Source organism: Clostridium sp. TF06-15AC (assembly GCF_003481165.1).
Classification (GTDB): domain Bacteria; phylum Bacillota; class Clostridia; order Lachnospirales; family Lachnospiraceae; genus Otoolea; species Otoolea fessa.
Window position 1 is genome coordinate 1 of record NZ_QUKS01000004.1, and the last position, 115,343, is coordinate 115,343.

Annotated in this window: 95 protein-coding genes, 8 tRNA genes and 2 riboswitches (1 of these 105 running past the window's edge); of the genes, 15 read left to right on the forward strand and 88 right to left on the reverse strand. The window is 49.8% G+C overall.

Features of this window, described 5'->3' with window-relative positions:
* A partial coding sequence (locus tag DXC57_RS15595) for a hypothetical protein (protein ID WP_207662806.1) occupies positions 1–187 on the forward strand: 187 nt, incomplete at its 5' end.
* Between the two features lie 417 nt (positions 188–604).
* Here DXC57_RS15595 and sdaAA read toward each other — a convergent pair.
* The 5 genes from sdaAA to DXC57_RS09070 form a co-directional block, all read right to left on the reverse strand.
* Entirely contained in the window at positions 605–1,519 is a 915-nt protein-coding gene (gene sdaAA, locus DXC57_RS09050; RefSeq protein ID WP_118293868.1) for an L-serine ammonia-lyase, iron-sulfur-dependent, subunit alpha, read from the reverse strand.
* A gap of 42 nt (positions 1,520–1,561) precedes the next feature.
* Positions 1,562–2,221: an L-serine ammonia-lyase, iron-sulfur-dependent subunit beta gene (gene sdaAB, locus DXC57_RS09055; protein ID WP_118293861.1), complete on the reverse strand. Its 660-nt coding sequence runs from the start codon at positions 2,219–2,221 to the stop codon at positions 1,562–1,564.
* A 21-nt stretch (positions 2,222–2,242) separates the two neighbouring features.
* A complete protein-coding gene (locus DXC57_RS09060) occupies positions 2,243–3,019 on the reverse strand; it encodes an SDR family oxidoreductase (protein WP_118293862.1) in 777 nt (258 codons plus the stop codon).
* Positions 3,020–3,219: 200 nt separating this feature from the next.
* On the reverse strand, positions 3,220–4,092 hold the full coding sequence (locus DXC57_RS09065; RefSeq protein WP_022359439.1) for a phosphoribosylaminoimidazolesuccinocarboxamide synthase: 873 nt from the start codon (positions 4,090–4,092) through the stop codon (positions 3,220–3,222).
* A gap of 348 nt (positions 4,093–4,440) precedes the next feature.
* Positions 4,441–5,724 carry an O-acetylhomoserine aminocarboxypropyltransferase/cysteine synthase family protein gene (locus tag DXC57_RS09070; RefSeq protein ID WP_107000465.1) on the reverse strand — a complete coding sequence of 428 codons (1,284 nt, stop codon included), beginning with the start codon at positions 5,722–5,724 and terminating at the stop codon, positions 4,441–4,443.
* A 549-nt stretch (positions 5,725–6,273) separates the two neighbouring features.
* On the opposite strand from DXC57_RS09070, the gene DXC57_RS09075 reads away from it, so the two are divergent.
* Positions 6,274–6,702, forward strand: coding sequence for an Rrf2 family transcriptional regulator (locus DXC57_RS09075; protein WP_118293863.1), 429 nt, complete (start codon positions 6,274–6,276; stop codon positions 6,700–6,702).
* A gap of 173 nt (positions 6,703–6,875) precedes the next feature.
* On the opposite strand, the gene DXC57_RS09080 is transcribed toward DXC57_RS09075, so the two are convergent.
* Positions 6,876–7,394: a MazG nucleotide pyrophosphohydrolase domain-containing protein gene (locus DXC57_RS09080; RefSeq protein WP_118652223.1), complete on the reverse strand. Its 519-nt coding sequence runs from the start codon at positions 7,392–7,394 to the stop codon at positions 6,876–6,878.
* A 536-nt stretch (positions 7,395–7,930) separates the two neighbouring features.
* Here DXC57_RS09080 and DXC57_RS09085 point away from each other — a divergent pair.
* On the forward strand, positions 7,931–8,869 hold the full coding sequence (locus DXC57_RS09085) for a DUF4392 domain-containing protein (RefSeq protein ID WP_118494235.1): 939 nt from the start codon (positions 7,931–7,933) through the stop codon (positions 8,867–8,869).
* A gap of 324 nt (positions 8,870–9,193) precedes the next feature.
* Here the strand turns inward: DXC57_RS09085 and DXC57_RS09090 are convergent, their stop codons facing one another.
* The 11 genes from DXC57_RS09090 to DXC57_RS09140 all read right to left on the reverse strand — a co-directional run bounded on the left by DXC57_RS09090 (position 9,194) and on the right by DXC57_RS09140 (position 38,536).
* Positions 9,194–10,597 (reverse strand): sodium:alanine symporter family protein, encoded by a 1,404-nt coding sequence (locus DXC57_RS09090; RefSeq protein WP_118652226.1) that lies wholly within the window; start codon positions 10,595–10,597, stop codon positions 9,194–9,196.
* A gap of 149 nt (positions 10,598–10,746) precedes the next feature.
* Positions 10,747–10,851, reverse strand: a riboswitch (glycine riboswitch).
* A gap of 120 nt (positions 10,852–10,971) precedes the next feature.
* Positions 10,972–11,955, reverse strand: coding sequence for a hypothetical protein (locus DXC57_RS09095; RefSeq protein ID WP_118652229.1), 984 nt, complete (start codon positions 11,953–11,955; stop codon positions 10,972–10,974).
* Positions 11,956–12,014: 59 nt separating this feature from the next.
* Positions 12,015–25,610: a prealbumin-like fold domain-containing protein gene (locus DXC57_RS09100; protein ID WP_118652232.1), complete on the reverse strand. Its 13,596-nt coding sequence runs from the start codon at positions 25,608–25,610 to the stop codon at positions 12,015–12,017.
* Positions 25,611–25,670: 60 nt separating this feature from the next.
* Positions 25,671–26,615, reverse strand: a complete 945-nt coding sequence (locus DXC57_RS09105) for a hypothetical protein (RefSeq protein ID WP_182457266.1) — start codon at positions 26,613–26,615, stop codon at positions 25,671–25,673.
* Between the two features lie 82 nt (positions 26,616–26,697).
* On the reverse strand, positions 26,698–30,600 hold the full coding sequence (locus DXC57_RS09110; RefSeq protein ID WP_118652238.1) for a peptidase A26: 3,903 nt from the start codon (positions 30,598–30,600) through the stop codon (positions 26,698–26,700).
* 104 nt (positions 30,601–30,704) lie between these two features.
* Positions 30,705–31,934: a DUF6273 domain-containing protein gene (locus tag DXC57_RS09115; protein WP_147354093.1), complete on the reverse strand. Its 1,230-nt coding sequence runs from the start codon at positions 31,932–31,934 to the stop codon at positions 30,705–30,707.
* A gap of 1,032 nt (positions 31,935–32,966) precedes the next feature.
* Positions 32,967–34,418, reverse strand: coding sequence for a 4Fe-4S dicluster domain-containing protein (locus DXC57_RS09120; RefSeq protein WP_118652244.1), 1,452 nt, complete (start codon positions 34,416–34,418; stop codon positions 32,967–32,969).
* A gap of 15 nt (positions 34,419–34,433) precedes the next feature.
* Entirely contained in the window at positions 34,434–35,618 is a 1,185-nt protein-coding gene (locus DXC57_RS09125) for a SpoIIE family protein phosphatase (protein WP_022358980.1), read from the reverse strand.
* A complete protein-coding gene (locus tag DXC57_RS09130; RefSeq protein ID WP_118522987.1) occupies positions 35,619–37,334 on the reverse strand; it encodes a [Fe-Fe] hydrogenase large subunit C-terminal domain-containing protein in 1,716 nt (571 codons plus the stop codon).
* A gap of 37 nt (positions 37,335–37,371) precedes the next feature.
* A complete protein-coding gene (locus DXC57_RS09135) occupies positions 37,372–37,617 on the reverse strand; it encodes a (2Fe-2S) ferredoxin domain-containing protein (RefSeq protein ID WP_022358982.1) in 246 nt (81 codons plus the stop codon).
* Positions 37,618–37,921: 304 nt separating this feature from the next.
* Positions 37,922–38,536 (reverse strand): HAD family phosphatase, encoded by a 615-nt coding sequence (locus DXC57_RS09140; RefSeq protein ID WP_118472152.1) that lies wholly within the window; start codon positions 38,534–38,536, stop codon positions 37,922–37,924.
* 188 nt (positions 38,537–38,724) lie between these two features.
* On the opposite strand from DXC57_RS09140, the gene DXC57_RS09145 reads away from it, so the two are divergent.
* Positions 38,725–39,060: a cyclic-di-AMP receptor gene (locus DXC57_RS09145; RefSeq protein ID WP_022358984.1), complete on the forward strand. Its 336-nt coding sequence runs from the start codon at positions 38,725–38,727 to the stop codon at positions 39,058–39,060.
* A 149-nt stretch (positions 39,061–39,209) separates the two neighbouring features.
* Here DXC57_RS09145 and DXC57_RS09150 read toward each other — a convergent pair.
* The 9 genes from DXC57_RS09150 to DXC57_RS09190 all read right to left on the reverse strand — a co-directional run bounded on the left by DXC57_RS09150 (position 39,210) and on the right by DXC57_RS09190 (position 44,398).
* Positions 39,210–39,293: transfer RNA gene (locus DXC57_RS09150), tRNA-Leu, on the reverse strand.
* An 11-nt stretch (positions 39,294–39,304) separates the two neighbouring features.
* Positions 39,305–39,384: transfer RNA gene (locus DXC57_RS09155), tRNA-Leu, on the reverse strand.
* Between the two features lie 277 nt (positions 39,385–39,661).
* Positions 39,662–39,734 (reverse strand) — tRNA-Ala (locus DXC57_RS09160).
* 103 nt (positions 39,735–39,837) lie between these two features.
* Positions 39,838–39,910 (reverse strand) — tRNA-Thr (locus DXC57_RS09165).
* A 233-nt stretch (positions 39,911–40,143) separates the two neighbouring features.
* Positions 40,144–40,908 (reverse strand): 23S rRNA (guanosine(2251)-2'-O)-methyltransferase RlmB, encoded by a 765-nt coding sequence (rlmB, locus tag DXC57_RS09170; RefSeq protein ID WP_022358985.1) that lies wholly within the window; start codon positions 40,906–40,908, stop codon positions 40,144–40,146.
* Positions 40,909–40,927: 19 nt separating this feature from the next.
* Complete coding sequence (locus tag DXC57_RS09175; protein WP_118524553.1) at positions 40,928–41,365, reverse strand: ribonuclease III domain-containing protein; 438 nt, start codon at positions 41,363–41,365, stop codon at positions 40,928–40,930.
* A complete protein-coding gene (gene cysS / locus DXC57_RS09180) occupies positions 41,350–42,759 on the reverse strand; it encodes a cysteine--tRNA ligase (RefSeq protein WP_107000478.1) in 1,410 nt (469 codons plus the stop codon). The genes DXC57_RS09175 and cysS overlap by 16 nt, the downstream gene beginning before the upstream one ends.
* 18 nt (positions 42,760–42,777) lie before the next feature.
* The gene (gene ispF, locus DXC57_RS09185) at positions 42,778–43,353 is read right to left on the reverse strand and encodes a 2-C-methyl-D-erythritol 2,4-cyclodiphosphate synthase (protein ID WP_118522989.1); all 576 of its coding nucleotides are present in this window, start codon (positions 43,351–43,353) and stop codon (positions 42,778–42,780) included.
* Between the two features lie 97 nt (positions 43,354–43,450).
* The gene (locus tag DXC57_RS09190; protein WP_243101426.1) at positions 43,451–44,398 is read right to left on the reverse strand and encodes a diacylglycerol kinase family protein; all 948 of its coding nucleotides are present in this window, start codon (positions 44,396–44,398) and stop codon (positions 43,451–43,453) included.
* A 240-nt stretch (positions 44,399–44,638) separates the two neighbouring features.
* Between DXC57_RS09190 and DXC57_RS09195 the strand changes: the two genes are divergently transcribed.
* The 5 genes from DXC57_RS09195 (at position 44,639) to DXC57_RS09215 (ending at position 45,877) form a co-directional block, all read left to right on the forward strand.
* Positions 44,639–44,711 (forward strand) — tRNA-Val (locus tag DXC57_RS09195).
* Between the two features lie 18 nt (positions 44,712–44,729).
* A tRNA-Met gene (locus tag DXC57_RS09200) sits at positions 44,730–44,803 on the forward strand.
* Positions 44,804–44,811: 8 nt separating this feature from the next.
* A tRNA-Val gene (locus tag DXC57_RS09205) sits at positions 44,812–44,884 on the forward strand.
* Positions 44,885–44,901: 17 nt separating this feature from the next.
* A tRNA-Met gene (locus DXC57_RS09210) sits at positions 44,902–44,975 on the forward strand.
* A 236-nt stretch (positions 44,976–45,211) separates the two neighbouring features.
* Positions 45,212–45,877 (forward strand): phosphatase PAP2 family protein, encoded by a 666-nt coding sequence (locus DXC57_RS09215; protein ID WP_107000973.1) that lies wholly within the window; start codon positions 45,212–45,214, stop codon positions 45,875–45,877.
* A 403-nt stretch (positions 45,878–46,280) separates the two neighbouring features.
* Here DXC57_RS09215 and DXC57_RS09220 read toward each other — a convergent pair whose 3' ends face one another.
* The 14 genes from DXC57_RS09220 to DXC57_RS09280 all read right to left on the reverse strand — a co-directional run bounded on the left by DXC57_RS09220 (position 46,281) and on the right by DXC57_RS09280 (position 58,235).
* Entirely contained in the window at positions 46,281–47,300 is a 1,020-nt protein-coding gene (locus DXC57_RS09220) for a glycosyltransferase family 2 protein (protein ID WP_118652247.1), read from the reverse strand.
* A 14-nt stretch (positions 47,301–47,314) separates the two neighbouring features.
* On the reverse strand, positions 47,315–47,908 hold the full coding sequence (locus tag DXC57_RS09225; RefSeq protein ID WP_022359370.1) for a hypothetical protein: 594 nt from the start codon (positions 47,906–47,908) through the stop codon (positions 47,315–47,317).
* 171 nt (positions 47,909–48,079) lie between these two features.
* Positions 48,080–49,360: a D-alanyl-D-alanine carboxypeptidase family protein gene (locus tag DXC57_RS09230; protein WP_118652250.1), complete on the reverse strand. Its 1,281-nt coding sequence runs from the start codon at positions 49,358–49,360 to the stop codon at positions 48,080–48,082.
* A gap of 69 nt (positions 49,361–49,429) precedes the next feature.
* Entirely contained in the window at positions 49,430–51,502 is a 2,073-nt protein-coding gene (locus tag DXC57_RS09235; RefSeq protein ID WP_118652253.1) for an aminopeptidase, read from the reverse strand.
* A gap of 127 nt (positions 51,503–51,629) precedes the next feature.
* Positions 51,630–51,956 (reverse strand): hypothetical protein, encoded by a 327-nt coding sequence (locus DXC57_RS09240; protein WP_107000483.1) that lies wholly within the window; start codon positions 51,954–51,956, stop codon positions 51,630–51,632.
* The gene (locus DXC57_RS09245) at positions 51,937–52,404 is read right to left on the reverse strand and encodes a VanZ family protein (protein ID WP_107000974.1); all 468 of its coding nucleotides are present in this window, start codon (positions 52,402–52,404) and stop codon (positions 51,937–51,939) included. The genes DXC57_RS09240 and DXC57_RS09245 overlap by 20 nt, the downstream gene beginning before the upstream one ends.
* A 106-nt stretch (positions 52,405–52,510) precedes the next feature.
* Complete coding sequence (locus tag DXC57_RS15515; protein WP_022359365.1) at positions 52,511–52,660, reverse strand: hypothetical protein; 150 nt, start codon at positions 52,658–52,660, stop codon at positions 52,511–52,513.
* A gap of 74 nt (positions 52,661–52,734) precedes the next feature.
* Positions 52,735–53,409, reverse strand: coding sequence for an orotate phosphoribosyltransferase (gene pyrE, locus DXC57_RS09250; RefSeq protein ID WP_107000484.1), 675 nt, complete (start codon positions 53,407–53,409; stop codon positions 52,735–52,737).
* Positions 53,410–53,423: 14 nt separating this feature from the next.
* Positions 53,424–54,329, reverse strand: coding sequence for a dihydroorotate dehydrogenase (locus tag DXC57_RS09255; RefSeq protein ID WP_022359363.1), 906 nt, complete (start codon positions 54,327–54,329; stop codon positions 53,424–53,426).
* Positions 54,326–55,090, reverse strand: a complete 765-nt coding sequence (locus DXC57_RS09260; RefSeq protein WP_118652256.1) for a dihydroorotate dehydrogenase electron transfer subunit — start codon at positions 55,088–55,090, stop codon at positions 54,326–54,328. Before DXC57_RS09260 ends, DXC57_RS09255 begins: the two co-directional genes overlap by 4 nt.
* A 10-nt stretch (positions 55,091–55,100) precedes the next feature.
* Positions 55,101–56,018, reverse strand: coding sequence for an orotidine-5'-phosphate decarboxylase (gene pyrF / locus DXC57_RS09265; protein ID WP_022359361.1), 918 nt, complete (start codon positions 56,016–56,018; stop codon positions 55,101–55,103).
* A gap of 276 nt (positions 56,019–56,294) precedes the next feature.
* Entirely contained in the window at positions 56,295–57,059 is a 765-nt protein-coding gene (locus DXC57_RS09270) for a nitroreductase family protein (RefSeq protein WP_022359360.1), read from the reverse strand.
* A 121-nt stretch (positions 57,060–57,180) separates the two neighbouring features.
* Complete coding sequence (locus tag DXC57_RS09275) at positions 57,181–57,873, reverse strand: LrgB family protein (protein ID WP_118652259.1); 693 nt, start codon at positions 57,871–57,873, stop codon at positions 57,181–57,183.
* Positions 57,870–58,235 (reverse strand): CidA/LrgA family protein, encoded by a 366-nt coding sequence (locus DXC57_RS09280; protein WP_022359358.1) that lies wholly within the window; start codon positions 58,233–58,235, stop codon positions 57,870–57,872. Before DXC57_RS09280 ends, DXC57_RS09275 begins: the two co-directional genes overlap by 4 nt.
* Before the next feature lie 279 nt (positions 58,236–58,514).
* Between DXC57_RS09280 and DXC57_RS09285 the strand changes: the two genes are divergently transcribed.
* Positions 58,515–59,396, forward strand: coding sequence for a GNAT family N-acetyltransferase (locus DXC57_RS09285; protein WP_182457268.1), 882 nt, complete (start codon positions 58,515–58,517; stop codon positions 59,394–59,396).
* A gap of 129 nt (positions 59,397–59,525) precedes the next feature.
* Here DXC57_RS09285 and DXC57_RS09290 read toward each other — a convergent pair whose 3' ends face one another.
* From DXC57_RS09290 to DXC57_RS09335, 10 genes are all read right to left on the reverse strand, one after another.
* Positions 59,526–60,239: a GTP pyrophosphokinase family protein gene (locus DXC57_RS09290; RefSeq protein WP_118652265.1), complete on the reverse strand. Its 714-nt coding sequence runs from the start codon at positions 60,237–60,239 to the stop codon at positions 59,526–59,528.
* Between the two features lie 37 nt (positions 60,240–60,276).
* Complete coding sequence (locus DXC57_RS09295) at positions 60,277–61,104, reverse strand: Mrp/NBP35 family ATP-binding protein (protein ID WP_022359355.1); 828 nt, start codon at positions 61,102–61,104, stop codon at positions 60,277–60,279.
* A 311-nt stretch (positions 61,105–61,415) separates the two neighbouring features.
* Entirely contained in the window at positions 61,416–62,000 is a 585-nt protein-coding gene (locus DXC57_RS09300) for a biotin transporter BioY (protein ID WP_118652502.1), read from the reverse strand.
* A 127-nt stretch (positions 62,001–62,127) separates the two neighbouring features.
* Entirely contained in the window at positions 62,128–62,691 is a 564-nt protein-coding gene (locus tag DXC57_RS09305; protein WP_118652268.1) for a folate family ECF transporter S component, read from the reverse strand.
* Positions 62,692–62,754: 63 nt separating this feature from the next.
* A riboswitch (THF riboswitch) is annotated at positions 62,755–62,859 on the reverse strand.
* 88 nt (positions 62,860–62,947) lie between these two features.
* A complete protein-coding gene (locus DXC57_RS09310) occupies positions 62,948–63,382 on the reverse strand; it encodes an acyl-CoA thioesterase (protein ID WP_107000491.1) in 435 nt (144 codons plus the stop codon).
* A 128-nt stretch (positions 63,383–63,510) separates the two neighbouring features.
* Positions 63,511–63,786, reverse strand: coding sequence for an HPr family phosphocarrier protein (locus tag DXC57_RS09315; protein ID WP_022359351.1), 276 nt, complete (start codon positions 63,784–63,786; stop codon positions 63,511–63,513).
* A gap of 73 nt (positions 63,787–63,859) precedes the next feature.
* Positions 63,860–66,337: a homocysteine S-methyltransferase family protein gene (locus tag DXC57_RS09320; RefSeq protein ID WP_118652271.1), complete on the reverse strand. Its 2,478-nt coding sequence runs from the start codon at positions 66,335–66,337 to the stop codon at positions 63,860–63,862.
* A 32-nt stretch (positions 66,338–66,369) separates the two neighbouring features.
* Positions 66,370–67,023, reverse strand: coding sequence for a vitamin B12 dependent-methionine synthase activation domain-containing protein (locus tag DXC57_RS09325; RefSeq protein ID WP_118652274.1), 654 nt, complete (start codon positions 67,021–67,023; stop codon positions 66,370–66,372).
* The gene (gene metF, locus DXC57_RS09330; RefSeq protein ID WP_022359348.1) at positions 67,023–67,883 is read right to left on the reverse strand and encodes a methylenetetrahydrofolate reductase [NAD(P)H]; all 861 of its coding nucleotides are present in this window, start codon (positions 67,881–67,883) and stop codon (positions 67,023–67,025) included. The genes DXC57_RS09325 and metF overlap by 1 nt, the downstream gene beginning before the upstream one ends.
* A gap of 166 nt (positions 67,884–68,049) precedes the next feature.
* On the reverse strand, positions 68,050–68,523 hold the full coding sequence (locus tag DXC57_RS09335) for a hypothetical protein (protein WP_118652277.1): 474 nt from the start codon (positions 68,521–68,523) through the stop codon (positions 68,050–68,052).
* Between the two features lie 428 nt (positions 68,524–68,951).
* Here DXC57_RS09335 and DXC57_RS09340 point away from each other — a divergent pair, with 428 nt between their 5' ends.
* Complete coding sequence (locus DXC57_RS09340; RefSeq protein ID WP_022359346.1) at positions 68,952–69,974, forward strand: PTS sugar transporter subunit IIC; 1,023 nt, start codon at positions 68,952–68,954, stop codon at positions 69,972–69,974.
* A gap of 105 nt (positions 69,975–70,079) precedes the next feature.
* Here the strand turns inward: DXC57_RS09340 and DXC57_RS09345 are convergent, their stop codons facing one another.
* The 3 genes from DXC57_RS09345 to DXC57_RS09355 form a co-directional block, all read right to left on the reverse strand.
* The gene (locus tag DXC57_RS09345) at positions 70,080–70,934 is read right to left on the reverse strand and encodes a RelA/SpoT domain-containing protein (RefSeq protein WP_207722879.1); all 855 of its coding nucleotides are present in this window, start codon (positions 70,932–70,934) and stop codon (positions 70,080–70,082) included.
* Positions 70,935–70,944: 10 nt separating this feature from the next.
* Entirely contained in the window at positions 70,945–72,450 is a 1,506-nt protein-coding gene (gene galT, locus DXC57_RS09350) for a UDP-glucose--hexose-1-phosphate uridylyltransferase (protein WP_118652280.1), read from the reverse strand.
* A 313-nt stretch (positions 72,451–72,763) separates the two neighbouring features.
* Complete coding sequence (locus tag DXC57_RS09355) at positions 72,764–73,297, reverse strand: Gx transporter family protein (RefSeq protein ID WP_118652283.1); 534 nt, start codon at positions 73,295–73,297, stop codon at positions 72,764–72,766.
* 286 nt (positions 73,298–73,583) lie between these two features.
* Between DXC57_RS09355 and DXC57_RS09360 the strand changes: the two genes are divergently transcribed.
* Together DXC57_RS09360 and DXC57_RS09365 are read left to right on the forward strand one after the other, a co-directional pair.
* Complete coding sequence (locus DXC57_RS09360; RefSeq protein ID WP_118652286.1) at positions 73,584–74,609, forward strand: FAD:protein FMN transferase; 1,026 nt, start codon at positions 73,584–73,586, stop codon at positions 74,607–74,609.
* Positions 74,590–74,934 (forward strand): NusG domain II-containing protein, encoded by a 345-nt coding sequence (locus DXC57_RS09365; protein ID WP_182457270.1) that lies wholly within the window; start codon positions 74,590–74,592, stop codon positions 74,932–74,934. Before DXC57_RS09360 ends, DXC57_RS09365 begins: the two co-directional genes overlap by 20 nt.
* 69 nt (positions 74,935–75,003) lie before the next feature.
* On the opposite strand, the gene DXC57_RS09370 is transcribed toward DXC57_RS09365, so the two are convergent.
* The 21 genes from DXC57_RS09370 to DXC57_RS09470 form a co-directional block, all read right to left on the reverse strand.
* Positions 75,004–75,999 (reverse strand): aldo/keto reductase, encoded by a 996-nt coding sequence (locus DXC57_RS09370; RefSeq protein ID WP_118652292.1) that lies wholly within the window; start codon positions 75,997–75,999, stop codon positions 75,004–75,006.
* 15 nt (positions 76,000–76,014) lie between these two features.
* Positions 76,015–76,875 (reverse strand): SseB family protein, encoded by an 861-nt coding sequence (locus tag DXC57_RS09375; protein WP_022359338.1) that lies wholly within the window; start codon positions 76,873–76,875, stop codon positions 76,015–76,017.
* 16 nt (positions 76,876–76,891) lie between these two features.
* The gene (locus DXC57_RS09380; RefSeq protein ID WP_182427961.1) at positions 76,892–77,521 is read right to left on the reverse strand and encodes a DUF3877 family protein; all 630 of its coding nucleotides are present in this window, start codon (positions 77,519–77,521) and stop codon (positions 76,892–76,894) included.
* A gap of 134 nt (positions 77,522–77,655) precedes the next feature.
* Positions 77,656–78,153, reverse strand: a complete 498-nt coding sequence (locus tag DXC57_RS09385) for a metallophosphoesterase (RefSeq protein WP_107000502.1) — start codon at positions 78,151–78,153, stop codon at positions 77,656–77,658.
* Positions 78,153–78,752, reverse strand: a complete 600-nt coding sequence (gene rdgB, locus DXC57_RS09390; RefSeq protein ID WP_117796170.1) for an RdgB/HAM1 family non-canonical purine NTP pyrophosphatase — start codon at positions 78,750–78,752, stop codon at positions 78,153–78,155. The genes DXC57_RS09385 and rdgB overlap by 1 nt, the downstream gene beginning before the upstream one ends.
* Before the next feature lie 115 nt (positions 78,753–78,867).
* Positions 78,868–80,577: a lectin like domain-containing protein gene (locus DXC57_RS09395; RefSeq protein ID WP_118652295.1), complete on the reverse strand. Its 1,710-nt coding sequence runs from the start codon at positions 80,575–80,577 to the stop codon at positions 78,868–78,870.
* Complete coding sequence (locus DXC57_RS09400) at positions 80,567–81,733, reverse strand: class I SAM-dependent RNA methyltransferase (protein WP_107000505.1); 1,167 nt, start codon at positions 81,731–81,733, stop codon at positions 80,567–80,569. The genes DXC57_RS09395 and DXC57_RS09400 overlap by 11 nt, the downstream gene beginning before the upstream one ends.
* 273 nt (positions 81,734–82,006) lie before the next feature.
* Entirely contained in the window at positions 82,007–82,327 is a 321-nt protein-coding gene (locus DXC57_RS09405) for a rhodanese-like domain-containing protein (RefSeq protein WP_117796172.1), read from the reverse strand.
* A 217-nt stretch (positions 82,328–82,544) separates the two neighbouring features.
* Positions 82,545–82,745: a hypothetical protein gene (locus DXC57_RS09410; protein ID WP_118652298.1), complete on the reverse strand. Its 201-nt coding sequence runs from the start codon at positions 82,743–82,745 to the stop codon at positions 82,545–82,547.
* A 264-nt stretch (positions 82,746–83,009) separates the two neighbouring features.
* Complete coding sequence (locus tag DXC57_RS09415) at positions 83,010–83,729, reverse strand: C40 family peptidase (RefSeq protein ID WP_118524534.1); 720 nt, start codon at positions 83,727–83,729, stop codon at positions 83,010–83,012.
* 384 nt (positions 83,730–84,113) lie between these two features.
* Positions 84,114–85,871, reverse strand: coding sequence for a HAMP domain-containing sensor histidine kinase (locus tag DXC57_RS09420; RefSeq protein ID WP_118652301.1), 1,758 nt, complete (start codon positions 85,869–85,871; stop codon positions 84,114–84,116).
* Positions 85,868–86,545, reverse strand: coding sequence for a response regulator transcription factor (locus DXC57_RS09425; RefSeq protein ID WP_022359328.1), 678 nt, complete (start codon positions 86,543–86,545; stop codon positions 85,868–85,870). The genes DXC57_RS09420 and DXC57_RS09425 overlap by 4 nt, the downstream gene beginning before the upstream one ends.
* 358 nt (positions 86,546–86,903) lie before the next feature.
* Positions 86,904–88,712 carry an aspartate--tRNA ligase gene (gene aspS / locus DXC57_RS09430; RefSeq protein WP_118652304.1) on the reverse strand — a complete coding sequence of 603 codons (1,809 nt, stop codon included), beginning with the start codon at positions 88,710–88,712 and terminating at the stop codon, positions 86,904–86,906.
* 53 nt (positions 88,713–88,765) lie between these two features.
* Positions 88,766–90,028: a histidine--tRNA ligase gene (gene hisS / locus DXC57_RS09435; RefSeq protein WP_107000509.1), complete on the reverse strand. Its 1,263-nt coding sequence runs from the start codon at positions 90,026–90,028 to the stop codon at positions 88,766–88,768.
* Positions 90,029–90,176: 148 nt separating this feature from the next.
* Positions 90,177–91,628, reverse strand: a complete 1,452-nt coding sequence (gene hemZ / locus DXC57_RS09440; protein WP_118652306.1) for a coproporphyrinogen dehydrogenase HemZ — start codon at positions 91,626–91,628, stop codon at positions 90,177–90,179.
* Complete coding sequence (locus tag DXC57_RS09445) at positions 91,625–92,269, reverse strand: MBL fold metallo-hydrolase (RefSeq protein WP_022359324.1); 645 nt, start codon at positions 92,267–92,269, stop codon at positions 91,625–91,627. Before DXC57_RS09445 ends, hemZ begins: the two co-directional genes overlap by 4 nt.
* A gap of 68 nt (positions 92,270–92,337) precedes the next feature.
* A complete protein-coding gene (locus DXC57_RS09450) occupies positions 92,338–94,623 on the reverse strand; it encodes a bifunctional (p)ppGpp synthetase/guanosine-3',5'-bis(diphosphate) 3'-pyrophosphohydrolase (protein ID WP_118652308.1) in 2,286 nt (761 codons plus the stop codon).
* A gap of 277 nt (positions 94,624–94,900) precedes the next feature.
* Positions 94,901–95,425, reverse strand: coding sequence for an adenine phosphoribosyltransferase (locus tag DXC57_RS09455; protein ID WP_022359322.1), 525 nt, complete (start codon positions 95,423–95,425; stop codon positions 94,901–94,903).
* Positions 95,426–95,457: 32 nt separating this feature from the next.
* Positions 95,458–98,313, reverse strand: coding sequence for a YfhO family protein (locus tag DXC57_RS09460; RefSeq protein WP_118652310.1), 2,856 nt, complete (start codon positions 98,311–98,313; stop codon positions 95,458–95,460).
* 96 nt (positions 98,314–98,409) lie between these two features.
* Positions 98,410–98,847: a GtrA family protein gene (locus tag DXC57_RS09465; protein ID WP_118652506.1), complete on the reverse strand. Its 438-nt coding sequence runs from the start codon at positions 98,845–98,847 to the stop codon at positions 98,410–98,412.
* A gap of 81 nt (positions 98,848–98,928) precedes the next feature.
* On the reverse strand, positions 98,929–100,215 hold the full coding sequence (locus DXC57_RS09470) for an aminotransferase class I/II-fold pyridoxal phosphate-dependent enzyme (RefSeq protein ID WP_022358449.1): 1,287 nt from the start codon (positions 100,213–100,215) through the stop codon (positions 98,929–98,931).
* Between the two features lie 296 nt (positions 100,216–100,511).
* Between DXC57_RS09470 and DXC57_RS09475 the strand changes: the two genes are divergently transcribed.
* On the forward strand, positions 100,512–101,405 hold the full coding sequence (locus DXC57_RS09475) for a polysaccharide deacetylase family protein (protein ID WP_243017783.1): 894 nt from the start codon (positions 100,512–100,514) through the stop codon (positions 101,403–101,405).
* Between the two features lie 2 nt (positions 101,406–101,407).
* On the opposite strand, the gene DXC57_RS09480 is transcribed toward DXC57_RS09475, so the two are convergent.
* The 13 genes from DXC57_RS09480 to DXC57_RS09535 form a co-directional block, all read right to left on the reverse strand.
* The gene (locus DXC57_RS09480) at positions 101,408–102,508 is read right to left on the reverse strand and encodes a hypothetical protein (RefSeq protein ID WP_118652312.1); all 1,101 of its coding nucleotides are present in this window, start codon (positions 102,506–102,508) and stop codon (positions 101,408–101,410) included.
* A gap of 106 nt (positions 102,509–102,614) precedes the next feature.
* Positions 102,615–103,448, reverse strand: coding sequence for an RNA methyltransferase (locus tag DXC57_RS09485; protein WP_118652314.1), 834 nt, complete (start codon positions 103,446–103,448; stop codon positions 102,615–102,617).
* Between the two features lie 408 nt (positions 103,449–103,856).
* Positions 103,857–104,450 (reverse strand): cytidylate kinase-like family protein, encoded by a 594-nt coding sequence (locus tag DXC57_RS09490; RefSeq protein WP_333491432.1) that lies wholly within the window; start codon positions 104,448–104,450, stop codon positions 103,857–103,859.
* A gap of 14 nt (positions 104,451–104,464) precedes the next feature.
* A complete protein-coding gene (locus DXC57_RS09495; RefSeq protein ID WP_118652316.1) occupies positions 104,465–105,832 on the reverse strand; it encodes an MATE family efflux transporter in 1,368 nt (455 codons plus the stop codon).
* A gap of 1 nt (position 105,833) precedes the next feature.
* On the reverse strand, positions 105,834–106,061 hold the full coding sequence (locus tag DXC57_RS15345) for a hypothetical protein (protein WP_147354094.1): 228 nt from the start codon (positions 106,059–106,061) through the stop codon (positions 105,834–105,836).
* A gap of 9 nt (positions 106,062–106,070) precedes the next feature.
* Positions 106,071–107,030, reverse strand: coding sequence for a LysR family transcriptional regulator (locus DXC57_RS09500; protein ID WP_107000515.1), 960 nt, complete (start codon positions 107,028–107,030; stop codon positions 106,071–106,073).
* A 94-nt stretch (positions 107,031–107,124) separates the two neighbouring features.
* Entirely contained in the window at positions 107,125–107,538 is a 414-nt protein-coding gene (gene atpC / locus DXC57_RS09505) for an ATP synthase F1 subunit epsilon (RefSeq protein WP_022359057.1), read from the reverse strand.
* A gap of 6 nt (positions 107,539–107,544) precedes the next feature.
* Complete coding sequence (gene atpD / locus DXC57_RS09510) at positions 107,545–108,945, reverse strand: F0F1 ATP synthase subunit beta (RefSeq protein ID WP_117796308.1); 1,401 nt, start codon at positions 108,943–108,945, stop codon at positions 107,545–107,547.
* Between the two features lie 41 nt (positions 108,946–108,986).
* Positions 108,987–109,889 carry an ATP synthase F1 subunit gamma gene (atpG, locus tag DXC57_RS09515; RefSeq protein ID WP_107000517.1) on the reverse strand — a complete coding sequence of 301 codons (903 nt, stop codon included), beginning with the start codon at positions 109,887–109,889 and terminating at the stop codon, positions 108,987–108,989.
* A 14-nt stretch (positions 109,890–109,903) separates the two neighbouring features.
* The gene (gene atpA, locus DXC57_RS09520; RefSeq protein ID WP_118652318.1) at positions 109,904–111,976 is read right to left on the reverse strand and encodes a F0F1 ATP synthase subunit alpha; all 2,073 of its coding nucleotides are present in this window, start codon (positions 111,974–111,976) and stop codon (positions 109,904–109,906) included.
* Positions 111,963–112,451 (reverse strand): ATP synthase F0 subunit B, encoded by a 489-nt coding sequence (locus DXC57_RS09525; RefSeq protein WP_118491621.1) that lies wholly within the window; start codon positions 112,449–112,451, stop codon positions 111,963–111,965. Before DXC57_RS09525 ends, atpA begins: the two co-directional genes overlap by 14 nt.
* 31 nt (positions 112,452–112,482) lie before the next feature.
* Positions 112,483–112,707, reverse strand: a complete 225-nt coding sequence (gene atpE / locus DXC57_RS09530) for an ATP synthase F0 subunit C (RefSeq protein WP_022359062.1) — start codon at positions 112,705–112,707, stop codon at positions 112,483–112,485.
* Between the two features lie 39 nt (positions 112,708–112,746).
* A complete protein-coding gene (locus tag DXC57_RS09535) occupies positions 112,747–113,424 on the reverse strand; it encodes a F0F1 ATP synthase subunit A (RefSeq protein ID WP_107000520.1) in 678 nt (225 codons plus the stop codon).
* A gap of 383 nt (positions 113,425–113,807) precedes the next feature.
* On the opposite strand from DXC57_RS09535, the gene DXC57_RS09540 reads away from it, so the two are divergent.
* A complete protein-coding gene (locus DXC57_RS09540) occupies positions 113,808–114,752 on the forward strand; it encodes a LysR family transcriptional regulator (RefSeq protein ID WP_118491623.1) in 945 nt (314 codons plus the stop codon).
* 68 nt (positions 114,753–114,820) lie between these two features.
* On the opposite strand, the gene DXC57_RS09545 is transcribed toward DXC57_RS09540, so the two are convergent.
* Positions 114,821–115,343 carry the 3' portion of a Crp/Fnr family transcriptional regulator gene (locus DXC57_RS09545; protein WP_181357208.1) on the reverse strand. Its footprint extends 143 nt past the window's final position, so the window shows 523 of its 666 coding nt (coding positions 144–666); the start codon falls outside the window, past its right edge — the gene reads right to left on this strand; it ends in the stop codon at positions 114,821–114,823.

The following is a 115,343-nucleotide window of genomic DNA, read 5'->3' on the forward strand; positions in this document are numbered from 1 at the left end:
TCCAGTCAAAATTCGCTTGGCTAATTTTAACCGTTATTACTGTTGTTTTGGTTCTTCGCAAAATTTGCATTTTGCTCATCGCGTTCAACTCGCTCATGCCTGCAAGCAGTCATGGACTCGTTTTTATCGCGAATGTTCTGAATGTTCTCTTGAACTTCAAGGCTTAACCAAAAGCCTTTGTTCTTAGAATTTTCAGGGTTTTACATACTGTTCAGTTTTCAAGGTTCTTTGTGTTGCCTCAGCAGCAACTTTTATAGTTTATCAAAAGTTTTTGCTTTTGTCAACACTTTTTTATTTTTTTACAAATCCACGTTTTTTCGAAATTTTTCTGAGTTCATCAAGAATCTTCAAATCATTTCTTTCGTTTCGTGTTTTGTTTTTGTCCTTGTCTCGAGGACGTATGTTATGATACCAGAGCATTCCCAGAAAGTCAAGTATTTTTCTAAATTTGCTATTTTATATGTTTTTTTGTGATTTTTAAGAATATTCTGGCATCATTTAAACAGAGCTATTTCTATATTGCTGTTCTTTCTTCTACAATTTTATCTTCTCATCAGCAGCCGGAACAGTTCTGACAGGTTCTGCAATCGCGTGCTGTCTGGTTCTATTGATTTTTATTGCTTTCCCGGGTTTTCTTAGCAATGTGTTCCTTCTTTCCCATCCGTCCCGCTATCTTTCTGGCACTCTCGGTCACTGCCAGACCGCCTTCACTCGTCTCGCGTAAAGCAGCCGGAAGCGCATTGCCGATCCGACGCATGGAATCGATGACCTCGTCTGCCGGGATTGCACTCTTGATTCCCGCCATTGCCATCTGCGCACTGACCGCCGCATTGACGGCGCCGGCGGAATTCCGCTTGATACACGGAACTTCAACCAGACCACAGACCGGATCACAGGTTAGTCCCAACATATTTTTGAGGGCAAATGCCGCTGCATTCGCGATACACTCCGCATCGCCGCCCTGCAGATATGCCAGCCCCCCTGCTGCCATCGCACTTGCTGAACCAATCTCCGCCTGGCATCCACCCGATGCACCGGCGATGCTCGCATTTTCTGCAATAACCGCACCGATTCCTGCACTGACAAAGAGCGCCTCGACCATCCGGTTCTCCGTTTCCTTACAATATTCCTCATACGACAAAAATACCGCCGGAATCACCCCGCATGCGCCCGCCGTCGGAGCCGCCACGATTCGTTTCATACAGGCGTTGGACTCTCCCATTTTCACCGCTTTTTCCATCACAAGCCCCATGTATCCGCCCGCCAGGCTGCGACCGGAGGCATTGTATGCGTGCAGTTTTTCTCCGTCGCCGCCCGCCATTCCACTTGCCGAGACGATCGAGCCGTCGTATTCCTGATCTGCCTGGCGCATCGCCTGATACATCTGCCGCATTGTTTCAAACGATTCTTCCACCGTCACCTGGCGTTCCTGCACATCCGCCAGAAGAACCACCTTCCAAAGCGGAATCTGATATTCGTTCGCTAAGCGGATTAGATCATTCACTGAATGATATAACATTTCCATTTTCCCGTTCCATTCCTTTTCTTATATGAACCCTTCCTATCGAAGACTTAAATACGTTACCTTCCTGATGCCCTCCTGGCGGCGCAGCCACACAAGCCCTTCTTCCGGAATCTCTTGATCACACTCAATAACCATCACTGCCATGCCGCCGCGCGCCGCACGGTAGAGCTGCATCGTCGCAATGTTGATCGATTTGTGCGCCAGCATCGCCGTCACATCCGCCACATGTCCCGGCTGATCGTCATTGTGGACAACCAAGGTTGGATAACTGCCGGAAAAATTGGCTTCAATCCCATCGACCTTCGCAATATTGATCCGGGAACCGCCCAGTGATTCACCTACTACCGTCAGACTGCGCCCGGAAATGCCCTCAAGCTCCAGTTCCGCCGAATTTGGATGCGCCTCTTTTAAATTGGCTTCATCAAAGGAAAACTCAATCCCCTTCTCCTCTGCCAGGTGGAAGCTGTCCGGAATCCGCATGTCATCCGGCGCCATCCCTAAAAGTCCCGCAATCAGTGCTTTCTGTGTTCCGTGTCCGGTTCCCGTTGCCAGAAATGAGCCGTACAGACCAATCCGTGCCCGCTTAACCGGTTCCCCAAGAAGCTTCTGCGCCACAAATCCAATCCGAACCGCGCCCGCTGTGTGGGAACTGGACGGTCCGACCATCACCGGACCTACTATATCAAATAGATTCATATTTCTTTCCTTTTCTCTCGTTTACTTCGCCAGGTAGCCGCCATCCACCGGGATTACCGCTCCCGTTATATATTCTGCCGCGTCACTCGCTAAAAACACGGTAATTCCTGCCAGATCCTCCGCCTTCCCCCAGCGGTGCATCGGGATCCGCGCCGTTACCTCTTCATACTGACCCGGATTTTTGGCTTTCATATCCGATGTGAGCTTTGTCTCCATATAACCAGGTGCGATCGCATTGACGGTCACACCACGCGACGACCATTCATTAGAGCAGGCTTTCGTGAGCTGCGCCACGCCACCCTTACTTGCCGCGTATGCCGGTATCATCACACTTCCGAAAAAGGATGTCATCGATGCCACATTAATAATTCTGCCGTATCCACGCTGCAGCATATCCCGCGCCGCCAGCTGAGACATCTGGAACATAGCACCTAAATTTACTCGCAGAACCCGATTCCACTCTTCCATCGGAAAATCTTCTGCCACGCACCGGTGCTGAACTCCCGCACAGTTTACCAATATATCCGCCTGACCGTCAAGGCTTTCCACCAGATGATTATAGATATCCGGAACCTCCTCTTCTCTTACCAGATCTCCCACTATTCCGTGAACCACCGCCCCGGTTATCCGTGCAAGCGCATCTGCGCTCTCCCGCACCTTCTCACTTGTTCCCAAAATGGCAACCTCCGCCCCCGCTCTGCACAGTCCCTCTGCCATGCCATAGCCGAGCCCTCTGGTTCCACCCGTGACGATCGCTTTCTTCCCCTTTAAGCTAAACAAATCCATAAAATCGCGCATCTTTCATTTCCCCTTTCAAAAGCACCCATCTGTAAACAGTCCCCCTGCTGCTGAGCGCGAACTATCGATACATTTGTTTTCTATTTTCTATATATAAAAGCTGCCGCGAAACAAGAATTTCATCCTTTTCACAGCAGCTTTTTTTCTTTTATTCAATGCATTTTCTTCCGCTACCTGACCGGCTGCATCGAGCGATCCGCTTATGCCAGCTTTTCGCCGGTCAGCATCTCATAGCTCTGAAGATATTTTTCAATGGTCTTGTCCACAATCTCCTGCGGGAGTGTCCAGTCATTGCCCGGATGAGCGGTCAGCCAATCACGTGCAAACTGCTTGTCGAAAGACGGCTGAGAATGTCCTGCCTCGTAGCCCTGTGCCGGCCAAAAACGGGAGCTGTCCGGAGTCAGCATCTCGTCACCAAGAACGATGTTGCCATTCTCATCCAGACCAAACTCAAACTTGGTATCTGCAATGATAATACCTTTTTCCAGTGCGTACTCCGCACATTTTTTGTAAAGTGCAATCGTGTATTCACGCAGCTTATCTGCATACTCTTTTCCCTTGCCCGGGAAGTATTTTTCCAGATGATCTACGCTCTGCTCGTAGGAGATGTTTTCATCATGATCGCCAATCTCTGCCTTAGTGGACGGTGTGTAGATCGGCTCTGGCAATTTGTCAGACTCTTTTAAGCCTTCCGGCAATTCAATCCCACAAACTTTTCCGGTCTTCTGGTAACTTGCCCAACCGCTTCCTGTGATATAACCGCGGACGATGCACTCAATCGGAAGCATCTCAAGCTTACGGCACATCATGCTCTTTCCTTCGAATTTCTCCTGCTGGAAGAATTCCGGCATATCTTTTACATCTACAGAAATCATGTGATTCGGGATAATATCTTTCGTAAGGTCAAACCAGAACTTAGACATCTGTGTCAGTACCTTGCCTTTGTTTGTCACTTCATTATGTAAGATAACATCAAAGCAACTGATACGATCCGTTGCAACCATAATCAGACTGTCTCCATTGTCATAGATTTCACGGACTTTTCCTTCTTTAATCGGTTTCATCTCCTGCATTTTTCGCACCTCATTCTTAAATTTTATGGTGGAATCCAGAGCCCCCCTATATCACAAATGTACAGCTCTGTATCCTTCTATCTGATAAATTACCACTTATCCGCCCTTATTGTCAAGACTCGCCTCCCCGTTTCCCCCTTAAATCCCAACAATTCAGCATTTTACCCTGTAAAGGGCAGTTTGGCATGAATTTTTCTACGCCGTTTTCTTCCAAAATGGAATAGTAAAAATGCAGCGTTATCTGCCGTTCTTCCCTGCTTAAAGAAGAGTTGGCAGATGACACCGCATTTTATCAATTTACCATTTATTATGTATATGCCTCGGATTCTCAGCCCGACACACTCTTACTTATTTCAGAGCTGCAAATCCACGCTCCAGATCCTCGATGATATCGTCGATATGCTCGGTACCAATGGACAGACGGATGGTGTTCTGCTTAATGCCCTGATCTGCCAGCTCCTCGTCAGTCAGCTGGGAGTGGGTTGTTGTTGCTGGATGGATAACCAGGCTCTTTACATCTGCTACGTTTGCTAACAGGGAGAAGAGCTGCAGGTTGTCGATGAACTTATGGGCTTCTGCCTGTCCGCCCTTGATCTCAAAGGTGAATATAGAAGCGCCGCCGTTCGGGAAATATTTCTCATACAGTGCATGATCCGGATGATTCGGCAGAGACGGATGATTAACGTGCTCTACTAACGGATGTTTTGACAGGTACTCAACAACCTTCTTGGTATTTTCTACATGACGGTCGATACGCAGAGACAGTGTCTCAGTTCCCTGAAGAAGCAGGAATGCGTTGAACGGGGAAATCGTAGCGCCCATATCACGCAGAAGGATAGCGCGGATGTAGGTGACGAATGCTGCCGGACCTGCTGCCTCTACGAAAGATACGCCGTGATAGCTCGGATTCGGATCTGCGATTGCCGGATATTTGCCGCTTGCTTTCCAGTCAAATTTACCGGAATCTACGATAATGCCGCCCAGAGTGGTTCCGTGTCCGCCGATGAACTTGGTAGCGGAATGTACGACAATATCTGCGCCATGCTCGATCGGGCGAATCAGGTACGGTGTGCCAAATGTATTGTCAATGACTAACGGAAGTCCGTGTTTGTGTGCAATTTCAGCAATCGCGTCGATGTCCGGAATATCACTATTCGGATTTCCGAGAGTCTCCAGATAGATAGCACGGGTATTTTCCTGAATTGCACCTTCTACCGCTTCCAGATTATGAGCATCTACGAAAGTTGTAGATACGCCGAAATGGGAAAGTGTATGCTCTAAAAGGTTATAGCTGCCGCCGTAGATGGTCTTCTGTGCTACGATGTGACCGCCGTCTGCTGCCAGTGCCTCGATTGTATATGTAATAGCAGCTGCGCCGGATGCGGTTGCCAGTGCTGCAACGCCGCCCTCCAGTGCTGCGATTCTCTTCTCAAATACATCCTGTGTGGAGTTGGTCAGACGTCCGTAAATGTTACCGGCATCTGCCAGACCAAAACGTGCTGCCGCATGGGCGGAATTTTTAAATACATAAGAAGTGGTCTGATAAATCGGAACGGCTCTAGAATCGGTTGCCGGATCCGGCTGCTCCTGACCTACGTGTAACTGAAGAGTCTCAAATCTATAGTTTCCCATCTCAAAATACCTCTCTTTCTTTTTCTGGAAGTTTATTTCCTAGTATGTAAATTCGTTTTTATTTTATATTCATTTTTTTATTTGAGCAAGCGTTTTTCCATTTATTTTCAAGCTTTCTATAAAATAATTGCTTTTTCCGCAATATTATATTTGCTTATGCAAATGTATATTTGGCTTTTTGGGTAAATAAAAAGCCGGACCGCTTAATCTTCTTTAAGCTCCCGGGCAAATGGCTTGCATCTTAAATCGTTGTCATTCTCTTGAACGGCAGATATGCAAATTTACCTGACCATATAAAATGCCCGGGAATTACACATTCGACAACAACACATCAGATTTCCGTTCCATAAAATATTCTGTCTTGCCATTGTATCTGCCTCCTTTTCATTTTCATGTTCTTTCCGAACTCGATGGCTTAATGATACTCTTATAAACCAACTTTGTCAATAGGTATTAGGAAAAAACTTTTTTTCTTTGTTTTCCACGCTTTTCTCCTTGAAAGTCCTATTACCTTGCGTTATAATTGGTTAATAGTAAGGAGGTTACCGAATGATATCAACAAAAGGAAGATACGCCCTGCGCGTTATGATCGATCTGGCGGAACAAAATTCTGCTGGATATATACCACTGAATGAAATTGCCACCCGTCAGCAGATTTCTGAAAAGTATCTGGAAATCATCTTGAAGGTTCTGGTCAAAAATAAATTACTGGAAGGACAGCGCGGCAAAGGCGGCGGTTACCGTCTGACCCGTCCGATGAATGAATATACCGCCGGAGAGATTCTGGAACTGACCGAAGGCTCTCTCTCTTCCGTTGCCTGCCTTGCACCGGATGCGCCGCCGTGCGAACGTCAGACAAGCTGCGTGACCCTGCCGATGTGGAAACGCTTTGATCAGGTTGTACACAATTTCTTCTATAATATTACTTTAGAAGATCTGGTAAAAGAAAGTCAGTCTTTGCCGAAAAGTACGAATTAGCATTTATAAATGAACGGGAAATCTTATCATTCATATTGGCATCGTTTGAAAATCCCATCACTTCGCGCTTTACAAGTTTACAAGGATTCAAAAAAGGCATTCCATTTTGACCGAATGCCTTTTTATTATATATAGATTTTTCTATTTATTTCAGATTGAAGGCACCTCAAACATTATTTTTTGATGCCTTTCCGCTCCTCTGCCCGCTCGAGCAGTTTCTCCGCCTCTTCCAGCGCTCCCGGAAGATACGCTTCCATCCACTCTTTTCCGGCTTTTTCCTGCTTCTTGATTGCATCCCAATCCGTGACCGGTTCTCCCTGTTCGGACAGCATCGACTTACCAAACACGTGCGGATGGCGGCGGATCATTTTTTCACTGGCGCCATCCATGACCTCCCGTATCGTAAACAGTCCTTCTTCCTCCGCGATCTGCGCGTGAAGAAGAATCTGCAGCATTAAATCCCCCAGTTCTTCTTTCAGGTTCTCCGCATCGCCGGTCGCCTCCCAGATATTGATACCGCCAATCACCTCTGCCGCTTCTTCAATGCAGTACGGTTTCAGCGATGTATGCGTCTGCGCCCGATCCCACGGACAGCCGTCCTCGGCACGGAGATGGCGGACTACCTCGCAGAAGCGCTTGAACGATGCGGCGCGATCATTTTCTTTTTTTATCTCATTTGATTCTCGTTTCATTCTCTCTATCCATTTTCTTGTCTGCTTTTATTTCTGAGCTTGTTTATATGCCTATTTTGTAGCTGTTCAGTACCTTCACAGCCACAAGCAAAAATCCATTAAAAATTGCCTACGGCAATGGGATTTTTGCCTGCTGACCCATATTTTCGTACGGTCAGCGCAGTAAATGCGCTGACCTACTGAACAGTTACCCCATTTTTTTATTATATTCCAAATTTCACTTTCTGTCAGCCGTAAAATGAATTTGGAATTGACAGTCTGATATTTTTCATTTACAATACAATTATAATAAAATAGATTCTTTTATTTATCGGGACTCCTGCCCGGATGCTCCCTTCGTAAATAAGAGCCATGAATCTTACAGGATACGTGGGTCTTTTTTTATTGCACATGATTCCGATACAGCTACCATACCGGATTGCTGCCAATCTTTTTTGATTTGGAAATTATCCAGTAAATAAGCGCTCGAATCATCCAGATAGAAAATCCCCTGTCAATTTCTGCACAATGCAGTATATACCTGGAGGATTGATACCATGACTTTTTATGAAACTTTAGATTCAATTATGAAACAGGATTTTGGCGGTCGCGGACTTTTAGCATCTCTGCCTGCTTCCCCACTTGCGGCTGTGTCTGCTTCTCTCGCCCATGCGAAAAGAGCCGTTCTTCTGACCGGTTTCCCGGTTCGAATGCCAGACGGTTCTATTACCGGCGAGACGGATGGACCTTCCGGAACTGCCAACCTCGCAGCAGCGCTGACGGCAGCTGGCTGCGGCGTGTCAGTCGTAACCGACTGGTCTTCTTATCCGCATCTGGAAGCGGCTCTCCGCTTCCGCGCTCCGCAGGCAACCTTGATCCGTCTGCCGGAACAGAATACGGATAACTTTATCCGCACCTTTATCCGTGATGCAAAACCGACCCATCTGATCAGCCTGGAGCGCCCAGGCAAAGCTGAAAACGGACATTATCACAGCATGCGCGGTGAACAACTCGACGACATGATCACGGATTCGGCTCTTTTCCTGTCTGCTGCCAGAGAAGCTGGTGCCACGGTCATTTCCATCGGAGATGGCGGCAACGAGATGGGAATGGGTACTTTCCGCCGTGAAATTCTCTCAGGAGTTCCACATGGCGAACTTATCTGCACCGCAGAAGCAGCAGACCTGACGCTGGCAAGCGGTGTTTCCAACTGGTGGGGCTGGGGCATTGCCTCCCTGCTCTCCCTGAAATTAGGACGAAATCTTCTCCCGTCTGACCGCACCGAGACAGAATTGCTCCGCCGGGTTGTGGCAGCAGGCGGTGTGGATGGATGCACGAAAAAAGCTGAACTGACCGTTGATGCACTCCCTCTGGAGACACATCTGAGAATTTTGCAGTCTGTCCGTAAATTGACTGATGAAATGCTTGAAAAGCAGACAGCAACGAGGGAGACTCCTTGTTTTTGCAGAGAGCGGAAGGTAATGGCAGCTGTTTAGGGACTTTTGGTTTTTTATTTGTTTTCATTTTCAGAATAAAGAATGTGCCTTGGCACATTCGGGCGTCTCGCGCGGTCGCTTGCGACATATTTTTTCTTCGCGCGAGTGCGCATCCCGCGAAGCGTTTTTTGTCATAGGATGACGTTTCCTATGGCTAAAAAAGACCCGCCTATGTATTTCACTACATAAGCAGGTCTTTTTTGAATGATTGTTTAATGCTCGCTTTTTACGCTTACAATTCACTTCTATCGTAACTGTTCAGTACCTTCACAGTTACGCGCAGACCTACTGAACAGTTACCTTTTATCTTCTTTTTATTTGCTCTTACTTTTCTTCTGCAACCTGATATGCCTGTGTCACATTTTTCGTGATCGCTTCCGCTTTCCGGTCAGCCGCCACAACCACATGACTCAATGCAAGTAATGCCAAAACGTTCGGAATAACCATCAGCGCGTTGAAGAAATCTGCCAAAGCCCATACTAAATTTACCTTTAACATAGAACCAATGACAATACAAATCACAACGATGAAGGAATAAACCTTTGCCGCGCCCTCGCCGAACAGATATTTCGCATTCGTCAGGCCAAAGAAATGCCATCCCAGAATCGTCGAAAATGCGAAGAACAGCAGGCAGATCGCAATAAAAATAGAACCAAAGTTTCCAAAACTCTGCATGAATGCCGCCTGCGTCAGCGCTGTACCATCCTTGCCGGAGCTCATCGCATCCGTTGTCAGGACTGCAAATACGGTCAGATTTAAAATAACAAATGTATCAATAAAGACACTGATCATCGCACAAAGCCCCTGATGATGCGGGCTTTCTGCTTTCGCACGTGCGTGAGCATGCGGTGTGGAACCCATACCTGCCTCATTGGAGAAAAGTCCTCTCGCTACACCAAAACGGATTGCTTCGCGGACGGTGATACCAGCACCAGCGCCCATTACCGCTTTCGGATCAAATGCGCCCTTGATGATCATCATAAATGCCGTCGGCACGTGATTGATATGAAGACCAATCAGAATCAGGCTTCCTACAATGTAAACGCCTGCCATAACTGGCACAACCTTCTCTACCACAGCTGCCAGACGTTTGGTTCCACCAATGAAAATGAATCCTGCCAGTACTGCCAGCACAAGACCGACCGTGATCGGCGGAATATTGATTCCATATACCTGAAATACCTCTGTAAACGCAGCACCGATCGAGTTGGACTGTACCATATTGCCCATAAACCCAAGTGCTAAAACAATAAAGATAGCAAACAGAGTGGATAATACCTTTCCAAAATTACCTTTAAATGCCGCCTTGATGTAGTAGACAGGTCCGCCTGTCACCTCACCATTTACCTCTGTCTTGTAGGTCTGTGCCAGAACCGCCTCGGAGTAGATGGTCGCCATTCCGAAGAACGCGCTCAGCCACATCCAGAAGATTGCACCCGGACCGCCGCCAAACAGCGCTGTCGCCGCACCTGCCAGGTTACCAGTACCAACCTGTGCTGCGATCGCCGTCATGATCGACTGAAACGGGCTCATTTCCCCTTTTTCATGTTTTTCTCCGTTCAGGCTGAAATGTCCAAACACATGCTTGCAGCCCTCGCCAAATTTTCTTACCTGGATGAATTTGAGACGAATCGTGTAATAGATGCCCGTTCCACACAGCAGAATCAGCAGAAGAAAACTCCACAGAAAATCATTGCCTTTGTTTACCAGTGTCAAAATCGTGTCCATTTTTTATCCTCCTCTATGTTTTCGTTACGATTCCGGCTCTTTTATAAATCCGGGATCGAGTAATAAAATAAGAGCTGATACAAATCAGCTCTCCAAAGAGTAGAACATATGCATACAATAGAACTCATCCCCTGGTTCCATTGTGATTGGTTGTATGCCCTGTCCTTTTGCCTGAGAGATCAACGAATACCATGGACGTGCATCCGTCTTACACCTTCGGCGCTCCTTCTTGGAGACTCTCCAGAGTGTCCCTGCCTGACTGACCTTCGATCACTCGTCAGGACGGTTCAGTAAACAGGAACGAACTTATGTGAGGTATGCTATCACATTTCTTCTGCTTTTTCAACTGATTTTTATAAATTATACGAAAATCCTCAAAATATTACGGTTCGCGACACGTTTTCCCCCTTTTCATTAAACTGCTCATACTTTTCCCCAATCAAAAGAGAATCCATCTGCGGGTATGCACCATCTTTTAAAATATACGATGGAATTTCCCCTTCTGGCTGCCATCCCGGCTTTTTCCCTCCCCATTCTTCCCGGTTTTGAGCTGCCTCTGCCTCCGTCACTTTCCTCCATGCCGATTCTGCTGCCTGACCACGCTTTCCCTGCTTTGTCAGAGGAATCACTTTAAAATGATATACACCCGCAGTCTGCATCAACGGTACAAAATCGTACTGTTCAGCACTCGTCCGATGCGGATGTCCGACACGCTTCGCATCCCGGTAAAGCATCACCAAATATGCCGAAGCCCCCGGCGCTTTCTTCCACCTGCCAATTCCTCTTTCCGCCCAGCCTGCTGCATCCACCGTTCCTATTATCTCTCCGGCATCCTGTAATTCGATCGTCAAAAGCAACGTAGTGCCATTATCTTTCCGAACTGCCTTGCTGCATACCGCGCCAAGCCCTGAAAACCAGATGTCCTCCTGGCGAAGGACGGAAAACGGATCATCTGCGTCGGATTCCAGTTCTATTTCGTATAGAATTTCCGGAGCAGGTTCTTCTGCATGGATTTCTTCTATCTTTCGTTCTTCTAAAGAAACTTCTTTGGTACCTATATTTTCAGAGTCGGCTTGTATGCTCCCTTTATATTGTTCATTTTCTTTTTTTCCCACCTCTGCCCCATCCATCGCCGGTCCGCTTGCCAACTCACCGGAGATTCGTTCCACACCAGTGACGCTATATGCCCTGTCCCGGCTTTCCGCCTCCAAAACAGGCATTCCCATTTCATCCAGCTCTTCTGCTGCCAGCCGAATCCTGACCCGATCGATGGATGCCGCGGCAGCGGGGAAACATCCCGCAGCCGCCTGGCTCAGTACGGCTGCTCCGAAGAGCAGCCCTTTCGCCATCTGATCCATAAAATCCCTCCCTTCCCTTTTTCTGCCATCTGATCGATTTTGATTTTTCTCTTATTTTTTTACTCCTCCTTGCCCTTATCATTCCTCTCCATATTCTTTTTTATATTTTCCTCCTTTCTTCGCCGTTCTGCGAGCGCCAGCCCTGCCCCAGCGCTCATACATATCAGTCCAATCACCAGTTTCCACTTCCAAATCAGTGAAATCACTTCATTCAGACGTTCTTTTTCGTCCTCAATCTGATAAGCGCCTTCCACTCCCCAGGTGGCTGATTCTCCATATCCCATCCTCGGAAGCGGCTTCATCTGTCTGCTGTCGAGAACAATTTTCCCATCTCCAGAGATCGACTCTGGCATGTGAACTGTTAAATAGCCCTCTTTCAGCTCTTCTATCACTTTCTTTGGATGTTCCGGCTGATCGTGTCCCGGTCTCCCCGACTTCTCCAGCTTCAAACGGTCATACATCCGCACAACCGTCACCGTTCCATCCTCTGAAACCGTAAATGAAACTGGTTCGGCTTTTTCGTAGCCCTCCGGTGCTTCCAACTCTTCCAGAATATAGCGGCAGCCCTCCTTTAAAATGCCCTGTATGCATTTCTCCTTTTCTTCAGAAATCCATTCCACTATTGCCTTTCCAGTCTCATCAGAAATCCTCAGGTGGGCGCCTTTTACAAATTCGCTATCTCCTTTCTGCTCCCTCCATTTCCGCTTCTCCACCTGCACTTCCGTCGGTCTGTCATACATCTTCACCTGATCGACTCGACCGTCCAGTGATACCGTAAATGTCACTTTTTCTGCTTTCCAGTACCCATCCGGCGCTGTTTTTTCTACCAGCACATAGTTTTTTCCAGCGTTTAACTTTCCTTTTATCACATGGGCGCCCCGATCAGATACCCACGAATCAACCAAGGTTCCGCCTTCCTTCTCCTCCCAGAGTTCCATCCGCGCCCCCGGCAGTTCCTTTTCTCCCGTCACACTGTATTTTGTGATTTCCACGTGCGTCGGCTTATCCTGCATGGAAATCCGCTCGACCGTTCCATCCTCGGAAACAGTAAACGGAATCTCTTCCGCATACGCAAATCCATCCGGCGCTCCCGTCTCGCGCATTATATAACTCTTTCCCGGTGTCAACGTTCCAATAATCTCATGAGGATGATCCGCAGAAATCCATGATTCGATTACATTTCCAGACTGATCCAGAATCTCTATCTGAGCACCCGGAAGCTCCGTTCCGCCCAGATCTGTCTTTGAAAAGACCAGCTTTGTCGGGGAATCTATCATTCCAATTCCATCTATCTGTGCATCGTCCCCCAGAGAAAAAATCATCTGATTCGACTCCACCTCTTCCGTTTTTCCACCGTCCAGTTCCAGCAGTTCAACCAGGCGGTATCTATTCCCACGTTTGAGCACATCACGCACCGACCGATCATTCTGATGAAATTCCCAGAGCACTGTATTTCCCTGCCGGGAGGTCCGTCCCGTGCTTCCTTTACTCTTCCACTCGATCGGCAGTCCATCCGGAGTCTGTGCCGGAACTTGTGCCCGAACCTCATAGTTTGTTCCCCACGGCATTCCTGTCAAAACAACCGATTCTTCACAAGAAAGCGTCAGGCTTCCTCCACTTCGCAGCGTTCCCGATTTAGAACCTGTGTACGAAATCAAGCCTGGAAGCTCTTTTCCCTCCGCATTCTTTAAGTATAACGTATATGTTATATCTATCTGCCTTAACAACGCCGCGGCAGTTCCCGTCACCCGCCCGGCGATAGCAATTGCGCCCGGAGATAGAATTGGATGGAAGGATTCATAGCTTTTGCCCGTTTTTCCCCATATCGTTGCCGTTACCGTCATACCAGAATGATTTTCCTGTCCGTTTTCATTTATATGCTCTCCAACCAGAACAGCCACCCGCAAAATGCCTCCTGATCCGGCTGCCACATTCTCTATATTCCAATACCAGGATTCACCTATTTGTTCCGCTCCGCCCATCGAAGCCGCTGTCATTAGTTCACACCCAGCTGGAATTTCCAGTCCAATCTTCATATTTTCTTTTTTATCTGACTGATTCCGATATGTAATTTCATATACAATTACACTTCCCGGCAGCACCGCTGCTCCGTCTTTTCCAATCGGGGAAACGGCGCGGATGCCACAAGGGTCGCTGTATTCCGGATTTCGTATTTCATGGATATATCCCAGGCCATCTCTGTTTTCCGGGATCCAGCTTTCCACTTCCCTGCCATCTGTCTCTTTCTGATGATATTCTTCCAGACGATACCTCGTTCCTTTTAATGTTCGAAGCGTCAGCGGATAATGTCCGTTCTCATCCCAATTCAGACGGAATGTATTTTTTTCTATCGTCCGGCGGCTGCCGTCACTGAACTCAATGATCTCCCGCAGTTCGAAACGATGTCCTTCCGCCACCCCCTCTTTTTCACATTTTTCTCGTTCCAGATAAGGCGCAGAAGCTTCCATCAGTGAAGAAAGTACAAATCCTTCCCCACTGTCCAAATCCCACAGAGTTCTCACCAGACGAAGCGCTTTTCTTCCCTGCACCTGCAGAGACATTATGCTGTCAAATAAACCGTCTGCTGTCTCTGTCTCCAGCGCATTTGCATCATCTCTGGCTGCGTTAATCCCCCTTCCTGTATCTGACACCGTGAAAATCATCGGTTTCTGCACAGTGTATCCATCCGGCGCTTCCAGTTCTTTCAGAAGATACGTGTGCCCGGCAATCAGCTTTCCTTCTATCACGTGTGTTTTCCCATCGCAGATCCAGGTTTCCAATGCCTCACCCGCTTCAGTGTACATACCATCCAAAAATCCCGCTTCATACACTGCCAGCTTTGCTCCTGACACAAAGAGACCCGTATCGAAATCCAGCTTGGAAATTTTGATTTTCGTTGTTTCATTCGGCACCGTCAGATCATACGTTAGCACCTCGCATTCCTTCTGATCTTCTATCTGCACCTCGTACACGCGCGGAATAAGTTGATATCCATCCGGCGGCATCGTCTCACGGACTTCGTAATGGTACGGAATCCAGCTTCCATTCTCCCCTATCGTTCCGATTGGCAGAAACGGGCTTTCCGCCTGACCGCTCTCGTCTGTCTCCATCTGAACCTTTTCTCCCGTCTCTCTGTTTTTCACTTCAAACACCGCACCTGCCAGTTTTTCCTCTGGCTTTCTCTCATCCACCTTTTCAACCCGAACCCGTCCCTGTTTCAACGTATTAACCGCTTCGATTGTCTCCCCCGAAGCAGCCGCCACCGTAAATTTCTTAGGTTCCATGAGGCGATAACCTGCCGGTGCCGAAAGTTCCACCAGATAATACACTCCATAGGCAATCGGAGAAATCCGATGCGGCTTCCAGTCCCCTGCCTTCCAGCCTGCCGGAATCTCCTGTTTTTCTGCTTCTTCCTCTGTAAATTTTCCATCCGATCCAGAAATCCAGCGTTCCACTAAATATTCTTTTTCCTGCATCAGGCTTCCATCCTGTGCCGCCCGGAAAACAGCAAGTTCTGCGCCTGCCAGATACATTGCCTCTTCGGATGCCTCTCCTGAGCTTCCCAGCTTGGAAATATAGACAGACTTTGCCCTATTTTCCAGCCCGTAAAGCTGAATTTCAGCAGTTTCTTCAACAATCACCGGCTTCGGTGCTGCTTTCTGATAGCCGCTTGGTGTTTTCGTCTCCACCAGAACGTAATAGCCTTTCTTTCTGTTCGAAGCCAAATCATTTTTCGTCGGATTCAGCGATAAATAATCAATCCGGTGAATCCCATCGGAGGTATCATAACTAACCAGAGTCCCCTCCGTCTGGTAATTCCAGCGAAAATCATAGCTATAGCCTGCTTTTCCATCCGGCTGCAGATTTTTCGTTACCTGAACAAGCACCTGCGAACCATTTCCCAGATTCCAGAGCTGACGCACTGATTCGCCCTGTTCTGTCGCCGTTTCTTCCTGTTTTTCAGCGGTATATCCACACCATGCAACCGTGTTAAACCTTGTGTGATATTCTGCATACAGCTTCTGATAGCGGGCTGCAAAGCTGTCGCTTCCTTGGCTGTAGGCTTTCGCATCTTCGGTCTTCCAGCTCGTCACCCGTTTTTCCCGGTCATAGCGCGGTGTTCCATCCGCTTCCATGACAATTCCATTTTCATCTGTCACTGCCTCGTACAGAGTCAGCTCCGCCGCATATGCATTCGGCAGACATTCTTTTTTTCCATCCTTCTCCTCATATTTGAAAAAGGCGGTTTTTATATGATCCTCCTGCATCGTGATGAGCTGCAGCTTAGAAGTTTCCTGGATTTCTACCTCTATTTGATTTGTCAGATATCCCGGAGGCGTCTCTATCTCCTCGAGAATATAATCGCCTGCCGGAATCCCCTCCCATACCATTGGCGTCTTTCCGACGGTCCATTTGGCAGTCACTGTCTTTTTCTGGTTTCTCTCATCTAGTACTGTCCAGTTCGCCGGAAGTTCCCCTTTCTTTTCCAGATAATACCCGGACGGATGTGCTTCCAAATCATCACTCGCAACTCTTTTTGCCGGATAGAGCGCTAACACGGCTCCTTCCACACTTGAAAACGTATATCCCCCTTTTCCTTCCTCCCAGGTCCTAGAATCCGATTCGTTCAAAATGCGATCATAGTCCCGGACTGGCTGCTGATATTGTTCTGGCGCGTCGATCTTTTCGATCTGCACCGTGATCGGGCAGTTAGTAAGGTACAGCTCCTGTACCTCACAGGTTTCCTCTACCGTAAGACCTGCCGGCATCCGTTTCGCATAGCCGGATGGAGCACGCGTCTCCTCTAAAATATACGTTCCCACCGGGACGCGTTTTAAAACATCCACCTGCCCATCTCTGATCCGTGTATGGAACGGATCGTTTGGCGTTTCATCCCCGGTTATCCAGCTGTTTTCCATCAGATACGCCTCACCCTGACGGTGGTACAGCGGTCGATCATCTTCCCGTTTTTCCGGATCATTTCCAATATCATAGAGTGCTGCCTTCAACTGCAGATCCCATGCATTGGCATTGTAAGCTCTGAGAAGATCGCTGTATCGGTAACGCACATAATCGCCATCCCGATCATAAACGGGATATCCTTTAATATAGGTCTGAGCGGAACGCTGGTAATAAACCGGCAGCCCATTTTCATTCAAAACCGGATTGACATGGGGCTGCAGCAGACCTCCGTCATATGTTCCAATCGTGTACTCCTGTTCCGTATCAGCATACATCGTTGCCACACGGCCGGTCTTTATCTTATCCCTGGCAATCACATTTCCATAGTGATCCTTAGATACCTGGATCGCCCACACCAATGTTTTGCCTGTTTTTTCCTCCGTCACATATGCCATTCCCGTGTACGGTTCTACCTCGCTGTCCCGGCTTCCGTCTGATGCCAGATGATAGAATTTTGTCCCGGAAGGAACGTATTCAAACCGCCTTTCTTTCCGGCTGTACACCATTTCTTCATAGCTGGGGCTTACAATTTCCAGAAATGGAACGCCGTCTTTCATCGCATAGATCGGTTCGCTGTCTTTCGGACGCACTGGTTCGCCTTTTTCGTTATAGGCATACCGCACGCCCCGGAGTGTCGTAAATACCTCCAGAGCCCCGAGATCGTAATATAAAATGTCTGTATCTTCGCGTTCAACCCGCTTGAGAATCCATCTGCCTTTCCCCTGGTCGTTGAACCGGTCATCCTGCGTATATCGTTTATAATTGTTATTTTCTCCTTTGCTATCTTCCTCCTCTTGATCTTTATCCCTCACATACAGAAGCCGGTTTCCCGAATAGCCTTTCTGCACATACATCCGGGTCACATTTCCAAACGAATCGCGCACCACATTGACACCGGCATACGCCCGGTCCTCACTGTCCCCGTTCTTCTTTACCTCGATCGCATCATACAGGCGCATCGATGCACCTGGAAGATATCGGTTGAATGCGTGCGCTGTATCTGGAACACGATGCCAGATCGCCTTTCCAGTAAAAACCTGATCCTCATAAATCAGGTCAATCCTCTCCCCGGCTTCCTGTTTTGCCCTCAGACTATCCAGCCAGCCCTTTGACCACCCATACCCAAGGAACGTTCCCGACGCATTGTACGCCAGTTCCAGATTTTCAAGACCATAACGGTTCGAAAGCTCGGTCAAAGTTCCCTCTCGCCGATCGCTCAACTTAAACAAAATCTCCGTTTCCTCCTGTTTTACTTTCGCGATTTCCAGCCGGATCGGCGTATTTCCTACATAAATCCGCGCCACATCCCCCCGGTCCTGCGGCTTATTGCCATTTGACTTCGTTCCATCCGGGTTCTGGACTGCTTCTCCGTTGCTGCTTATCCGGGTTACCATTTCTCCATACACGGCAGCTGCCACCCGCTGACCGCGCTCTCCGTCCCGATAATACGTCACTTCATCCGAATACACTTCCACCGCTATCGGTTTCGTTCTCACGTATCCTTCCGGTGCAGATAATTCACACAACACATAGGCTCCTGCTCCCAGCGGCTGCGGCGTGATCAGATATCCTGTATTCTGGTTGGACGGCAGAGTTTCCCCCAAACCACCAAAATCCTGCAGCGTCGAATAAACCTGGAATGTGCCCGTCCGCGTCCCAAAGGCATCCTGCATCACCACCTGATCGGTTTCACTGCAAATCGGAGTTCCTGCCGGGATTATGCCTGTATATTTTCCTGTATAAGGTGCTTTCCAGGGGTATTTTGACGGAATTAGCGTTTTCAAATCAACCGGCGCGATTTTCTTTGCCCCCATTGCCTCCAAAAATTCCCGGCTGGCTGTCACCTGTGTATCTTTTTCATAAAACTGCACCTCCCCCTCGCTGTACTTCGACGTGTCCCGGCTGGCGGCATAAATAGCGAACACCGCATCATCATGCAGAATATTCTCTCCCGTCTCCGAATCTAGTTTTTCAATCCGAAGCTTTGCAGCATAAAACGTATTCCGGTATTTTCCATCCGCGTAGCCGGTAAATCCCAACGCATCATAGGCGGACTCCGCCGCCGGTTCTGTCACACTGTAAGGCACCAATCCCTGAAAATACCGCCCGTCAAACCCGGTCAGCGCCCCGGTGATTGTCCTGACATGATCTTTCAGATAAAATCCCGCCGGATTGTTATCATCCGTCTTCTCTCCATACGGATATTCCACTGAATCTGCCCACCCTGCCTGCTCTGAGATCGAACCATAGCGGTAATAGCTTTCTACCTTCTCGTTGCTCCGGTACCGGCTGTTTGCATTTTCAGACCGATAAATGTCCTTGTACGGTGCCATTTCCCTCTGAGCGGGCGAAAATCCGCTGTAGTCATAGCTTCCGCCTGGATAGGAGATCGTTCCCTGCCGTTTATCCGCATCCAGACCATACTTATAAATCTCATAATTTCCATCCTGTCCATGTGCGCGGATCACATATTTCCTCAAATCCGCCTGATTTGTATCTCCCCACTCTTCATTCATCCGGATCTGATAGTTCGCCGCCAGCGTTTCCGGCGATGCCGAGGCGTCATATTGATAATCCGCTGACTTTTTTTCCGGAGATACGAGGTTTCCACCTGCCTCATAAACCGACGGGACTTCTATTTCTTTCGGCTGGTCGATCCGATAATGCTGGTTTTTGAAATCTTCCAGTGCTCCCGAATACGGCTGCTGCTCGACTGCCACATAGGTACCGTAAGGAAGGTATTTCGAAACGCCATAATAATAACCTTCCTCGGATTTTTTTAATTTTTCTGCTGACAACGTTGTTTTGTCCCGATCGGAACCTCCATTTTCCGCGCTGTCCCACTCAATCGCGTATAAATCGTCCAAATCATAGGAGAAAAACGGCTTCAAATATTCCTCTGCTTTTAAAATTGCCTGATGTAATGCTTCATCATAGATATAATCCGGGTAGCCTTCCTGTCCGCCCGATGCTTGAATGTTCTGCTTCTTTACCTCATCCTTCAAATACCAGTCCATCGCAAACTGACGGACAGCATCCGACCGTTTTGCATTTTCTATGGCTGCTTCTGACGTACGGCTCTGGTTCTGTATCGCCGCATTGTTATGATGCACCGGATCTTTTATTTCTCCGCCACCGGTTCCAAAAATGCCCGTACGGATCCACGCAAACGGCTTAAAGGATGTATCTGCTGCATCTGCCCGCTGCCATTTATCCCGGTTCGCCACCGCCATCGCATCGAAAAATTTCTCATACTGATAGCCGGAAACTTCCCGTACCGCTCCCGCTCCATCTTCCTTGGTCCGCATGACCGTCTCAAGAAGTCTTGTATATCCCTGATTGACCTCTTTCGAATCCGCGATCTGCCCGTCTTTTCCATATTCGTACAGACGTTCCTTTGCCGTCACTGCGCTGTCCCAGACATTGTTATTGACAGAACCAGCCGTCTGGGAATCTTTTTTATGAATTACCTGCGTGAAAATTTTCTGAACCGGAGCAAAGGATTCTCTAAGCAGTGGAAAATTCTTTTTTACCTCCGGCAACGAGACGACTTCCCCATCCCGGTTCATCCACACGATTTCGCCATCCGTATTTCGGTACAGACGTTCCAGATTGGATTTCAAATAGAGCTTAAAGCGGAAATTTGGCAGTGCTGAAGCGACATTTTCGTTTCCTCCCTCTTTTTCCGTAAACGGATCGGTGTGCCCACTTTCCGCATAAGTGTTATGTGCATAGGTGCCCTCCGGTGTCGTCGCTATATTTTTGACGATTTTTATCTTCTGGCGGATCACTCGCTCCAGTACACCCAGCGGTTCTTTCCTTGTCCCGGCATCCTGATAGGTGGTCTCCTGCCCCGGGTATGCCAGTGCCACCGGGACCACATAGGAATCATCCCCTATCAAGCCGGAACGTCCAGAATCGATATATGCCTTTGCCCGCGCCTGTTTTACCCACGTGTAATAGCTGGAACTGTTCATCTGGTGACCGGCAAAGAAACCATTTCCCAGCATTGCGGCTTCTTCCTCGTTCAGTGTAACCTTCTTCTCTTTCAATACCGCCTTAAATCCCAGCTCTTCCAGCACGCCTGCATTTGTTTTTTTCACGCCAAAACTGTCGGTAAAATTCGCGTTGACCCGCAGTATGTATCTCCCATCTGCATTCCGGGCTGCTGCCTGATGAACCCATTTTGTCTCCGTTACCTCCCGCTGCTGTGTTTCTGTCTTTTCCCGGTAAACAACTACCTGGATCGGCTGCCCATCCGCATCATACGGAATTTCCCCGGTTTTGTAATAGACATTTACCTCATTTTCCTTCGGAACAATCGTACCATCTCCCTCAATCACAGCATCGGTCTGCAAAAGTGCCGACGCCATCACCTGATTTCCAGCAGTTGTTTCCCTGTAATCGGTATACGTTCCAAATGCGTCCCGCTCGCGATTATTTGAATATGGTATATACACATAACGCGGACACATTTCCATATTATCCGGCAGCCACTCTGCCCGGTGAAAAATCAGGCTGTCTTTCTCCGGATCACTTCCCAGTACCATAAAATTTTCCGGTATTCCTAAAATTCCTGCATATACCGTAAATTCAAACGAATCCGAATACTCATGCACCGCGTCCAGACCGCCATAGCTGATATATGGATAGGTATGATAAAAATCCAGAATGGAAGTGATCGCGTCTCCCACTGTCATTGAAATTCCATCTTTTGTTTTCGGCACCGCAATCGTCTGAACCGGAGAACCATACACTGTTTTTTCTGCCTTTTCACCCGGCGTCACACCGCTGACGCCGTACACATCCCGCTCTCCTTCCCGGACACCCCGGTCAAATACGCCGGTATAGATACTGGAATATGCATTTCCTCCTGCTCCCGGTGTCCTCGGTGTTATTTTCGCATGTCTGCGGAGTACCCGCTCGGCTTTCCCTTTCAAATAACAAAAGTCATCCACATCAAATATCTTTGCCAGCTTGTCCGCATTTTCTTCCTCGGTCATTCCCGTTTCTGCCTGCAAAAGAACTGCTTCCACTGTCTCCGGCACAAGTTCCTGCACCCGGACCTGGCGCATCCACCCCGCCGCATACTCAATCGGAACTTTTTTATTCATCGGCGTGCCATCCGCATTGTACCTTGGATACTGATAGTCGTTCTCTGCCACTGCCAGTTCCCCGGTATAAACTTTTTCATACTCACCTGTCCCAGCTTCCACCGAAACCGTTCCTTTTCCCTCGTCTTTTCGATAAAAGCTCACGCCCTCCGGCAGCCCTGACACCACAATCTCATAAACTCCATCTTTCGTGTCCTTTGACTCTGCCGAAAAGAAAATTTCATTCGTATCAGCTCCGCCATCGCCTGCCTGCTCTTCCCCATACATCTGCATGGAAATATGGGCATATCCTTCTCCCGGTTCCAGGACCGCCGCCTCCAGATCCTGTCCCAGGTTTGTAACTGCGTGAAGTTTATTTCCAACCGAAAGTTCAAAGCCCTCGGATCGGCTTAATTCCTTGACATAATATTCCCCCATCAGAAGTGGGCGTCCAATCCAGGCATTCCCATTCTTTGACGTATTGTTATAATAAATCCGCTCCCAGGCTTTATCTGCCGTATAGTCATCGATCGCCGCATCTTGTGTATACAGATTTCCCGGCGCTTTCTTTCGCCATCCATCCGCTGCATCCGCAATTGTCCCCTTCGAATAATCATAGGTTCGCCCCGGCGCCTCTGTACATGCCAGAAACGAGGCATCGCCATTTTTGTCTGTCGTCGCCACCGCCACCAGATGATTGGCCCGGTAAACTACCCCTGTTTTCCCATCCGGATGCAGCAGTTCTTCTGCTGCAAACAAGCCATACACTGCACCTTCCAGCGTTGCATCCCCCTGTGCGTCCCCAAGCGCATTGTAAGACTCATTTTCGCCCTTTTTCAGATCCAGATCCTTTTTATTGATATGTACCTCGCCCTCTGTCCGGTGATCGTAGATCCTCCAGGCATCTTTCTCGCCGTCTGCCCCATTGCAATGGCTGAAATTGCCAGCACTTCCCGGCTCTATCGCTGAACCCACACTCGCGGAAACAAGCGCCGATTCATAGGCTGGGAAAAATAGAGACTCTGCTGCCGCACCCGCCAGTGTTTCCGTTCTTTGTGACAACTGCGGATTTTGATACAACGAAGAAGGTGAATGCCAGCTTGTATAAAAACCTGCCTCGGTTGTCAATAAATTTGAGCCGGTTGCCATATATCGCCGAATACTTGCACGTTCCGCTTTTTCTGCTTCTTCTAAATCATCATCCGCTTCATCAATAAACACAAAACCTTTCTGGACGCGATTTACCAGACGCTCCGAAATAGAGACTTTCATCTCCGAGGCAGTTGCTTCCTTCTTCTCCTGTGTCAATTTTCTGCCTTTTTCATTTATGTCCTGTTTGTTTTCACTTGTCTTGCTCCTATTTCTCCCCGCTTTGCTTCCTGTATCTTGCGGTTTTTCTCCTATCTCCGCCTCCGACGGTGTCCCTTTCCCCAGAAGCGCTGCATCCAATGCCGTAAACAGAACCACCCTCTGCGGCAAAACACGCATTTTTAACGGCCCTGGAAATGCAGGACTCTCCCCTAGAAAAGCCGCTAAATTTTCCCGGATCGTCCAGCCAGACGCACTTCGACGATCCCAGCCATTTTTTTCAGAAATTCCTGCCTTCGCCTCACTTTCTCCATTCTGATTTCCGGAAGCCTCTCCGATGCCCTGACTCCTTCTAACACTCTTCGTTCCCAGCACCACATCACGCGAATATCCGCCTCCAAAGGCTGCATTTGCCCCATGCTCAGATGCATCGGTTGTGATAATCTCAATTGGCAGGTCATCTGCATGTTCATCATGCAGAATATATCCATCCCGCGCTTTAAATTCTTTCCAGGTATAACTGTACTTCATGGAAATGAACTTCTCATACGTCTGCCCACAGTCCTCCTGGCAGCCAGACTTTGCATACGAAGTTTCCCCGTCTGCCCCTGTCATCGGTCCCGCATCGGGTGTTTCTCCCTCGGAGCCGCCGTCTGACGCGATACCTTCTATCTCCCCTGCATCGACCTCCTCCATTATCCAGTGGAAATGGACGCCCTCAAAGTCTCCGCCCGCCTTTCTTTCACATTCCTCTTCGCACAAAAGCCAGCTATTTGCCAGGCGGATATTTTCTGCCTGCGCCGCCTCAATCTCATCCTCATTGATGACTTCTCCCTCTTCGTCCTCCTCTTCCTCTGGAACAGGTACAAAGGCCGGCGCCGGATGACCGTCACAGAATGTCTTATCATAGTGATAACCGTGTTCCACTGTCTGGGAGGCGTAGCCATCGCCATCTGTTACCGCCGAACCCACTTGTCTGAAACCATCCCAGAGAACCGGCTCATCCTGATAATGACTGGCATATGGTTCTCCGCCCTCATACAATTCGGCAGCTCCGTCCCGCTCAGTATTTACCCTGTTCTTATCGTCAAAGCGCTCAAAGAAGCCAAACCGCGCCCCTTCCAGCGCTTTCCCTGTCTCATGATCGTATTTATACATCTGTAGATTATAGGTGGAAGTAAAATCCTCTTCATGCCTAAATACCTCAAACTGAATGCCTCCCTGCTCTGGTACCGGGGTTGGATCGCCCGCCAATGCAGCAAAATAATTGACCGGAACCATTCCGAGCTCCATCCATGCCATCCGCTGATGAATCCACGGATCACTTTTGGCAGGCGTTCCGCCTCCGTGTGTCCCCGAACAGGTCACACACTCCCAGATTTGAAGCGACTGGTCAATCGCCTCCTCCGCCGAAGCATATCCCCCGCCGCCCGAAGCGTATGGGGTTCCTTCCACCCGGAAACGAATCAGGGCTTTCGACGGTTTTGGATTTGGATTTTTAAATACAATCTGCGAGTCGGTTTTTGTATACGTCCATCCATCGGTCGGAACCGGGCTGAATGAAACACCGTCATTGTTTGAAAATTCAAGCGGTACAGAACGGATAAAATCCCAATCCGAGCCATCCGGCGCAAACGGCAGCGTCAGAGTCGCCGCATCTACCTGTTTTGCTGTTCCCAGCGAGGTGCTGGAAGCTATCACATCTGGAATCTTTCCGCCTCCGACACCGGTATTTTCCTTTCCGCTGCCTCCGCCAGACAGCATTCCTCCCATTTGCATGTACGCCTCACTATTTGACGCAGCTACCTCCAGCCACGGATATTTTGCCCGCACAGCTGGAACATAGAGGATCGTTTTCAGATCTTCCTCGGACACCATCTTAATAATTTCCGGTTTTCCCTGTGCTTTTGCTTCCACATTGATCGCCCGGATAAATGTATTTGCCTTTTCATCCCCCAGTGCTGCTTTGAGCGAGAGCATCGCCCAAAATACATATTTCTGTTCCTGACTGCTCAGCGGAACAGATGCCTGGGAGGGACGATTCGCTTCATAGAGATCCCCTTTTTCTGCAATTCCCCAGATCGCATAACCGCCCTTATCGATACAATAAAGCTTGTGTCCCAGCAGCGTATCGCCATGGGCTGTCGTCAGTGCTGTCTGCTGACCGATCGCAGGTGCTGCTTTCGCCGGAAAAGCCGGAAATCCTGGCAAAAAAGCCATTCCTCCCAATATAATTGCCAACGCAAACGCCATCCCCCGTTTCACATTCTCTCTGTACCGATACTCCCCCATAAACTTCCTCCTCGTTTTTACTGCCCTGCGCCCCTTAACATCGGCAGTCCCTTGTTTTCTTTATTTCTCAGTTCCCCAAACTGATTTCAGCAGTGAGATAATCCCCGTTTCATACTCCTGTCTTGGTATTTCCTGTCGTCCCCACTGTTCTTCTATCTGCCCCATCGGTGCCTGTATTTTCTCCCAGGCAGCCTCGGAAATTGTCCCCTCTCCCCGCATACTCAAGGTCAGCGCCAGCACATTGGCAAGACTGTCTGGATCCGCTTCATACTCCTTTCTTCTCTGCTCCCGCTCCTTATTCTCATAGCGGTAAAACTCCGTCTCAAAGTCAACCGGATACGTTTTCGCATTTGAAAATAGCGGCAGACTGGAGGTCGGATCCGTCGCATACCACTGTGTGCCGATCCGCACCAGGCACGCATCATGGAGATATTCCGGCGTGTAGGTCACACACTCCAGCCCTACGATCCGGCATAGGAACTGAAATTCTTCCGCGAAATCCCGGCAGACGCCAACGCCTCCTTCCAAAACCGGGAAATTCTTTGCCTCTTCCGGCGAACCGTAATGATTCTGGTTAAAACCTCCCTCTCCGTTTGCAATCCGGTTATGCACATACAGAAGACGCGTTTTTTCATCCAAATGAATCCAGTCAAAACTATTGACAAATTTCTGCAGTTCTTCGACCGAAGCCCAGCTATAATTTGCTTTCGGTTCTCCCTTCGTATTCCACCCTGGATTTGCTTCCCCCGGATAACGGACTGCCTCTTTCAGGTAATATTCCGGATCGCTGATCTCTGGGTACTGCTCTGAAAAAATACTTCCATTTCCATAAAAACTCATCTCTCCATTCTGCCACTCCCATCTCAGACTCTCTGTGTCCTTCCATTCACCGCCATGCGTCCCCTGATTGCCCGCATAAGCGCTGAAACCTCCGGCTGCGATCATGGCTGCTGCCAGTACGGCTGTACATTCCGATTTATTGGTTGTTTTCTTATCCTGTTTCATTTTTTTTACCCCCATTTTTATTCTTTCCGTGTCATTCCACTTCATTTTCCTGTTTGTCTCTGTTTTCTTCTCTCCTCCTCTCTCAGCTTCTCGTCTGTACTATTCCGTCCAGCACCCAGGAACCATCCGCATTGACTAAATTCCCATCGGGCGTGTGCGTATTTCGATACAAACGTCCCCTCATTCCATCAGATTTTTCCTGAAAATAGTAACAATGAAACACTCCATCGCTTCCCGGCAGCCAGTTCCAGCCAGTCAGCATACGCCCCTGGGTTCCATCCATTTCCTTCCAGAGATAATATGTGTTTCCATCCACATCCGTATACCAGCCGTTCACCATCCTGCCATCTGCATCAAATCGGAACCAGTCAAACGTACTCTGCCCCTTTGTCGGATCGGCATATGGATTGTGGACAGCCGCCCATTCAGAAGCATAGTTTCTACCGCCCGCTTCAAACTGCCAGCTTCCATCTGCATTCTTCCGCCAGTTTCCAGCTACTACATATTCCGGTATGGCTGCCTCATCTGCATTCTGCCCGGGGTCTGCCTGTCCTTCTGTCAGATTTCCAATACCCGCTCCTGTCAAATTACTGAACCCCGATGCCGGTCCGGTTGCATTCGCTGCACTGCTTCCTGCCGCTGCCCCCTTTCCAGAAGAAGAGCCTCCACCCAAGCCGCCACCCGAATGAGAACCTCCGCCCGAATGGGAACCTCCGCTGTATGTCTGATCGACCGCCTCATACTGAATTGTGACTGCCGCCCGGTCCGTGAAGCCACCATCCTCGGTTTTCACGGTCACATATGCCGTATGGCTGCCTGATTTTAAGTATTGACGATCAAGCTCCTGTATCCAGGAAGCCGTCGTATTGACCGTCACGGTTCCATCCGATGATACATACAGCGAATCATCACTTGCCTGATATGTCACTTTCTGGTTAAACGCCTGCGCCGGAAATACAGACGCTGCCAGCTTTTTCGCACCGGTTCCCGTCCATGCCTCCACCGGACGATAACCTGCCCCCGTCCGGGTGCGTTTGATCTCATATTGCAGCGTTTTCGGTATAAGGCTGATGCCTTCCACACAAATCTTCGATTCGTCCACTGTCCGGAAATCCACCTGTACTCTGCACGATGCCGTCTGCCGGTTTCCAAGCATATCATCGCCGATCACTGTCACCTTCGTCGTGCGGCTGCCGGAAGCTGTCTGTATTTCATACGGTGTATTCACATGTCTGCCCTGATCTGCCGCGATCAGATCCCGGATCCATTTTGCATCCTTTTTCGCCTGCACACCGGCCGACTTGTCCTCGCCGTCCACCGAAATCAGTGCTGCGTCACCGACAGTCCACGATATATCTTTCCGGTCAAAATAATCGGGTGTGAAAGACGCACTCAAGACCTGCGGTGCCGTAACCCGGATCGTTTCATCTGGATGTTTCCGATTTCCGTTTAATGTCCGCACCACCTCAAATTTCAACTGATCCTGATTTAGTGCCGCACCTTCATTGGCTACATAGGTCTGATCCTTGATCTGGAACGTAACCTCAATCCGCGCATTTCCCCGGCACGGCTTCCCATCAAAGCTCGCCGCCGGTTTCGTCTCTGCCGTCAGCACCGCTACGCCGCCGTTCTGATACCCTGCTCCGTATATGTCGCTTCCGATCGCATACTGGTATCCGCGGTCTGCCTGCTCTTTTTCCAGTTTCCGGACTATATCAGTGATAAACGAACTATTTAAATTTACCTGGACTGACGCGCTCTTTTTCGTATAACCACTTTCCTCATCGTCATTTGGAAGTAACGTAATCAAATCTGAATCATCGATACTCCAGCGCACCGATGCATCCGCCACATCATTATTCCGATCCACAATCGCCTGCACCGTCACCGGCTGTACCTGTGTTCCCGCCTGCAGATTTCCATGGATGTACGTCGCAATTAATTTTCCATTTCCATCCATCACGCGTGTGACTTTCGTCGGATGTTTCCGGTTTCCGGTCCGCTCCTGCACCACCTGGAATTTCGTCACGCCCGGCGTCAGCCCGACCGAAACTGCCACCTTTTTATAAACCGCCGACACCTGCGTATTTTCCTCCGGCATCGTAAAACAATACTCGCCGCCATTTACATAAGTAGTATCTTTCCGGCTCTTCCCACGCGTGTACGTCGGAACTCCCTCCATCTGAAAGCGCGCTTTTTCCGCCTGCTTTGCCGAGGTGCTGACCGTCACCGTCTTTCCCGGTGCCACCGCACCTCGATGTTTTTTATCGAGTGTCCGGTAATACGCGCCATTTCCCCGTGCTTCCAGCACTGCCACATCGTAATAATTCGTTCCATTGGAGACGGTATCGATCTGCGGAATCGTAATCAGATAACCACGGACCGGGCGTCCCGCATCATTTGGTGCAAAATGGTCAAGATCGTACCCGACCGACTCCGCATCCATCTCCCCGCCCAGCTCTTCATCCACAATTGAGAGAATCCCCTGTTCCAGTTCTTCATAAAAATATCGCTCGTCCACATCCCGCGTGACACCACCGGATACCAGCGTGAAGAAATTGTCCTTCGCGTGGGAATATCCGATGTGCGCCGCGTATGTATACTGGTTATCATCTGAAATGCCGCTTCCACAAACATTGTTTGCGATTTTCGCCTCCGTATCCGCAAACAGGTACACGATGTCATCCCCATATTTAAAATAATTAGCTGGTGCGCGGTATCCGATGAAGGTTCCTCTGTGTCCGGCAGCCCCGGTTCCCGACTGACCGATCGTTCCCTCAAACCGCCCCACTTTCAAGTCTCCGCTGATTCGTTCTCCAACGAGTCCTCCGACATTCTGGCTGCCAGAACCGCCGATCGTGCCATTTACATAGGTATTGTAGAGAGCCGCCCCATTCTGAAGCCCCACGATTCCGCCGACAGTCGCATCCGTTCCCTGAATCCGCGAGGTACTGTTATCCCCGGTGCGGACCTGGCAGTCAATGATACGAGAATCATCCGCCGCTTCCCCGGCGATTCCGCCCGCAAGCGCCTGCGCTCCGGCTGCACGTCCCGTCGTTCGGACAGTTACCTGTGCCATTCCGTTTTCCACCGTGCTGCCTTCCATGTGCCCGATTATTCCACCGACCGCTCCGGTTCCTTCCACATCGCCTTTTACCTGACAATTAAAAATCTTGGAATCCTTCGCATTTCCTGCCAAAATTCCCACCTGACGCACTCCTTTGACCGGCTTTCCTGGTTCCAGCATCAGATTTCGGATCTCCGCCCCATCCAGCGCACCAAAGAATCCAACATTCGGCGAACTGCCTCCTGCAAACCGGAAATTTGAAATCTTATAACCGTTTCCATCCAGATTTGCCGTAAACGGGTGCGTCACCTCCCCTGAAAATTCCGAATCATCCCGGTAATAACCGATCGGATTCCAGTCCATTCCTCCCAGATCGATGTTCGCCGTCAGCTCAAACCATGCGCCCCGGTAATCCCCCACGATCTCTTCTTCCACCTCGCCGTAATCCGGCTGCATGCCAAACGCCGCCAGGAAGCTAAGTCCCATCAGCTGATGTTTCGTGCGTATCTGATACGGTTTTTGTTTCGTTCCAAGTCCATGTGTTCCATCCAGAAAGCTCAAATCCGCCACATCCCAGTTTTCCCAGAGATTTCCGAGGCTGGCGCTGACGCTAACGCGCGGCATGATTAATTGTGAAGGAGTTGCCTCTATGACTTTGGAAGAATATAATTCAGAGGGAGTTGCCCTCACATCCGCATTCATAAGCTCACTGGACGATGCAGCCAGTTTCTGCCATTCTTTCCGCCTTTTTATGGCATCGTCTGTATCATCTAACTTTTCCTTCCTTTCCGAAACAATCCCCAAATCCCAATCCTCAAACACAAACCCGCTCGCCGCAAACGCCGGCAGCGTCGCCGACAAAAACATCGTCGTCATCACCGTAAATGGAATCACTTTTTTCATCTTCTTTTTCCCCATACACGTTCCCCTCTTTCCCCAAACATTAGATTGATTAATCTCTTTCCTAATCAAACTGCCAAACAGCTTCACTCCCGCTTTCCAAGCTCAACAAGTATTCTTTTTTACATCTGTGACAGTGCAAATGCCGGACGTACTCCATATGTCTCACTGTCCGTCCTCACCGGACGCAGACAGCCATTTACCAGGTCAACGCCATAAATCTGCTGATTATAAATGAATTTCCCGTTTTCATCCTGCAAATAAAAAGGCGTCCGCAGATAATATCCCTGTGAATAGGCACTGACCTGACTTTGTGGGTTATCATCCCCGGAATCAAACCGCCATAGATATTCCCGGTACGCAAGTGCCTCTTCCAATGACAGGCAGAAAAGCTGGTCGTTCATAAGCTGAAAACCAATATCCTGACGCGCCAGTTCCCGCCCGGACGTCTGCGAAAATGCACCAGCCGCCGTGCTTCCCATGTACGCGGTCTGGATTCCCGTATGGATCGGTTCCAGACAGAAGCTGCTGTTCTGACTGTTTTTCTGCAGCCATGCGCGCACCTGCGAAGTTTTATAATTATTGTCTTTGCCAAACGAGAAAATGTTCATCTTTTTTCCCGGTGCCGTGTCCACATCCGCCCGGATCACGCGGTCACAGAGAAACAGCGCTGCTTTCCGGTGTTCATTCTGCCAGTCATGGTAATCGTCGTCGATACAGGTAAATGACAAAATCTCTCCGCCCACCTCGCGCAGCTGGACATCGCCCTCCTTCCAGATCACTTTTTCGGGCATTTCACTTTCACTCCAATCCACGCTTCCACAGCGGTCACAGATTTGATCCCCGTTTTCATCCAGGTGCCCCAGCGCCGGAAGGCGCTCTATCTTTTCTTTCTGACATCGTCCGCAGACATACACTGCCCGCCCATTCTTTAAGCAATCATTTTCCTCCCACTCCCATTGGCTCCACTGATGCGTACAAGTACGGTCATCCCAGTTTCTCCGCACCCGGATGCGCGTGATGATATATTCCTTTCCATCCACCGAAAAGGAATCCTCTTCCACCTCAGAATAAACCGCGTCGTATTCCACCCCGATTGTTTTTGCCGATGGTGTAAAATCCTGACCAATCAGATAAAATTCATGCCACGCTGCATCCCCGATCGCAGATACCAGATTCCGGATCCTGGCATCATTTTCCGACTGATTTTGAACGGTCAGACCGGTGTGGCTGCCCGATACCGCCGCATCTTCGCGTCCGAATATGGTGCACTCCGCCTCCCATGCCCTCTGTTTCCATCGTTCCAGACGTTTCCGAAGCGCCAGCATGACAGTATCCTCCTCTGCTCCCATTTCTGGGACCTTGCCGCCTCTTTCATATTTGATATAAATTTTTTCAGTTCCTGTTCCATACAATTCAAATATTTGCGGTGACTGTACCGCTGATTTCCAGATATGCCCGTCGCTCCCTATGATTTGCTCTGGGAAAGATACGTTCAGGGAAGTTCCTTCCAAAACTTTGCCCGTCTGCGTATGAAATATAAGATGATTTGCATTCTCAGCATCTATAAATGAGACGCTATAACCGACTATGACAGCTGTTTCTGCCTGTTTCACTGCATTTTCAGCTGCCAGCGCCATTCTACCGGATGAAAATATCAATATCAGTGATATTCCCAAAATGGTACCATTCCGGCAGCGACGCCCTTTATGAGCCCCCATGTTTATTTTTAACAACTCAAACCTCCCCCCTCAAACCTTTTTCACATCTCTTTTCTTATCCTCTTTCGCAAGTTATATAAGGTTACTGTTCACGCATACGTGCCCAGTAACGGAATTTGCCGTGGCTTCGCATTTAAATACGGCAAATTCCTGCTGCCACCACGTTTTCTTACGGCACTTTCGGTTCCAAAAGTGCCTACCTGTGAACAGTAACTATATAAGTTCTAATTTGATTCAAAACACACTCTCACTCTGAGTCAGACAGCGGTTCTTTCCGTCTATAAAAAGCTTTCATTTTGCATTGCATATATCATATAATATATTGCACATTTTTTATAACGATACAGTTATCCGATTCTCCCAAATTTTCCTAAATCATCGAATTCTGTGCGAAACGCACCTCACAAATTACCAGAATAAAAAGATAAATTAGAACGAAACCACCTGCGACCGCAGTTCATTTCGATAAGATATATTGAGTCTAACACATCTATTCTCTAAATGCAAGAACTCTTTTGGAATTTTCACAACGAAAAATGCCCGCCCCAGAAAATAAAATTCATATTCCAAATTTCATTTTCCAGAGCAGACACTTTCCCACTAACTCATATATAAATTCCTATTTATTTTATCTCAGCCACATTCTCCCAAGGGTATCCCACATCAATGCCGATGCATCGAGAACGACGACATATCATACGCCTTCAGGTTCTCATGTACTTCTCTTGCCTCTGCCTCGGCGATGAGTTTGTCTCTCGACTTCTTCGCCTCCATCTCGGCTTTGTGCTTGCTCGGTCCGCCGACACAGCCGCCGACGCACGCCATACCCTCGATGAAGTCCTCCGGCAGACGTCCCACTTTCAGAAGAAGAAGGGCTTTCTTACACTCAGCCGCACCGTTGCAGCGCGCTACCTTGATATCGGTATTCTCACCAGACTCCTTCAGACATTCTAATACCGCCGCTGTTACACCGCCGCCGTTGCCGAAGCGTTTTCCAAATACACTGGCTTCCTGCATGCTGTTCTCTTCCGGCTCCAGATTTACGTCTTTCGCCCGCATCATCGCACGGATCTCTCCGTAAGTCATCGCATAGTCCGCATTGCCCTGGATATTCAGATCCAGCGTCTCGCTCTTCTTCGCGATACACGGTCCGATAAAGACAGTGACAACCTCCGGATCCTGCGCCTTCAGCATACGGGAGACCGCACACATCGGGGAAACCGTCGTGGACATATTGTCAAGCAGCTGTGGGAAATGCTGTTTGATCATGTTGACAAATGCCGGACAGCAGGAGGTCGTCATCTTCTTGCCCTCTTTGTAAGCTTCCGCCCACTCTTCTGCCTCGGCTGCCGCGGTCATATCGCCGCCCAGACCAACCTCGATCATATCTGCAAATCCAATCTTCTTTAAAGCTGTTTTCCAGCTTGCAAACGTGATATCCGGTCCAAACTGGCCTTCGGTCGCCGGTGCCAGCATCGCTACAACCTTCTTGCCTGCGTTGATCAGGCGGATCACATCGACCATGAAGGTCTTGGAACCGATCGCACCGAACGGGCAGGAATGGATGCAGGCGCCACACTGGATACATTTTTTCTCATCGATCACACATACACCATACTCATCGTAGGTAATCGCATCCACTGGGCAGACCTTCTTACACGGGCGCTCCAGATGGGCAATCGCATTGTATGGGCATGCCTGGGAACACTTTCCGCACTCGCGGCATTTATCCGGGTCGATGTGCGCCTTGGTATTTCCCATGCTGATCGCTCCAAACGGACAGGAGTTCTGGCAGGCTTTACCCATACATTTACGGCAGTTATCGGTGACTGTGTAGGACGCAATCGGGCACTCCTCACAGGCTGCATTGATAACCTGTACGACATTGTTTGTATTGCGGTCAGACGGACATTTACCTTCTGCCAGACGGATTCTCTGGCGGACAATCTCTCTCTCCTTGTATACACAGCAGCGGTACTGTGCCTGCGGGCCAGGGCTGATTTTGTACGGAATATCGTCTCTTCCGTCCTCTAACTGATCATTCCAGGCAAGCTTTGCTACCTCATAAAGTATCTCATGTTTGATGCGCAGAATTGTCGCGTCATTCGTTACCATGGTTTATCCTCCTTATTAATAATACGTTACCGTAACTTTCTTTCCCATACCTTCGACTGCTTCTTTTAGCTGTTTGACCAGGTTCTGGCGGATTCCCAGATCAAACGCCATCCCTGGATTCTGGTAGGCGCTGTTCGCCGCCGTTCCCACAAACATATGTAATTCCGTGCAGTCTTCTATCAAAATCTTCGCGATCATGGACGCACCATTTTTCTTGTCCAACTCGCTGAAAAACTCAGAACTTAAATCGCATTCGATCAGATAGCGTTTCAGAAGTTCGATCGCTTTCCGCAGCGTCAGGACTCCCTCCGTCACCAGATCGATGCCTTCCATAAAAGCGATCGGCGGAATATCCGGGTCGCTGTAATCCATTGATACCCGCAGCGGTCGTCCCAGCTCCCGCGACAGGATCGTCGCGCTGGTTCCGCCCGATACAATGTGCTTTGCCGACTCATCTTTCATAAAATCCGCCGTGATCGTCTCATCGTCGTTGCGGTCGAGCGGCGGTCCCGTCATCAGGTTGACCGGTTTCCGGTCAATGATCCGGGCTACCACAACCGTCGTATCATCGCCCGGTTTTCCCTCGTAAATCTGGCTGCATTCCGCACAGAGTGCCGCCGCCATACGTGCCGACGAAAGAGAGGTCAGGCATTGTTCCGAAACAAACTCTGCCACCGACTCCCACGGCCAGCCAAATTTATATTTGCCGCTCTTTCCGACTCCCGCGTGCGTCACGCCGTCGCTGACAAGTACCAGCGCATCACCCTTCTGAACCTGGAACCGGCACTCGCTGATCTCCTTGTCCTTGACGAGACGCTTGTATTTCTGCAGCTCCACCACATGACCACAGCGCAAAAAAATGCATCGCGGGTTATCATATTCAACTAAATATACCTCGCCGTTGTTGAAAATCTGGAGAATCGAGAACGTCGCATACGCCACCTGTCTCGTCTGACAGATCGGAAGCGTCTGCACAATCGTCTCCACACATTCCTCCAGCGTGGCTCCATTTAAAAACATCGTACCCAGAATCTTTGCCGTCAGCGTTGAAAGAATATTCGCCTTGACGCCGCTTCCCATGCCGTCCGCCAGAATGATAACGTCCGAATCTTCCGTTTTCAGGCACTCTACCGTATCGCCGCACAGGATCTCTGAATACTTATTCAGACTTTTAAACGTGACATCTACGGTTACTCCCATTTATCGGACCTCACTTTCGCTCTCATCGTCAATCAGGGAACAAAGCTTCATCAGGGTTGTCTTCGTCTCCGCCGTCGTCTCACCCAGGAGTCCGGCAATATTCTGTGCAACCATCATCTGTTTGTAAATGACATTCTGTGCCAGATCAATGGTCGCCTTTTTCTTGGCATATTCCTGTTTTGCCTGTTTTTCCTCGCGCGTCACATCAATGATCGTGGCAATGACAAAATTGCCGTCATCGATATACGCAATGTTTTGAAGCGTCACAAGATTCCGATCCGGATAGATCACCTTCCGGCTGTGGACGCTTGTGTGCGTCCGGAATACCTCGCGGACATCCTCGGCGTTGATAAAGTCCTCCAGCGGTTTTCCCTTGATCGCCTCCGGTTTGACGCCGAAATACATTTCTGCCGCCACCGAACACTCCCGGATCCGCATATCATCGTCGATGATCATGATCAGGTTCGGAGACGTATCCATCACCAGATGAGACAGCGACTGCGCCCGGTCATGCAGGTACGGAATACACATATCGACCTCCGCCTTTTTCTGGAAAACAGCGATCGCCTTCTCCCGGCAGGTCGGATAACCGCACGCACCACAGTTTAATTCCTGCTCCGGCGTCATCTTGCCCGTCTTTTTCAAGATCTCCCGGATCTCTTCCTCGGTCGGAATCCGCTCCTTCTGGGAACGATCCACAAACGTCCGGTGAATCTCCACCTGGCGAGCCGCCTCATGCATCAGGGATAGATCTGCCGGTTCCTTCGGAAGCATCGCTTCCAGATCCAGCTTAACTTTAAAACTCGACACGGAGGTCGCCGTGGACGGTCCATTGACACAGCCTCCATGACAGGCGTTCATCTCGATGAAACAGCCAGCCACCTCGCCGGTTTTCATCGCCTCACAGACATCCAGGCAGTCCTTCACGCCGCTGACGTAGAACTTGCGGTACTTGTCCGGTTTCTTCTGGGTCGCCGTCACCGCCGTAAGCAGTCCGCCGCTGACCGGATAACGCAGATTCGCGCCCGGTTCACGATCTTCGAACGGTTCTTCCTCACATGCTTCAATCTCGATCTGTTCCTCTGACAGCCACTGTTTTAAATCCTCAAATGTGAGGACTGCATCGGGCTTCACAACCCTGTTTTTCTCTTTTTCCGCGATACACGGTCCGATCACGACTACCTTCGCCGCCTCGCCGAACTCCGCGTGCAGCATGCGCGTATGGATCCCCGACGGAATCAGCACCGGTGCCAGATATTTGATCAGTTCCGGATAATGAATCTCAATCAGGTTCACGATACTCGGACAGGCAGTTGTGATGATATTTTTCATCTCGCCCTGCTCTAATAAACGGACATACTCTTCCGTCGCCAGCGCGGCGCCCTCCGCCGCATCACAAACATTCGTAAATCCCAGCTTTTTTAATGCTGACTTGACCTGCCCCCGCTTTTTATACGGCAGAACCCCCATATAGGAAGACGACAGCGATGCAATAACCGGTGCGCCGCTCTCAATCAGCTTTTTGACCTTGGAAAGTTCGCTCGGAACACGTTTTGCCGACTGCGGGCAGTTCAAAAGGCACTGCCCACAGAGAATACAGCGATTTGGCATGATATATGCATGACCATCCCGGATCATGATTGATTTCACTTCGCAGCCCCGCACACATTTATAACAATGCTTACACATCGTCGCCTTAAAATCAATAATCGGCATAGACTCTCCCTCTCTTTTTGCCGTTATATGTAAACGATTACGCGTTCAGGCGTCCCAGAATCTCCTTCTGGAAAAATTCTTCCGTTGTCTCCGGTTTTACGGAATACAGTTCTCCATCTACCGTCACACAGACACCTTTACGGCAGTTGCCGCTGCAGAAATCTCCATTTAAATCCACCTCACTGTCCAGATGATTCTCTGAAACCAGCTTCTGCAGCTTCTGGATTACCTCGCGGGATCCTTTCAGATGACAGGCACTTCCGATACAAATCGATACTCTCATATAATGACCTCCTCACTATCCGTTATAAAACAGACGCAGCCTTTCACCGGAGATTCCCGGTCAAAAAACTGCCTGTTCACATGCATCTTCCAGGGGAATTTACTAAAAATGCATCTTTCCCCATTCTTCTTCATTATCTCATATTGTGATATTATTATCAATCAAATTTCTTTCTGATTTTGTATTTTTTTTAGACCATAAGTACCTGATTCCAAAACCTTTTCACTTTCTTTTCATCAGCTTATGACTCTCCCGGTGTTTTTTAGGAAAATAATCTTTTTATCGGGCACCTTGCACTGCTTTTCTATAATATTTCCATCTTCCCCATGTACGCCCGTAGCCTCTCCACATTCCCGTCCGCAAAACAGTAACCATCCATGCCGCAGCCCTTCGCGCTGTCGATGTTATCCTGACGGTCATCGATGAAAAAGCATTCTTCCGCTTTGAGATGAAATTTTTCAAACAATCTCTCATAGATCGCCGGATTCGGCTTCGCCAGCTTCTCCTCCGCTGAGACAAGCGTGCCATCAAAATATTCAATGCCCGGAATCTCCTGCTCGAACACACGCAGGCGCACGGAACAATTCGAGCAGAGGTAGATGCCGCAGCCCTTTTCTTTCAGTTCCTTCACCAGCTCTCCCATCCCCGGCTTTGCCCAGATGTTGTACTCATGCCAGTGTTCCAGACTTTCCTTCGCCAGCCAGCGCAAATGTTCATTTGGCAGGCGTTTCTGCACCCGCTCCAGCGCCTGTGCATCCGTCAGCGTTCCCTCGTCTAAAAGCGACCACTCCTTCGAATCAAACAATTCGCGGCGCATCCACTCCACATCCTCCGGATTATCTGTGTACTCCCAGCACACCTTGACCGGATCATACTCCAGTAAAACCATTCCCATATCAAATACTATATTTCGAATCATACTTCTGCCTTTCTCTCATCCCGCAAATCTGCCGCCATTCCTGCGGCAGATGGAATTTTCAGTCCAAAAAATTCTCACCTGCAAGCAATCATAATCATTTATATTTTAACATAAATTTCTCATTTTTTTATTTCCATTTTCATAAATTAATGGTACAATAATAGAAAATTTTTCAGGAGGTACCGCTTATGAAAATGATTATCGCAATCATTGGCAGTGAGGACGCCGATGATTTAGTATATGAATTAAACCAGCACTCCTTCTTTGTCACCAAGCTTTCCACGATGGGCGGCTTTCTGAAAAAGAAAAGTACAACCCTGATGCTCGGTGTCGAAGATGAACGCGTCGAGGACGCCATCTCCATCATCAAAAAAATGTCCGGTGCCCGCGAGCAGCTTGTATACACGCCGCCGACCATGGCCGGAAACTGCTGCCCGACCGTCAATATGACCGTTCCGATGAACATGAAAGTCGGCGGAGCAACCGTATTTGTAATAAATGTAGAAGAATTTCAGAAATTCTAATTTTTTGATTTATATTACAAATTCGAATTACAAAAGGGGCTTTCGCTTGCGCGTCTGCCCCTTTTTGATTCCTTTTATAGAAAAAGAAAAACTCCCGGAGAAATCATCTCTGGGAGTTCCACGCTGCACTCAGGTTCTGCAGCTAATCATGCAGAAGAAGGGACTTGAACCCTCATGATGTTGCCATCACACGGACCTGAACCGTGCGCGTCTGCCAATTCCGCCACTTCTGCGTAATTTCTAGTGCGGGCAACAGGACTTGAACCTGCACACTCTCGTACCAGAACCTAAATCTGGCGCGTCTGCCAATTCCGCCATGCCCGCTTGCTTGTCTTTCTGACTCACAAGTGTGTTTATTATAACATAGGGTAGTTCAAAATGGAAGAGTTTTTTTTATTTTTTTGAATTTTTTCGAAAGTTCTTTTAGAAAAAATGTGCGGCAAATTCATCGATACTGAAAGTCCGTGTGATCTTTCGTGTGATCCTTGTACCGAAAAGTGTGTACCTATAACGGAATATTTTGTTCCGCTTGAAATCTTAAAAACACAAAAAAGGCTTGAAAACAAAGGAAAAACCAATGTTTTCAAGCCTTTCTCTATCATGGAGACAACGGGATTCGAACCCGCGACCTTTGCGTTGCGAACGCAACGCTCTCCCAGCTGAGCTATGTCCCCGTCCAAACTGTTATCATTATAGCACAACTGGAATGAATTGCAAGTAGAGAATAAAAAAAACAGAAACCCTTGTAAATCAAAGGCTTCCGTTCTTTTCTAGCAGAGCTGCTGACGGGAATCGGACCCGTGACCTCCGCACTACCAATGCGACGCACTACCGACTGTGCTACAGCAGCATCTTTTTGTTTTTGGCTCATCTCTAAGCCTCGATTAGTTTATCATGATACAATCGTTTTGTCAACGGTTTTTTTGAATTTTTTTATTTTTTTAAATTTCCCGTTTTTTTCATCGGATGCCTCCGTTTTCATTCGCAGACATCCGATTCTCATTTCCTATCTTTTCATATTTCTATATGATTCCAACGGGGAGGGGAGCAGCGGAATCGGTTGACCGATAACCTTCACTTACCCTACATCATTCTCTGACGCACAATCTCATATGCCAGCACGCCAGCTGCCACCGATGCGTTCAGGGAGTCAATATCTCCCTTCATCGGGATCGATGCGATGAAATCACATTTTTCCCGCACCAGACGGCTGACACCTTCGCCCTCATTGCCAATCACCAGACCGATCGGTCCTTTTAAGTCGAGGCGGTACATGCTCTCTCCTCCCATATCGGCACAGACAAACCAGAGTCCTCTCTCTTTCAGCTCCTCGATCGTGGCTGAAATATTGGTTACCTTCGCCACCGGCGTATAATTCAGCGCTCCCGCCGAGGTCTTCGCAACCGTCGATGTCAGTCCCACTGCGCGGCGTTTCGGGATGATCACGCCATGTGCGCCTGCCAGATTGGCAGTACGGATGATCGCACCCAGATTGTGCGGATCCTCAATGCCATCCAGAATAAAGAGAAACGGCGGCTCGCCTTTCTCTTCTGCCAGCTTTAGCATATCTTCCACCTCTGCATAGCGGTATGCCGCTGCCTGTGCAATCACGCCCTGATGCTTGCCGGTCTCAGAAAGCTGGTCGAGTCTCTCCTTCGCCACATAGTGGATGATCGTATTCTGCTTTTTTGCCTCTCTCGTGATCGTCTTGACCGGTCCATCCTGGCAGCCATCCAGCACAAACAGCTTATCCACCGTCTTGCCCGAACGGAATGCCTCTAAAACGGCGTTTCTGCCTTCGATCATCGTCTCTTCAAATCTATTTTCCTGCTTATTTTCCTGTTCCATCTATTTTCCTCATCATGATTTATAACGATATTAATTCTCCCATCTGTTCCAGCCCTTTTCCCAGAAGTTCTGCCATCCTGTCAAACTGCTCGGTCAGATAGAGATAGCCCATCAGCGCCTCAAATCCGGTCGCCATCCGGTAATCCTTCATCGTCGCGTGCTTCGGCATCGTAAAAGATTTCGCATTGCGTCCGCGTCGGTATGCCGCCTTCTCCGCATCCGTCAGCTCTTCCTCCAGAAGCAGATAAAAACGTGCCTGTGCGTCCGCCTTGACCAGGTTAGCCGTCTTCTTGTGCATCTTGTTGACCTGCATATTGCCGCGGTTCATGACAAGGGTGCGGATCGCCAGCTCATAGACCGCATCGCCGATATACGCCAGCGCCAGCGGGGAATACTCCCCCGCCTCAACATGTTTTAAATGCAGCGCTTCCTTAAACGCATTTAAGCCCGTTTCCATTTGACGCCCTCTCTCGTATCTTCCAGAATAATTCCCATATCGAGAAGCTGTCCACGGATCTCATCTGCCAGTGCGAAATTCTTGTCTTTTCTCGCCTGCTGGCGTTTTGCGATCAAGTCTTCTACTTCGCTGTCCAGAATCTCTTCCTTCTTCTCCGTGATAATACCGAGCACATCGCAGAGTTTGTCCATCGTCTCTTTGACATAGGAAACATATGCCTTCGTCGATGCTTCCGAAATCGTGGAGTTGCTCAGGCGTACAATCTCAAAAATAGCTGAAATCGCATCTGCGGTGTTGAAATCATCATCCATCGCCGTCTCGAACTTCTGAACCAACTCCTCGACTGCTGCCTGATTCTGCTTCTCCTCTGCCGTCATCTCGCCCTCTTTCGCTGCTTTCAGGCAGTCTGCCTGATGCTCTGCCGCAGTGCGGATGCGCTCTAAGCTGTTTTTCGAAGCTTCCATCAAATCCGCGCTGAAATTGAGCGGGCTGCGGTACTGGGCGCTCAGCATGAAGAGACGCAGAACCTGCAAATCGTATTTCTCACTGATCTCACGCACGGTAAAGAAGTTTCCAAGAGATTTGGACATCTTGCGGTTATCAATATTTAAGAATGCGTTGTGCATCCAGTAGTTGGCAAAGGTCTTGCCGTTCGCGCACTCGCTCTGCGCAATCTCATTTTCATGGTGCGGGAAGATCAGATCCTCTCCGCCTGCATGGATATCGATGGACTCGCCAAGGTATTTCTTGGACATCTCGGAGCACTCGATATGCCAGCCTGGACGGCCCTGGCACCACGGAGACTCCCAGAACGGCTCTCCTTCTTTTTTCGGTTTCCAGAGAACGAAATCGGTCGGATCTTCTTTGCCTTCCTCGCCGGTTACCTTGATCTCACGGAAGCCGGACTGCAGATCGTCCAGATTTTTATGGGACAGTTTTCCGTACTCTTTAAAGGATTTGGTGCGGAAATAAACCGTGCCGTCAGCTGCCACATACGCATGTCCTTTTTCGATCAACGTATTGATCATCTCGATCATACCGCCGATCTCCTGAGTCGCCTGCGGATTCTTCGTCGCCGGTTTGACGTTCATCATCTCCATATCTTTTTTGCACTCTGCGATATAGCGCTTGGAGATCGTCTCCGCATCCACGCCCTCCTCGATGGCTTTCCTGATGATCTTGTCATCCACATCAGTAAAGTTAGATACATAGTTTACTTCGTATCCTTTGTACTCAAAATACCGGCGGACCGTATCAAATACGATCATCGGTCTTGCATTTCCAATATGAATAAAATTGTAAACGGTCGGTCCGCACACATACATCTTAACCTTGCCCGGTTCGATCGGCACAAACTCCTCTTTTCTGCGGGACAATGTGTTGAAAATTTTCATAACCTCATTACTCCTCTTCTATTTTAAATCTGCTTCCGGTGCTGCCTGACAGCCGCCACAGCCGCCGCATCCACCGCAAGCCGCTGCCTGCGTCATCATTTCACTATCATAACAGTAATTCTCCACTTCCGTCAACAGGGTAATCGCCTGTGAGGAAATGCCCTCGCCGCTGCCTGTAAAACCAAGCCCTTCCTCGGTCGTCGCCTTGACACTCACACGGCTGACCGGAAGCCCCAGCGCATCTGCAATATTTTCTGCCATCTGTGGGCGGTATGCAGCCAGCTTCGGGCGCTGCGCAATGATCGTGGCATCGATATTTTCAATCACATAGCCGCGTTCCTGCAGAAGTTTCCCTACCTTTTTCAGAAGTTCGATGCTCGACGCACCCTCATATGCCGGATCCGTGTCCGGAAAATGCTGTCCGATGTCGCCCAGTGCCGCCGCCCCTAAGAGCGCATCCATCACCGCATGCACCAGCACATCCGCATCCGAATGTCCTAACAGCCCCTTCTCATACGGGATCGTCACGCCGCCTAAAATCAGTTCCCGATCCGGAACAAGTTTATGCACATCATATCCCTGTCCTATTCTCATCGTATTCCAGTTCCTTTCTTGGTCATTTTGTAACTGTCCGGACTGCCCGCAGTTACTTTATTTGATAAATTATTTTATACTTTTGAAAAATATACACTTATCCAACAATTTTTAATTTACGCTCAATACAGCGGACTTCCAGATTGCTCTGGTACTGACAGCTCTCGCCGTCCACGTGAACTGCCATCGGACGTTCCGTGTAGATCTGGACCTCCCGGCAACTGAAGCACCGCAGCCCCCGGTTGTGGGAGCGCCGGAACAACGCCCGGAACAGGGTTCCAAGCACCTGCCGCTTCGAGGCATGGCTGACAATGCAGACCTCCAGGTTGCCGTCGCTGCTGTCCGCCTTCGGCGCAAACCAGAATCCGCCGCCCTCGCAGGGTTGAATCTGTGCACTGATAAAATAAATATAATTAAATTCCACCCGGCGCGTTCCATCGAGCAAAATATACCCCCGGATCGGTTTCGCCTTCAAATACTGTATAAATCCCAGTATCCGGTACGACAATCGCCGCAGATGAATCCGGTTGCAGATATTTTTGATCGCCGAACGCTGCATATGCTGGCATACTTCCGCATCCAGCCCGATCCCCGCGCTGACGATAAAACGCCGATGTCGGAGCACATCATCGCCATATGCAATCACACCATAATCGATCTGCCGGATCCGCCGCGCCTTAAAAATCCGGCGCAGTCCGCGCATCGGTCTTCTCGAAAGCCGGAGCCCGCGCGCCAGATCACTGCCTGTCCCCACCGGAATATAGCCCAGCGTCACCATGTCGCAGGAAACGATTCCGTCCACGACCTCATTCATCGTCCCGTCACCGCCCACGACCACAATCACCCGTGCCTCCTTGCAGTGGGACGTCAGCTTCCTTGCATACTCTGTCGCCTGCCCCGCATATTCTGTCAAATATGCCTGATACTCAACCCCGTCCCGCACAAGCCGCTGCTCTATTTTCTTCCATATCTTATAGCCGCGGCCACTCTGTGAAGCGGGATTAATAATGAAATAATACATTACTCCATCCTCATATTTTGCCATAACGCCCCTGCTTTCCGAAAATACAGAAACTCCCCTGCTGGGGCGTTATATTTTATCTTTTACCCTGCCAGAATACCTGTCACAGGATACAGCGCCATTACAATTTTGCATAAAATAAGTATACCATACTTCCTTTTAAATGATAAGAAAATTTCTATAAATTATTTTCTCAAAAGTGTTGACAATCTTGAAAATTTATATTATACTTGCAAAGCAATCGCGATTTGTGCGAGTGTCAGCGGGATCTTAGCTCAGCTGGGAGAGCATCTGCCTTACAAGCAGAGGGTCACAGGTTCGAGCCCTGTAGGTCCCACTTTTCTAAATTTAATATGGCGAGATAGCTCAGTTGGCTAGAGCACGCGGTTCATACCCGCGGTGTCGAGGGTTCGAATCCCCCTCTCGCTATTTTATCTGGGATCTTAGCTCAGCTGGGAGAGCATCTGCCTTACAAGCAGAGGGTCACAGGTTCGAGCCCTGTAGGTCCCACTTTTAAAATTTAATATGGCGAGATAGCTCAGTTGGCTAGAGCATGCGGTTCATACCCGCAGTGTCGAGGGTTCGAATCCCCCTCTCGCTATTGATAAAGCAGCTTGCAGTTGAGCAAGCTGTTTTTATTTTACTTAAAGTCCCTGTCCATCCATAAAATTTTTGTTTAACAAATTTCACATTCCATAACCTTTTTCTTAATATTTATAACAATCCCTATTTAGCCTTGAAGTTGGCGGGTGAGTGTGCTATAATCAGACGAACTTGGAGAGATGTTAAAATAATGTTAATTTATTTATGATAAAAAGAAAATCGAGGTTGATTGATATGAAACATTTTCTGAAGGAACTCCTGAAGAAATACGGGCATATATGGATTCTGGGATACGGATTTATCTATCTTCCGTGGTTTATGCATCTGGAAAAAACCGTGACCTCCAATTACCATATCATGCACTCATCGCTGGATGATATGATTCCGTTTAATGAATACTTCGTCATCCCATATTTACTGTGGTTCGCCTATGTGACCGCTGCGATTGCATACCTGTTCTTCAAGAACAAGGAAGAATATTACCGGTTATGTGCATTTTTATTTACCGGCATGACGCTGTCACTCTTAATCTGCACCCTGTTCCCGAATGGAACTGACCTGCGGACCGCCGTAAACCCGGACAAGAACCTCTGTTCCCGTCTGGTCTATATGCTCCACCAGGCTGACACGAACACGAATGTATTTCCAAGCATCCACGTGTACAATTCCATCGGAACCCACATCGCGGTCATGAAGAGTGAGTCTCTGAAAAAGCACAAAGTAATCCGGATTCTTTCCGGTATCCTGATGGTCGCTATCTGCATGGCAACTGTCTCGCTGAAGCAGCACTCGGTTCTGGACGTCGCAGGCGCGATTCTTTTAAGCGCAGCTATCTATCCGTTAGTATATGCAGGAAGCACGCAGGAAGAGACAGAGAACGAACCGGAATATATTCGCTAAAGGATTTCTCAAGACAAGTAAACATAAGCTGGCGCCAAAGTATGACAGGTGCCAGCTTTTTTCTATTTTTACACCAAGTTTTCAGTTTTTAAAATCCTATACAAAATCTCATTCTAATTTGCACAAATGTGATCTATAACAATAATAGGATCAATCTTATATTTATAAAGTATTTTTCTTGTATTTTTCATTATATTTCCTGCCGCGGTCATTCCGAAAATTAGAGCTCCATAAATAACAGTGCATCACCTACTGAGGATTTCCCAATTATTGACCTAGCACAAAAAATCCGACCATCTGGAAACACTCGACTTTCCAGACGATCGGATCTTTTAATTTCACTTTTATGATAGATTTGATTTCGTTTTCTAATCCATATTATTTCAATTTTTATAATGGATTTCTAGTTAAACCCATAAAACTTCTGCGAAATCTTATAGCAGGCGATCGACACCTTCCGTCCGCCTTTTCCCGGCAGGTTTACGCCCTGTCCGAGGAAGCCCCAGCGCAGGCGCATATACAGCGTGAAATTCTGCTGTTTCAGATACTGCCACAGTTCTTTTTTCTTCTTCAGATTCTCCTCTGTCTCCGAGCGGATCGCCAGAATTGAAGTAACTGTCATCATGATCTCCAGATAGCGGACCATGTAGTGGCGCAGCTTTGGATTCTTGATCTTGGTCACATCGTAATATCCCAGCATCAGCTTCGTAACGAGTATCTGCTGATCAATACGGCTGATCATGACTTTTTCATTGACCGACTGATCGTCGCGTCCAATAAAATAGCGGTAGAAATTCACATCCAGGTAGTACATGGATTTTACGTGTGGAAGCGGCTGATACACAAAAATATTATCCACGTAGAACGTATGCTTTGGCAGTTCCAAGCCGCAGTTCCGAAGCATTTCCACACGGTAAATGACTGAGTGCATCAGGATATACTGTCCCAGGCGGAAGCCTCTTGCACCGTTCCAGTCGATGAGCTGGCGTTTTGGGAGCGCCATGTTGTAGTTCATGACCTTTTTGTGTTTTGCGCCCTGTTTCTCATAAACGAAGTTGGTAATCAGCATATCCAGCGTCACATTGTCATGGACAAATTTGCGCAGCGTATCCAGAACCTCCATATATGCCTCTTCGTTGACCCAGTCATCGCTGTCCACGACCTTATAATAGATGCCCGTCGCATTGCGCAGTCCCGCATTGACGGCCTCGCCGTGACCACCGTTTTCCTGATGAATCGCCCGGCAAATCCCCGGATAGTTTCTCTCATACTCATCCGCAATCTCCGCCGTATTATCTTTTGTGGAACCGTCATCCACGATCAGGATCTCCACCTCATCGCCGCCCGGCAGCAGGGATTCGATGCAGTTACGCATATATGCCGCCGAATTGTAGCACGGAATCGCTACCGACAACAGTTTCATTGGTTTATTTTCTCTCAAAACTCCAGTTCCTCCATCTCTTTGTTGACCCGATCCTCACAGGAGCGCATGGCGAGAATCGTCTGTTCCATCAGTTTGTCTAATTCCCAGCCAAGCTGATCAGCCCCGCGGCGGATCACGTCTCTGGAACATCCAGCCGCAAATTTCTTGTCCTTAAATTTCTTCTTAAGACTTGAAAGCTCCATGTCCTTGGTGCTCTTGGACGGGCGCATCTTCGCCGCCGCCCAGATAAGCCCTGTCAGCTCATCGGCTGCAAACAACACCTTTTCCATCTCATGTTCCGGAGCCACATCCACCCGTATGCCGTAGCCGTGGCTGACAACCGCATGGACTAAATCTTCCTCTGCGCCTCCGTCGCGCAGAAGCTCCGGTGCCCGCTCGCAGTGTTCTTCCGGATAAAGTTCAAAATCAATGTCATGCAGCAGTCCTGCCATGCCCCAGAATGCTTTTTCGTCCCCGTATCCCAGCTGCTCGGCATACCACTCCATGACGCCCTCCACGGTCAGTCCATGTAAAATATGAAATGGTTCTTTATTATACTTGCGAAGGAGCGCAAGCCCCTGTTCCCTGCTCAGTGATGTCTGTTTCATCCTCCGTGCCTCTCTTTCTCTTTCCACGTTTCCGTGTCCGGATCCTTGATTCCCAGTAATTCACACTATCTATAGTTATAACAAAATTAACCAGCAAAATAAAGCAGATTTTTGTAAAAGTATTGTGAACAAGTCGTTGCTGTTCACGCATACGTGCCCAGTAATAACAACTCAAACTCCCCACGTCTGCCACATTGACTGAAATTCTCTTTCAAAATAAGTTACGCATCTTCTTAAACACCACCCATAATCAATCTTCTCCACTGTTTCTGCCGCATAGATCGGATAAGCAGCCACCTGCTCGTCATTAATATAATAGGATGCCTGCCCGACCTCCTGTCCTTCATGAACCGGTGCTTCCAGCTCGGTCGGGTACTCATAACGGATGTCTGGCTTCTCGTCCGCGCGCAGAAGCATCAGAAACGTCTGTTTTTCCGATGGCAGATTCAGTGTGAGCGCCGTCGTTCCTTTCACGCCCCGCCTCACCTCCACCTCCGGAAATGTTTTCTCCCGGTCAAATATATCATACCAGTTATATGTATCAAATGCATACTGATCGAGTTTCCGCATATCCGCCCATTTGTACGTCTTGTGCGGCGGCCACCCGCAGCCGAGAAGCGCCACCGTAAATGCTTTTCCCTCTTTTTTTAACGCCGCCACATAACAGTACCCGGCTTTCCCGGTAAATCCTGTCTTGCCCGACAGCACCTCCGCGCACTGGCTTAAAAGCGCGTTGTGGTTTGCCAGGTAAAATGAACGGTTTCCCGACTCATCCTGAATCGTCCGTGATGCCGTACGGGTAATTTTCAGAAATGTTTCGCGGCACGGCGACTGGAACGCGCAGTAGCGCATGATCCGCGCCATATCCGCCGCCGAAGCGCTGTGTTCGTTTCCATCCGCATCCGCAACGTCCAGACCGTTCGGTGTCACGAAACAAACATTCTTACATCCTATCTCCCGCGCTTTCCGGTTCATTTTCTCCGCAAATTCTTCCACACTTCCCCCAATGTGCTCCGCCACCGCCACGGCGCTGTCGTTGTGGGATTCCAGCATCAGGGAATAGAGTAGATCCGATAGGCGGTACCGCTCCCCCGCCCGCATATTGAGCTGGACATCCGGCATGGAGGCCGCTTTCTCTGATACCTCGACCCAGTCATCGGGATTTCCCTGTTCCAGTGCGAGAATGCAGGTCAGAATCTTCGTCGTGCTTGCCATCGGATAAGCGGTATCCGCATCTTTCCCCGCCAGAATACGCCCACTGTCCGCATCCATGAGAACCCAGGCGCGGGCGTGAAGGGTCTGTTGTAGAGAAGTCTCTTTCTCTCCCAGAATCTCTTTATTTTCTATGTTTTCACGAACAAAAACCGCCCCGCCGACCGGAACCAACTGAATCATCGCCAGTATACTTCCTGCCAGCAGAACGGCTATCCATTTTCTGATTCTATCTCCCATCCGGCTGCTCCGGAATCCCTTTTCAGGAGATTATATGAGAATAAACCTGTTTTCTATGACTTTTTCTTTTTATTTTTCCAGCGGCTCATTCAGCTTCTCCGTCCCCGGCAGCGCAAACCGTCCGCCCGCGATGATCTTTACACTCGTTCCATCTGGATGAATCGCCTCGATCGTATCCAGCTCGGAGTACGGGATTGTAATGTCCGTATGGCAGCCAAAATATGCCTCCTGCGGGTTTTCTTTGCGTTTTGCTGAAATCTCATTCTCACGCGCCACCATCTCGCGTCCATCCGGGTTGAAGACCGGGCAGTCCTCCATCCAGCTGTAGCAGGTATCGCCTACCGCAAAGTGCGGTCCCATCTTCTCGGCAATCAGAATCGGGAATTTGTCGAGAATGCCGTAGCGCAGCGCTACCTCATACGCAGTTGTGTTGGTGCCAATCGCAAACTCGCCCATCGGCAGCGTCTCATGGTTTTTGAGGATCATCTGTTTCACTAACGCCTTATTTTCCTCTTCCGTCTCAAAGTTTTTGCAGGTATAGGAGACAGCGATACCATTTTCAAACCGGATTTCCAGATCTTTGAACTGAAATTCCCCGATATAGACGCTGCCGACATGCAGAAGCCCGTTTGTCCCAGCAAGCTGCGGGGAGGTAAAGACTTCTCCAACCGGAATATTTACATCCGCCACGCAGTTTTCGAAATTCGACTGTTTCGTCGGCTCAGCAAGCGTGTGAAGCTGTACGGTCAGATCGGTGCGGTTGCCGCCGCGTCCGCTGATGTGGACTTGCGATGCCTGATCCAGTTCGTTGATCATGATCTGCTGGATGTCGCGGTACAGCTCATAGTCCAGCGTATTGATGCGGATCGTCTCCTTGAAAATCGCCTCAAACTCCGCTCCGATCTCCGGAAGCGGGAATGCAATGATTGTGAAGCTCGTCTCCGTTCCCGGAATATACGCGTCCACAATCTGCATCGCCTCATTGCTGTAGGATAACAGCAGTTTCTCCTGTTTTTCACTTAAAGAAAAGGCTGCTGCTGCATTGACCGGCTCAAATCCGGCCTCGCCGAAGGTTTCCACAACTGCCGGACCGGCATATACCGACGCCAGATCCTTGTACGTCTCATATGCCACCTTCAAAATAGACAGTTTCCGCTCACGAAAGGCCTTGTCCAGGTAAACCGCATTGTCGTAGCGGTGATCATACTCGTACTGGCGGTTCGCCGGTGTGCCATAGTAACCGTTCGTGCGCGCCGCCATCCGGTTCACCGTGCCGATGGAGGCGCGGGCAATGATCGGCTCCAGACCGAGTTCGCGGAAATTTTCCACTGCCATCCGGATCATGCGCTCAAATCCGATGTGGTAACGGATCTGCACCGTTTTCTTGCCCTCATAGCTGCGTCCGGTCGCTGCAAATCCCTTGCGGTAGCCTTCTGTGTAGGTATCTGCCATCCGGCGTACCGTCTCCTCCGGCAGCTCATTCATAAAACGTGCCGTCGCAAGCTCTGTCTCCGAGATATATTCGCCAAACCGGTACAGATAACGCAGATCGTTTAAATCACTGTCCATAATGATCGATTTTCCAAAATCCAGCGACGGATCCAGCGTCTCACGCACCCGCCACGGAAGCATCCTGTCACAATAATCACTGACAAAATAGTAGAGCGGCTCGCGAAGCTCCGCCACCTCCGGAGTACCGCCCTCAAACAGGTTGTAAACCTCAATAAACAGTTCCTCCAACACCGTCACATCCACCAGACGGCTCTCATAGGCGTAAACGATCGCGCTGCGGATCTCCGTATAGAGAAATGACAGCCACGGACCATAGTTCTCTCCCAGCTCTTTTGCCGCATAGTCCGGGTTCGCAAAGCTCTTCCCATACGCCCCTGGAAGTATATCCGCATAAAGCATCCGGTTAAATTCTGTTGCTTCTTTCTGGCTCATCGCCGCCAGCGTCCCATCCATCTGTTTCTGGAAGGTTTCTTCTATCAGCTCGATAAACTGGACGGTGCGCTCAAAAAATGCCCGGTATGGCTCACCAACCGTCGCTTCTTCTTTCATATGGCCGATGCGCTCCATCGCGAGCTCATGGCGCTCCGCAACCGCCTCATTTTCTTCTTTCAAAAGTTCCCAATATTTCATGTTCAGATATTTCCCTCCTTCTGCCATCGCCAAATTTCACTTTCAAACCACGCCCGCCGCAAAGGCTCTTACCGGCGTTCCATTGGTCCGGCATTCCAGGCAAGCCACGCATAAAAACCATTCATTCTTAGCCCCGGATGCCAATCAAAATCGTCACAATCCACCAGATGACCAGAAGCCCCGACAAAATCGTACCAATTTTCGCGAATATATAATTTTTTTCTTCTTCTTTAAAAGATTTCCATCCGTACATCAGCGACGCCACGGAAAATAATATGCTCGAAAAGCACATCGACAGCGCGCCGACCGGCGTATTGCCCTGGCTGCGGACACTGAATGCCATCCCTGCCACGCACAGCAGCAGACCGACTCCCGCCAGTCCCAGGCAGAGATAGCCGTGTTCTGCCATCGGCTTGCGGATATAAGAAATCCGGTTATCTGTTTGACGTCCCATGCAGACACCTCCCAATTGCACGTGTAATCCACTGGCAGAGGTAGCCAGCAATTCCACCTAGCGTATTTAAAAACATATCATCCACATCAAAACTTCCCACCTTGAATACGAGCTGAATCGTCTCGATGCTCAAAGTCAGAAGGAAGCTCAGAATCAACATCAGGTACCATTTTCCAAATCTCGGACTGATGATCGGCAGGAAAAATCCAAACGGCATGAAGCACACCACGTTGCCAGCCGTATTTAACAGGAACGCTTCCGTCCCCACTATATCACGATAAATATAAAACCGTTTGATTTCCTTAAATAAAACGAGATTATAGGCATACTCCACATGCGGCGCGCGCCCGAATCCGTCCGAAAAAAACATAAAATATATAAGAAGCACCAGGTATGCGACAAAGAATATCCAGCACACCTTCTGATGCGTTTTTGTCCGTTTCCACATAATTCCCCACATAAACTGCCAGAAAAGAGAAAAACCGTACACCGTCCCCGGTCATACGGTTTTTCTCTTTCGACTGGGCATATCTGCCCTGTTTCAAATCCAATTTTTAGAATGTAATATCTGATTTGCGTTTCAGTAAAAACGCACCGCTGACGATCGCCATCACACCGGCTGCCAGCCCTACCGTGATGATCACGCTTCCAATCACGATATTAATCACACCGGTTCCCTGCATCGTTTTGTAGATCTTTTCCATATCGATCCGCTCCTTCTTACACTCCGTCGCATGGCATTTCCCATTTCAAGCATGCCGCTCCGTGAACCAAATCTCTATTTTGCACCGTACTGCTCATAGTATGCGTCGATCGCTGCTTTCAGTGTATCATCGATCACGACCTTGCCCTGGCACTCCTTGTTGTACAGGCACTCTACGACATCTGACATCGATACGATCGCTGCGGTCGGGAAGCCGTACAGTTCCTTGATCTCATCCAGCGCACACTTTTCTCCCTTGCCGCGCTCCATACGGTTTAAAGATACCATCAGACCTTTGATCTCCACATCTGCCTGGGATTTGAGAATCGGGAAGGTCTCCTCGATGGATTTACCGGAAGTGGTTACATCCTCGATGATAACGACGCGGTCGCCGTCCTTTAACTTACTTCCCAGAAGGATGCCGGTATCGCCGTGATCCTTGACCTCTTTCCGGTTGGAGCAGTAACGTACTTCTTTGCCGTACAGCTCACTGATCGCCATCGAGGTGGCAACTGCCAGCGGGATTCCCTTGTAAGCCGGTCCAAACAGGACATCGAAATCCAGACCATAGTTGTCATGAATCGCCTTTGCGTAATACTCGCCCAGACGGCGCAGCTGCGTACCGGTTACATATGCACCCGCGTTCATGAAGAACGGAGATTTACGTCCGCTCTTTAAGGTAAATTCGCCAAACTTGAGCACTTCGCTCTCTACCATGAAATTGATAAATTCCTGCTTATACTGTTCCATCATACTCTCCTATCTTACCGAACCGCACCAATCAGTTCATGTATATCTTCAATGCCATATTTTTCCATGTAGGCGTCGATGCCCTTCACGATCTCCTCCGTCGCATACGGATTATGGAAATTCGCCGTACCGACTGCCACCGCGCTTGCGCCTGCCAGAATAAATTCGATCGCATCGTCCGCATTCATGATACCGCCCATGCCGATGATCGGAAGCTTGACCGCCTGCGCCACCTGGTAAACCATGCGGACTGCCACTGGTTTCACTGCCGGGCCGGACAGACCGCCGGTACGGTTGGCTACCGCAAAGGTTCTCCGGTTGATATCGATCTTCATGCCAGTCAGTGTGTTGATCAGGGACAGCACATCCGCACCGCCTGCCTCGGCTGCCTTCGCCATCTCCGTGATGTCGGTAACATTCGGGCTGAGCTTCATGATAATCGGCTGTTTCGCATGGCGTTTTACTTCGCGGGTGATCGCCTCCACTGCCTTCGGATCCTGTCCAAATGCGATGCCGCCCTCCTTGACGTTCGGGCAGGAAATGTTGATCTCCAGCATATCGACCGGCTGGCTCGCCAGTTTTTCCACTACATCGACGTAATCTTCCGTCGTTTTTCCACATACATTGACGATAATCTTCGTATCATACTGACGTAAAAACGGGATATCCCTCGATGCAAATAAATCATACCCCGGATTCTGCAAGCCGATCGCGTTGATCATGCCGCCGTACACCTCCGCAATACGCGGGGTCGGATTGCCTGGCCACGGCACATTTGCCACACCCTTGGTCACAACCGCGCCGAGCTTGTTCAGATCGACCATCTCGCCGTACTCTGCCCCTGAACCAAAGGTTCCGGATGCCGTCATGACCGGGTTTTTAAGCTCTACACCCGCAAGATTGACTGCCATCTGTCTCATAATTCTACCTCCTCGGCTAAAAATACGGGACCATCCTTGCAGATCCGCTTGTTGTGTACATTGCTGTGGTGGTCTACATCCTTCGACTGGCAGACACATGCCAGACAGGCGCCGATTCCACATGCCATCTTCTCCTCCAGGGAAATATAACACTTGATTCCCTTTTCTGCCGCATACTCCTTGATGGCGCGCAGCATCGGGGTCGGTCCGCAGGCGTAGATCACATCCGCCGTCAGGTTCTGCTCCCGGATCGCGTCCAGGACATTGCCCTTCGTGCCGACGCTTCCGTCCTCGGTCGCCACAAAGACTTCTCCATATGCCTCAAATTCATCCCGGAGGAAGAGATTTTTATCCCGGTATCCTAAAATGATCTGTTTTTCGCAGTTTAACTGTTTCGCCATCTCAAGCATCGGCGGAACACCGATGCCGCCGCCGATCAGAAATACATTTTCGCCCTCCTGCGGGAAACCATTTCCCAGAGGTCCCATGATGTCGATCGGGTCTCCGGAAACATATTTGGAAAATTCATCTGTTCCTTTACCGGCAATCCGGTATACGATCCGCAGGCGTCCTTCATCCGGATCTGCCTCGCAGATACTGATCGGACGCGGAAGAAGTCTGGAACCGTCCTGGCTGTAGACCGAGATAAACTGTCCCGGTCTTGCCTCGTCCGCTATGTCCGTCACGATCCACATACTGAAAATGCCAGGTGCCAGTTCTTCCTGACTATATACAACTGCTGTCTCTTTCTTCTGTGCCATGAGCTCCTCCTTACAGTACACGTCCGATGTCCGCAATCATATCGATGACAGCCTGTCTCGATGCGTCCGCAAAATGCTCCGGACCGAATTTGGCGTATGCGTCTTTCTTGTATGCTGCGATGATACCGCGGGAAGAATTGACGATCGCGCCCAGTCCATCCTCGTTGAAGCAGTATTTTAAGTCTTCGGCCGTACCGCCCTGTGCGCCATAACCCGGAACCAGAAAGTAAGTCTTCGGCATCAGCTTACGCAGAATCTTGCTCATCTCCGGGTAAGTTGCGCCCACAACTGCGCCTACATTACTGTAGTCGCCATCCATGGAAGCCTCCCCCCACTCAACAACCTTCTCCGCTACCAGCTCATAAAGCGGGCGACCGTCCACCAGACGATCCTGGAACTCGCCGCTGGATGGGTTAGAAGTCTTTACCAGTACAAAGATACCGCGGTCGGATGCGTTGCACTCGTCCACAAATGGTTTCACGCCGTCGGTTCCCAGATACGGATTGACCGTCACATACTCGGTATTGAACGCAGAACAGGTCGTATTTCCAACCTTCACGCTGCCGAGATGACCGGTTGCGTAGGCAGCCGATGTGGAACCGATGTCGCCGCGCTTGATGTCTCCGATGACAATTAAGCCCTTCTGCTGGCAGTATTTGACAGTCCGGTCATACGCTTTCAGACCTTCGATGCCAAACTGCTCATACATCGCAATCTGCGGTTTGACCGCCGGAATCAGATCAGCCGTCGCATCCACGATCGCACAGTTAAACTGCCAGATCGCCTCTGCCGCTCCTTCCAGGGTCTCTCCGAACTCCGCAAATGCTTTTTCCTTCACGTGCTCCGGAATATATCCAAGCATCGGATCCAGTCCTACACAGATCGGTGCCTTTGTCTTCTGAATCTTCTCAATCAATTTACTAACCATCACGTTCTCCTCCAGAGTATCTCTCATAAATAATCAACTTATTTTATCATAAGTGGAGGGCGCTTTCAAGGGCACGGAGCAAGGAAAAAAGGGTTTTTGCTTATGCCCTTTTGATTGCCCCGAAAGAAGCGCGCCAGCTGTCACGGCATCGGACGGCTGGCGCGCTTCTTTCTTGAGTGTATCGTTTCTTTGAATAATTGGTTTTAAAATTGCAAAATTAGTTTTTCTTGCTTAAATATAAACTATTTCAACATTTAATACAATGAATCAATGCATCTAATGCAGCGTCAACGTCGCCACATAATCTCCATTTTTGTAACTTTTAGCCGCAAAATGTTCCTCCGTCTCCGTCTGAAGTTCCATCCAGAGTTCTTCGGCGGCGAGCATAATGTGGGAGAGCATGATGCCGATGCTGAATTCGCGCATCGCATGGAAGCTCTTGCCCGGAAAGCGGGTTTTTAGGGCGAACACATAGATTCGGTCGGAATAGACGATGAAGCGCCACGGCTGGGTGTTCATCGCGGACGGTGCGAGACGCGCCGCACGGAGAATCGTCTTCATCTGCTCTCCGGCTTCTTCCTTGAAAATACAGAGTTCATTGAGCGGGAGGCGCTTTGCCAGCGGGCTTTCACGGTAGAGCTTGCCCTCCGGGTAGCCGAATGCGACCATCATCAGGCAGCGTTTGCCGCCGCGCACCTTCTGCGCCGGCTGCACGCTGCCCAAATAGCAGGTTCCAATCCCTTTTGCCGTCATATAGAGCACCATCTGCTCCATCAGATAACCGGCATTGCGCTCGCAGCCTTCCTCCTGGTCCGAATAGATCGCCAGATAGTAGGGAGCATCCACCTTCCAGAGTCCATGGACATCGGCTTTTTTCTTTGTATTGTCGAATATCACTGCCTCAACCCGGATCCGGTCATTTAACCGGGAGGTCTTATCAAAATAGGACAGGATCTGCCCACGCAGCTTCTCCGTGACCTCCCGATCGGTGTATTTTCGAACTGAATGGCGACATCCTATCGCCTCATACAAATTCATCATACCTGCTCCCCTCCTATCTTTTTGCTGCCGTTATCATACGCATGACCCGCAATATTTTTTTCTCTGCCTCTCTATGTGCATTCCAATTTCTATACAAATTCTGACCGTTTCAGCACCACCTTTAAATCAGTCCCGACATCAGTGGTACTACCACTACGGTCAAAAGACCGGCGACCGCAATTGACAAGCTGCTCATCGCACCCTCGATCTCGCCTAATTCCAGCGCCTTTGCCGTTCCAATCGCATGGGCTGCCGTTCCAAGTGCCAGCCCCTTCGCGATCGGCTCTTCAATTTTAAATATTTGAAACAGCCAGTCGGCTATAATATTTCCCAAAATTCCTGTAATTATAATGCTGATAACCGTCAGCGTCACGATACCGCCCGCTTCCTCGCTGACGCCCATGCCAATCGCCGTCGTAATGGACTTTGGAAGCAATGTCACATAGTGCGTATGCTCCAGTTGAAAGAAACGGCACATCACATAGATACTGCCGACACTTCCCGCTACCCCTGCCACGATTGCAGAAACAACCGCAATCAGGTGCTGGCGCAAAAGCTCCAGCTGCTTATACAGCGGAATCGCCAGACAGACCGTCGCCGGTGTCAGAAAATAGCTCAGATACACCGCACCGCGGTTGTACTCCTTATATTCTATATGAAAAACAGATAAAAATGCAATCACAACTATAATTGCAACCAGCAGCGGATTTAAAATCGCCCAGCCGGTCTTCTTTTTCAGCCAGACGCCCAGCATATACGCGCCGACGCTGACCAGCATTCCAAAATAAAGAGAAGAATGAATCAGTCCATTCATGCTTTTGCACCCCCTTTATTCTTTCTGCGGATAATGCTCTGCGCCACGCACCCGGTCGCAACCATAACAAATACCGTCGAAATCACGGTAATCACTGTCAGCGGCACCAGGATGGACTCCGCCTCCTGCACGCTGTCAAGCAGGCCCACACCTGCCGGTATAAACATAATCGGCATCGTATCCAGGAAGAAATCCCCCACTTCCGCCACATCTTCTGTATGTAATGCTCCTGTGCAAAGCATAAGTAGAAGAATGAACAATCCGTATACGCCAGACGGAACCGGAAACGGAAGCAGATAGTTCAAAAATTCTCCCAGCATTGTGATACCAAAAATAATTGTCACTTCTTTCAAGTACTTCATGATGTCTTCGCCTTTCGTATTAATGCCTCTATTCTATCACTCTCAAATTTATAGGACAATATGAAAATTAGCATAAATTCTGTCAATTTCCTTGAATTTTTTGCGTCTTTTTTATACGATACAGGTAAGCTTTTCCGATTTGAAAAATCCAGACATTTTCGATCCAAAAAACGTGAAGTTTTTATCCGCAAATACGTTTATCTTTATGAAAGACTTATCTTCTCAGCTGCTTTTGTAGCTGGTACACTTTGTATTGCAAGAAAGAAAGGATTAGAAGTTATGAATTTAATTCAGACAAACTCACTCTCTGCCAGACAGGCAGAACAGATCCTGGCACTGTTGAATGAATGCCAGAAGACGCAGCCGATCCACATTTCTTTTCCATTTGAAGACGGAAATTGTTTCCTGCTTCTTCTGGATGAATCAGAGACACTTGCAGCCATCATGGGAATGATCCTTCCACCGGATGGCTCTTCGGACGAGGAACCCGTCGAATGCATCGCCTTCACCCGCCCTTCCCTGCGCCGACGCGGATATTTTGCCGCACTCTTAGAAAAAGCCTGCGACATCTCCGGTGAGCACGATATTCTATTTCCGGTTGACCCAGAATCCGCTGATACGGCTGCCACGATGAAAGCCATTCACGCTGACCGCGTCGATCAGGAATATCAGATGAAATGGGACTTTGACCCGACGGCCGAACGCTTTGACTCTCCCATGGTTGAAAAACGCCCGCTTACCTTTACCTGCACTTCTGCACCAGAAGGTGACGTCAACGAAAGTGTTGATCCCGACAGTTGCTGGGACTGCTTCCACAGCGCCGATGATCCAGATCCGACCGTTACAATTCTGACCTATGAATTTTTAGAGACTCCGCCGGATCCGATGTGCTCTCCGGCTGCCGTGTGCATGGCGCGTATGCAGCCCGTCCCGGACGTTCCCGGCACATTTCATGCCTGTTTCTACGGCTTCCGGGTCCATGACCTCTGCCGCGGACTGGGAATCGGTGAAGCTGCTTTCTGTCTGGTCTTAAACGACCTGATCACGCGCGGCTGCACCCGGATTGTTCTTCACGTCAGCAGTGACAATTATCCGGCACTCTCGATCTATAAAAAAGCAGGGTTCCGAATTACCGAAACCCTGTCCTATTTTATGTATTAAAGGTAACGTTTCAGTAGATCTGCGCATTTACTGCGCTGACCGTACGAAAACATGAGCCAGCAGGCAAAAATCCCGTTGCCGCAGGCAATTTTTAATGGATGATACATGGTCTATTCGTTTACATCACGGCTATTCTTCCTGCGTCGGATGTTTTTCCTCAATCTTCTGACGGATGCTTAACATCTTGCAATCCGTCTCCGCGATGACATCCGCACACTTTTTCAGCTCCGCACCGATCTCCGCGGCCTCCTGGGCATCCAGCTGCTTTTTATACTTGAGCTGGTGATCCAGACTCGCCCAAAAATCCATGGCAATCGTGCGGATCTGAACTTCCACACGGATATTTTTCTTACTGTTTGAAAAGAATACCGGTACTTCCACGATCATGTGGTAGCTGCGGTAGCCGTTTTCCTTCGGCGCCTTGATATAATCCTTGATCGCAATGATGGTCACATCATCCTGGCGTTCCAGCATCCGGCTGATCTCATAAATATCGTCCACAAACGAACATATCACACGGACACCCGCTATATCATCCAGGTTAGACTCCATCGATTCGATCGAAAGCGGAAGTCCGCGCCGCTGCAATTTTTCTACAATACTCTTCGGCTTCTTCACTCTCGCCTTGATCATCTCGATCGGGTTTCTTGCATTCCGCATGGAAAGCTCATCGTTGAGCACTTCCAGCTTCGTCTTAAACTCTCGAATCGCGCAGCTGTACTGCATCATCGCTTCCTGAAACTGCCTTGCCGTCTCCCGGAATGTCTCAGGAATCTCAAACACCTGAGGCGTATTGACCGCGAAATGGCTCAGCTCGCTGTTGGGATTCTGAGCAATATTCATTTGTATTCTTCCACCTCTTCTATATATCTATATTCTTTTATGCCTTCTCAACTGCGTCAGCCGCCGCATCCAGCCATGGGGATTCCACATACTCAACCAGCCCCTCGTCCACCTTGGACGCAATCGACGGATCGATCGGAATCTTCGCAAGCACCGGAATCTCATACTCGTCTGCCGTCTCCTCGATATGGCTTTCACCGAACACAGAAATCTTCTTTCCGCAGTCCGGACATTCCAGATAACTCATGTTTTCAACCAGTCCCAGAATCGGAATATCCATCTTCTTTGCCATGTTGACCGCTTTTGCCACGATCATCGAAACCAGCTCCTGCGGGGAAGTCACAATGATAATACCTGCCAGCGGCAGGGACTGAAATACAGTCAGCGGCACATCGCCAGTTCCCGGAGGCATATCGACAAACATATAATCAATGTCCTTCCAGAGTGCCTCGCTCCAGAACTGCTTAATCACGCCGCCCACAACCGGTCCACGCCAAATTACCGGATCCGTCTCATGCTCCAGAATCAGGTTCGAAGAAAGAATCTCTATCCCCGTCGAGGTCGTGCGCGGCAGCATCAGCTGATCCGCTGTCACACCTACCATGCCGTGAATGCCAAATGCCTTCGGGATCGACGGTCCGGTAATATCTGCATCGAGAATGCCAACGCGGTTGTTTCTCGCACGCATCTTACATGCCATCAGGGATGTCACCAGGGATTTTCCGACGCCGCCCTTGCCGCTGACTACACCAATTACTTTTTTAACTGAACTCTGCGGATTTAACGGCACCCGGAAACTCTCCATCGTCCGGCTGGCACACGTTTCGCCGCAGCTTGAACAATTATGACTGCAATTCTCACTCATACATACTTCTCCTTTTTATCAGGTTGGATTCTGACAGTTCACTGGCTTTCGTTTTTGCATCCTCTTCAGACGTTTTCCAAGACCAAAAACCTGTAACGCCCAAATCTTCCTCTGTCGTAATCTCCATACATCTTACCATATTTTCTGCAAAAATGATAGGGTCAAACACAACTGGCAGCGTTACAAAAGAATGTGCCGTTACTGGGCACGTATGCGTGAACAGTAACGTTTTCTATGAGACAAAAACAGACAGCCCGTTTGCTGCACTGCATTCAGACTGTCTGTCTTTTTTATATCCTATTCATTTTTCTCTACAGATACGCCTGTACCATCGGGCGCAGCCGTCTTGCCATGATCGCCGCCAGAATGCAGAGAATATAATCCGCCGGCATCTCCGGCAGGCAGTAAACCAGCACAATCGCTTTCCAGCCGATCGGCTGCAGGGTTACGAGATGGGTAATCAGATAGAAATAAACCATTCCCATTCCATAATATACCACATATCCAGCCGTCGCCGCCGTCATCAGCGCTCCCATTTTCCAGGAATTCAAACATTCACAGACCTTTCCCATGACCCACGCCGCAAGGAAAAATCCCACCAGAAAACCAAAGGTCGGGCGCAGCAGATACGCCGGACCGCCGCCGCGTGCAAAGATCGGGACGCCCGCAAGTCCAATCAGCAAATAGACACCCACACTGGTAAATGCCCGTCTGGAGCCCAGCAGAAATGCTGCCAGCATCACAAAAAACCACTGCAAGGTGAAGTTCATGGTATCTGCGCCGGTCGGAATGACAACCTTGATAAATGCCCCCACGGCAACCAGCGCCGCAAACAGACCGCAAAGCGCCACATCCTTCGAATGTTCCCGGCTCCGCGAAACTGCTTTTTCTCTCATCTGTTTTCCTCCATCATGCATGATGCATTTTTTCATAAACGGTTCCTTTCATGGCATGCAGCCACCGTGCCCGCAGACTTTCGCTGTCCATGTATGTTTCCTTTTGCTCAAAACGAATCCTCCAGAATCACTCCGACTGGAATTTACGGATCATCCGCACAAGCCCAAGACTCTCCATCCGTTTTGCAATCAGATAAAAGAGTGCTGCATCCACCGGCCACTTGATGAGATTCTTAAGCACACGCATCGGCAGAAGCACCATCATTGCTTTTCCAGACATCATGCTAAGCCAGAGTGTGTTCAAAAATATGTTGCAGATCAGCGCCACCACCAGATCCGCCCAGAGCGCCCGGCGGAAGGTAAGCGGTTTCCGATACAGAATTGTGCCATACAGCACGCCGCCCAGCATCGCATTCAGCGTAAATCCCGGGAAAAATGCCCCCGTCGGCTTTACGACATATTTGACCAGGTCCAAGACTCCGCCATAGACCGCTCCAGCCACCGGACCGAAGAGGTAGTAGACAAACTGGTTGACCACACCGCCGAATCCGATTTTCAAATACGGACCAGCCTCAATCGTGAAGTATCCCAGAACAACGGAGACAGCCATCAGCATGGCGGCAGTCGTGAGTGTTTTCACGTGTTTCAGTTCCTGAAAGGATGCCTGATAACATACTGCAAATTTTTTCATAAAAAAATACCTCCTTTTCTGCAGATCTCTCGAACCACATCAGGAGATAGATTGTATCAACGATGCAGCGGGATGCGGAATACTGACCGCGAAACCCCGGAGGGTCTCTTCGTCCGGCTGACAACTCCCTGTTCAACCGGCACTTAACGCCTGTATTCCTACTCTGCGTTTTTTTTTATCTTTTACATCATACCACAATTTTCCCGCTTTTCAAGCACTTTATAAGCGCATCTGTCATTTTCGAACCAGTCAGCATTTACTCTTCTTTTTGGCTCTGTTCGCTGTATTCCCTAAACGCACGATCCATCTCGATATAGTTGCGTTTCAGGGAAACCGGCTTTCCGTCGCGGGTCAGGAAACAATGGCGGCTCTCACCCACGCAGCGGATTGCGCCCGTTTCCTTGTCAAAAACCGTGTATTCCAGCGTCATGCGGATGCCGTTGTATTCCTTCATCTGAACCAGCACCTGCACCGTCTCGCCAAACCGCGCCATGCTCTTATAATCGCAGTGAACCGACAGCACCGGGCTTATGATCCCCTGTTTTTCCATGATGTCATATCCCATTCCCATCTGCTCCATCATGTCGATCCGCGCTTCCTCAAACCAGTGCAGGTAATTTGCATGGTGAATGATTCCCATCTGGTCGGTTTCATAATACTGCGCTTTGTGTTCGTAAATTTTCAGTTCCATAAAAACCCCTCTTTTCCATCTAAAAAGGGATACCTGCACAACTGCAATTTCTGCCGTTCTGCGATATCCCCCTCTGGTTCTGATATGTGTGTCACCGTCCGCACACTGTGCAGGCAATGGCTGATACCTTACTGTTCCAGTTCTTCTCCGAGTCCGCTCTCGATCGCCTCGGTAATCGTCTTCAGCGCTTCTTCCTCATCCGGTCCGTCGCAGGCAACCGTGATCTCGGTGCCGCACTTGATACCCGCTGCCATCACGTTCAGCACGCTCTTTGCCACAATATGTTTCTCCCCGCACTCAATCAGAGTCCGGCTCTTAAATTTCATCGCGGTCTGCGAAAGCACGCCAGCCGGCCGCAGGTGAAGTCCCGATGGATTAACCACTTTCACTTTCTTCGATACCATAGCTGTCCCTCCCTCGTCAATTCTTAGTTTTAATTACCCTAATTTTAGTCTAAGTAAGGCAGACTGTCAAGCGTTAGACCAGCACCTGCTGCGCGTAATTAACAGACGCCATCGCATCGCGGCAATACGCATCTGCTCCGATCATATCCGCGTATTCCTGGGTCAGAACCGCGCCGCCGACCATGACTTTCGCCCACGGTGCTTCCTTGCGGAGCTGCTTGATCGTCTCCTCCATGCTCGGCACGGTGGTCGTCATCAGGGCGGACAGACCGACCAGTCTTACATGGTTCTTGATCGTCTCTTCCACGATCGCCTCCGGAGCTACGTCCTTACCTAAATCCAGCACATCATAGCTGTAATTCTCCAATAATACTTTTACGATATTTTTTCCAATGTCATGAATATCGCCCTTGACGGTTGCCAGCACGATCTTGTCCTTCTTCTCTCCTGCTTCCCCGGAGGACTCCATCTGGTTTTTGATGACCTCAAACGCCGATTTTGCCGCCTCCGCACTCATCAGAAGCTGCGGCAGAAAGACGGTGCCTGCCTCAAACCCCTTTCCGACCTTATCGAGTGCCGGGATCATGCAGGAATTGATGACGGTCAGGGAATCCATGTTCTTTAAGAGTTCCCCGGCTGCCGATGCCGCCTGCTCTTTTAAACCTCTCTCCACACTGACCGTAAGCTGATGCTCCGGACCGGATGCCTGGCTGCCAGTATCCGCACTGCCGGAAGCTCCAGCTGCACCTGCCGCCGGGGCACCCGAACCTGCGCTGCCTGCTGCACCTGCGCCGGAAGCTCCGCCCGCACCTGCCTTTGGAATCGCCAGCCGCGCTGCCTGCTCAATATAATCGCCGCAGTGTTCATCCAGTGCTGCCAGAGCCCGGTAACTATAATAAGAACGCATCATTGCCGCCGAATTTGGATTGATGATCGCCGCGGTCAGACCGCTCTGCATCGCCATCGTAAAGAAATTGGAGTTGACAATCTCACGCTGCGGTAATCCGAAGGAAATATTGGAAACACCGAGAATCGTATTGCAGCCAAGTTCCTGGCGGACACGGCGCACCGTCTCCAGTGTCACCAGCGCGCCGGTCGGCTCGGAGCTGATCGTCATACAGAGCGCATCGATCACGATGTCTTTTTTCTGGATGCCATACTTTTCCGCCTCCGCACAGATTTTCCGCGCGATCGCCATACGTCCGTCCGCCGTCGCCGGAATGCCTTCCTCGTCGATCGTCAGCGCAACCACCGTGCCGCCGTAATGTTTTACCAGCGGAAATACAGCGTCCATGACCTCCTGTTTGCCATTGACAGAGTTAATCAGTGCCTTTCCATTGTAAATACGCAGCGCCTGTTCCATCGCCTCTGTGTCAGTCGTATCAATCTGCAGCGGAAGCTCGGTCACCGCCTGCAATTCCTGTACGACCTCGCGCATCATCGCCACTTCATCGATCTCCGGCAGTCCCACGTTGACGTCAAGCACCGCAGCGCCATTTTCCTGCTGGGTGATCGCCTCGCGCAGGATATATTCCAGGTTGTGATCGCGCAGCGCCTGTTTGAATTTTGATTTTCCGGTCGGATTGATGCGCTCGCCAATAATGACCGGATCGGTTCCCATCTCAACTACCGACGCGTAGGAAGTGATGAGAGTGTCATTTTTCGGCTCGATCGGCTTTCTCGTTCTGCCCTTACACATCTCTGCCAGCAGACGGATGTGCTCCGGGGTCGTACCACAGCAGCCCCCGACTGCCGAAACGCCCATCTCCAGCATTCCTTTCATTTCCTCGACAAATTCTGGTGGATCAATATCATATACGGTCTTTCCTCCCTCGCTTCGCGGAAGTCCCGCATTTGGATTGACAACCACCGGGATCGACGCATACCGAAGGAGTTCTTCCACAATCGGCTTCATCTGAACCGGACCTAATCCACAATTGATTCCGAGCGCATCCACGCCCAGACCTTCCAAAAGTGCCACAACGGACTTCGGTGTTCCGCCGGTTAAAAGTTTGCCTTTTCCATCGAAAATTGTGGTTGCAAAGATTGGAAGATCGGAATTTTCCTTTGCCGCCAGAACCGCTGCCTTGAGTTCATACGTGTCGCTCATCGTCTCGATCAGAATCAAATCCGCGCCGCCGCGCACGCCTGCCTTTACCACCTCGGTATAGATGGAGACCGCCTCCTCAAAGTCCAGATCGCCCATTGGCTTTAAAAGGCGTCCGGTCGGTCCCAGATCCAGCGCTACATAACCACGACCGCAGTGTTCTACCGCTGTCCGGGCATTTTTCATCGCCGCATCCACGATCTCATCCAGATTAAACTCGGCTGTCTCATTGTATTTCAGGCGGTTCGCGCCGAATGTATTCGATAAAATAATATTCGCACCCGCGTTCAGATAATCCTCATGGATCTTTACCAGGACCTCCGGATGCTTGATATTCCAGGTTTCCGGCAGTTCGCCCGGTTTCAGCCCGGCTCCCTGCAAAAGACTTCCCATTCCTCCGTCAAATATCAGTATTTTATCGTTCCAATCTTCCCGTATACCCATGTCAGCTTCCTCTCTGTTTTTTGTTTCTTAAATTATTTATCTCTCCGGTACAGGCAGTTTTTGTTTGAACAGACCTCACAGCCCTCTTTCACACAGCCCGCCGCTATCTTCGATACTCCGATGACCGCCGTCACCGACTTGGACGGCATCATTAAAAAACTTTCCGTCAATGTAATCCCCACCGTCTTTTCCGCTTCCAGTACCCGGCAGAAATCCGGCTGGCACGAAAGCGGCAGATCTCCATAACCTGGCGAAAAGCGGGGACGCAGATAGAGTCCTTCTTCTGCTGCCTCCGCTTTTAATTTGTCATTGATTTCATTGCAGTAACTCTCAATCCGTGCCGCCGCGCACGCCTGCAGGACAACCGCCCGGCTCATCGAAAGACGGCTGTATCGGCGCAGAAGCAGATCCACACCAGCACCCAGCGTCGCCGCAAAAAGGATGACCTCCTGGCAGTCCTTTAAATTGCGGCTGAGCGCCCGGCTTTTTACTTTAAAACACGTAAAATCAAGTTCTGAATCTGGCAGCAGCGTCAGCGGATATCGTCTGTAAAAGCTCCGGCAGTTGACGGATCGCTCTAATTCTTCCAGACAGTCCTCCACCAGAGCTTTCGTCTGCAGATCCGGCTCCTGCTGCCCTTTAATTCCTAAATACCGATATATTTCTCTCCGATTGACTTCCGCCATTACAGAATCTCCGACAGGTTGTTCTTAATCTGCGCCGCTACATCCGGTTTATTCATCGAATATACATGGATTCCATTTACATGGTTCGCAATCAGATCGATGATCTGCTCAGTTGCATAGGCGATACCTGCCTGCTTCATCGCTGCCGGGTTATCACCAAAACGATCTACGATCGCCTTGAAGCGTGCCGGAAGGTAGGTGCCGGACATGCTGCAGATGCGCTTGATCTGACTTATGTTTGTCACCGGCATGATGCCTGCGACAACCGGAACCGTGATTCCTTTTTCTCGGATACGGTACAGGTAATTATAAAGGATATTATTGTCAAAGAACATCTGGGTCGTCACAAAATCACAGCCCGCTTCCACTTTTTCTTTCAGATGCCCGATATCCACCGTCTTGTTGACCGATTCCACATGTCCCTCCGGATAGCAGGCTGCGCCGATGCACAGATCCGGGCAGGTCTCACGGATCTCGCGGATCAGCTGGGATGCATACTGATAATCTTTTTCTACCTTGCCGTCTTTCGGAATATCGCCGCGAAGTGCCAGGACATTCTCAATTCCGTGTGCCTGAATCTCGCGCAGGACACTGTGCACCTTCTCACGGGTCGAGGAGACGCAGGTCAGATGTGACAGCGCCGGCACCTGGCAGGTACTCTGGATATCCGATGCGATCTGGACCGTATACTGGCTTGTGCCGCCGCCTGCTCCGTAGGTCACGCTCATAAATGACGGATTTAACTTTGCAATCTCAAGCGCCGCTTTCTCAACGGAAGCGAAGTTGCTCTCCTCCTTCGGCGGGAACACTTCAAACGAAAGCGTCGGCTGTCCTTTGGCTAAAATATCCTTAATCTTCATCGTATTTATCTCCTGTTCTCATCATTTCGTCCGGTTCTGCCCCGGACCTCTATTGCCTATGTATTCTATATGATTTTTGCCCAGTATACCATATTTCCCCAATGAACGCCAGACTTCCGGCAGCTATCTTCTGGATTGATTTTCTATATCTTGCCATAGGTAAAATCTATAGAAACCAAATAAAATACATAAATATACGATACAGATAATTAATTCCATACAAAGCAAACAAAATCAGTAAAATCACCAGCACAAGGCTCATTTTCCCCTTCTTTTTCTGATTTTTCCCTTGCTGCACCGCGCTTCGTCTCTGCGTTGTCTGATACGACATACTGTTCTGGTTCTGTGTCCGGACGGATGCCTGTCTGCCTGCGCCTGCTGCTTTCTGCGTCTGGGAATATACCTTCGCCCGGTCCGCAAGCGTGCGGATGGCATCATCTGTGCCTGCCCTTGCACTCGTTTCCCACGAGGCAGATCCCGCATTGTGGTACTCACAGTCCGTCTCATGCGCCGGGTGACGCTCATTCAGATAATAAGTTGCATTGACATAGTTAGGATTCCGGATCCACTGTTTACAAAAAGAACAATAATGACCATACTTGATCGGATGGTCGCAAATCGGACAAATTCGTCTCTGCATGAAATACCTCCCCTCGGATCGAACATACTTTTTCGAAAACACCTCGTCAATTATTTTTTATTGTACCATAACTTTTTTACTTTTTTCTATATTTTCTCTTGTATTTTCTCCATTTCGTGTTAAAATACAAACGTCCATTACACCTGTCAAGACAGGTGTAAGCCATTTATCTCAGTCGAGAATACTCCCACCTCTTCAAGTGGTGAGTAATAGCAAATTTGTCTCAGTGGAAGCCTTGTCTCCGACTGAGATAAACGCTCCGCGAGGATGCGCAGTGATTCTGATAGGAATATGTCAGCTTCGCTGACCAGAATCACGCGCCAAGTCTCACGGACGTTCGACTTGAATTGACTGTCATGGATTTGACCGGAATGGCTGAAACGATTCATTCCGTTCACAATTATTTTACTCTGGGAGGTTCTATCAATATGGAACGTGTGAAAGCTTTTCTGAAACGGAAGCAGGTTGTCATCTCCGTTCAGACGTATCTCATCGATGCGCTGGGCGCGATGGCATTTGGTCTGTTTGCTTCTCTTCTGATCGGTACCATTTTCGGCACGCTGGGGGAAAAAACAGGCGTTGTAATTTTTACTACGATCGCAGGCTACGCCAAGAGCGCGACCGGTGCGGCGCTCGGCGTCTCGATTGCCTACGCCTTAAAGGCACCGACGCTCGTCCTTTTCTCCGCCGCTACCGTCGGCATCGCGGGCAATGAACTCGGCGGTCCGGTCGGCGCGCTCGTTGCCACCATCATCGCAGCCGAGCTTGGAAAAATCGTCTCCAAAGAGACACCAGTTGATATTCTCGTCACCCCGGGCGTCACCATCATCTCCGGTATCCTGGCCGCACAGTTTGTCGGTCCGGGCGTCTCTGCATTCATGACCGCTTTCGGAAATCTGGTGAAGACAGCGACCGTTATGCAGCCGCTTTTCATGGGTATTCTGGTTTCTGCCCTGATCGGCATCGCCCTGACGCTTCCGATCAGCAGTGCGGCAATCTGCATCATGTTAAGCCTCGACGGTCTGGCAGGCGGTGCCGCCACCGCAGGCTGCTGTGCGCAGATGGTCGGATTTGCCGTTTTAAGCTTCTGTGAAAATAAATGGGGTGGTCTTCTGGCACAGGGACTCGGAACCTCGATGCTCCAGATGGGAAATATCGTCCGGAATCCGAAAATCTGGATTCCACCGACACTCGCCTCGATGGTCACCGGTCCGCTCTCCACGATGGTCTTCCATCTGGAAAATATTCCAGCCGGTTCCGGCATGGGAACCTGCGGTCTCGTCGGACCGATCGGCATCTACACCGCCATGCAGGGAAGTGGAAATTCGATGATGTGGCCGGGCATCCTGCTCATCTGCTTCGTGCTTCCGGCTGTTTTGACCCTGTTCTTCGGCGCACTTTGCCGGAAAGCTGGATGGATCAAGGAAGGCGATTTGAAGCTGGATCTATAATTATAGCTCCATAAAACAGGCATTGAAATGCTCTTCATCCACCACTGTGTGGATAGCAAGCATTCCAATGCCTGTTTTTTGATCCAGTTATCTTTTCCCTATTCCTTATCGTTCTTCTTTTCCCAGCAGCTCCCGCATACTTGCGAGCAGCTTCGCCTCTTTGTCTTCCTTATATTCTCCGAGCAGGACCTCTTCAATCTCCTTCTCCACCTTCATCCGGCGGAAATACGAGCTCATTTCATCCGCCATGCCGGAGAGCCGGTTTAACAGGCGGGAGAAATCGCGCAGCATCACGTCGTCCTTGTGGTACGGATAAACAATGTCGTGGTCAACCTCACTCCATCCCTCCTCGAACAGCGTTCTCGCCTGAATCTCGACGTAGTAACCGCGGTATTTGATGATGTAGTGAAGGGAACGGTAGATACCGCCTGACTTGATTTCGATCACATTTTCATCGTAGATCCGGCTGTCCCCGTTTCGGCGGTATACCTTCGGACGCTCCGCAATGTAGCAGTGTGTCTCATCGTTGTCAAAATCGCGCTCACGGTCTTTTACATACTGATCCGGGGCATTTTCAAACGCCGATGTGATGTATTCATGGAAATGACGCCAATCCTCACGGTACAGGAAGAATACACGGATACCGATAAGGTCCGTCACGTATTTCCAGTAATTATCAACTCCCAGCTGGGCAAATTTCTCCGGCTGCTCTTTTTTCTTGCGGATGATCTTCTCCAGCAGATGCCCCGGTGCCTTGGTACGGTAACGGTAGGAATGGATCCCCGCTTTTTCAATATCATACAGATACTTATCTACAAAATCCTTGCCAATCTCCCGCAGCTTTCCCTCGATCGTCGCATAATGATCCGCGATCGCAGTCAATTCCTCCCAGGAAACGCCCGCCGCGTCAAAGTCTTCCTGTTCGATCCGATATTTTCTTAAAAATAAATCTCTCTCCATTATCTCCTCTTTATCGGAAGCCCACTGAGCGCAGGAACCGGGCAAATGCCTCCCTGCCTTCCGGCGTACACTTATATACACCCGCGTCTTCCAGTACCTGCTCAAAGACAAGACCTACCTCTTTTTGCAGGATTTCGTTTATATTTTCACTTGTTATATGCTCATACTTCGGCAGGAACTCATCCACCCAGTCCGCATGCTTTTCAAGCTCCGGATTGGAACGGATATCGCCTCCGGAAAGGATCGCCTCCGCCAGATCGGCAAGCTCCTGTTTCAATCTGGACGGGAGCACCGCCAGACCCATGACCTCGATCAGACCGATATTTTCTTTCTTGATGTGATGCAGCTTCGCGTGCGGATGGTAAACACCAAGCGGATACTCATCCGTCGTGATGTTATTGCGGAGCACCAGATCCAGCTCATAGAAATCGCCATTCTTTCTGGCAATCGGCGTGATCGTGTTGTGCGGTTCTCCGTCCGTCTCAGCATAAATAAAAGCATCCTCATCCGTATAGCTGCGCCATGCACGCAACACCTTTTCACCCAGATCAATCAGGAGGTCCGGATTCTTGGAACGGGTCCGCAGAACTGACATCGGCCATTTAACGATTCCGGCTTCCACATCCTCGAAGCCTTCCATCTCAAATTTCTGTTCAATCGGCGCTTTTGCCATCGCAAACGTGTAATGTCCGCCCTGGAAATGGTCGTGACTTAAAATCGAACCGCCGACGATCGGCAGATCCGCATTGGACCCCAGGAAATAGTGCGGGAACAATTTCACAAAATCAAACAATTTGACAAACGTTGCCCGTTCGATCTTCATCGGCGTGTGCACACCGTTAAACACAATGCAGTGCTCATTGTAATACACATACGGCGAATACTGGAAGCCCCACTGGCTGTCATTGATCGTGATCGGGATAATGCGGTGGTTATTGCGCGCCGGATGGTTGACACGTCCGGCATAGCCTTCATTTTCCTTGCATAAGAGGCATTTCGGATAACCGCTCTGCTTTGCCAGTTTGGCTGCCGCGATTGCCTTCGGATCTTTCTCCGGCTTGGATAAATTAACCGTGATGTCCAGCTCCCCGTATTTTGTATCCGTTTTCCATTTCATATCCTTGGAAACACGGTAACGGCGGATGTAATTGGAATCCTGGCTCAATTTGTAATAATAATTGGTTGCCGCCTCCGGCGATTCCTCATACAATTTCCAGAAATGTCCAATCACCTCGCTCGGGCGCGGCATCAGGCAGTTCATCAGCTTCGTGTCGAACAGATCGCGGTACACCACGCCGTCCTCCTTCAAAACGCCCGTCTCATGTGCATAATCAAGCAGGGCATCCAACGTCTCTTCCAGTGAAATCTCCCTGCATGCGTCCTGTGGTTCTTCATATTCATCCAGTCCCAGAACCTCGAGAATCTGATTCGTCGCGTAAATGCGATCCGACTCCTGAAGAAGCCCCGTATTGACTCCGTACTGTACTAAATTTCTGATTGCTTCATATACTGCCATACCCCATCCTCCTGACTGAAAAACAACCTTGCTGTTTCATTCTTATCCTTTTATCATTATAACTTTATCGTTACTGTTCACGCATACGTGCCCAGTAACGGAATTTGCCGTGGCTTCGCATTTAAATACGGCAAATTCCTGCTGCCACCACGTTTTCTTACGGCACTTTCGGTTCCAAAAGTGCCTACCTGTGAACAGTAACACTTTATCTGCCCATCTACCACTGCGCCACCTTATCTCATGGCATTTTCGGTTCCAAAAATGCCTGCATATAAACAGTCACTGTACATCCTCTTACTCTTGTGGCTTCCATTTACATAAATTTTGTCAAATCCAGACATTTTAAGCGGTTTACCAGGATTCCTCCGAGAAGCCCAATCAGCGCCCCCGCTGCCGTTCCGGCTGCCAGAAGCACCGGAAGATAGTAGAACAGACTCGCATTTTCCACCACCAGCGCCGCCACGATAAGCTGCCCGATGTTGTGTCCCGCACCACCCAGGATGCTGACACCGATCACGCCGAACCAGTCCAACCGGCGGAACACCACCATCAGAAGAAGGCTGACCGCAGCACCTGCCAGACTATACAGCATCATCGACAGGTTTCCAAACGTAAATCCTACCAACACGATACGCACCAATGCAATCGCCGCTGCCGCACCGGCTCCCAGCAGATACAGGCTCACGATCGACGCCAGATTCGCCAGTCCCAGCTTGACCCCCGGAACGCCCAGGTTGATCGGTATCAGGGTCTCGACATAGCTCAGCAGAAATGCCAGCGCTGTCATCATTCCATATAAAGCGATTTTTCCGGCTCTGGATGTGCCTGCTCGTCCTTTTTTCTGCATTTCTTCCTCCTCTGTATACCTCTATAATATATTAGTAAAAATTTTTAGTTTTGTAAAGCGCGTAACGGTTCACAGATAGGAATTTTCTGAACTGAAAATTCCGTACGATACAGTTCTGGCGTTACTGTTCACGCATACGTGCCCAGTAACGTTCTGGCTGCCGATGCGTTTAGTTTCTGGGCCGTAATCTTGACTTTCCTATCAACCTTTGTTAGAGTAGTTGCAGACATTTTTGCAAACATAGTTTCAAACCGAATTTTCGATATTTTTAAGAATGGAGCTCTTTATGAAAAAAAAGGATTTATCCGCGCTTCTGACACTTCTTGCCGTCGTATTTTTTGGCTGCGGCGCGGCGCTTCTTTTCAGCAAATCCCGCCGGGAGCCGATCAGCCGTTCCGCGTTTCTGCTGAATACATTTGTCAACATCACACTCTATGATTCGCAGGATGAAGCGATCCTTGACCACTGTGTGGACATGTGCCAGGAGTACGAAAACCGTTTCAGCAAGACGATCGAGGGCAGCGAGCTTTACAAGTTAAACCACCGCAGCGCCGACGAGACGACTTTTACCGTCTCCGACGATATGGCGGCGATGATTTCTGAAGGACTGCATTACAGTGAGGTTTCCCATGGTGCCTACGACCTGACGATCGAACCGCTCAGTTCTCTCTGGAATTTTACCAGCGACGAGCACGTGATCCCGGCGGAGGATGACATAACAGCGGCGGCAGAACGCGTCAACTGGAAAAATGTGAAACTTGACGGAAATACTTTAACCTTCCTCTCCCCGGACACGACGATTGACCTCGGCTCCATCGCCAAGGGCTACATTGCCGACCGCATGAAAGACTATCTGACCGAATCCGGCGTCGAAAGCGCCATCATCAACCTGGGCGGCAACGTACTCTGTGTCGGTGAGCGCACAAACCACCAGCCGTTCCGCATCGGGCTGCAGAAACCGTTTGCCGACTATGCAACGGTCTTTGCCGATCTGAATATTGATGACATGTCCGTTGTCTCCTCCGGCGTCTATGAGCGCCATTTTGAGAAAAACGGTGTCAATTACCATCACCTGTTAAACCCGAAAACAGGCTATCCGTACCAGAACGGACTGGTTGCCGTGACGATCGTCTCCCCGCGTTCAGTGGACGGCGATGTACTCAGCACGACCTGTTTCTCGATGGGACTGGATAAGGGTCTGGAACTCATCAATTCGATGGATGGCATTTATGCTTATTTTATCACGGATGATTATGAACTGATTTACTCGGATGGAGCGGAGGCATTTATTGATGAAATCAAAGAAAAATAGAAATGATTTTGTTTTGATTCTGGTTCTTCTTGCCGTCATACTCATCGGTTTTCTGATTGTGCGCTTGCAGCGCCAGAAGGATGCTTTTACCGTCGATGTCAGTGTCGATGGAACAACCGTCGCCACCTACCGGCTGGATGAGGAGATAGACACCTGGATCGACGGGTATCAGGGGGGACAAAATCATCTGGTGATTCAAGATGGATGTGCCCGGATCGAAGAGGCAGACTGCCCGGACAAACTCTGTGTGAAGCAGGGAACCGTTTCAGAGAGTGGGGAATCGCTGGTTTGCCTGCCGAATAGGGTGGTTGTGGCGGTTAAATAGATATGGTTTGCCAACACGGACGGAAACGCCCAGCGGGTACGCATAATTGCGCCGCTGGGCGTTTTCTGTTTATTTTATTCCACAAATTTGATCGATTTTAAGCAGCTCTTCCTCGCTCAACGGTGCCCCATCCAACATTTTCAGATTATTTAATATCTGCTCCGGTTTGGACGCACCGATGAGAACGCTGGTTACCACAGGATCCTTCATGACCCATTTGAGCGCCATCTGGGAGAGTTTTTCGCCTCTCTGGCCGGCCATCTCGTTGAGGGCGCGGATCTGGCCGATTTTTTCTTCGGTGAGCTGGTCTTTTTTGAGAAATCTGCCGTCGGTCATGACGCGGCTGTCGGCTGGGATGCCGTACAGATAACGGTCGGTTAAGGTTCCCTGTGCAAGCGGGCTGAATGCAATCAGGCCTTTCTTTTCTTTGACAGCGGCTTCTTTTAAGCCGTTGTTTTCAATCGTGCGGTCAAAGATGCTGTAGCGGTTCTGATTGATGACGAACGGGCATTTCAGATCGCGCAGGATCGCAGCGGCTTCCTGCATTTTTTGTCCATTGTAGTTGGAAAGTCCTGCATAGAGAGCTTTTCCGCTCTTAACTGCCTGATCGAGTGCTCCCATCGTCTCCTCAAGCGGCGTCTCCGGGTCCATCCGGTGATGATAGAAAATGTCTACATACGGAAGTCCCAGGCGTGTAAGGCTCTGATCGAGGCTTGCGAGCAGGTATTTGCGGCTGCCCCAGTTTCCATAAGGGCCGTTCCACATCTCGTATCCGGCTTTCGTGCTGATGATCAGCTCGTCTCGATATGGCATGAAATTTTCCTTTACAATCCGTCCCAGATTTTCCTCAGCACTTCCCGGCTCCGGTCCATAATTGTTGGCAAGGTCAAAGTGCGTGACGCCATTGTCAAAAGCGGTAAAACACAGCTTCCGCATTGTCTCATAGACGCCGGTGCTGCCAAAATTATGCCAGAATCCCAGCGAAACTGCCGGGAGCCTGAGTCCGCTGCTGCCGCAGCGGTTGTAGGTCATTCCATCATATCTGGTGTCTGCTGCCTGATACATATACTCTTTCCTTTCCTACTCCCGTCCAGCCTCTGCCTGAACCTCGCGGATAGCTGCGTCGATCTGTGCCTCTACGGATACCGGCTTCTGGACCGGTGCTTCCGGCTGCTTCTTTACTTTCTGTACGGTCAGCGGCATATTAACGCCCAGCGGATTGAGAACGATGCCCTTTGCCTCCTCCGGGAGTACCTGAGCCAGCTTGAGCGCATCTACGACAACCGGGCGGAATTTCTTCTCACGGTTGAAACGCTGGAACTCGATCACATCCGTAAAGATCGGCTGGAAAATATCTCCGCTCTTTAATTTAACCAGCGGAATGCCATTTCCTTCCTCTGGAAGCGGCACGATATAGCGGCCCTTCGTGAAGTGCGCGCCGATCTCCTCCTGTAAATCGTTTAATTCCGGCGTAATCTCCTGATTTGGCTGACGGCGCAGATCCTGCATATAGTAAAGCATCGTCAGGTGCAGCTCCGGGTTCTCCACCCAGACTTTTCCATTCTTGCTCTCCTCCGGGTCTTTGCGTCTTACAAACTCGGTCAGCTGAATCATCTTCTGCTCCTCGCCCACGTGTACCTGGATAGCATTGACACCCATCGTGTAAAGGCTGGTATAGAAAAGCAGAAGGCTCTTTCTGTCTACCTTCGCGATTCCTACCGGAATCTGCTGCTCTGCCAGCTTCTGTGCGCCTGCCTTTGCGCCCTCTTCGTCCGTAAACAGCAGGATGGCATCATCCATTGTTTCCGGATCACAGTATACATACGGCTCTTTCGTACATCCGGAAAGAATGGCATATAAGGAATCTGCCTCTCTTAACTTCTGTGCGAAGATATCCGGCTCCTGTTCATTCGTATTTGTCTGCTTTGTCTCGTTTTCCATCCGTCTAATCTCCTTTTTATTGAATCGTCATCAATGCCTCAAAATCAGCCCGTGCAAATCGGTGGTAAATCGTGTGCCCCATCTCCTCACGGATGCAGTAATCATATGCATCGATGCTGCTGTCTGTAAAATAAATGACATAATCAAAATCCATGCCGTCCGGCATCTGCCGGCACTCATACGCGCCGAATTTTTCAAACACAGCGGTAATCTCTTCCTTTGTGCAGGCGTGCTTTTCCCGAAACAACTGGATCAGCTCTTTTAAAAACGGCGGTTCCGGAACCTGCTCATGGACATACTCCACAAAATCCGGCGGGATCGTAAAGACGATCCGATCGGCGTGGATCCGAATCTGGGTATCTCCCATTTTCTCCTTCTTCGCCTCCAGCTCATGCCGTATCTTCTTCGCCAGCTCCCGGATATCCGTCTCCTGCATCTCCAGCATCGCATTCAGGGAAGAAAGCGGATAATAAAGGCGCATCGTCTCCCTGGCATAACCAAGTTTTAGCTGCGCCTCTTTGATCTGATCCGTCATATTTTGAATTAAAGCTTCCAGTTTCATGTCATACTCCTGCCTCGGAAACGAAACCTCCGTCCCCGGCATCTTTATTGGGTCGATTGAGTCATTGATAAGTACCTTTTTCACAATCTCTCTCATTATAACAATTTACCGAAAATGCGTCAATATGCGGATATTTGCTTTTTCGGTTTCTGTACACGCATAGTTACTGGGCACGTATGCGTGTACAGTGACACACATATGTGCCCAGTAACAGACCTCTACAAATAGCAGGTCGTAAAATGCGCCTCGCCCTCGTCATCCAGATCCATGAGCATGTAGCTCGGGCGTCTGCCCTCCTGGCGTGGAAACGAAAGACTGCCCGGATTCAGCACAGTCAGATCCCCGCGCCGCTCCAGATACGGCTTGTGGGTATGTCCAAACATCGCAATCTGCACGCCGCGATCCTGTGCCTCATCGATCAGGCGCTCCGTCCCAACCGATACGCTATAAAAATGACCGTGGGTCAGAAATGCGCGGTATTTTCCAATCGAAATCTCCTTCTCGCGGTCCAGATGGGAGAAAAAATCATTATTTCCCAGCACCATATAGACCTCGCAGTCCGGGTTCTGCTCCTTACACCACGACGTAATCATGTCCTCACTTCCCTCGGCGTCACCCAGATGAATGAACATGTCAAACGGTGCTTCATTCTGGATGACTTCCAGCAGATTACCATCCCGGCGGTGGGTGTCGCTTGTAATTAATATTTTTTTCATCACTCGCCAAGCGCCTCCTTCAGCGCATCCTTCATCCGCTCCAGCGCCTTGCCCCGGTGGCTGATACGGTTTTTCTCCTCCATCGTGAGCTCTGCTGACGTTTTGCCGTACTCCGGCAGCCAGAGAATCGGATCATATCCAAATCCGCCATTTCCAGCCGCTTCCTTTGCAATCTCGCCCTCCATCGCCGCTTCTGTGTGAAGCACTCTGCCATCCGGCAGCACTGCCGCGATATTGCACATAAAACGGGCGCTCCGCTCTTTTCCTTTTGCATCCTTCACGCGCTCAATCAAAATCCGGTTCTTTTCCTCATACGGTGTGTCCCCTAAATACCGCGCTGAATAAACGCCCGGCTCGCCGTTTAAATAATCTATCACCAGTCCAGAATCATCTGCCAGCACAATGCCGCCCGTCTTCTCCCAGACTGCCTTCGCCTTGATCTCTGCATTCTCGCGGAAGGTGGTTCCATTTTCCTCGATCTCGCCTTCAAATCCAGCCTCGCGCATCGTAACAATCTCACGGTTTAAATCCTTTAAAATCTCACGGATCTCTTTCAGCTTTCCCGCATTTCCCGTCGCAAATATAATTTTCTCGCTCACTTTTCCTCGCTCCTTTATCCTCAAACAGCATGGCTTTTCATATCCCGACATTCCGAATCACCGTTCTTCAAAAACAGCTTCCGCCATACCTTCACATCCGTACCAGCAATCAATTCTAAGAATCCACATTCCTCGTATACGCTTTCAAACACACATTGCAGTTTTGCTCCGTCTCCACGCGCTCCCAGGAGGAACCGCGGTAACTGATATAGCCTTCACCGTCGCTTAAATCGACCGTCAGTCCCTTATCCGGCGAACTGTACTCGATCGCCACCGGATGAATCGCTCCCGGCGTCGTGATCTCGACAATCACGGCAAACCGTTCGCCTGCCTCCAGCGTCACCGTCTTATCCAGCAAAACCGTATAATATCCGGCGTTCGCAACCTCCCCGGAAGCCACCTTTCTGCGCCGCCCGAACTGGGAGCTGCCCTCGGCGTCCGTCACGGTATATACCTGATACGATGTATTTTCCCCGGTTGCATAGAAGCCGACTGCCTCCAGCTCTTCTTTCTCCTCTGCCGTATAAATATTGGCAAAAAATGCCGATTCTTTTCCGTAACCGAGCTGCCCGACCCAGCCGCACAGATCTGCCTGATAAATGTGGTCGTAATTATCTGCCGACTCGATTCCGGAATAGAGAATGTTGTGGATCCCAATATTTGTATCATAGTAGGACACGTAAAAATACCCATCGTCCCCAAATTCGCCGCCCCAGCTGTTGGCGCAGATAAACGCGCCATCCCCCTCCGGCGGCTGGTTAAAATTGTCTCTCGAATAGTGGTCATCCCAGCCGATGATCACAACGTCATGATTTGGCTTCTCATCGCCATTATACCAGTACGCCCCTGTCTCTTTCCGGTAATAATGCGTGTCGTCGCGGTCACTGACCATCGCCGTATACAGGGAGCTCTGAACGCCTCCGTACAGATAAACCGCCCGTTTAACCGCCTCATAATCCTTCTCCGGCAACACCTGTATCTCCTGCACATGACAAGCAGGGCTTAAACCGTCAGGCGAATAGCCGTCGCCGTATGGATCCTCTTCTTCCAGCACCGGCCCCTGCCACGCCAGCAGATACGCCATCGACATCGTATACTCGCCCCCGGCATTCTGTGAAAAATGGAAGCTGTTCCGGAGGGACATATGATCCTCCGAAAAGCTGACATTCCACTCCGGCCGGACACGACTTTCCAGCGCCATCACCGATGCAAATGCCCAGCACGTTCCGAGACTCCCCTGGTTTTTAACCGCCGGTGCCCGGCCTGCCTTCCGGTAATCATAGGATTCCGGCAAAAACGTGGCTGGATCCTCTGACCCGGTCAGTTCCATTTTCCGGTTCTCTGCATCCCAATTTTCTTCATAGGAAAATACCTCCGTCACCGCCTCAAGCGGCACATACAGGATTCCATTTTCCCACTCTGGGGGTGCTGCAATCGTCTGGCTCTCCTCCCCAAGCAAAAGTTCCGGGCTTCCGACCGTCATCTCCGCATGAGTATTGCCGCGCTCCATCACAAGCCGGTTTCCATCGTAGAGAAGCGCCGCACAGGAAAGCGCGTCCGGCAGCATCCCATACGGTATCATAAACTGCCCATCCTGCGACATTCTCAAGCTTCCAAGCTGCGGATCGACCATTGTTCCATCGACTTCCAGCGTGATCGGGCTGTCATTAATCTCCTCGGCCATCTGCTCATACCACTCCGGCTGCCACTCGGCGCTCTCCTCCGTCTTTTCCACCTGCTTCGGAATATGAATCAGACGGTTCTCGCGTACCAGAAATCCCAGCAGAAGCACCAGAAGCGCCCCATAGAAAACATTACGCTTCAACCTGATCCCCCGTTTTTCTTCTCGGCGGCTTCGGACCCATAAACTGATAATAATACGTCTTCATCATACCATTGTAGATTTTCCGGTTCTTGTCCGCTTTCCTGCCAATATAGCGCTCTGCGTCCTCATACGCGGTAATCAGGTACATCGACCAGGAATCCAGCGCCTTAAACCGTTCACCGATCGTCTTATAGAGCGCTGGAAGGTTCTTTTTCTCCTCGATACGCTCGCCGTAAGGCGGGTTTGTGATAATAAAGCCATATTTCTTCGGATGACTCAGCTGCGCCACCGGGCGCTCCTGGAAATGAATCATGTGATCCACTCCGGCTCTCTCCGCATTTTCCCGCGCCGCCTTGATTACCTCTCCGTCAATATCGTAGCCCTGAATGTCTACCTTTACGGTATCATCCACCATCTCGGTCGCTTCATCGATCGCGTCGTACCAGCATTTCTTCGGAATCAGGTTTGTCCAGCTCTCCGACAGGAAGGAACGGTTCATGCCCGGTGCCATATTTGCCGCGATCATCGCCGCCTCGATTGGGAAAGTACCGCTTCCGCAGAACGGATCTACCAGAATCCGGTCCGCTTTCCACGGAGTCAGAAGAATCAGAGCCGCTGCCAGTGTTTCCGTGATCGGCGCCTTACTCGTCATCTGACGGTAACCGCGCTTGTGCAGCGACTCGCCGCTCGTATCGATACCGACTGTCACCTGATCCTTATAGAAAAAGACGCGCAGCGGATATTCATTGCCCGTCTCCGGCATCCGGTCCAGATCGTAATATTCCTGCATATGACGGGCAATCGCCTTTTTCATAATTCTCTGGATATCTGACGGGCTGAACAGCTTACTCGAAATAGACGACGCCTTTTTAACCCAGCATTTACCGTCCTTCGGAAGATATTTCTCCCACGGAATCGCACGGGTCGCCTCAAACAGCTCGTCAAAGGTCACTGCCTTGAAGCTTCCCACTTTTAAAAGGACGCGCTCCGCCGTCCGCAGAAAAATATTCGCACGGCAGATCGCCTCCGCATCGCCGATAAAGGTTACGCGGCCATTTTCCACCTCGGTAACCTCATAGCCCAGATCCACTACCTCTTTTTTTAACACTGCTTCCAGTCCAAAATGGCAGGGAGCAATCAGTTCATATCGTTCCAATCTTTTTTCCTCTTATCTCTCTGTGAATTCATTGCCAAATCATTTCATGCAAAGAATCCTTTTATTTTCATTACAGTCTTCACCATTTTTATTCTAGTTGACTGGTCTGCATCTGTCAATGAAAAGCCGCGGCAAAAGTGTCTATCTCAGGCTGCACTGATACTGTTCACGCATACGTGCCCAGTAACGGAATTTGCCGTGGCTTCGCATTTAAATACGGCAAATTCCTGCTGCCACCACGTTTTCTTACGGCACTTTCGGTTCCAAAAGTGCCTACCCGTGTACAATAACACTGCACTGATACTTTCCCTGATAAAAGCGATAACCGCCGCCCAGATTATAAACCTCATATCCCATCCGGTCATACCAGCCGCACACCAGAAGGCTTTCACTCCCCCGCGCACAGTAAAACAGAAGCGGACGTTCACCTGTAAGTGTCTGCCGGTTATCCTGAAGCCATAAAAATGGAATATTTTCCGCCTCGCAGAGGTGAGACACATTATATTCTTCCGGCGTCCGAAGGTCAATCAGCCGTCCCGTGTACCCTTGCTCCAGCCACGCGTCCAGATACCGCACCGGTATGGTCTGATACATCCGTCATCCCTCCTCATTTTATACAAAAACGGTTTCTGACAGAACCCGATTTCTTTTTTAACTCTATGTAATATTAATATATGCTTTGTCCGGCGGACAGGTGTCGGAGGAGATGCGGCAGCCTCTTCCATTGGCTAGAAAACGAACAAATGCCGGGAAACGGTGGATATTCCGCATTCCCGGCATTCACTATTTTTTCTCTTATCTGCCTGTCTCATCAGTCACAATCGCTGTAATCATCCTCTGTCTTGTCCTGATACTGGTTTTTAGAGCTATTCCTGGAACGGTTCTGGCTCTGGTTCTGCATGCGGTTCTGGCTCTGGTTGGAACCATAATTAGAGCTGTTCTCGGATGCATTTTTGGTGCTGTTTTTCTCGGCACTGTTATCATAGTTGCTGTAACTGTTTTTGCTTGACATAAGTCATTCCTCCTAAATTCCTGCCCTGTCAGGTTTTCTACGTGTCGGTTCCGGCTTCCTGTGAACAGCCGCTTAACCGTCACTTTCTTGTTACAGGTCTTAGTATGGAATTTTACTGCGAAAGTATGCAGGGTAATTCTTACTTTTTATGCCAGTAATATTTTTTTGTTTCATCGGACGCAATTTCCTATGAAATCAAAAAACATCTGCATCCAACCCTTTTTTCATGAAAAAGTTCAATGCAGATGTTTCGTAAATTCATTCTTAACCCAGCACGTTCACAATCTTAACCGGTGTGCGGTAGTTCCATGGGGAAGTCTTGATGCCGGTCCTTTCAGTTGAAGCATGTACCACTTTGCCGTCGCCGATATACATCGCTACATGGTTGATACCTCTTCCGCTTCCGTAAAAAATCAGGTCGCCCGGCTGCATCTGGTCAGCGCTGATTGCTGTACCCTGCTTGGACTGGGAAGCTGAAGAACGGTTCAGGCTCACACCGGCACCGTGCTGCATCACATATTTCGTAAAACCAGAACAGTCAACCCCTGTGTGCGGGTCGCTGCCGCCAAATTTATAACGTCCACCTACAAACTGCAGTGCATAATTGACTAACTGCTCTCTGGTCGAGAGATTGCTCTGCTCTGCGACAAATGCATCTGCGACTGCAGCTGCTTCCTCTGCCTTGCTGAGCATAACGCTACTCTGAACCTTCAAATAGCCTTCCATCTCACCGGCCGCTACCTTGATCCAGCTGTCATCTGCCTTTCCAACTACGTCATAGGACTCGCCCTTTTCAGCCATCGCTACTACTTCTGAGTTTTCATCCTCATCCGCATAGATCGAAAGGTCTGCTGCCACGGTTGCCACCATGTCGCTTTCATAACCTGTAGACGGCCCCGCAAAAGCTGCCTGCGCGCTGCCAATGGTCAGCATTGAGCACACGCATACCATACTGAAAAGTTTCTTTGTTCTATTTAAATTCATGCTTCAAAACTCCTTAATTAGATTTTGTGATTCCCGCAGATATTGCTGAAACAAAAGAATCGAGTCCCAATCGCTGTGGTGTTATCTATCGTTCGAAATGTTACATAATTATTAAATCTTATTACATTGTTATTATATTTTCTTTTCTTTTCGTTGTCAAGGAAATGACGGATCTTTTATATTTATTTAAGATTTTAATTTCCGACAAAAAAGCGCAAAAATACAGGGAATTTCAACCATATTGGGACAAAATATTTTTGCCCCAGGCTGCCGAAATGCCCTGTATTTTCAAGTGTTTTTTATATCATCTCATATATAATGCAAATCACGATTCTGAAACATATTTCATAATTCTAAGATTCTGTCTCTGGCAAAATTTTATTTTCATTTTTCACCAGCCGTGTCCAGCGTAAACCAGAACTCCACACCGTTCTCATGGTTCTTCACACCGCACGCCTTATGGTGCATCTCCATGATCGCCTTGACGATCGAAAGCCCGATGCCGCTGCCGCCATATTCCCGCGTTCTCGCTTTATCTACCTTGTAAAACTTCGTCCAGAGGTTCGGAAGCGCTTCGTCCGGGATCGGATTTCCCGTGTTAAACACTTCCACGCAGACCTCTTTTCCATCGCGCCGGTGGTCAATCCGGATCTGAATCTTCTTCTCCCCGCCTCCCACATGATGAATCGCGTTCGTCAGATAATTGGTGATGACTTCCTCTATTTTAAATTCATCGCCCATGACGTAGACCGGTTCTTTCCCGTCAAAATCCACAGTCAGCTCATTCTGCTTAAGCAGCACACCGGAAGAAGAAATCACACTGGCAATCAGCTCCGTCAGGTCAAACCGCTCCACAGACAGCCGTTCTCCCCCAAATTCCAGCGCCGTCAAGGTCAGAAGCTGGCGCACCATCCGATTCATTTTCCCAGCCTCGTCCATGATAACGCCGCAGTAATAATCGCGGTTCTCCTTGTCCTCCGCCATGCCCTCGACGAGTCCTTCCGCATAGCCCTGAATCAGCGCGATCGGCGTCTTTAACTCATGCGACACATTCGCAATGAACTCCTTCCGCATCTCATCGATCTGCACTTTCTCGTCAATATCCTTTTTAAGCTGTGCATTCGCCTCTTTCAGTTCCCCGATCGTTGTCTTGAGGCGCTCCGAAAGCACATTCATGCTGTTTCCAAGCGTATCAATTTCCTCCGTCGAGCGGCGGCTTGTCTCATATCGGGCATCAAAATCCAGGTTCGACATCTTTTCCGACAGCTCCGACAGCCGTTTGATCGGCATCGTAATGTGCCGGGTAATAAAATAAATCAGAATACTTCCCGCCAGAATTACCACGATTCCAACAAACATCAGAAACCGGTTTGAGATAGCCGCGCTCTCATGGATGCTCTCCATCGGCATCGTCATGATGAAAATGGTCGCATTATCCGAGAAAAACCCCCAGCTTTCCAGATAAAACGTCTTGCTGAGCGGGTCAAACGTCTTCTGAATCATGTAGTTGTCATATTCCCGCAATACATCCCGCTTCGCCCCCGCATGACCGACGATATAGCGCCGCACCCGGTCACGCATGACTTCCACATCCCGCGCCGAGGAGACGAGTGTCTGGTCACTCTCGCTGTCATATAAAAGCAGGGAAATATTCGACCGGTCACGCAGCTCGCGGATCACATTTGCCAGCCGGACACCGCCGCTCGAAGCTTCCTCCCCATCCAGTGCATCCGCCGATGCATCCTCCGAGTCATCCTCCAGCACCACCGTGTCACCTTCCGCATATTCACCCAGCGCATCCTGTGTCTCATCGCCAGCCCTATCACCGGTTCCATTTTTACCAGACTGAGTCGAACCGCCATCCGCACTGTCCATATCAGAACTTCCATCTTTCGACTTCTGGTACTCTTTCCAACCCGAATTCAGCTCCGCCTGTGCGTCCTCCAGCGAACTCTCGCCATTCCGGACCTCATCCTGGATAATCGCGTCAATCGCCCGATATCCCTTTTCCAGCGTATGAATCTTATAATTCTGGTAATATCCGGACAGAAACCAGTTATTGATACACCAGATAAGCGCGATTGCAACCGTCATCAACCCGGCAAATATGATTGTAAATTTCCATCGGACCGAACGTTTCATTCGCTTACCTCAAATTTGTAGCCCATGCCCCAGATCGTCTTGATGTACTCGCCTTTCTCACCCAGCTTACTCCGAAGCTTCTTCACATGCGTATCGATCGTCCGCGCATCGCCGAAATAATCATAATTCCATACATTATTCAGAATTTTTTCTCTCGAAAGCGCAATTCCCTGATTCTCTGCAAAATACGTCATCAGCTCAAATTCCTTGTAGCTTAAATCCACCGGTTTTCCATCCACGCTGACCTGATGTGCCGTCTTATCAATGTGGATGCCGCCCACATCGATCACATCCTGGCTGCCGCCGTTGCTGCGGCGCAGGATCGCCTCCACACGTGCGACCAGGATCTTCGGACTGAACGGTTTGGAAATATACTCATCCACGCCCAGATTAAAGCCCTGCAGCTCGTCGCTCTCCTCGCCTCTCGCCGTCAGCATGATGATCGGCACCTGCGAATACTTGCGGATCGTCTTCACAACCTCCCAGCCGTCCATCTTCGGCATCATCACATCCAGAAGAATCAGCGCAATGTCCTTCTGCTGGAAAAACAGATCCACCGCCTCCTCGCCGTCCCCGGCTTCCAGCACCTGATACCCTTTAATCGAAAGGAAGTCCTTCACCAGCTTCCGCATCCTCGCCTCATCGTCCACGACCAGTATTTTTATCTTATCCATAAAATCTTCACCTCATTTATTTTACTCTGCCGTGTATGACAGAACCTTTTTCCACGCTGTCATATCCTGATTACATTCTCAATCTGTCTGTATTTTAGCAGATCCGGGTGGGAGATTCCATAGATTCACAAAAGATTCATAGTTTCTACCACATATAGAAAAGAGAGTCCTTTTCCATCCTCCTGGGCTCCCCAATGCGAGCAATTTATATATTCAGTTGCCAAGGACAAATGGAACTTTTTCATCTCACACGCAAAACAGGACTGTCCGACAAAATCCAGTATTTCTCTGCATTTCTCATCCAGCCCTATTTGCTTTCTATTTCACAGTCTTCTCAGGCTGTTCCATATCTTAAATTTTATTCTTCGGTTTTCTCCGCCTCTTCGCTCTCAACCACGCCAATCGAAAGATCCTGCAGCTGTTTCGGATCAACCTGAGACGGTGCTTCCATCATCAGGCAGGAAGCATCTTTTACCTTCGGGAATGCGATGACGTCGCGGATGCTGTCTGCGCCGACCATCAGCATAACCATACGGTCCATACCGTAAGCCAGACCAGCGTGCGGCGGTACTCCGTATTTGAATGCGTCTAACAGGAAGCCGAACTGCTCCTGTGCTTTCTCTTTCGTGAATCCAAGAACCTCAAACATCTTCTCCTGGATGTCTGCCTGATGGATACGGACAGAACCGCCGCCCATCTCGGTACCGTTCAGGACGATATCGTATGCTTTTGCACGTACCTTGCCCGGATCGGTATCGATCAGCGGAAGATCCTCTTCCATCGGCATGGTAAATGGATGGTGCATAGCTACGTAGCGATCCTCCTCCTCTGAATATTCAAGCAGCGGGAACTCGGTTACCCACAGGAACTTGAAATCATCCTTCTTTAAGAGGTCAAGCTGTCTAGCGATCTCCAGACGTAAGTTTCCAAGTACATCAAATACAACTTTATCCTTGTCAGCTGCGAACAGAAGCAGATCGCCCGGCTTACCGCCCATAGCAGCCACCAGTGCATCCAGCTCTTCCGGCTTCATGAACTTGGAGAAGGAGCACTTGTAGGTACCGTTCTCATGGATTGCCAGATATGCAAGACCTTTTGCACCAAAGCCTTTTGCGTACTCAACCAGCGCATCGATCTTCTTTCTCGGCATAGCGCCCTGTCCTTCTGCGTTGATACCGCGGACAGAGCCGCCATTTTCCAGTGCACTCTTAAATACAACAAACTCGCAGTCTTTTACTACATCCGATACGTTTTTCAGCTCCATGCCGAAACGCAGATCCGGCTTATCGGAACCGAAACGATCCATTGCCTCGCGCCAGGTCATACGCTGGATCGGAAGCTGCAGATCGTAATTGCAGATCTCCTTGAAGAGCTTCTTTAACAGACGCTCATTGACATCCAGAACATCCTCAACGTCAACGAAGGAAAGCTCCATATCGATCTGGGTAAACTCAGGCTGACGATCCGCTCTTAAGTCCTCGTCACGATAGCAGCGTGCCAGCTGGAAGTAGCGGTCATATCCGGAACACATCAGAAGCTGTTTTAACAGCTGCGGAGACTGTGGCAGTGCATAGAAGCTGCCCGGATGTACACGGCTCGGTACCAGGTAGTCTCTCGCGCCCTCCGGAGTACTTTTAATCAGAGTCGGAGTCTCAATCTCAAGGAAGCCTTCCTCTGCTAAGAATGCACGGGTCAGGATAGCCACGCGGCTTCTTGTCATCAGGTTTCTCTGGATATCCGGACGTCTCAGATCCAGGTAACGGTATTTCAGGCGAAGATCCTCTTTGGTTTTGGAGTTCTCCTCGATCGGGAACGGCGGTGTCTCAGACTCTGCCAGAATGCGGAGATAATCCGCGCGGATCTCAATCGCACCTGTCTTTAAGTTTTCATTTACTGCACCGGAACGTGCCTCTACGCGTCCGGTTACAGCGATAACGAACTCGCTTCTCAGCTTTTCTGCCTTTGCAAAGCTCTCAGCGCCGCAGTCAGCTTCCTCGAAGATCAGCTGCAGGATACCGGAACGATCCCGCAGATCCACGAAAATAATGCCGCCTTTATTTCTGCTCTTCTGAACCCAGCCCATAACGGTTACTTTCTCACCGATATTGGCAGTTCCCAGCTCGGTACAGCGATGGGAACGTTTCAGTCCTGCCATAGATTCTGCCATGATAGTATTTCCTCCGTTTATTATAGTTTTATCTGAAAAATTCAAAAATTGAATCACTTCAAACTGTCTTTGTAAAATTCCACGATCTCCTCGTAGCCGTCCTTCGCCAGCTGCTCCTTCTGGAATTTCTTGTTCTTGTTCATCTGTGCGACTGCCACGCGGGTGCCGTTAGCGCGCTCTTCCTGTGCTTTCTTTAAGACGGCACGGAACTGCTCGCCGCTTAAACCTTTCTCATACAGGAATGCTTTCTTACCGGCTGCCTCCGGTACTTTGAAACCGGAATCCATCAGGATCGTGATGATACGCTCAAAACCGATGGAGAATCCGCACGCCGGTGTATCGACGCCGGTAAATTTGCCGATCAGCTTGTCGTAACGTCCGCCGCCTGCAACGGAGCCGCCGAAGCCTTCCATGGAAACCTCAAAAATCGTTCCGGTATAGTAGCCCATGCCGCGCACCAGCGTCGGGTCAAATTCAAGACCGAATTCGATGTCTGCAACCGCTTTAACTGTCTCCATGATCGTTGCCAGATTCTCTGCCTTTGCCGGATCCATCACGCCGGAGAGCTTCTCGCCCAGCGCGCGGACGCCTGCCGCATCGTTCTGAATCTCTGCCAGAAGTCCGGTGTATTTCTCAACCGCCTCTGGCGCATAACCTTCCGCAAGCAGCTCTTCGCGGACACCGTCCAGACCGATCTTATCCATCTTATCGAGAATGATAAATACCTTATCGGTCTCATTTTCCGGGAATCCGCTGTAATCTGCCATGCCCTTTAAGATCGCACGGTCATTGACGCGGACAGTGTATGCCTTGTCCGGGCAGATGCGCTTCAGCGCCTTGGTAAGCGCCAGAATCTCCTCGATCTCAGCCAGGTTTGTCGCATCACCTAAAATATCGATATCACACTGTACAAACTGACGGAAACGTCCCTTCTGCGGACGATCGGCACGCCATACGCTTCCGACCTGCAGCGCCTTGAACGGCGCTGATAAATTAGCAGAATTGTTTGCATAATAACGGCTGAGCGGCAGAGTTAAGTCATAGCGGAGACCACCGTCTACGACATCTGCCTCTGTCTGTGCTGCCTCGACGTTCAGCTTCTCGCCTCTCTTTAAAATCTTGAAGATCAGCTTCTCATTGTCGCCGCCCTGCTTGCTGGTCAGGTTCTCAATGTGCTCCACGCACGGAGTCTCGATCGCCGAGAAGCCGTATCCGCGGTAGGTATCTTTGATGATATTCAGCACATAATCCCGGATCTCCATCTCGCCCGGAAGAATGTCCTTCATGCCTGTAACTGGTTTTTTCTTTAAAGCCATGTGTCAAACTCCTTCTATGTCTTTCTGCGACCATATTTCCCGCGCAAAGAAAAGTTCACTTTTCTTTGCTGGAAACTGGATTTTTATGTTTCTCTGTTACAAAGTGTTTTTCTGCATCTGACACCCTGTATCTGTGAATTTTTCGTTTTTACTCTCTTCGTCCAAGCAGCTTCTCTTTCCGCCCGATCATCTCATCGATCCGGTCGATATACTGCTCAACTTCCTTGACGTTCTCCGCCCTCTCAATCCGGTTTTCTGCCGGGAAATAAACCTTGGTGGTCGTTCCCGCACCGCAGGCGGCGATCGTCTGTTTTTCTTCCATAATCAATATATTATAGAGACATTCCTTGCCCGGAACCGCATAACCGACATTTTCAAAATTGCCCGCCATATTTTTCTGGCGGTAGAGATAGTACGGTTTCAGTCCCATCTCCTCGGCATACTGCGCGGTCAGGTCAATCATCTCCTGTGTATTGACAATCTTCAGATTTCCGTAGCGCTCCTTATAGATATTCAGGCGCGCCGCGCGCTTGATCGCCAGCGAATGCACCGTCACGCTGTCCGGTCTGAGTGCCTTGATCTCCTCCATTGTCTGGCGGACATCGTCGATCGTCTCCTCCGGCAGACCCACGATCAGGTCCATATTGATATTGTCAAATCCCAGCTCCCGCGCCAGCAGGAATTTTTCCTTCACATCCTCCACCGTATGACGGCGTCCGATGAGGTCAAGCGTCGCCTGCTTCATCGTCTGCGGATTGATGGAAATACGGGAAATGCCGTGATTCCGGAGCACCTGCAGCTTTTCGCGCGTGATGCTGTCCGGACGTCCCGACTCAACGGTAAATTCAACTGCCTGTTCCACCGGGAATAATTCTTCCACCTTTGTCAGGATCTCATCCAGATCCTGCGGATTTAACGAGGTCGGTGTGCCGCCTCCAAAATAGATGGTCGAAAGCGGGCGATCCTTCATCTGCTCCGCCACATATTCCATTTCCTTAAAAAGCGCCTCTTTGTAGAGGTCCATCCGTTTTTCCCATTTCACAATCGGAAACGACGTAAACGAACAGTACAGGCAGGTCGTCGGACAGAACGGGATTCCCACATACAGGCTGTACCCATTCTCATAATCGATCGTGGACAGCAGGCGTCTCTCGCGCTCCGCCACGTCGATGCTCAGATCGATCTTTTCCTTGCTGGTGAAATACGTCTCGCGCATATAGGTCTCGATCTGCTCGTCCGTCCATCCATCATACAGCTTCGTGAGCGCAATCTTCGTCGGACGGATGCCGGTAAGCGTCCCCCACGGAAGCTCTCTGCCGGTCTGGGCACTCAAAAGACGGTATAACGTCTGTTTGATCTCATTTTTCGTCTCAAAACGGTTGGAAAAATCCGGATAAATCAAAGCAAAGTGAACGGTCTCTTTCTTCACCGGCGTCACATCCAGGGAAAACGAGTTTCCGTCCCGGACTCCCCGTACAATCAGCTCCGCCTCCCCGGCTTCCTCTTCCTTGTGCGTAAATGTTTCGCCCGGATAAAATGCCATCAGGAGCTCACGGATATCCTGTTCAAAGGACGCGTCATTTAACAAAATCGCTATCATGCTTCGCGCCCCCTGTATCCCGCCAGCGGATTGTACTGTTTTTCGTCGGCGATCGTCGTATATCCCATGTGTCCCGGATATACATTCGTATCATCCGGCAGGTTCAGAAGGATATCTGCCACCGAATGAATCATCTGACGTCCGCTTCCAGTCGGGAAATCGATGCGTCCGTAAGAACCTTCAAATAAGGTATCTCCCGAAAACAGCACCTTCTCTGATTTTACATAATAACAACAGGAACCTTCCGTATGCCCCGGTGTATGAAGCATCTGGAACGTGTAGCCCGCTGCCTCGAACGTCTCTCCATCCTTCAAAAGCATATCCGCTTTCAGATGCAGACCGCCGCCCTGAAACTGGACGGACAGGTTCTTATCCGGATCCGCCAAGACCGCCTGCTCCTGCTCACAGGCATAAACCGGCACGCCCAGATCCCGTCTCAGCTCTTCCATCGCCGTCACATGGTCAAAATGTCCATGAGTCAGCAGAATCGCCTTTGCCTTCGCTCCGGTCTGCGCCAGTGCATCCTCGATCCGCGCCGCCTCATCGCCCGGATCGACAATCACAGCTTCCTTCGTCTCCGGATGCACCGCAATATAACAGTTCGTCTGGACCATTCCCACGATCAGCCGTTTTATCTCCATCTTTTCCTCCTAATAATATGTGAAACTTTCACAGGGTGTAAGTACCTGTGAAATATAGAGAGAACCGCTTATCCGGCAGTTCTCTCTATATCTAATACTCCTTCAATCTGTCTGAGTTTATCAGATAATTTATTTAATTCCTCAATTCCGTGAATATCGAACGTCATGACGATCGTCGCCTTGCCCTGCTTGCTTGTCCGCACATTCATCGAGGTAATGTCGATCTGGCGCTCGGTAAATACCTTGGAAATATCCACAAACATGCCGATGCGGTTGTTCGCATAGATCTTGATTTCGGTGGAGTATTTTTCCGTGCCCGTCTGTGCTTCCGGCTGCTGCCACTCGGCTTCAATCAGGCGCTCACGCTCTTCCTGCGGCAGATTCATCACATTGATGCAATCCGTCCGGTGGATCGAGATACCGCGTCCCCTTGTGACAAATCCGACGATCTCATCGCCCGGAACCGGGCTGCAGCACTTCGAAAAACGAACCGCCAGATCGTGGATTCCCTTGACAACGATACCGCTCTTCGACTTCCCGGCTGCGATCACCGGAACCTTGTTTCCATCCGACGACATGTTATCGAGGATCGTCGTGTCGGTTACTTCCTTCTTTAACTTCTTGTTGCGCTCATCCAGCATCTTGTTGATGACCTGTCCCTCTTTGAGGGCGCCATGTCCGATCGATGCCAGAACGGAATCCCAGTCACGGTACGCATAGCGCTTCATGACCTTTTCCATATATTCCGGTTTATTTAACTCTGAATAATTGATGTCTTTCGCCTTACAATATTTATCCAGAAGCGCACGGCCGCGCAGGATATTGTCCTCTTTCAGCTCGCTCTTGAACCACTGGTTGATCTTATTCTTCGCCTGTGTGCTCTTAACCAGTTTCAGCCAGTCGCGGCTCGGTCCCTTGGAATTCTGGGAGGTAATAATCTCGACACGGTCACCATTTTTAATGACATAATCGATGTTGACCAGTTTTCCGTTGACACGGGCACCAACCATTTTGTTGCCGACCGCACTGTGGATCGAATACGCAAAATCGATCGGGGTGGAACCGCTCGGCAGGTTCTTGACATCGCCCGTCGGGGTAAAGCAGTATACATCATCCGTAAAGAGGTCCAGATCACTCTTTAAGAGACTTAAGAACTCTTTATTATCGGACATATCCCGCTGCCATTCCAGGATCTCACGCAGCCAGGAAAGCTTTGCCTCGGCGCTGTCGATCGCCGCCTTGCTGCTGCCGCTCTCCTTATATTTCCAGTGTGCCGCGATACCATACTCAGCGGTACGGTGCATCTCATAGGTGCGGATCTGAATCTCAAACGGCTGTCCGCTGCTGCCAATCAGAGTCGTATGCAGCGACTGGTACATATTCGGTTTCGGCATGGCAATATAATCTTTAAAACGTCCCGGAATCGGTTTGTACATCTCATGGATGACACCGAGCGCCGCATAACAGTCTTTCACGCTCTCCACGATAATCCGGACCGCAAAAATATCATAGATCTGATCCAGCGTCTTGTCCTGGTTTACCATCTTTTTATAGATGCTGAAGAAATGTTTCACACGGCCGTCTACCTTGGCTTCGATGCCCGCATCGTCCATATGTTTCTTGACTTCATCCATAATCTTATGGATAAACGCCTCCCTGGTGTCCTTACGAAGCGCCAGTTTTTCGGACAATTCTTTGTAAACCTCCGGCTGGAGATATTTGAGAGACAAATCATCCAGCTCGGTCTTGATCTTGGAAATACCGAGACGATCAGCAATAGGCGCGTAGATATCCATCGTTTCACGCGCCTTTTCTTTCTGTTTTTCCGGCTTCATATATTGAAGCGTCCGCATATTGTGCAGACGGTCTGCCAGCTTAATCAGGATAACCCGGATGTCCTTCGCCATCGCTAAGAACATCTTACGCAGGTTTTCCGCCTGAATCTCTACTTTATCGATCGTCCACGAGATCTGGGTCAGCTTGGTAACGCCGTCTACTAAAAGTGCTACCTCCTCGCCAAAGATCGCCGTGATCTCCTCCTCTGTCATGACCGTATCTTCCACGACATCGTGCAGGATACCTGCCACCAGAGTCTCTTTATCCAGCTCCAGATCCGCCAGAATGATCGCCACACAGAGCGGATGGATGATATACGGTTCACCTGATTTACGCCTCTGATCCTTGTGTGCGTCATACGCGATCTGGTACGCTTTCTCAATCATGCTGATGTCATCCGACGGATGGTACTTGCGAATGGCGGCAATCAACTCATTATACAGTACCTCCGGACTCGTAAAATCCGCCGGCGCTTCAATTTCCTGATCCAGCTTTTTTATTTTATCCAAATTTCCCATATATGCCTCCTGACCCTTCCGTAGATAACTGAAACGCCTGCCGTTCGGAATCCGGAAAGCGGTTCACGCAAATGAAATAAAATATTATATAGAATACCCCTATTATACGAATATTTGACAAAAAATGCAACGGCAAACTATTTTGTTACTGTTCACGCATACGTGCCCAGTAACGGAATTTGCCGTGGCTTCGCATTTAAATACGGCAAATTCCTGCTGTCACCACATTTTCTTACGGCACTTTCGGTTCCAAAAGTGCCTACCCGTGAACCGTTATCTATTTCCCCTCATAGGTAATTAGGGCATCCACCGCATATCCGTTCAGTTTTTCGCGTCCCTTTAAGCCTGCCAGCTCCATCACGCAGCAGATTTTTACAACCTCGCCGCCCATCTTCTCGATGAGCTTGACAATCGCCTCGGTCGTTCCGCCGGTTGCGATCAGGTCGTCAACGATAACTACCTTCTGTCCCGGTTTAATGGCATCCTCATGCATCTCCAGAACCGCGCTGCCATACTCCAGATCGTAGCTTACAGATACCGTCTTGCACGGCAGTTTGCCTTTCTTGCGGATCGGCACGAATCCCTTGTGCATCGCATATGCAACCGGCACGCCGAAAATAAACCCGCGGGACTCCGGACCAACCACGATATCATAATCCACGCCCTCTAAGGATTTCTGGATTCCGTCGATCGCAAGCTGCAGTCCGTCTGCATCCTGTAAAATCGTAGTAATATCGCGGAAAATGATCCCCGGCTCCGGGAAGTCCGGAATGCTTCTTACATATTCTTCCAGCTTTTTCATGATTTTAACCTCTTTTCTATAAATTTTGTATCTCAATTTCTCAGTTTTAAATCGCCATCCGGCTCTTTTTCCACCGTTCTTCTCATTTTTGCAGAAGTTTTCCCCTGCTTCTTCTTCCTTATATACATAGAAGCCACAATCACCGCCAGCACAAACAGCGCACCTCCGCTGATCAGCAGTCCCTCATGCAGTCCCTGCGGATAATACCTGAGTTCCACCGTATGGGTTCCCGCCGTCAGTTCCACGCCGGTAAATGCCTTCCAGACCGGACGCGTGATAGCTTCTTTTCCATCCACCGTGACTGTCCAGCCCTCGTCATACGGGATCGTGAGGAACAGCGTTCCGCCCTCGCCCGCGTCGATCGTGCCCTTCATCGCCTCCTCACCCAATGTTTCCAGTTCAAATGGATGCTGGTTTAGGCGCTCATAGAGCGCACGCAGCCCGGCTTCGTCAAAGCGGTACGCGCTCGCGTCCATGCTTCCGGCACTGTCATTGCTCTCCAGCAGAATCAATGTGCCTGCCTTCACATATCCAGTTTCCACCAGATACCCGCGTTTCAACGTATCAATGCTGCGGCTCTCCCCGCCGACATCCAGTTTAACCGAATCAATCTGACGGTTTGCGACACTTATATAATACTCCCCATCTTCCGGTGCTGTAAAGGAAAAACGATTCCCCTGCTCCTCCCCGTCCGTGAAAATCAGGCACTCCGGCACGCCCAGCACATCCGATAAATCGTTCTGGACATCCGCCGGCGAAGAAAGATCGCGCTTCCAGCCCGTTTCTACTATGTCCGGCAGGATAAAGCCGAGCGGCAGCGTCCACGGATTCTCATAGAGGTACGTGTCACCTGAAAATGCATAGAGCGACAGGCGCGGATTGTCCTGCTTGCCCTCATAGAGTGCATATTTGATTGAAAATAACGAATCCACCAGCGGCGTACTTCCCACGATGCTGTATGCGTTCGTCGAACCTTCGCAGCCCATCTGTTTGAAGAAATCCGTCACCCCGGCATTTGCCACCGATGAAAACAGTGATACGGATGGAAAATGCATCCACGCGCCATCATTTTTCGTGCGCGCATTCGTTTTATCAATCCGGTAAAATTCCGTCTTTTTGAGCGGCTCTGTCACCGCTGCAACATCCTGATTGTCTGCCACATAATCAGTCCGGCTCGTCGTCGGAATGCTCGTTGCCGCCATATTGGCAAGCGCCTCCACACTTACCAGCGCCATCGCCAGAAGCGCCGCCGTGAACGCGAAATGTTCTTTATTTTGATAGAAATAAAAGACGCCCAGATACAGCAGCAGAAGCACCACTGCCACATACCAGACAACTGGCTCAAACGCATCGTCCGTCACCAGCTTTTCTGCCAGAATCACGTAGCCAATCGCGGCGGATGTCACCCCGGCAAACTGCCGTTTGGATATTTCATCCAGATATAGATACGCCCGGAAACACATCGTCAGCACCAGCGCGATATAGATAAACGACTGGCGGCACGGCAGGCTGTTCGGGTAATGGAAGCCATGCCAGATAAAATTCAGCACATTGAACGAAAAGCTGGCATAGAAAAAGAGCAGCAGCACACCGTACACAACCTTTTCCCGGATCGCAATCCGGCGGTTCAGAAAATACAACCCCATGAAAATGTAGACTGCCACGCCGCAGTAGAGGTTCGGCCAATGGTCGAGTCCCGTCTCCACCTGTACATTTCCGATGTGCCGCGCGATCATGTCAAAGATCGGGAAGTAGATATCCAGTGTGGTCGGAAAATTAAAATCGCCAGACGCCGTACTCTGCAGCGCCGCAATCTCCGGAAGAAGCACCGCAGCCGCCAGCGCACCCGCCAGAAGCGAATACACACCAAACAGGAAAAAGCTGTGCAGACAATCTTTCCATCCCGGCCGTTTCTCCAGAAACAGGAGCGCCACATAGTAAATCACCATGAAGAGGCATATCATAATTGATATATAGTAGTTGGACAGGATTGAAAGTCCCAGCATCAGGCAGTAAAAAAGCCCTTTTTTTTCGCGCACCAGCCGCTCCAGGCCGTGCAGGATCAGCGGCAGCAGCACGATGCAGTCCAGCCACATGATATTCCAGCTATACGCCGCCATATAGCCGGACAGCGCATAGAATACGCCGAAATAGCACGCTCCAAACTTCTGTGAACCCGTGTGCTTTTTCAGGTACCACGCCATCGAAAGACCCGCCAGACCGCTCTTGAACACGATCATGTAGGTCATAAATTCGATAATCAGGGACGACGGGCATAACAGCAGCAGCCAGTTGAACGGGCTCGCCAGATAGTATGCATAGAGCGCGGCAAAGTTTACGCCCATGCCGACATCCCAGCTGTAAAGCAGGCTCTCGCCACTTAAAAGCTTATGCCGGAATTCCGAGAAAAACGGCGCATACTGGTGGTACATATCCGTCCGCAGGAAGCTTTCCTGCCCAAAGGGGAAAATACCGCGGTATGCAAAAATCAGGATCAAAATCACCACCGGCAGGAAAAATGCCGCCAGGAGATCATCCGACGGACGGAAAACCGCAGCCAGGCGGCCCATTCCGCGGGGTGATTTCTCTGATTCATCCCACTCATCTAATTCATCTAATTCTTCCTGCTCCCAGTCATCATCATTCAACTCTTTAATGACATCTGCTCTGGACTCTGAAAGTTTAGATTTTCTGGCATCTTCTTCCTGTCTCCAGGCCGGCATTCGTTCAGCACGTCTCATATCTGTACAAGCGGTCTCCGAATCCACGTCCGCACCTTCCCGCTCGTTCTCATAGTCCTCTATTTTCCCCGTTGTTTCCGCTCCCGTAAGCTCCCTGAGTGCTTCTTCCAGTTTACTGGAACTTTCGTCTCGTTCTCTTTGCTCCATCTTCCCTCCATCCAGAATCCTGTTCAGGCGGCGTTTTCTCTACTCTTTCCGGTCTGTCTTCAGCATCCATTTCCGCTGTCATTTCCCCACACATCCCTATTTCGAGGATTCTTTCTTTTTGAAAATAAATAATTTACTGCAAATATAATTCAGCACCAGCGAGATCGCTGATACCACAATCTTACAGATCATATCCTGTTTGATTCCCATGCCGTCTACCATCACGATCATCGCCACATACGTGAACACCGATGTGAGAATACGGCAGGAGAAAAACGAAGCCATTTCCTTAAGAAGATATACAGGGTGGAAATTGTAGCTTCGGAATACCCAGATCTTGTTTGTCACATATGCAAACAGGATCGCCGCCGCCTGACAGCAGATCGTCGCCATACGGTAGTTCATGCCGTTGTGGCGGAAAACCGCATAGGAAATCCAGTCCACCAGCGTCGTCAGAACGCCGAATATCAGATATGATATCGTCTCCCTGTTTACAAACTTTCCCCACATCAGAGATAACTTTTCCTTTATCATCACTTTTTCTCCGAAAAAAGAATTGTATGGGCAGCGGTCCTTCGACATACCCATACAATTCCTGTACTTCTTGGTTTAATATTACATTTCCTCTAACAGCTTGTTGACACTGACCAGCTTGACGCAGAGTGCAAACAGCTCGGTTGCAGTGATCAGATCCTGCAGTGGCGGATAAGATGGAGCAATACGGATGTTGCGATCCTCCGGATCCTTGCCATATGGATAAGTTGCACCGGCTCCGGTCATGACAACGCCTGCTTTCTTGCACTTCGCAACGATCTCCTTGGCACAGCCGTTCAGTGAATCAAAGGAAATGAAGTAGCCGCCGTGCGGTTTTGTCCAGGTACCGATCTCCAGTCCGCCCAGCTCGCGGTCGAGAATGTTCTCAACTGCCTCGAATTTCGGGCGCAGGATGTTGGCATGCTTTCTCATGTGCTCTACCATGCCGTGGATATCCTTGAAGAAACGCACGTGGCGGAGCTGATTCACTTTATCATGACCGATAGTCTGAATCTTTAACTGTTTCTTGATATCATCCAGGTTATTGTGGGAGGTTGCGATTGCCGCAATGCCGGAACCCGGGAACGTAATCTTGGAGGTTGAAGAGAATTTGTAAACCATATCCGGGTTGCCGGCTTTCTTACATTCTGCCAGAATCTCCAGCACATGATCCTGCTCATCATCGTATAAATGGTGGATGCCATAAGCATTGTCCCAGTAAATACGGAAATCCGGAGCTGCCGGATGCATGCGTGCCAGACGGCGGACAGTCTGATCGGAATAGGAATTACCGGTCGGGTTGGAGTATTTTGGAACACACCAGATTCCCTTTACGGTCGGATCGGTGGTCACATACTTCTCCACCAGATCCATATCCGGACCATCTGCGGTCATCGGAATGTTGATCATCTCGATACCAAAATATTCAGTAATGGAGAAATGTCTGTCATATCCCGGTACCGGGCACAGGAATTTAACCTTGTCAAGCTTGCACCACGGGGTATTTCCCATAACGCCATGAGTCATAGAACGGGAGATGGTGTCGTACATTACGTTCAGGCTGGAGTTTCCATAGATAATGATATTGTCAGCCGGAACCTCAATCATATCCGCTAACAGCTCCTTCGCCTCGCTGATACCGTCCAGGCCGCCGTAATTGCGGCAGTCTGTCCCATCTTCGCAGGTCAGATCACTGTCGCTGCTCAGTACGTCCATCATTCCCATCGATAAATCAAGCTGCTCTGCACTTGGCTTACCGCGTGACATATCCAGCGTCAGATTCTTGCCCTGAAACTCCCGGTACTGATCGCTCAGATCACGCTTAAGCTCCAGAAGTTCTTCTTTCGTCATCTCGCTATAAGGCTTCATCCTTCAACATCCTCCTTGTTTCTCTTATTTATTTCATCATAATTTCATAATCTGCTTTTCATCCAGCTCCCCTTGTTCAAGGGTTCGGATCATCTCATCTAAGCATCGTTATAATAATAACATAGGTACAAAGGGCATGACAAGCATTAATTTGTTATGTCAGCACATAAAATTTGTTATATGGTACCGCTTGGTTTTTCCGATTCGGTGCATTTCACGGACAGCAAATTATAATAAAAACATGATGTTCCCCCTTCTTTCATATACTAATGAAAATATATCTTTCAGGTCACATCATGTTCATTCATTTTCCCATGCATTCTGTTCCATCACGTTTCCGGCACATCATTTCCCCGCTGCTGGTTCCCGCCCTGTTTGCCATCTCTTTCTTCGCCGGGCAGACTGCCGCGCATTTCCTGCGCCGTCCATCCGGGCACACGGTTTCAGCGCCTGTTATCGCCTGTGGCTCGCTCCCGCCTGCCTTTGATTCCGATTCGATTCCGGTTTCCGCAGATGGAAACTGGGGACTTGGATTTCCCAGTCCAGGGCAGACACCGGTCGGCAATGCCTCCGCCGACACTTTAAAAAACTTTGACGCTTTCTATGTAGGCGATACCTCCAAGCCCGTCATCTATCTGACCTTCGACGCCGGATATGAAAACGGCTGCACACCTGCCATTCTGGAAGCACTGAAAAAACACCATGTCCCGGCAACCTTTTTCGTCGTCGGCAACTATCTCGAAACCAGTCCTGAACTGGTAAAACAGATGATCGCAGAGGGTCACACCGTCGCCAACCACACGTATCACCATCCCGATATGTCCCGCATTTCCGACAAGGCAGCATTTGAAAAGGAGCTGACTGCCCTGGAAACACTCTACCAGTCCGTCACCGGGCAGACAATGAAAAAATATTACCGTCCGCCGCAGGGCAAATACAGTGAATCGAACCTGCAGATGGCAAAGGAGCTCGGCTACAAGACCTTTTTCTGGAGTCTCGCCTATGTGGACTGGATGCAGGATCAGCAGCCATCCAAAGAAGAAGCATTTTCCAAGCTTCTGACGCGCATCCACCCCGGCGCGATCGTCCTTCTGCACAGCACTTCTCAGACCAACGCTCAGATTCTCGATGAACTTCTGGCAAAATGGGAGGAAATGGGGTATCAGTTCGGGCAATTAGATGAATTATAAAATTATACCAGCAGCATTTTCCGGATAAACGAAAGGATCGCGCCTCCGATGCTGCAGAACAGCAGAAATCCGTGGTTTGCATTGATCGCCTCCAGCGCCGCATAGACGCCGTCCACAATCGGCTGTAAGCTGCCCGCATTCTTCGGCATCAGGTACGCTGCCGGACCGGCTACTAATACCAGAACAAGGATGATTATAAACGGGATAAATCCGCGCCCCGTATCGTATTTTTGCAGCCGTACTTTACCACCCGCGTGCTTGCCTGACAGAATCCACAGGCACCAGATCGCGCCCATCAGTACCAGAAATACGCCAATCCCTACATACAGCCCCAGACCATAATTTTCCTCGGTAATCATAGTTCCGATATAGCCCAGATCGTCGCCGCCATACCGAAATGCCTTCGCATTCGCCCAGGTGATTCCCGCCATCAAAAGAAAGCTGGCTGCCTGCATCACGCGCGCCATCAGCACAACCACGCCGGTTACTCCGGCTGCCGTCACATCCAGCACGGACGGACCGTCATTAGAGTCACTCTGCGTATGCGCCTCACTGCGCTCCGCCGCCCGTCTGGTGCGCTCTGCCTCCCGGGACTGGCGTTCCAGTTCCCGCTGGTGGCTGCGCTCCATCCGGTTTTTCTGACGCTCTGAGCGCTCCCGCTCCGACTCCAGAGCATGAAGGCGTTTTTCCATCTGCTTCTGCTGTTTTGCATCCCGCTTATCCTCTTTCGCGCTGGAAGAAGAACGTCTCGCGTCCTGTCGTCTGCGCGATGCCGCTTCACGGTCACGGCGGGCATCCTCCTGTGCCTGGGATTGGCAGCGTTCATTGTCGCGGCGCTCTTCCTCACGCTTCTGTGCGTCCTGACTCTGGCTGCTCCGCTTTTCCTGACTGTTTCGTTTCGATCCAGAGCCGGATTCCGCCTTTTTCTCATCCGATTCCATCCGAGCTGGATTCCGCTGTTCTGAATCACCGTCGTCATAGCTATTTTCCGGCTTTCTTCCCACCGTTTCCTTTTCTCGGCGTACTGTATCATTTACAAGCGGAGTTCCGCAGTTACTGCAAAAATTTCCAACTGCTTCCTGTCCGCATTTTGGACACTTCATTCTATTTTCTCCTTCCTCCAAACGATTCTTTCCATCCATTTCCGCACTCATTTCTGGCATTTGAAACGCATTTAACCAATGTACATTTTTTTACACAGCCAGAACTTTATTTCCTGTTTCCCATGCCCAGCTGCCAGAACGCCACTGCACTCGCTGCTGCCACGTTGAGCGAATCCACGCCGTGTGACATCGGGATTTTCACGGTGTAATCGCACGCCGCGATCGTCGATGCCGCCAACCCGTCACCCTCGGTTCCGAGAATGATCGCTAATTTTTCTTCCTGCGAAAGCGCCGGATCCGCGATACTCACGGAACGGTCACTGAGCGCCATCGCCGCCGTGCGAAATCCCAGCTTCTTAAGCGTTTCCATACTGTTCTCCGCCCAGTCGCCCTTCGGAATGTACGTCCACGGCACCTGAAACACTGTTCCCATACTGACACGGCTTGCGCGGCGGTACAGCGGGTCACTGCATCCCGGTGTCAGAAGCACCGCATCCATAAAGAGCGCAGCCGCTGACCGGAAAATCGCCCCCACATTCGTAGGATTTTCTACATTCTCAAAAATCGCGATCCGTCTGGCACCTGCACAGATTTCCTCGATCCCCGGCATTTTCTTCCGTTTCACCGCACACAGCATCCCGCGCGTCAGTTTAAAGCCGGTTAGGCGCGTCAGCACATCAAATGGTGCCGTAAACACAGGCACTCCCGAACACACCGGGCGTTCCAGAATCTCCCGCCCTTCTGTCTCGATATGGCGTTCTTCCATCAGAAAAGAAACCGGCTCATATCCCGCGTCGAGCGCCCGCCCGATGACCTTAGGGCTTTCCGCAATGAAAAGACCTTCCTTTGGTTCATTATAATGAAATAACTGCCCCTCGCTCAGCCGGGCGTAGATATCCAGCTCCGGCGCTTCCAGGGTTGTAATTGAAATATGATTCATTCTGCTTTTCACCTTTTTTAATATGGTTTTCATGTTCTATCGAGTATACCACATTTCTTACAAAAAGGAAGTGCCGATTATGGACGCTGACATGAAATCATTTCTCTATTCTGCCGCATTCTATCATCCTCTTTCCGATTCCGTTCTTTTTTCCGTGTAAATCTATCTTCGGCAAAAGATTTGACTTTTTCATCCCTGTTTTCCATACCGCCTATCATAACGCTGAACCCCCGCTTTATGTCAATCATCTGGGCAAAGATTTCACACAAAGTTCAGAAATAAAAAATGGGTTCTGACACATCTATGTGGGACTTCCAAAACAAAAAACCAGAACTGTCGACTAAATCAGCTACACAGTTCTGGTTTTTCTGTTACTTATAAGAGCAAAAGACTATCGTCAGCCATCTCCTACCGTCCCCCACACTCCATAATAATCCTCTCACACATCTCATACCCCAGCACAGAACTGTTCAGCGACAGTGTATAATTACTTGCCATCCCCCACTTCTGATCCGTGTAAAAGCGATAATTGCTCATACGGCGCTTATCAATGTCTTCTGTCATTTTGATCGCTTCCTGTTCCGTAACATTGTATAAGCCGCAGATCCGCTTTACCTTCTCCGGCATATTTCCGTGTATAAATACGTTCAGAACGTCATCCCGATCTTTCAGAATAAAGTCCGCATTTCTACCTATTATCACACACTCTTCTCTTTCCGCAATATCCAAAATGATCTTTCTCTGCGCTTCATAGATCATGTCTTCGACAGATCGTCCCATCTGGTCGCGCCCTGAAAACGCATAGGCAAATAACCCCTTCTTGGGTGACAATTCCGCATTCTCCTGGATATACTTCGGTGAAAATCCGGACTGCTCCGCAATCTGTCCGATCATCTCCTTATCGTAGTATTTCACACCCAGTTTCTGCGCCACTTCCATACCGATAAAACGTCCGCCGCTTCCAAACTCCCGGCTGATCGTAATAATTCTTTTTCCCATCATCCTATCCTCTCTCCTTACTCCAAATGTTCCACTTTATTCGTTCTGATTTTCTTCAAAAAACCATATCCCACCAGGCAGGCGGCGAGCTCTGTGATCGGAAACGCCCACCAGATAAGCGAAACACCCGCCTGACCGTTTCTCACAAAGATTGAAAAGATGCCTGCCAACGGCAGAATAATCACAAACTGTCTGAGCAGTGAAATCACCAGCGACTGGATGCCACTGTTAAGCGCCTGATAAATGCCCTGATATGCCACATTGATCCCGGCAAAAATAAAGCTGATGGAAATGATTCTCATTGCCCCGATAAAGTATTCTCTGGACGATCCGGCATTAAATAATCCGGCAAACACCCCTGGGAAAACCTCTGTGATTGCCATGCCCACAATCATCAGAACAACCGTATAGAACAGTCCATATTTGATTCCATCCAGAATCCGCCTTCTGCTATGCATTCCGTATGCAAATGCGATGATCGGTGTGATGGCGTCGCGCAGACCAAACGCAAGGAACAATACAAACTGCTGTACTTTGTAGAAGAGTCCATACGCCGTCTGGGCGGAAGGATTGAATTTCAAAATCAGGTTCATCACATACACCATAATAGACATGAGCGCCTGCGCGATGATCGCCGGAAGTCCGATCGCGTAGATTTCCCTTATAATTCCGACATCCGGCTTCATATATGTGAAATCATGCTCAAACTCTTTGTTTAACTTCATATGAAAAACAAATAATAAAACCGCCGATATGACCTGCCCGATCACCGTTGCATAGGCAGCGCCCGCAACTCCCATCTCCGGGACAGGTCCAATTCCATAGATCATAATCGGGTCCAGAATGATATTTACCACTGCTCCCACAACCTGACCGATGGTCGAATAAAACGAACGCCCTGTTGCCTGCAATAATTTTTCAAACAAAGAGAAAAATACGATTCCAAACGAAATCACGCAGCAGATCCGAAGGTACTCCGTTCCCATCGAAATAACCTCCGGATCGACCGTCTGCGACGTGATATATGCGTTTACTCCAAAAAGTCCGAATAACAGACATACCACATAAATAATCACACCCAGAAACAGGCTGTTTCCGGCTGCCTTTGCAGCTTTTTTATTATTTCCCTGTCCCAGCATCCTCGCAAGAAGCGCATTCGTTCCCACGCCGGTTCCGATTCCCACTGCCACCATCAGTATCTGGATCGGGAACACCAGTGTCAGCGCATTCAGGGCGGCTTCGCTTCCTACCCTCATATTTCCCACAAAGGCGCTGTCCACAATATTGTAGACTGCCTGCAATGCCATCGATAAAATCATCGGTATGCCCATCTGGATCATGAGCTGATTTACCGGCATATCCTTCATCTTGTTGCTTTCTGCCATTTTAAATAAATCCTCCTTTTTTCCACATAAAAAAGTGTGCACCTATCTCATAAGCTGGACTTACGCTGATAGGCAACACACTTTTTAATGGCATTTTTATAAAATTTAATAAAAAATGCACCTTGGCACATTCTTTATGGAATAATAAAAAAAGAGTAGCAAAACTGGATTTACGCTCGTTTGCTACTCGTTTCGGTATTATTATATTTCCTGTTTTAAAAAAAGTCAAACCAAAAAATCACCTGTCGGAAACAGGAATTCTGGTTATTGGTTCACGGGTAGACACTTTGGGAACCGGCACTCCCACTCTCCGCTTCAACGCCTCAATATACAGCCCCGCAAACCGTCCCGGTGTCACGCGATTGTGGGTAATGTAACCGATCTCCATATAATCGTCCACATCAAGCGGAATCGCTACAATATTCGGTCCGTTCAGTTCCTCATTGATGACACCGCTGCAGATCGTATACCCATTCAGCCCGATCAGAAGATTAAACAGGGTCGCGCGGTCGGACACCAGGATGTCCTTGCGGCTGTCCAGCGTGCTGAGGATCTCCTCGGAGAAATAAAAGGAATTGTGCTCGCCCTGCTCATAGGACAGACGCGGATAAGGTTCCAAATCCGACAGGGTGATGGAACTGCGGCTTGCAAGCGGATTGGCCGCACCGATAAATACATGCGGTTTTGCCATAAAAAGCCGCGTAAATTTGAGGTCGTGTTCCCGCAGCGTCTTGCGGATCACCGTCTCGTTAAAACGGTTCAGATACAGCACGCCAACCTCGCTCCTAAGCTTCGCCACATCCTCAATCAGCTCATACGTCTGCGTCTCGCGGATACGGAAATCGTACTCTTCTCCGCCGTACTCGCGGATCAGATCGACAAACGCCTCAACGGCAAAGGAATAGTGCTGGGTGGAGACACAGAACTGGCGTTTCTGCGGCACAGCGCCAAAATAGCGCTCCTCGATCAGGTTTGCCTGCTCGATCACCTGTCTCGCATACCCCAGAAATTCTTCCCCGTCCGGGGAAATCACCACGCCCTTGTTCGTGCGGGTAAACAGGGAAAATCCAATCTCATGCTCCAGTTCCTTGATCGCCGCCGTGAGGCTCGGCTGTGCAATATAAAGTTTTTTTGCCGCCCCGCTGATGGTTCCGGCTGCCGCCACCTCCACCACGTATTTTAACTGAAGTAATGTCATGCCCTGTTCTCCATTCTTACTGATTTTCTGTCATTTCTTTCTGAACCGCATCTGCCACAGAATTACATCAGGCTCAAATCCGCCTCTAACACACCTAGTCCACAAATTTTTCCGTCTCTTTCAGACGAACCAGCGCTCTCGCCATCGCCGCGCGGGTGCTGTAATACTCGGAAATGCTCTGTTTCTGGCGCAGCCGCTCTTTCGCACGCTCTAATGCCTCCTGCGCCCGGATCCGGTCGATCTCCTCCGGTTTCTCGATCGTATCTGCCAGCAACATAACACGGTTGTTGGCGATCTCACAGAAGCCCTGCCCGACGACTGCTGCCTCCCACGGACCGTCCTCTGTCGCCTGGAAACGCATTTCTCCCGCTTTGACTGCCACGATCTCGCTCTCATGGTGCGCCATGACAGCCATCTCACCGTCCACCGCCGGAAGGATCAGACAGTGGCAGACTCCCTCATAGAATGTCCGGTTGCTGGATATGATTTTTACATGAAAATCTGCCATCCGTTCCTACGCCTCCTGTTTCTCTAACGCCTTCGCCTTTGCCACTACATCCTCGATCGTTCCGACATTGAAGAATGCTGCCTCCGGGTACGCATCCATCTCACCATCCAGAATTGCCTTAAAGCCCTTAACGGTATCCTTTAACGGCACATACTTGCCCGGTACACCGGTAAAGTTCTCCGCCACGTGGAACGGCTGGGATAAGAAACGCTGTATCTTTCTTGCGCGGCCGACGGTCAGCTTATCTTCCTCAGACAACTCGTCCATACCCAGAATTGCAATGATATCCTGCAATTCCTTGTATTTCTGCAAAATCTCCTGCACCCGTCTGGCCGTCTCATAGTGTTCTTCTCCGACCACATCCGGTTCCAGAATACGGGACGAGGATTCCAGCGGATCGACCGCTGGGTAGATACCCTGTTCTACGATCTTTCTGGAAAGAACCGTAGTCGCATCCAGATGGGTAAAGGTAGTCGCCGGTGCCGGATCGGTTAAATCATCCGCCGGTACATAGACTGCCTGGATTGAAGTGACCGAACCATCTTTCGTCGAGGCAATCCGCTCCTGCAGCTCGCCCATCTCATTCGCTAACGTTGGCTGATAACCAACCGCCGACGGCATACGCCCAAGCAGCGCTGAAACCTCCGAACCTGCCTGTACATAACGGAAAATATTATCGATAAATAGTAACACATTCCGGTGCATTTTGTCACGGAAATATTCTGCCATCGTAAGCCCGGTCTCTGCAACTCTCATACGGGCTCCCGGCGGCTCGTTCATCTGTCCAAACACGAGCGCTGTCTTTTCCAGAACACCGGATGCCTTCATCTCACTCCAGAGGTCATTGCCCTCACGGGAACGCTCACCGACACCCGTAAAGATAGAATAACCGCCCTGCTCCATCGCAATATTCCGGATCAGCTCCTGAATCAGGACTGTTTTTCCGACGCCCGCGCCGCCAAACAGACCGACTTTTCCGCCCTTGGAATACGGCGCCAGAAGATCAATAACCTTGATGCCCGTCTCCAGAATCTCCGCGACCGGGCTCTGATCCTCAAATGGCGGCGGATCCCGGTGAATACACCAGTGCTCCTCACCATCCAGCTTTTGTCCTCCATCTACCGTCTCACCTAAAACATTAAACAAACGTCCAAGCGTCTTTTCGCCAACCGGAACGGAAATGCCTTCTCCCGTCGGTGTTACCTTCATGTCACGGCTCAAGCCCTCGCTTGCCGACAGCATGATGCAGCGGACGATATTATTTCCCATGTGCTTGGCAGCTTCCATCACACACGTCTTTCCCTGATTTTCTACTGTGAGCGCGTCCCGGATCTCCGGAAGGGGACCGCTCTCAAATTTCACATCGACAACCGGACCGGAAACCTGGACAATCTTGCCTTCCGGCAGGCTGGTTTCAGTCTTTTTTGTCTCTGCCGCCTGTTCTCCCATCACACTCTCATCTCCTCTTCTCGTTCTCGTCTCTGTGCAGCCGCGCCGCCGCATACTTCGGTGATCTCCTGTGTGATCGCCGCCTGCCGCGCCCGGTTGTACATCGTATTCAAATCTTTTAAAAGTGCATCCGCATTATCCGTCGCCGCATCCATCGCCATCATACGGGCATTCTGCTCGCTGCAGAACGACTCAACCAGTGCGCCGTAGATAAATCCGGCTACATAGTTCGGAACGATCGCATTCATCGCTTCCTCCGGCGTTGGCCGGAGGGAAAACTCCTCCAGCCGCACATCGACCGGAATCGCCATTCCGTGCATATCCGGCTTGGTAATCGGAAGCACCCTTTTATCCTTCGCCACACTCTGCATCACATTTTCCATTCTTGTATACAGGACATGGATCTCATCCAAATCACCCGACAAATATCGTTCCAGAAGCATTCCTGCAATCCACCTTGCCCGGTTAAATGTCGGATCCTGCGCCGTATACTGGAAATTTTCTTCAATCGGGATGTGCTGGGAGGCAAAAAACTGCCGCCCCGTCTCACCGATGACAAACAGATGTACCTCGCGGGAAGGATCCTTTAAAAATGTATCCGCCATCTTCATGATGTTATGGTTATAAGCACCCGCCAGCCCTTTATCACCGGAAATAACCAGCAGCCCCGTTTTCTTCGACTGGTGCCCTTCTTTTTCAAAATAGGGACTTTCCATGTTCGGCAGATGCCTCTGGATACGCCGGATGACATTTTGCAATGCATAGAAATACGGCTCCGTCTCTGCCAGTTCTTTTCTGGCTTTCTTTAATTTCGTCGAAGATATCAGGTACATCGCGTTCGTGATCTTGCGCGTATCCTGAATACTCCGGATCCGGTTCTGGATCTCTCTGAGTCCTGCCATCTTCCATCACCGCCTTACTGCTTATCCAGTTTTGCATCCGCTGTGGCTGCCTCCAGCGCATTTCCCTGTGCTTTCAGGAATTTTGCCTTGTACTCGCCCACCGCCTTCGCAATCTCGCGCTGAATATCCTCGCTGAGTGTCTTAGTCGTGCGGAGTGCATCGCCCACCTGCGGGTAGGAGCTTCTCATATATTCGTAAAGACCGCCCTGGAATGTCTTCAGCTTTTCCTTCGGAATATCTACCAGCAGATGGCTCGTCGCCGCATACAGAATCACAACCTGTTCTTCCATCGAGAGCGGATGCTCAAGCGGCTGTTTTAACAGCTCCATCAGACCGCTGCCGTAGGTAAGCTGTGCCTTAGTTGCCGGATCCAGATCGGAGCTAAACTGTGTAAATACTTCCATCTCGCGGTACTGTGCCAGGTCGATACGTACGCTTCCGGCTGCCTTCTTCATCGCCTTGGTCTGCGCTGCGCCGCCGACACGCGATACCGAAAGCCCTACATTGACCGCCGGGCGCATGCCCTCGAAGAACAGCGAACTTTCCAGGAAAATCTGTCCATCTGTGATGGAAATAACGTTGGTCGGGATATACGCCGACACATCGCCCGCCTGTGTCTCGACAATCGGCAGCGCTGTGATTGAACCACCGCCCAGCTCATCCGAAAGCCGCGCCGAGCGCTCCAGCAGACGGGAATGCAGATAGAATACATCGCCCGGATATGCCTCACGTCCCGGGGAACGTTCCATCAGAAGAGACAGTGCACGGTACGCAACCGCGTGTTTCGATAAATCGTCATAGACAATCAGAACATCTTTTCCCTGATGCATGAAATATTCTGCCAGCGCCGTTCCTGCATACGGCGCGATATACTGTAAGGACGCCGGATCACTCGCCGTCGCTGCCAGCACGATGCTGTACTCCATCGCCCCGTGTTTTTCCAGTGTATGAACCAGTCTCGATACCGTTGAAGCTTTCTGACCGATCGCCACATAGATGCAGATCACGTCTTTTCCCTTTTGGTTCAGCATCGTATCCACCGCGATCGAGGTCTTACCGGTCTGGCGGTCGCCAATGATCAGCTCACGCTGTCCGCGTCCGATCGGGAACATCGAATCGATCGAGAGGATACCGGTCTCCATCGGGGTATCAACTGACTGACGCTCGATAATACCCGGCGCCGGTGACTCCACCGGACGGTATCCGGCTGCCTCAATCTCCCCTTTATTGTCGATCGGATTGCCCAGCGCATCTACAACACGCCCTAAGAATCCCTCGCCAACCGGGATACCTGCCATCTTGCCGGTCCGCATCGCGCGGCTTCCTTCTCCGATGGTGTTCGCATGTCCAAAGAGGATGCAGCCGATCTCCTTCGACCGGATATCCTGTACCATGCCTCTCACATCGCCGTCAAACGCCACAATCTCACCGTACATCGCATGGTCGATTCCATCCACATAGGCGATGCCGTCGCCCACCCGGCTGACCGTACCGATCTCACGGACCGAAATGTCGATTCCATCCAGATTTCCTTTCAGAATCCCGATGATTCCCTTCTGTGTAAGGAAATCACCCGAATCCGGCTCTTTTGCCAGATTCTTTAATTTATCTGCCAGCGCCCGTTTTCTTCCCTCCGTGCTCCAGTCATATTCCTCACTTCCGACCCGGAGGATAAAACCACTTCCAAGCTCCGGCTTTTCTTCCTTCACAATCCGGAGTTCCCGTCCCGGATATTTCTCCGAGAGAAATTTCCGGATTCCGGCTGCCTGTTTTTCATCCGGCTCTTTGACATATTCCAGCACACAGCGCAGATATTTATCCGGCTTTTCAAACGCCTCCGCTTCCTTAATCAGATCCGGCATCATTTTCATTGTCTGATCCTGTGCCAGCACCTCGATGATTCCCCGGACTGCCAGCGGAAACAGGCTACGAACCAGATCTTCCCGCTTCTCACGGGTCAAATCCGGATTTTCAAGCTCTGCCGGAAGCTGCGGTGTCGCAGCCAGTATCTCAGCCGCATGCTGCAGATCATCGACAGAAATCTTCTGCCTCTTTATTTCTTGTAAATAGACATCAAGTTTCTTCATTCTCCGTCGTACCCGCTTTCTTCAAAAACTCATCATAAAGAGCGCTGTCATCCGACTTCTTGTTCATCGAACCAGCCGCCGCGTCCAGAACCAGCGACAAAATTTCATGCTTCGCCTGTTCGAGCATCTTGTCCTTCTCCCGGCGTGCATCCTCGCCCGCCTTACGGATGACTTTATCTGCCTCTTTCTGGGCGTTTTCAATCAGCTGGCGTCCTTCCTCACGTGCACTCGCACGCGCCGCATCCAGCACCTTGTTTTTCTCTACTTCTATTTCATCCTGGCAGGCTGCGTATTTCTCTTTCTCCGCCTGCGCTTCTTCCTGCATCTTTTTTGCCTCATCATACTTTTCCTGAATGGCTGCATTCCGTTTATCGATCACTTTGTTGATCGGCTTAAAGAGGAAAATACGGATAATCGCATACCAGATTAAAAGGTTGATGATCGTAAAAACCAGGTTGATGTCCAACCGTAACATAGCCTTGCCCCACCTTTCGTTTTCTATCGTATCAGCTTAAAAGAATAATAATCAAAAGGGCAATAACGAAACCATAAATAGCAGTTGCCTCGGCAAGTGCCGCACCTAACAATAGAATCTTTGTGATTTTTCCCTCTGCCTCTGGCTGTCTTGCGACTGCCTCAGTCGCCTTAGATGTGGCGATTCCGATACCAATTCCGGCTCCTGCGCCTGCAAGAACTGCCAGACCTGCTCCGATTGCAATGATTGTACCCATAATAAAGTCTCCTTTTTGTAATTTTCTATTTCTCTTCTATTACTCGATTGATTCCTTGATAAAAAGCCCTGTCAGAAAGACAAATACATACGCCTGAATCAGACCGTCAAAGATATCAAAGTAAGCGCTGAACAATACCGGAAGCCCTACCGGAAGGATGTATTCAATCAATTTCATGATGACGAACGCGCCCAGCACGTTTCCGAACAGTCGCATACACAGCGACAACGGTTTGATAAATACCTCCATGATATTGATCGGTGTCACGATGGCGATCGGCTCTGTAAAGCTCTTTAACCATCCTTTTAAACCTTTGACCCGAATCCCTGCTGTCTCAATCAGCACAATACTCATCAGCGCCAGTGCTGCCGTGACGTTCAAATCCTTGGTTGGCGGCTTGAATCCCAGTATACCAAGCAGGTTCGCCACGCCCAGATACATCAGCACGGATGTCAGATACGGCGCATAGCCTTTTCCTTCCTCTCCGAGGATTCCCTCGCCGATGCCCTGCAGCCACGTAACAGCGTTTTCCAGAAGGAGCTGTCCGCGTCCGGGATGTTCAACTTTCAGACCGTGCGTCACAATCAGTGAAACCACGAGCACCACTGCCATCATGATCCATGTAACCACAACGGATTCTGATATGCCGATCCCGCCAATTGTAAAGGCTGTCTCACAGTTCAATTCCTTGATCAGGGTCGCACCCAGATCTCCCATACTGTCACTTCCTCTCTCCGGGTTGTTCTCCCGCGGCTGCCCCGGCTATTTTTCTTTCATTTCCCGATGCCGCCACGTGTTCTAGTTACTGTTCACGCATATGTGCCCAGTAACGTTTTCGCCTGTGTCTCCACATTCTTCCCGTCTGTTCCCGATCTTACTCCCAGAAATACAAATGGTAAAATTATATTTTTTTCCTATATCCATAGATAAAATGAATGGTGATAATTATTGGTAATCGTTATTGTGGCTGGACATTTCTGGAAAAATACGATAAAGTGTGACTATATTTGGTAAATACACGTACAGATATAAAATCAGATAAACACTGTTTCAATCAGGCAGAAACAGTCCGACATACAGAAAGGATTTCAACTACATACATGGACATCAGTTTCGACTACTACAAGGTTTTCTATGAGGTGGCTCGATGCCAGAATATTACCCAGGCGGCTTTGAATCTCTGCCTCACGCAGCCAACCGTAACAAAATACATTCATAATTTAGAAGATATGCTTCAGTGCAAACTTTTCAACCGCTCCCAAAAAGGCGTGACCCTGACCGATGAAGGGCGGATCCTGTTCCGCCAGATCAACCGTCCCTGCCAGCAGATGGGACGAGCGGAAGAGCTTTTAAAAGAATACACGAACAGTCAGAGCGGCAAGGTTTCGATCGGTGCGAGCGAGCTGACAATGCGCTTCTTTCTGCTTCCTTATATTGAACAATTCCAGCAGCGTTTTCCGAATGTGACCGTGCAGATTCATTCCAACTCTGCGCCGATCACCGCTTCTTCCTTAAAGGCCGGGGAAAATGACTTTGCCGTCATCATTTCTCCGATCCACGAGATCATGAAGGATCTGGATCTGGTTCACGTGATGCCGGTTGCCGAGTTCCAGGACATCGTCATCGCCGGAAACCGTTTTTCCGAGCTGCAAAACCGCACACTCTCTCTCGAAGAGCTTTGTATGCACCCACTTGTCAGCATGGAGTCCGGCACAACGACGCGGCTTTTTTGGGACAATCTCTTTGAGGAACAGGGGCTGGATCTGCGCCCGAGCATCGAAGTTTCTTCCAACGACCTGATCGCCCCGACCGTCTCCCACAATCTGGGAATCGGCTTTGTTCCCTCGGAATTTGCCCGGAACTACCTGCTCAACTACCGCGTGTTCCAGCTTCACCTAAATATCCCTATCCCGAAGCGCCAGATCCTCGTCCTGCAAAACCCGATGCGCCCGCTGACGCCGGCGGCACAGGCATTTCTGGATATGCTGAAACAGCCGGTGCAGGAAAGTATCGGGAATGGACAGCCAGTCTTGTTACACCCATAGGGATTTTCACTAAAAATACCCTGTCGGTCGGATTTTAATGCTCCTGGCAGGGTATTTTTGTTTGTAATCTACAAGCTTCTAACCTCTTCATATAAATGAAAGTGATTTTTTCTAAATTCCAGAAGCCCTTCCCGCTGCATTTTCCCCAGCTCTGCCGACAGCGCCGACCGGTCCACACCCAGATAGTCGGCGAGCTGCTGGCGGTTGAATGGGATATCAAATCTCTCGCTCTCATTTTTTACCGCCTGATCGGAGAGGTACGACAGAAGCCGTCCCCGGATGGATTTCGACGATGTATTGAAGATCCGGCGGGACAGCTGCAAGTTTTTCTGCGCCGAGATTGCAAGCAGGTTGCGGATAAGCTGCGTGTGATGTCCGCAAGAATTGGGACACTGCGACAGCATTTTTCCAACATTTAAAAACAGCACTTCCGTCACCTCCGCTGCAAACACATCGACCAGCAGCTTTTCCCCCGGCACGCACGCATATGTCTCCGCAAAAATCTGTCCCGGTTCTACCCGGTCCAGGATGCTGCGGTTGCCCCACAGATCATCGTTGACAATCATCACGCTTCCGTGCATCACCACACCC

Bases quoted from the DNA above. Each gene is read 5' to 3' on its own strand.
- sdaAA (WP_118293868.1), bottom strand. From the start codon at position 1,519: ATGTTATATCATTCAGTGAATGATCTAATCCGCTTAGCGAACGAATAT.
- sdaAB (WP_118293861.1), bottom strand. From the start codon at position 2,221: ATGAATCTATTTGATATAGTAGGTCCGGTGATGGTCGGACCGTCCAGT.
- DXC57_RS09060 (WP_118293862.1), bottom strand. From the start codon at position 3,019: ATGCGCGATTTTATGGATTTGTTTAGCTTAAAGGGGAAGAAAGCGATC.
- DXC57_RS09065 (WP_022359439.1), bottom strand. From the start codon at position 4,092: ATGCAGGAGATGAAACCGATTAAAGAAGGAAAAGTCCGTGAAATCTAT.
- DXC57_RS09070 (WP_107000465.1), bottom strand. From the start codon at position 5,724: ATGGGAAACTATAGATTTGAGACTCTTCAGTTACACGTAGGTCAGGAG.
- DXC57_RS09075 (WP_118293863.1), top strand. From the start codon at position 6,274: ATGATATCAACAAAAGGAAGATACGCCCTGCGCGTTATGATCGATCTG.
- DXC57_RS09080 (WP_118652223.1), bottom strand. From the start codon at position 7,394: ATGAAACGAGAATCAAATGAGATAAAAAAAGAAAATGATCGCGCCGCA.
- DXC57_RS09085 (WP_118494235.1), top strand. From the start codon at position 7,931: ATGACTTTTTATGAAACTTTAGATTCAATTATGAAACAGGATTTTGGC.
- DXC57_RS09090 (WP_118652226.1), bottom strand. From the start codon at position 10,597: ATGGACACGATTTTGACACTGGTAAACAAAGGCAATGATTTTCTGTGG.
- DXC57_RS09095 (WP_118652229.1), bottom strand. From the start codon at position 11,955: ATGGATCAGATGGCGAAAGGGCTGCTCTTCGGAGCAGCCGTACTGAGC.
- DXC57_RS09100 (WP_118652232.1), bottom strand. From the start codon at position 25,610: ATGGGGGAGTATCGGTACAGAGAGAATGTGAAACGGGGGATGGCGTTT.
- DXC57_RS09105 (WP_182457266.1), bottom strand. From the start codon at position 26,615: ATGAAACAGGATAAGAAAACAACCAATAAATCGGAATGTACAGCCGTA.
- DXC57_RS09110 (WP_118652238.1), bottom strand. From the start codon at position 30,600: ATGGGGAAAAAGAAGATGAAAAAAGTGATTCCATTTACGGTGATGACG.
- DXC57_RS09115 (WP_147354093.1), bottom strand. From the start codon at position 31,934: ATGGGAGCAGAGGAGGATACTGTCATGCTGGCGCTTCGGAAACGTCTG.
- DXC57_RS09120 (WP_118652244.1), bottom strand. From the start codon at position 34,418: ATGGTAACGAATGACGCGACAATTCTGCGCATCAAACATGAGATACTT.
- DXC57_RS09125 (WP_022358980.1), bottom strand. From the start codon at position 35,618: ATGGGAGTAACCGTAGATGTCACGTTTAAAAGTCTGAATAAGTATTCA.
- DXC57_RS09130 (WP_118522987.1), bottom strand. From the start codon at position 37,334: ATGCCGATTATTGATTTTAAGGCGACGATGTGTAAGCATTGTTATAAA.
- DXC57_RS09135 (WP_022358982.1), bottom strand. From the start codon at position 37,617: ATGAGAGTATCGATTTGTATCGGAAGTGCCTGTCATCTGAAAGGATCC.
- DXC57_RS09140 (WP_118472152.1), bottom strand. From the start codon at position 38,536: ATGATTCGAAATATAGTATTTGATATGGGAATGGTTTTACTGGAGTAT.
- DXC57_RS09145 (WP_022358984.1), top strand. From the start codon at position 38,725: ATGAAAATGATTATCGCAATCATTGGCAGTGAGGACGCCGATGATTTA.
- rlmB (WP_022358985.1), bottom strand. From the start codon at position 40,908: ATGGAACAGGAAAATAAGCAGGAAAATAGATTTGAAGAGACGATGATC.
- DXC57_RS09175 (WP_118524553.1), bottom strand. From the start codon at position 41,365: ATGGAAACGGGCTTAAATGCGTTTAAGGAAGCGCTGCATTTAAAACAT.
- cysS (WP_107000478.1), bottom strand. From the start codon at position 42,759: ATGAAAATTTTCAACACATTGTCCCGCAGAAAAGAGGAGTTTGTGCCG.
- ispF (WP_118522989.1), bottom strand. From the start codon at position 43,353: ATGAGAATAGGACAGGGATATGATGTGCATAAACTTGTTCCGGATCGG.
- DXC57_RS09190 (WP_243101426.1), bottom strand. From the start codon at position 44,398: ATGGCAAAATATGAGGATGGAGTAATGTATTATTTCATTATTAATCCC.
- DXC57_RS09215 (WP_107000973.1), top strand. From the start codon at position 45,212: ATGAAACATTTTCTGAAGGAACTCCTGAAGAAATACGGGCATATATGG.
- DXC57_RS09220 (WP_118652247.1), bottom strand. From the start codon at position 47,300: ATGAAACTGTTGTCGGTAGCGATTCCGTGCTACAATTCGGCGGCATAT.
- DXC57_RS09225 (WP_022359370.1), bottom strand. From the start codon at position 47,908: ATGAAACAGACATCACTGAGCAGGGAACAGGGGCTTGCGCTCCTTCGC.
- DXC57_RS09230 (WP_118652250.1), bottom strand. From the start codon at position 49,360: ATGGGAGATAGAATCAGAAAATGGATAGCCGTTCTGCTGGCAGGAAGT.
- DXC57_RS09235 (WP_118652253.1), bottom strand. From the start codon at position 51,502: ATGAAATATTGGGAACTTTTGAAAGAAGAAAATGAGGCGGTTGCGGAG.
- DXC57_RS09240 (WP_107000483.1), bottom strand. From the start codon at position 51,956: ATGGGACGTCAAACAGATAACCGGATTTCTTATATCCGCAAGCCGATG.
- DXC57_RS09245 (WP_107000974.1), bottom strand. From the start codon at position 52,404: ATGTGGAAACGGACAAAAACGCATCAGAAGGTGTGCTGGATATTCTTT.
- DXC57_RS15515 (WP_022359365.1), bottom strand. From the start codon at position 52,660: ATGGAAAAGATCTACAAAACGATGCAGGGAACCGGTGTGATTAATATC.
- pyrE (WP_107000484.1), bottom strand. From the start codon at position 53,409: ATGGAACAGTATAAGCAGGAATTTATCAATTTCATGGTAGAGAGCGAA.
- DXC57_RS09255 (WP_022359363.1), bottom strand. From the start codon at position 54,329: ATGAGACAGATGGCAGTCAATCTTGCGGGTGTAGAGCTTAAAAACCCG.
- DXC57_RS09260 (WP_118652256.1), bottom strand. From the start codon at position 55,090: ATGGCACAGAAGAAAGAGACAGCAGTTGTATATAGTCAGGAAGAACTG.
- pyrF (WP_022359361.1), bottom strand. From the start codon at position 56,018: ATGGTTAGTAAATTGATTGAGAAGATTCAGAAGACAAAGGCACCGATC.
- DXC57_RS09270 (WP_022359360.1), bottom strand. From the start codon at position 57,059: ATGATGAATTTGTATGAGGCGATAGGATGTCGCCATTCAGTTCGAAAA.
- DXC57_RS09275 (WP_118652259.1), bottom strand. From the start codon at position 57,873: ATGAATGGACTGATTCATTCTTCTCTTTATTTTGGAATGCTGGTCAGC.
- DXC57_RS09280 (WP_022359358.1), bottom strand. From the start codon at position 58,235: ATGAAGTACTTGAAAGAAGTGACAATTATTTTTGGTATCACAATGCTG.
- DXC57_RS09285 (WP_182457268.1), top strand. From the start codon at position 58,515: ATGAATTTAATTCAGACAAACTCACTCTCTGCCAGACAGGCAGAACAG.
- DXC57_RS09290 (WP_118652265.1), bottom strand. From the start codon at position 60,239: ATGAATATTGCTCAGAATCCCAACAGCGAGCTGAGCCATTTCGCGGTC.
- DXC57_RS09295 (WP_022359355.1), bottom strand. From the start codon at position 61,104: ATGAGTGAGAATTGCAGTCATAATTGTTCAAGCTGCGGCGAAACGTGT.
- DXC57_RS09300 (WP_118652502.1), bottom strand. From the start codon at position 62,000: ATGAGAGAAAAAGCAGTTTCGCGGAGCCGGGAACATTCGAAGGATGTG.
- DXC57_RS09305 (WP_118652268.1), bottom strand. From the start codon at position 62,691: ATGAAAAAATTTGCAGTATGTTATCAGGCATCCTTTCAGGAACTGAAA.
- DXC57_RS09310 (WP_107000491.1), bottom strand. From the start codon at position 63,382: ATGGAACTGAAAATTTACGAACACAAAGCGCAGTATTATGAAACCGAC.
- DXC57_RS09315 (WP_022359351.1), bottom strand. From the start codon at position 63,786: ATGGTATCGAAGAAAGTGAAAGTGGTTAATCCATCGGGACTTCACCTG.
- DXC57_RS09320 (WP_118652271.1), bottom strand. From the start codon at position 66,337: ATGGGTATACGGGAAGATTGGAACGATAAAATACTGATATTTGACGGA.
- DXC57_RS09325 (WP_118652274.1), bottom strand. From the start codon at position 67,023: ATGGCGGAAGTCAATCGGAGAGAAATATATCGGTATTTAGGAATTAAA.
- metF (WP_022359348.1), bottom strand. From the start codon at position 67,883: ATGAAGATTAAGGATATTTTAGCCAAAGGACAGCCGACGCTTTCGTTT.
- DXC57_RS09335 (WP_118652277.1), bottom strand. From the start codon at position 68,523: ATGCAGAGACGAATTTGTCCGATTTGCGACCATCCGATCAAGTATGGT.
- DXC57_RS09340 (WP_022359346.1), top strand. From the start codon at position 68,952: ATGGAACGTGTGAAAGCTTTTCTGAAACGGAAGCAGGTTGTCATCTCC.
- DXC57_RS09345 (WP_207722879.1), bottom strand. From the start codon at position 70,934: ATGGAGAGAGATTTATTTTTAAGAAAATATCGGATCGAACAGGAAGAC.
- galT (WP_118652280.1), bottom strand. From the start codon at position 72,450: ATGGCAGTATATGAAGCAATCAGAAATTTAGTACAGTACGGAGTCAAT.
- DXC57_RS09355 (WP_118652283.1), bottom strand. From the start codon at position 73,297: ATGCAGAAAAAAGGACGAGCAGGCACATCCAGAGCCGGAAAAATCGCT.
- DXC57_RS09360 (WP_118652286.1), top strand. From the start codon at position 73,584: ATGAAAAAAAAGGATTTATCCGCGCTTCTGACACTTCTTGCCGTCGTA.
- DXC57_RS09365 (WP_182457270.1), top strand. From the start codon at position 74,590: ATGAAATCAAAGAAAAATAGAAATGATTTTGTTTTGATTCTGGTTCTT.
- DXC57_RS09370 (WP_118652292.1), bottom strand. From the start codon at position 75,999: ATGTATCAGGCAGCAGACACCAGATATGATGGAATGACCTACAACCGC.
- DXC57_RS09375 (WP_022359338.1), bottom strand. From the start codon at position 76,875: ATGGAAAACGAGACAAAGCAGACAAATACGAATGAACAGGAGCCGGAT.
- DXC57_RS09385 (WP_107000502.1), bottom strand. From the start codon at position 78,153: ATGAAAAAAATATTAATTACAAGCGACACCCACCGCCGGGATGGTAAT.
- DXC57_RS09405 (WP_117796172.1), bottom strand. From the start codon at position 82,327: ATGTATCAGACCATACCGGTGCGGTATCTGGACGCGTGGCTGGAGCAA.
- DXC57_RS09410 (WP_118652298.1), bottom strand. From the start codon at position 82,745: ATGTCAAGCAAAAACAGTTACAGCAACTATGATAACAGTGCCGAGAAA.
- DXC57_RS09415 (WP_118524534.1), bottom strand. From the start codon at position 83,729: ATGAATTTAAATAGAACAAAGAAACTTTTCAGTATGGTATGCGTGTGC.
- DXC57_RS09420 (WP_118652301.1), bottom strand. From the start codon at position 85,871: ATGAAACGTTCGGTCCGATGGAAATTTACAATCATATTTGCCGGGTTG.
- DXC57_RS09425 (WP_022359328.1), bottom strand. From the start codon at position 86,545: ATGGATAAGATAAAAATACTGGTCGTGGACGATGAGGCGAGGATGCGG.
- aspS (WP_118652304.1), bottom strand. From the start codon at position 88,712: ATGGCAGAATCTATGGCAGGACTGAAACGTTCCCATCGCTGTACCGAG.
- hisS (WP_107000509.1), bottom strand. From the start codon at position 90,028: ATGGCTTTAAAGAAAAAACCAGTTACAGGCATGAAGGACATTCTTCCG.
- hemZ (WP_118652306.1), bottom strand. From the start codon at position 91,628: ATGATAGCGATTTTGTTAAATGACGCGTCCTTTGAACAGGATATCCGT.
- DXC57_RS09445 (WP_022359324.1), bottom strand. From the start codon at position 92,269: ATGGAGATAAAACGGCTGATCGTGGGAATGGTCCAGACGAACTGTTAT.
- DXC57_RS09450 (WP_118652308.1), bottom strand. From the start codon at position 94,623: ATGGGAAATTTGGATAAAATAAAAAAGCTGGATCAGGAAATTGAAGCG.
- DXC57_RS09455 (WP_022359322.1), bottom strand. From the start codon at position 95,425: ATGAAAAAGCTGGAAGAATATGTAAGAAGCATTCCGGACTTCCCGGAG.
- DXC57_RS09460 (WP_118652310.1), bottom strand. From the start codon at position 98,313: ATGGAGCAAAGAGAACGAGACGAAAGTTCCAGTAAACTGGAAGAAGCA.
- DXC57_RS09465 (WP_118652506.1), bottom strand. From the start codon at position 98,847: ATGATAAAGGAAAAGTTATCTCTGATGTGGGGAAAGTTTGTAAACAGG.
- DXC57_RS09470 (WP_022358449.1), bottom strand. From the start codon at position 100,215: ATGAAGCCTTATAGCGAGATGACGAAAGAAGAACTTCTGGAGCTTAAG.
- DXC57_RS09475 (WP_243017783.1), top strand. From the start codon at position 100,512: ATGTTCATTCATTTTCCCATGCATTCTGTTCCATCACGTTTCCGGCAC.
- DXC57_RS09480 (WP_118652312.1), bottom strand. From the start codon at position 102,508: ATGAAGTGTCCAAAATGCGGACAGGAAGCAGTTGGAAATTTTTGCAGT.
- DXC57_RS09485 (WP_118652314.1), bottom strand. From the start codon at position 103,448: ATGAATCATATTTCAATTACAACCCTGGAAGCGCCGGAGCTGGATATC.
- DXC57_RS09490 (WP_333491432.1), bottom strand. From the start codon at position 104,450: ATGATGGGAAAAAGAATTATTACGATCAGCCGGGAGTTTGGAAGCGGC.
- DXC57_RS09495 (WP_118652316.1), bottom strand. From the start codon at position 105,832: ATGGCAGAAAGCAACAAGATGAAGGATATGCCGGTAAATCAGCTCATG.
- DXC57_RS09500 (WP_107000515.1), bottom strand. From the start codon at position 107,030: ATGACATTACTTCAGTTAAAATACGTGGTGGAGGTGGCGGCAGCCGGA.
- atpC (WP_022359057.1), bottom strand. From the start codon at position 107,538: ATGGCAGATTTTCATGTAAAAATCATATCCAGCAACCGGACATTCTAT.
- atpG (WP_107000517.1), bottom strand. From the start codon at position 109,889: ATGGCAGGACTCAGAGAGATCCAGAACCGGATCCGGAGTATTCAGGAT.
- atpA (WP_118652318.1), bottom strand. From the start codon at position 111,976: ATGAAGAAACTTGATGTCTATTTACAAGAAATAAAGAGGCAGAAGATT.
- DXC57_RS09525 (WP_118491621.1), bottom strand. From the start codon at position 112,451: ATGTTACGGTTGGACATCAACCTGGTTTTTACGATCATCAACCTTTTA.
- atpE (WP_022359062.1), bottom strand. From the start codon at position 112,707: ATGGGTACAATCATTGCAATCGGAGCAGGTCTGGCAGTTCTTGCAGGC.
- DXC57_RS09535 (WP_107000520.1), bottom strand. From the start codon at position 113,424: ATGGGAGATCTGGGTGCGACCCTGATCAAGGAATTGAACTGTGAGACA.
- DXC57_RS09540 (WP_118491623.1), top strand. From the start codon at position 113,808: ATGGACATCAGTTTCGACTACTACAAGGTTTTCTATGAGGTGGCTCGA.